Source organism: Bradyrhizobium sp. SZCCHNS1050, from assembly GCF_032484785.1.
Classification (GTDB): domain Bacteria; phylum Pseudomonadota; class Alphaproteobacteria; order Rhizobiales; family Xanthobacteraceae; genus Bradyrhizobium.
In genome coordinates, this window is sequence record NZ_JAUETR010000002.1 from 113,072 (window position 1) to 226,945 (window position 113,874).

General features: G+C 65.9%; 107 protein-coding genes and 1 pseudogene (2 of these 108 only partly in view). 79 read left to right on the forward strand and 29 right to left on the reverse strand.

What is annotated here, in order from left to right:
• The 10 genes from QX094_RS24900 to lpxB all read left to right on the forward strand — a co-directional run.
• A protein-coding gene (locus QX094_RS24900; protein ID WP_315827149.1) for an isoprenyl transferase crosses the window boundary here: on the forward strand, positions 1-619 show its 3' portion. Its footprint begins 140 nt before the window's first position; only the last 619 of its 759 coding nucleotides appear in the window; its start codon lies beyond the left edge, outside the window; the stop codon is at positions 617-619.
• A complete protein-coding gene (locus QX094_RS24905) occupies positions 616-1,503 on the forward strand; it encodes a phosphatidate cytidylyltransferase (protein WP_316175261.1) in 888 nt (295 codons plus the stop codon). Before QX094_RS24900 ends, QX094_RS24905 begins: the two co-directional genes overlap by 4 nt.
• Positions 1,504-1,544: 41 nt before the next feature.
• Positions 1,545-2,768: a 1-deoxy-D-xylulose-5-phosphate reductoisomerase gene (gene dxr, locus QX094_RS24910; protein WP_315711602.1), complete on the forward strand. Its 1,224-nt coding sequence runs from the start codon at positions 1,545-1,547 to the stop codon at positions 2,766-2,768.
• A gap of 39 nt (positions 2,769-2,807) precedes the next feature.
• Positions 2,808-3,959, forward strand: coding sequence for an RIP metalloprotease RseP (rseP, locus tag QX094_RS24915; protein ID WP_315750909.1), 1,152 nt, complete (start codon positions 2,808-2,810; stop codon positions 3,957-3,959).
• Positions 3,960-4,133: 174 nt separating this feature from the next.
• Entirely contained in the window at positions 4,134-6,674 is a 2,541-nt protein-coding gene (gene bamA / locus QX094_RS24920) for an outer membrane protein assembly factor BamA (protein WP_315711604.1), read from the forward strand.
• A 117-nt stretch (positions 6,675-6,791) separates the two neighbouring features.
• Complete coding sequence (lpxD, locus tag QX094_RS24925; protein ID WP_315711605.1) at positions 6,792-7,859, forward strand: UDP-3-O-(3-hydroxymyristoyl)glucosamine N-acyltransferase; 1,068 nt, start codon at positions 6,792-6,794, stop codon at positions 7,857-7,859.
• A complete protein-coding gene (gene fabZ, locus QX094_RS24930; protein ID WP_284418776.1) occupies positions 7,859-8,317 on the forward strand; it encodes a 3-hydroxyacyl-ACP dehydratase FabZ in 459 nt (152 codons plus the stop codon). Before lpxD ends, fabZ begins: the two co-directional genes overlap by 1 nt.
• 29 nt (positions 8,318-8,346) lie before the next feature.
• Positions 8,347-9,156, forward strand: coding sequence for an acyl-ACP--UDP-N-acetylglucosamine O-acyltransferase (gene lpxA / locus QX094_RS24935; RefSeq protein WP_315711606.1), 810 nt, complete (start codon positions 8,347-8,349; stop codon positions 9,154-9,156).
• 4 nt (positions 9,157-9,160) lie between these two features.
• On the forward strand, positions 9,161-10,018 hold the full coding sequence (locus tag QX094_RS24940) for an LpxI family protein (RefSeq protein ID WP_315750910.1): 858 nt from the start codon (positions 9,161-9,163) through the stop codon (positions 10,016-10,018).
• A gap of 26 nt (positions 10,019-10,044) precedes the next feature.
• On the forward strand, positions 10,045-11,202 hold the full coding sequence (gene lpxB, locus QX094_RS24945) for a lipid-A-disaccharide synthase (protein ID WP_315711608.1): 1,158 nt from the start codon (positions 10,045-10,047) through the stop codon (positions 11,200-11,202).
• On the opposite strand, the gene QX094_RS24950 is transcribed toward lpxB, so the two are convergent.
• Positions 11,203-12,486: a GAF domain-containing sensor histidine kinase gene (locus tag QX094_RS24950; RefSeq protein ID WP_316188244.1), complete on the reverse strand. Its 1,284-nt coding sequence runs from the start codon at positions 12,484-12,486 to the stop codon at positions 11,203-11,205. It abuts the gene before it with no gap.
• 91 nt (positions 12,487-12,577) lie between these two features.
• On the opposite strand from QX094_RS24950, the gene QX094_RS24955 reads away from it, so the two are divergent.
• Positions 12,578-12,943, forward strand: a complete 366-nt coding sequence (locus QX094_RS24955; RefSeq protein ID WP_316188245.1) for a response regulator — start codon at positions 12,578-12,580, stop codon at positions 12,941-12,943.
• A gap of 102 nt (positions 12,944-13,045) precedes the next feature.
• On the opposite strand, the gene gltA is transcribed toward QX094_RS24955, so the two are convergent.
• Entirely contained in the window at positions 13,046-14,350 is a 1,305-nt protein-coding gene (gene gltA / locus QX094_RS24960) for a citrate synthase (RefSeq protein WP_316188246.1), read from the reverse strand.
• Positions 14,351-14,653: 303 nt separating this feature from the next.
• Positions 14,654-16,078, reverse strand: coding sequence for a glutamate--tRNA ligase (gltX, locus tag QX094_RS24965; protein WP_316188247.1), 1,425 nt, complete (start codon positions 16,076-16,078; stop codon positions 14,654-14,656).
• A 136-nt stretch (positions 16,079-16,214) separates the two neighbouring features.
• On the opposite strand from gltX, the gene QX094_RS24970 reads away from it, so the two are divergent.
• Positions 16,215-17,903 (forward strand): glutamine--tRNA ligase/YqeY domain fusion protein, encoded by a 1,689-nt coding sequence (locus tag QX094_RS24970; protein WP_316188248.1) that lies wholly within the window; start codon positions 16,215-16,217, stop codon positions 17,901-17,903.
• Positions 17,904-17,933: 30 nt separating this feature from the next.
• Here QX094_RS24970 and QX094_RS24975 read toward each other — a convergent pair whose 3' ends face one another.
• Positions 17,934-18,146, reverse strand: a complete 213-nt coding sequence (locus QX094_RS24975; protein WP_315711615.1) for a hypothetical protein — start codon at positions 18,144-18,146, stop codon at positions 17,934-17,936.
• A gap of 142 nt (positions 18,147-18,288) precedes the next feature.
• On the opposite strand from QX094_RS24975, the gene QX094_RS24980 reads away from it, so the two are divergent.
• The gene (locus QX094_RS24980; protein WP_316170130.1) at positions 18,289-20,580 is read left to right on the forward strand and encodes a ComEC/Rec2 family competence protein; all 2,292 of its coding nucleotides are present in this window, start codon (positions 18,289-18,291) and stop codon (positions 20,578-20,580) included.
• 393 nt (positions 20,581-20,973) lie between these two features.
• Here the strand turns inward: QX094_RS24980 and QX094_RS24985 are convergent, their stop codons facing one another.
• The 4 genes from QX094_RS24985 to QX094_RS25000 all read right to left on the reverse strand — a co-directional run bounded on the left by QX094_RS24985 (position 20,974) and on the right by QX094_RS25000 (position 24,637).
• On the reverse strand, positions 20,974-21,414 hold the full coding sequence (locus tag QX094_RS24985; RefSeq protein ID WP_315711618.1) for a hypothetical protein: 441 nt from the start codon (positions 21,412-21,414) through the stop codon (positions 20,974-20,976).
• 274 nt (positions 21,415-21,688) lie between these two features.
• Positions 21,689-22,387, reverse strand: coding sequence for a transcriptional repressor LexA (gene lexA, locus QX094_RS24990; RefSeq protein WP_172109545.1), 699 nt, complete (start codon positions 22,385-22,387; stop codon positions 21,689-21,691).
• Between the two features lie 205 nt (positions 22,388-22,592).
• Positions 22,593-23,804, reverse strand: a complete 1,212-nt coding sequence (gene glp, locus QX094_RS24995; RefSeq protein WP_316175265.1) for a gephyrin-like molybdotransferase Glp — start codon at positions 23,802-23,804, stop codon at positions 22,593-22,595.
• A 131-nt stretch (positions 23,805-23,935) separates the two neighbouring features.
• On the reverse strand, positions 23,936-24,637 hold the full coding sequence (locus QX094_RS25000; RefSeq protein ID WP_316175267.1) for an alpha/beta hydrolase: 702 nt from the start codon (positions 24,635-24,637) through the stop codon (positions 23,936-23,938).
• Here QX094_RS25000 and QX094_RS25005 point away from each other — a divergent pair.
• Positions 24,636-24,899: a hypothetical protein gene (locus QX094_RS25005; RefSeq protein WP_315750918.1), complete on the forward strand. Its 264-nt coding sequence runs from the start codon at positions 24,636-24,638 to the stop codon at positions 24,897-24,899. The two genes, QX094_RS25000 and QX094_RS25005, sit on opposite strands and share 2 nt — an antisense overlap.
• A gap of 26 nt (positions 24,900-24,925) precedes the next feature.
• On the opposite strand, the gene QX094_RS25010 is transcribed toward QX094_RS25005, so the two are convergent.
• The 3 genes from QX094_RS25010 to QX094_RS25020 form a co-directional block, all read right to left on the reverse strand.
• A complete protein-coding gene (locus QX094_RS25010; protein WP_316188249.1) occupies positions 24,926-25,294 on the reverse strand; it encodes a hypothetical protein in 369 nt (122 codons plus the stop codon).
• A 458-nt stretch (positions 25,295-25,752) separates the two neighbouring features.
• A complete protein-coding gene (locus tag QX094_RS25015) occupies positions 25,753-26,382 on the reverse strand; it encodes an HAD family phosphatase (RefSeq protein WP_316175269.1) in 630 nt (209 codons plus the stop codon).
• A 45-nt stretch (positions 26,383-26,427) separates the two neighbouring features.
• A complete protein-coding gene (locus tag QX094_RS25020; RefSeq protein ID WP_316175271.1) occupies positions 26,428-27,564 on the reverse strand; it encodes an alpha-hydroxy acid oxidase in 1,137 nt (378 codons plus the stop codon).
• A 420-nt stretch (positions 27,565-27,984) separates the two neighbouring features.
• Here QX094_RS25020 and QX094_RS25025 point away from each other — a divergent pair, with 420 nt between their 5' ends.
• Positions 27,985-29,319 (forward strand): S41 family peptidase, encoded by a 1,335-nt coding sequence (locus QX094_RS25025; RefSeq protein WP_315827483.1) that lies wholly within the window; start codon positions 27,985-27,987, stop codon positions 29,317-29,319.
• Between the two features lie 234 nt (positions 29,320-29,553).
• Here the strand turns inward: QX094_RS25025 and QX094_RS25030 are convergent, their stop codons facing one another.
• The 5 genes from QX094_RS25030 to QX094_RS25050 form a co-directional block, all read right to left on the reverse strand.
• Positions 29,554-32,268 carry an EAL domain-containing protein gene (locus tag QX094_RS25030; RefSeq protein WP_316175272.1) on the reverse strand — a complete coding sequence of 905 codons (2,715 nt, stop codon included), beginning with the start codon at positions 32,266-32,268 and terminating at the stop codon, positions 29,554-29,556.
• Positions 32,269-32,419: 151 nt separating this feature from the next.
• Positions 32,420-32,914: a cyclic pyranopterin monophosphate synthase MoaC gene (gene moaC, locus QX094_RS25035; RefSeq protein WP_315750926.1), complete on the reverse strand. Its 495-nt coding sequence runs from the start codon at positions 32,912-32,914 to the stop codon at positions 32,420-32,422.
• A gap of 2 nt (positions 32,915-32,916) precedes the next feature.
• Positions 32,917-33,735, reverse strand: coding sequence for an indole-3-glycerol phosphate synthase TrpC (trpC, locus tag QX094_RS25040; RefSeq protein WP_316175274.1), 819 nt, complete (start codon positions 33,733-33,735; stop codon positions 32,917-32,919).
• A gap of 16 nt (positions 33,736-33,751) precedes the next feature.
• Positions 33,752-34,765 (reverse strand): anthranilate phosphoribosyltransferase, encoded by a 1,014-nt coding sequence (trpD, locus tag QX094_RS25045; protein WP_315711632.1) that lies wholly within the window; start codon positions 34,763-34,765, stop codon positions 33,752-33,754.
• Positions 34,766-34,787: 22 nt separating this feature from the next.
• Positions 34,788-36,695, reverse strand: a complete 1,908-nt coding sequence (locus QX094_RS25050) for a peptidylprolyl isomerase (RefSeq protein WP_316175289.1) — start codon at positions 36,693-36,695, stop codon at positions 34,788-34,790.
• A 222-nt stretch (positions 36,696-36,917) separates the two neighbouring features.
• Here QX094_RS25050 and tpiA point away from each other — a divergent pair, with 222 nt between their 5' ends.
• A complete protein-coding gene (gene tpiA, locus QX094_RS25055; protein ID WP_315711634.1) occupies positions 36,918-37,673 on the forward strand; it encodes a triose-phosphate isomerase in 756 nt (251 codons plus the stop codon).
• A gap of 27 nt (positions 37,674-37,700) precedes the next feature.
• Here tpiA and QX094_RS25060 read toward each other — a convergent pair whose 3' ends face one another.
• A complete protein-coding gene (locus QX094_RS25060) occupies positions 37,701-38,228 on the reverse strand; it encodes a GNAT family N-acetyltransferase (RefSeq protein WP_315711635.1) in 528 nt (175 codons plus the stop codon).
• A gap of 2 nt (positions 38,229-38,230) precedes the next feature.
• On the reverse strand, positions 38,231-38,797 hold the full coding sequence (locus QX094_RS25065) for an XRE family transcriptional regulator (RefSeq protein WP_315711636.1): 567 nt from the start codon (positions 38,795-38,797) through the stop codon (positions 38,231-38,233).
• Positions 38,798-39,007: 210 nt separating this feature from the next.
• Between QX094_RS25065 and secG the strand changes: the two genes are divergently transcribed.
• The 5 genes from secG to QX094_RS25090 all read left to right on the forward strand — a co-directional run bounded on the left by secG (position 39,008) and on the right by QX094_RS25090 (position 43,907).
• Complete coding sequence (gene secG, locus QX094_RS25070; protein ID WP_316185825.1) at positions 39,008-39,391, forward strand: preprotein translocase subunit SecG; 384 nt, start codon at positions 39,008-39,010, stop codon at positions 39,389-39,391.
• A gap of 167 nt (positions 39,392-39,558) precedes the next feature.
• On the forward strand, positions 39,559-41,190 hold the full coding sequence (locus QX094_RS25075; protein WP_316188250.1) for a CTP synthase: 1,632 nt from the start codon (positions 39,559-39,561) through the stop codon (positions 41,188-41,190).
• A 198-nt stretch (positions 41,191-41,388) separates the two neighbouring features.
• Positions 41,389-41,715 (forward strand): NIPSNAP family protein, encoded by a 327-nt coding sequence (locus QX094_RS25080; RefSeq protein ID WP_316188251.1) that lies wholly within the window; start codon positions 41,389-41,391, stop codon positions 41,713-41,715.
• 117 nt (positions 41,716-41,832) lie between these two features.
• On the forward strand, positions 41,833-42,696 hold the full coding sequence (kdsA, locus tag QX094_RS25085) for a 3-deoxy-8-phosphooctulonate synthase (protein WP_316188252.1): 864 nt from the start codon (positions 41,833-41,835) through the stop codon (positions 42,694-42,696).
• Positions 42,696-43,907 carry an MFS transporter gene (locus QX094_RS25090; RefSeq protein ID WP_316188253.1) on the forward strand — a complete coding sequence of 404 codons (1,212 nt, stop codon included), beginning with the start codon at positions 42,696-42,698 and terminating at the stop codon, positions 43,905-43,907. The genes kdsA and QX094_RS25090 overlap by 1 nt, the downstream gene beginning before the upstream one ends.
• Positions 43,908-45,948: 2,041 nt before the next feature.
• Here the strand turns inward: QX094_RS25090 and queF are convergent.
• Complete coding sequence (queF, locus tag QX094_RS25095) at positions 45,949-46,425, reverse strand: preQ(1) synthase (RefSeq protein WP_316188254.1); 477 nt, start codon at positions 46,423-46,425, stop codon at positions 45,949-45,951.
• Between the two features lie 174 nt (positions 46,426-46,599).
• On the opposite strand from queF, the gene eno reads away from it, so the two are divergent.
• The 33 genes from eno (at position 46,600) to QX094_RS25260 (ending at position 79,257) form a co-directional block, all read left to right on the forward strand.
• Complete coding sequence (gene eno / locus QX094_RS25100; RefSeq protein WP_316170145.1) at positions 46,600-47,883, forward strand: phosphopyruvate hydratase; 1,284 nt, start codon at positions 46,600-46,602, stop codon at positions 47,881-47,883.
• A gap of 38 nt (positions 47,884-47,921) precedes the next feature.
• A complete protein-coding gene (locus QX094_RS25105; RefSeq protein ID WP_316175293.1) occupies positions 47,922-49,064 on the forward strand; it encodes a zinc-binding dehydrogenase in 1,143 nt (380 codons plus the stop codon).
• A gap of 119 nt (positions 49,065-49,183) precedes the next feature.
• Complete coding sequence (locus QX094_RS25110) at positions 49,184-50,179, forward strand: MBL fold metallo-hydrolase (RefSeq protein ID WP_316188255.1); 996 nt, start codon at positions 49,184-49,186, stop codon at positions 50,177-50,179.
• 247 nt (positions 50,180-50,426) lie between these two features.
• Entirely contained in the window at positions 50,427-51,596 is a 1,170-nt protein-coding gene (locus QX094_RS25115; RefSeq protein WP_316188256.1) for a serine hydrolase, read from the forward strand.
• 147 nt (positions 51,597-51,743) lie between these two features.
• Positions 51,744-52,301 (forward strand): NADPH-dependent FMN reductase, encoded by a 558-nt coding sequence (locus tag QX094_RS25120; protein WP_316165286.1) that lies wholly within the window; start codon positions 51,744-51,746, stop codon positions 52,299-52,301.
• Positions 52,302-52,446: 145 nt separating this feature from the next.
• Entirely contained in the window at positions 52,447-53,238 is a 792-nt protein-coding gene (locus QX094_RS25125) for an aldolase (RefSeq protein ID WP_316188257.1), read from the forward strand.
• Positions 53,239-53,264: 26 nt separating this feature from the next.
• The gene (locus QX094_RS25130) at positions 53,265-53,972 is read left to right on the forward strand and encodes a GNAT family N-acetyltransferase (RefSeq protein ID WP_316188258.1); all 708 of its coding nucleotides are present in this window, start codon (positions 53,265-53,267) and stop codon (positions 53,970-53,972) included.
• 83 nt (positions 53,973-54,055) lie between these two features.
• Entirely contained in the window at positions 54,056-54,373 is a 318-nt protein-coding gene (locus tag QX094_RS25135) for a septum formation initiator family protein (protein WP_316175304.1), read from the forward strand.
• Between the two features lie 198 nt (positions 54,374-54,571).
• A complete protein-coding gene (gene pdhA, locus QX094_RS25140; RefSeq protein ID WP_315711659.1) occupies positions 54,572-55,594 on the forward strand; it encodes a pyruvate dehydrogenase (acetyl-transferring) E1 component subunit alpha in 1,023 nt (340 codons plus the stop codon).
• Between the two features lie 30 nt (positions 55,595-55,624).
• Positions 55,625-57,019 carry a pyruvate dehydrogenase complex E1 component subunit beta gene (locus tag QX094_RS25145; protein WP_315827496.1) on the forward strand — a complete coding sequence of 465 codons (1,395 nt, stop codon included), beginning with the start codon at positions 55,625-55,627 and terminating at the stop codon, positions 57,017-57,019.
• Between the two features lie 18 nt (positions 57,020-57,037).
• Complete coding sequence (locus tag QX094_RS25150) at positions 57,038-57,343, forward strand: DUF5076 domain-containing protein (RefSeq protein WP_015666657.1); 306 nt, start codon at positions 57,038-57,040, stop codon at positions 57,341-57,343.
• A 2-nt stretch (positions 57,344-57,345) separates the two neighbouring features.
• Positions 57,346-58,701, forward strand: coding sequence for a pyruvate dehydrogenase complex dihydrolipoamide acetyltransferase (locus tag QX094_RS25155; protein ID WP_315827497.1), 1,356 nt, complete (start codon positions 57,346-57,348; stop codon positions 58,699-58,701).
• Positions 58,702-58,740: 39 nt separating this feature from the next.
• On the forward strand, positions 58,741-58,977 hold the full coding sequence (locus QX094_RS25160; protein WP_315827498.1) for a hypothetical protein: 237 nt from the start codon (positions 58,741-58,743) through the stop codon (positions 58,975-58,977).
• A 32-nt stretch (positions 58,978-59,009) separates the two neighbouring features.
• Positions 59,010-60,431, forward strand: a complete 1,422-nt coding sequence (lpdA, locus tag QX094_RS25165; protein ID WP_316188259.1) for a dihydrolipoyl dehydrogenase — start codon at positions 59,010-59,012, stop codon at positions 60,429-60,431.
• A 125-nt stretch (positions 60,432-60,556) separates the two neighbouring features.
• Complete coding sequence (locus tag QX094_RS25170; RefSeq protein WP_315750955.1) at positions 60,557-61,798, forward strand: threonine synthase; 1,242 nt, start codon at positions 60,557-60,559, stop codon at positions 61,796-61,798.
• A 90-nt stretch (positions 61,799-61,888) separates the two neighbouring features.
• Entirely contained in the window at positions 61,889-62,860 is a 972-nt protein-coding gene (locus QX094_RS25175) for a tripartite tricarboxylate transporter substrate binding protein BugD (RefSeq protein ID WP_316188260.1), read from the forward strand.
• A 236-nt stretch (positions 62,861-63,096) separates the two neighbouring features.
• Positions 63,097-64,821, forward strand: coding sequence for a dihydroxy-acid dehydratase (ilvD, locus tag QX094_RS25180; protein WP_316188261.1), 1,725 nt, complete (start codon positions 63,097-63,099; stop codon positions 64,819-64,821).
• A 103-nt stretch (positions 64,822-64,924) separates the two neighbouring features.
• Positions 64,925-65,641, forward strand: a complete 717-nt coding sequence (locus tag QX094_RS25185; RefSeq protein WP_409977886.1) for a tetratricopeptide repeat protein — start codon at positions 64,925-64,927, stop codon at positions 65,639-65,641.
• A gap of 47 nt (positions 65,642-65,688) precedes the next feature.
• Positions 65,689-66,165 (forward strand): GNAT family N-acetyltransferase, encoded by a 477-nt coding sequence (locus QX094_RS25190; protein WP_316175310.1) that lies wholly within the window; start codon positions 65,689-65,691, stop codon positions 66,163-66,165.
• A gap of 199 nt (positions 66,166-66,364) precedes the next feature.
• A complete protein-coding gene (locus QX094_RS25195; protein WP_315711671.1) occupies positions 66,365-67,417 on the forward strand; it encodes a substrate-binding domain-containing protein in 1,053 nt (350 codons plus the stop codon).
• A 97-nt stretch (positions 67,418-67,514) separates the two neighbouring features.
• Positions 67,515-68,753: an ABC transporter substrate-binding protein gene (locus QX094_RS25200; protein WP_316188262.1), complete on the forward strand. Its 1,239-nt coding sequence runs from the start codon at positions 67,515-67,517 to the stop codon at positions 68,751-68,753.
• A gap of 65 nt (positions 68,754-68,818) precedes the next feature.
• A complete protein-coding gene (locus tag QX094_RS25205) occupies positions 68,819-69,685 on the forward strand; it encodes an ABC transporter permease subunit (RefSeq protein ID WP_315711674.1) in 867 nt (288 codons plus the stop codon).
• Positions 69,685-70,740, forward strand: a complete 1,056-nt coding sequence (locus QX094_RS25210) for a branched-chain amino acid ABC transporter permease (protein ID WP_316188263.1) — start codon at positions 69,685-69,687, stop codon at positions 70,738-70,740. The genes QX094_RS25205 and QX094_RS25210 overlap by 1 nt, the downstream gene beginning before the upstream one ends.
• Before the next feature lies 1 nt (position 70,741).
• A complete protein-coding gene (locus tag QX094_RS25215; protein ID WP_315711676.1) occupies positions 70,742-71,470 on the forward strand; it encodes an ATP-binding cassette domain-containing protein in 729 nt (242 codons plus the stop codon).
• The gene (locus QX094_RS25220; protein WP_315827507.1) at positions 71,467-72,168 is read left to right on the forward strand and encodes an ABC transporter ATP-binding protein; all 702 of its coding nucleotides are present in this window, start codon (positions 71,467-71,469) and stop codon (positions 72,166-72,168) included. The genes QX094_RS25215 and QX094_RS25220 overlap by 4 nt, the downstream gene beginning before the upstream one ends.
• 86 nt (positions 72,169-72,254) lie before the next feature.
• Complete coding sequence (locus QX094_RS25225) at positions 72,255-73,769, forward strand: amidase (RefSeq protein WP_316188264.1); 1,515 nt, start codon at positions 72,255-72,257, stop codon at positions 73,767-73,769.
• On the forward strand, positions 73,769-74,071 hold the full coding sequence (locus tag QX094_RS25230) for a putative quinol monooxygenase (RefSeq protein WP_316188265.1): 303 nt from the start codon (positions 73,769-73,771) through the stop codon (positions 74,069-74,071). Before QX094_RS25225 ends, QX094_RS25230 begins: the two co-directional genes overlap by 1 nt.
• A 164-nt stretch (positions 74,072-74,235) precedes the next feature.
• On the forward strand, positions 74,236-74,685 hold the full coding sequence (gene ureE / locus QX094_RS25235; RefSeq protein ID WP_316170159.1) for an urease accessory protein UreE: 450 nt from the start codon (positions 74,236-74,238) through the stop codon (positions 74,683-74,685).
• A complete protein-coding gene (locus QX094_RS25240; protein WP_316188266.1) occupies positions 74,678-75,355 on the forward strand; it encodes an urease accessory protein UreF in 678 nt (225 codons plus the stop codon). The genes ureE and QX094_RS25240 overlap by 8 nt, the downstream gene beginning before the upstream one ends.
• Positions 75,356-75,371: 16 nt before the next feature.
• On the forward strand, positions 75,372-76,070 hold the full coding sequence (gene ureB, locus QX094_RS25245; protein WP_316188267.1) for an urease subunit beta: 699 nt from the start codon (positions 75,372-75,374) through the stop codon (positions 76,068-76,070).
• A 3-nt stretch (positions 76,071-76,073) separates the two neighbouring features.
• Complete coding sequence (gene ureC / locus QX094_RS25250) at positions 76,074-77,780, forward strand: urease subunit alpha (protein WP_315750980.1); 1,707 nt, start codon at positions 76,074-76,076, stop codon at positions 77,778-77,780.
• Positions 77,777-78,421 carry an urease accessory protein UreG gene (gene ureG / locus QX094_RS25255; RefSeq protein WP_316188268.1) on the forward strand — a complete coding sequence of 215 codons (645 nt, stop codon included), beginning with the start codon at positions 77,777-77,779 and terminating at the stop codon, positions 78,419-78,421. Before ureC ends, ureG begins: the two co-directional genes overlap by 4 nt.
• Complete coding sequence (locus QX094_RS25260) at positions 78,418-79,257, forward strand: urease accessory protein UreD (protein ID WP_315711689.1); 840 nt, start codon at positions 78,418-78,420, stop codon at positions 79,255-79,257. Before ureG ends, QX094_RS25260 begins: the two co-directional genes overlap by 4 nt.
• On the opposite strand, the gene bla is transcribed toward QX094_RS25260, so the two are convergent.
• Positions 79,212-80,081: a class A beta-lactamase gene (bla, locus tag QX094_RS25265; protein ID WP_316188269.1), complete on the reverse strand. Its 870-nt coding sequence runs from the start codon at positions 80,079-80,081 to the stop codon at positions 79,212-79,214. The two genes, QX094_RS25260 and bla, sit on opposite strands and share 46 nt — an antisense overlap.
• Before the next feature lie 14 nt (positions 80,082-80,095).
• A complete protein-coding gene (gene xth, locus QX094_RS25270; protein WP_316188270.1) occupies positions 80,096-80,887 on the reverse strand; it encodes an exodeoxyribonuclease III in 792 nt (263 codons plus the stop codon).
• Positions 80,888-80,944: 57 nt separating this feature from the next.
• On the opposite strand from xth, the pseudogene QX094_RS25275 reads away from it, so the two are divergent.
• Positions 80,945-81,208: pseudogene (locus tag QX094_RS25275) on the forward strand (aldo/keto reductase); the annotation flags it as partial.
• 431 nt (positions 81,209-81,639) lie between these two features.
• Here the strand turns inward: QX094_RS25275 and QX094_RS25280 are convergent.
• A complete protein-coding gene (locus tag QX094_RS25280; protein ID WP_316188272.1) occupies positions 81,640-82,167 on the reverse strand; it encodes a flavin reductase family protein in 528 nt (175 codons plus the stop codon).
• A 23-nt stretch (positions 82,168-82,190) separates the two neighbouring features.
• Positions 82,191-83,438, reverse strand: coding sequence for a styrene monooxygenase subunit StyA (gene styA / locus QX094_RS25285; RefSeq protein WP_316188273.1), 1,248 nt, complete (start codon positions 83,436-83,438; stop codon positions 82,191-82,193).
• Positions 83,439-83,533: 95 nt separating this feature from the next.
• Here styA and QX094_RS25290 point away from each other — a divergent pair, with 95 nt between their 5' ends.
• The 5 genes from QX094_RS25290 (at position 83,534) to QX094_RS25310 (ending at position 89,786) form a co-directional block, all read left to right on the forward strand.
• A complete protein-coding gene (locus QX094_RS25290) occupies positions 83,534-84,439 on the forward strand; it encodes a LysR family transcriptional regulator (RefSeq protein ID WP_315711695.1) in 906 nt (301 codons plus the stop codon).
• Between the two features lie 185 nt (positions 84,440-84,624).
• Positions 84,625-84,912, forward strand: a complete 288-nt coding sequence (locus QX094_RS25295; protein ID WP_316188274.1) for a hypothetical protein — start codon at positions 84,625-84,627, stop codon at positions 84,910-84,912.
• Positions 84,913-85,060: 148 nt separating this feature from the next.
• Positions 85,061-85,696, forward strand: coding sequence for a hypothetical protein (locus tag QX094_RS25300; protein ID WP_316188275.1), 636 nt, complete (start codon positions 85,061-85,063; stop codon positions 85,694-85,696).
• 271 nt (positions 85,697-85,967) lie between these two features.
• Positions 85,968-86,708, forward strand: coding sequence for a metallophosphoesterase family protein (locus QX094_RS25305; protein WP_316188276.1), 741 nt, complete (start codon positions 85,968-85,970; stop codon positions 86,706-86,708).
• Positions 86,709-87,470: 762 nt separating this feature from the next.
• Complete coding sequence (locus QX094_RS25310; RefSeq protein ID WP_316188277.1) at positions 87,471-89,786, forward strand: ATP-binding protein; 2,316 nt, start codon at positions 87,471-87,473, stop codon at positions 89,784-89,786.
• 18 nt (positions 89,787-89,804) lie between these two features.
• Here QX094_RS25310 and erpA read toward each other — a convergent pair whose 3' ends face one another.
• A complete protein-coding gene (gene erpA / locus QX094_RS25315) occupies positions 89,805-90,146 on the reverse strand; it encodes an iron-sulfur cluster insertion protein ErpA (RefSeq protein WP_315711699.1) in 342 nt (113 codons plus the stop codon).
• 111 nt (positions 90,147-90,257) lie between these two features.
• Here erpA and QX094_RS25320 point away from each other — a divergent pair, with 111 nt between their 5' ends.
• The 12 genes from QX094_RS25320 (at position 90,258) to surE (ending at position 102,635) form a co-directional block, all read left to right on the forward strand.
• The gene (locus tag QX094_RS25320) at positions 90,258-91,424 is read left to right on the forward strand and encodes a deoxyguanosinetriphosphate triphosphohydrolase (RefSeq protein WP_316188278.1); all 1,167 of its coding nucleotides are present in this window, start codon (positions 90,258-90,260) and stop codon (positions 91,422-91,424) included.
• A gap of 8 nt (positions 91,425-91,432) precedes the next feature.
• Entirely contained in the window at positions 91,433-93,229 is a 1,797-nt protein-coding gene (argS, locus tag QX094_RS25325) for an arginine--tRNA ligase (protein ID WP_316188279.1), read from the forward strand.
• Between the two features lie 95 nt (positions 93,230-93,324).
• Positions 93,325-94,875 carry an SPOR domain-containing protein gene (locus QX094_RS25330; RefSeq protein WP_316188280.1) on the forward strand — a complete coding sequence of 517 codons (1,551 nt, stop codon included), beginning with the start codon at positions 93,325-93,327 and terminating at the stop codon, positions 94,873-94,875.
• Positions 94,876-94,917: 42 nt separating this feature from the next.
• Positions 94,918-95,946, forward strand: a complete 1,029-nt coding sequence (nagZ, locus tag QX094_RS25335; RefSeq protein ID WP_316188281.1) for a beta-N-acetylhexosaminidase — start codon at positions 94,918-94,920, stop codon at positions 95,944-95,946.
• Positions 95,943-96,782 (forward strand): ScpA family protein, encoded by an 840-nt coding sequence (locus QX094_RS25340; RefSeq protein ID WP_315711705.1) that lies wholly within the window; start codon positions 95,943-95,945, stop codon positions 96,780-96,782. Before nagZ ends, QX094_RS25340 begins: the two co-directional genes overlap by 4 nt.
• A gap of 19 nt (positions 96,783-96,801) precedes the next feature.
• On the forward strand, positions 96,802-97,899 hold the full coding sequence (scpB, locus tag QX094_RS25345) for an SMC-Scp complex subunit ScpB (protein ID WP_316175347.1): 1,098 nt from the start codon (positions 96,802-96,804) through the stop codon (positions 97,897-97,899).
• A 276-nt stretch (positions 97,900-98,175) separates the two neighbouring features.
• Positions 98,176-98,409, forward strand: a complete 234-nt coding sequence (locus tag QX094_RS25350) for a twin-arginine translocase TatA/TatE family subunit (RefSeq protein WP_006614346.1) — start codon at positions 98,176-98,178, stop codon at positions 98,407-98,409.
• 112 nt (positions 98,410-98,521) lie between these two features.
• Positions 98,522-99,049: a Sec-independent protein translocase protein TatB gene (gene tatB / locus QX094_RS25355; RefSeq protein ID WP_315711712.1), complete on the forward strand. Its 528-nt coding sequence runs from the start codon at positions 98,522-98,524 to the stop codon at positions 99,047-99,049.
• Entirely contained in the window at positions 99,046-99,861 is an 816-nt protein-coding gene (tatC, locus tag QX094_RS25360) for a twin-arginine translocase subunit TatC (RefSeq protein WP_315827526.1), read from the forward strand. Before tatB ends, tatC begins: the two co-directional genes overlap by 4 nt.
• Positions 99,862-99,987: 126 nt before the next feature.
• Entirely contained in the window at positions 99,988-101,319 is a 1,332-nt protein-coding gene (gene serS / locus QX094_RS25365) for a serine--tRNA ligase (RefSeq protein WP_316188282.1), read from the forward strand.
• A 102-nt stretch (positions 101,320-101,421) separates the two neighbouring features.
• Positions 101,422-101,772 (forward strand): hypothetical protein, encoded by a 351-nt coding sequence (locus QX094_RS25370; RefSeq protein ID WP_316188283.1) that lies wholly within the window; start codon positions 101,422-101,424, stop codon positions 101,770-101,772.
• Positions 101,773-101,867: 95 nt separating this feature from the next.
• Positions 101,868-102,635, forward strand: coding sequence for a 5'/3'-nucleotidase SurE (gene surE, locus QX094_RS25375; RefSeq protein WP_315711718.1), 768 nt, complete (start codon positions 101,868-101,870; stop codon positions 102,633-102,635).
• An 8-nt stretch (positions 102,636-102,643) separates the two neighbouring features.
• Here surE and QX094_RS25380 read toward each other — a convergent pair whose 3' ends face one another.
• Positions 102,644-103,027: a response regulator gene (locus QX094_RS25380; protein ID WP_315711720.1), complete on the reverse strand. Its 384-nt coding sequence runs from the start codon at positions 103,025-103,027 to the stop codon at positions 102,644-102,646.
• A gap of 267 nt (positions 103,028-103,294) precedes the next feature.
• Between QX094_RS25380 and QX094_RS25385 the strand changes: the two genes are divergently transcribed.
• A complete protein-coding gene (locus QX094_RS25385; protein ID WP_315712607.1) occupies positions 103,295-103,942 on the forward strand; it encodes a protein-L-isoaspartate(D-aspartate) O-methyltransferase in 648 nt (215 codons plus the stop codon).
• A 107-nt stretch (positions 103,943-104,049) separates the two neighbouring features.
• Complete coding sequence (locus QX094_RS25390; protein WP_316175349.1) at positions 104,050-105,504, forward strand: LysM peptidoglycan-binding domain-containing M23 family metallopeptidase; 1,455 nt, start codon at positions 104,050-104,052, stop codon at positions 105,502-105,504.
• 51 nt (positions 105,505-105,555) lie between these two features.
• Here the strand turns inward: QX094_RS25390 and QX094_RS25395 are convergent, their stop codons facing one another.
• The gene (locus QX094_RS25395; protein ID WP_316175351.1) at positions 105,556-106,572 is read right to left on the reverse strand and encodes an ATP-binding protein; all 1,017 of its coding nucleotides are present in this window, start codon (positions 106,570-106,572) and stop codon (positions 105,556-105,558) included.
• A 203-nt stretch (positions 106,573-106,775) separates the two neighbouring features.
• Between QX094_RS25395 and yajC the strand changes: the two genes are divergently transcribed.
• The 5 genes from yajC (at position 106,776) to QX094_RS25420 (ending at position 111,133) form a co-directional block, all read left to right on the forward strand.
• The gene (yajC, locus tag QX094_RS25400; RefSeq protein WP_006614336.1) at positions 106,776-107,144 is read left to right on the forward strand and encodes a preprotein translocase subunit YajC; all 369 of its coding nucleotides are present in this window, start codon (positions 106,776-106,778) and stop codon (positions 107,142-107,144) included.
• A gap of 88 nt (positions 107,145-107,232) precedes the next feature.
• Positions 107,233-108,834 carry a protein translocase subunit SecD gene (secD, locus tag QX094_RS25405; RefSeq protein WP_315711724.1) on the forward strand — a complete coding sequence of 534 codons (1,602 nt, stop codon included), beginning with the start codon at positions 107,233-107,235 and terminating at the stop codon, positions 108,832-108,834.
• An 8-nt stretch (positions 108,835-108,842) separates the two neighbouring features.
• Positions 108,843-109,856 (forward strand): protein translocase subunit SecF, encoded by a 1,014-nt coding sequence (gene secF, locus QX094_RS25410; protein WP_316170173.1) that lies wholly within the window; start codon positions 108,843-108,845, stop codon positions 109,854-109,856.
• A gap of 42 nt (positions 109,857-109,898) precedes the next feature.
• Positions 109,899-110,276, forward strand: a complete 378-nt coding sequence (locus tag QX094_RS25415) for an Mth938-like domain-containing protein (RefSeq protein WP_315711727.1) — start codon at positions 109,899-109,901, stop codon at positions 110,274-110,276.
• Positions 110,273-111,133, forward strand: coding sequence for a phytoene/squalene synthase family protein (locus QX094_RS25420; protein ID WP_316186125.1), 861 nt, complete (start codon positions 110,273-110,275; stop codon positions 111,131-111,133). The genes QX094_RS25415 and QX094_RS25420 overlap by 4 nt, the downstream gene beginning before the upstream one ends.
• A 12-nt stretch (positions 111,134-111,145) precedes the next feature.
• On the opposite strand, the gene QX094_RS25425 is transcribed toward QX094_RS25420, so the two are convergent.
• The 3 genes from QX094_RS25425 to QX094_RS25435 form a co-directional block, all read right to left on the reverse strand.
• The gene (locus QX094_RS25425; protein WP_315711730.1) at positions 111,146-111,838 is read right to left on the reverse strand and encodes a TauD/TfdA family dioxygenase; all 693 of its coding nucleotides are present in this window, start codon (positions 111,836-111,838) and stop codon (positions 111,146-111,148) included.
• 243 nt (positions 111,839-112,081) lie between these two features.
• On the reverse strand, positions 112,082-112,972 hold the full coding sequence (locus QX094_RS25430; protein WP_316186127.1) for a TauD/TfdA family dioxygenase: 891 nt from the start codon (positions 112,970-112,972) through the stop codon (positions 112,082-112,084).
• A 66-nt stretch (positions 112,973-113,038) separates the two neighbouring features.
• Positions 113,039-113,874, reverse strand: the 3' portion of a protein-coding gene (locus QX094_RS25435; RefSeq protein WP_316186128.1) for a serine/threonine protein kinase. It continues 265 nt past the right edge of the window; the window shows 836 of its 1,101 coding nt (coding positions 266-1,101); its start codon lies beyond the right edge, outside the window; the stop codon is at positions 113,039-113,041.

Consider the following 113,874-nt stretch of genomic DNA (forward strand, 5'->3'; position numbering starts at 1 on the left):
CGAGGCGTTGCGCCGCGTGGTGCGCGCCTCGCATGAGCTCGGCATTCGCTATCTCACCATCTTCTCGTTCTCGTCCGAGAACTGGTCGCGTCCGGCCAGCGAGATCGGCGACCTGTTTGGGCTGCTCCGCCGCTTCATCCGCAACGATCTCGCGACCCTGCATCGCGACGGCGTGCGTGTCAGGGTGATCGGCGAGCGCGACGGGCTCGAGCCCGACATCTGCGCGCTCCTCAGCGAGGCCGAGGAACTGACCCGGGGCAACACCAAGCTCACGCTCGTGGTCGCCTTCAACTACGGCTCGCGCCAGGAGATCGCGCGCGCGGCGCAGCGTCTGGCCCGCGAGGTCGCCGAGGGCCGGCGCGATCCGGCTTCGATCGATGCCGATGCGATCGGCGCTCATCTCGATGCACCCGATATTCCCGATCCCGATCTCATCATCCGCACCAGCGGCGAGCAGCGGTTGTCCAACTTCCTGATGTGGCAGGCGGCCTATAGCGAGCTGGTGTTCGTGCCGATCCATTGGCCCGACTTCGACAAGGCCGCGCTGGAGGGCGCGATCGCCGAGTTCGGCCGGCGTGAACGCCGCTTCGGCGGTCTCGTGGCGAAAACCGCCTCGTGACCAAACCGGATACCGCAGCCGTGAGAGACGCCGCCAACGCCGCGCAGCGCAATGATCCCGCGCCGCCGAAAAAGGCTGCAACCAGCAATCTGGTGATGCGGGTTGCCGCGGCGCTGGTGCTGGTGCCGCTGGCGCTCGGCGCCGCCTATGCCGGCGGCGTATTCTGGACCGCACTGGTCACGGTGGTCGCGGTCGGCCTGTATCTCGAATGGCTGATGGTGGTGGGCGAGGTTCGCACGGCCAGCGTCGGCACAGCCGGCGCACTGGCCATCGGCGTTGCCGGCCTTTGCTGCGCCTATGGCCTGATCGACTTCGCCGTCGTCGTGCTTGGGCTCGGCCTGGTCGCGGTCACGGCGCTCGCTGCGGGACGTCGCGCCTGGGTGGCCGCCGGCTTCGTCTATGCGTCGGCCGCCGAGCTCGGCTCGGTGCTGGTGCGCTTCGATGCGGCCGAGGGATGGCATGCGCTGGTGCTGGTGTTTCTGGTCGTATGGGCCAGCGACATCGGCGGCTACGTTGCGGGCCGCAGCATCGGCGGGCCGAAGCTCGCGCCGCGGATCAGCCCGAACAAGACCTGGGCCGGCGCCGTCGGCGGCTTCGCCGCCAGCCTCGTCGCCGCGGCCGCCTGGTCGATGGCCGGCGCCGGCGGCCTGATGGCGATGCTTGTGCTCGCCGCGGCGCTGTCGGTGGTCTCGCAGCTCGGCGACCTGCTCGAATCTGCGGTGAAGCGGCAGTTCGGGGTCAAGGACTCCAGTCACATCATTCCCGGCCATGGCGGCCTGTTGGATCGCCTGGACGGCTATGTCGCGGCGATCGTCGTCGCTGCGTTGCTCGGTTTGCTGCGCGGCGGCCTCGATGGCGTCGGCCGCGGTCTTCTGGTTTGGTGACCGGCAGCGCGGCTGGCCGGTCGAGATTGTTTGGTGAGAACATGAGCGCAGTGCCATTGCGGAACAACAAGGCCGGTCTCGCGGAGGTGCGCAGCGTCACCGTGCTCGGCGCCACCGGCTCGATCGGCGATTCGACCATGGACCTCGTGCGCGGCGCGCCGGAGCGCTACCGCGTCGAGGCGCTGACCGGCAACAGCAACGTCCAGGGCCTGGTGAAGCTGGCCCGGGAGTTCAACCCGCGCTTCGTGGCGGTGGCCGATCCGGCCGGCCTCGACGAGCTGCGCGACGCGCTGGCGGGCACCGGGATCGAATGCGGGGCAGGGGAGAGCGCCATCATCGAGGCGGCAGCCCGTCCCGCCGACTGGGTCATGGCCGCCGTCTCCGGCGCCGCCGGCCTCAAGCCGGCGCTCGCCGCGGTGGACCGCGGCGCGACCGTGGCGCTCGCCAACAAGGAATGCCTGGTCTGTGCCGGCGATTTCTTCATGGAGCGGGCCGCGCGGGCTGGCGCCTGCATCCTGCCGGCCGATTCGGAGCACAACGCGCTGTTCCAGGCGCTGTCCTCGGGCAATCGCGAGGAACTGGTGCGGGTGATCATCACCGCCTCGGGCGGCCCGTTCCGCACCTGGGCGCCGGCCGATATCGAGCAGGCGACCTTGGCCCAGGCGCTGAAACATCCGAACTGGAGCATGGGCCAGAAGATCACGATCGATTCGGCCTCGATGATGAACAAGGGCCTCGAGGTGATCGAGGCGTCCTACCTGTTCGCGCTGTCGCCCGACGAGATCGACGTCCTGGTCCATCCGCAGTCCATCGTCCACGGCATGGTCGAGTTCTCCGACCGTTCGGTGGTGGCGCAGCTCGGCGCGCCGGACATGAGGATTCCGATCGCCCACTGCCTCGGCTGGCCGGAGCGCATCAAGGGTCCGTCGGCCCGGCTCGATCTCGCCAAGATCGGCACGCTGACCTTCGAGGCCCCGGACTTCGAGCGGTTCCCCGGTCTGCGGCTGGCGTACGATTCGCTGCGCACCGGGCGCGGCGCGACGACGGTGTTCAACGCGGCCAACGAGGTTGCCGTCGCGGCCTTCATCGCTGGTCACATCCGGTTCGGTGCGATCGCCCGGCTGGTCGAGGCGACCCTCGAGGACTGGACGCGTTCGGGTAATCTGGCACCATTGACCTCGGCGGACGACGCCATCGCCATTGACCATGACGCGCGAAAAAGGGCCTCCGGCCTCTTGCCTCAAATCGCCGCAAAAGCATCTTAAAGGGTTGGACGGGCCACCGGCCCATCGGGAAGGTCATCGATGTCGGAATTTTTCCACCATATCTTCAATACGTTGAGCCACGGCCTTCTCGGCTACATCGTCCCGTTCCTGTTCGTGCTGACGATCGTGGTGTTTTTCCACGAACTCGGCCATTTCCTGATCGCGCGCTGGGCCGGCGTGAAGGTGTTGACGTTTTCGCTCGGATTTGGCCCAGAACTGATCGGTTTCAACGACCGCCACAACACCCGCTGGAAGATCTCGGCGATCCCGCTCGGCGGCTACGTGAAGTTCTTCGGCGACGAATCCGAGGCCTCGACGCCTTCGGCCGAGGCGCTCGCCAAGATGACGGCCGAGGAGCGGGCCGACAGCTTCCACCACAAGACCGTCGGTCAGCGCGCTGCGATCGTCGCGGCCGGCCCGATCGCCAATTTCATCCTCGCGGTCATCATCTTCGCCGGCATGGCGCTGTATTTCGGCAAGCCGAACACGACCCCGCGGGTCGATGCCGTCCAGCCGGACAGCGTCGCGGCCCAGGCCGGCTTCAAGGACGGTGACGTCGTCGCCGCCATCGACGGCCGGGCGATCGAGACCTTCGCCGACATGCAGCGCGTCGTCTCGGTCAGCGCCGGCACCGAATTGTCCTTCCTGATCAAGCGGGACGGCACGGAACTCACCCTGAAGGCGACGCCGGCGCTCAAGGAGGTCAAGGACCTGTTCGGCAACAGCCACCGGATCGGCGTGCTCGGCATCCAGTACAACGCCAAGCCGGACGAATCGCGGTCGATCCCCGTCGGGTTCCTCGAGTCGATCAAGATCGGTTTCGAGCAGGTCTGGTTCATCATCTCCACGACCTTCAAGTTCATCGCCTCGCTGTTCGCGGGCGCCGGAAGCGCTGGCGACGTCGGCGGTCCGATCCGAATCGCACAACTCTCGGGACAGGCAGCCAGCCTCGGCTTCCAGTTCGTTGTGCAACTGTGCGCGACGCTGTCGGTCTCGATCGGGCTCCTGAACCTGTTCCCGGTTCCGCTGCTCGATGGCGGACACCTGTTGTTCTATGGGGTCGAGGCCGTCCGCGGCCGGCCGCTGTCGGAGCGGGCGCAGGAGATGGGGTTCCGAATCGGCCTCGGGCTGGTTCTCATGCTGATGGTCTTTGCAACCTATAACGATATCCTTCACCTCGCCGGGTCCTGAGCGCGGCTTTTTTACGACGTGGCCGTTGGGCAACGTTTTGAAACGAATTTGAAAATTCAGAGAGATCCGGCGTTTGCCGCCGGGTCCAAATTGGCTACAAGCGAACGACAAATGGGAATCTGTCGGGTTCGTAGGGGTACGGAACCGGCAACGGAATATAAGGGCGCGTAGCGCATGAAGTTCGGATTGCGGGTGCGGGGGGGCTTGGCGGCCGCCTTTATCATGTTCGCCGGCCCGGTGGCTTTGCCGCTGGCGAGCGTGGTTCTTTCGTCGCCAGCTGCGGCTCAGACGGTCAACTCGATCGAAGTGGTCGGTAACCGCCGCGTCGAGCTGGAGACCATCCGATCGTACTTCAAGCCGGGCCCCGGCGGGACGCTCGACGCCGGCCGGGTCGATGACGGCCTCAAGGCGCTGATCGAGACCGGCCTGTTCTCCGACGTGAAGATCAACCGCCAGGGCGGGCGCCTGATCGTCACGGTCGTCGAGAACCCGGTGATCGGCCGCGTCGCGTTCGAGGGCAACAAGAAGGTCAAGGACGAGCAGCTCCAGGCGGAAGTGCAGTCGAAGCCGCGCGGCACGCTGTCGCGCCCGATGGTGCAGTCCGACGCCCAGCGCATCGCGGAGATCTATCGCCGCTCGGGCCGTTACGACGTGCGCGTCACGCCGGAAATGATCGAGCAGCCGAACAACCGCGTCGACCTGATCTTCACGATCGAGGAAGGCGCGAAGACCGGCGTGAAGTCGATCGAGTTCGTCGGCAACAACGCCTTCTCGTCCTATCGCCTCAAGGACGTCATCAAGACCCGCGAGACCAACCTCCTGAGCTTTCTCGGCTCGGGCGACGTCTACGATCCGGACCGTGTCGAGGCCGACCGCGACCTGATTCGCCGCTTCTACCTGAAGAACGGCTATGCCGACGTGCAGGTCGTGGCTGCGCTCAGCGAGTACGATCCGGAGCGCAAGGGCTTCCTCGTGACCTTCAAGATCGAGGAAGGCCAGCAGTATCGGGTCGGTTCGGTCGACTTCCAGTCGTCGATCGCGACGCTCGACGCCACCACGCTGCGCGGATATTCGCGCGTCAGCGTCGGCTCGCTCTACAACGTCGAGAACATCGAGAAGTCGGTCGAGGAGATGCAGATCGAGGCCTCGCGGCGCGGCTACGCGTTCGCGGTGGTCCGTCCGCGCGGCGATCGCAACTTCGAGGCTCATACGGTGTCGGTCGTGTTCGCCATCGACGAGGGCCCGCGCACCTATATCGAGCGCATCAACATCCGCGGCAACACCCGCACCCGTGACTACGTCATTCGCCGCGAGTTCGATATCTCCGAGGGCGACGCCTACAACCGCGCCCTGGTGGACCGTGCCGAGCGCCGCCTGAAGAACCTCGACTTCTTCAAGGACGTGAAGATCGTCACCGAGCCGGGCTCTTCGAGCGACCGCGTGGTCCTGAACGTCAACCTGGAAGAGAAGTCGACCGGTGACTTCTCGATCTCCGGCGGTTATTCGACCACGGACGGTGCACTCGCCGAGGTCTCGATCTCCGAGCGCAACTTCCTCGGCCGCGGCCTGTTCGCCAAGGCGTCGGTGACCTACGGCCAGTTCGCCCGCGGCTACTCGCTGTCGTTCGTCGAGCCCTATCTGCTCGACTACCGGGTCGCGCTGGGCCTCGACCTGTACCAGCGCCAGCAGCTCGCCAACAACTTCATCTCCTACGGCACCAAGACGCTCGGCTTCAGCCCGCGCCTCGGCTTCCAGTTGCGTGAAGACCTGTCGCTGCAACTGCGCTACTCGATCTACCGCCAGGAGATCTCGCTGCCGGCGACGCTGTCGGACTGTAACAACGTCGCGGCCGGCACCCTGATCGGCAACCGCTTCGTGCCGTTCAATCCGACGCCGGCGTTCATCAATGCCAATGGTCTCGCCGATCCGAACGGCGGTCTCGGCTGCTTTGCCAACGGCGAGGCGTCGCTGCCGGTGCGCCAGGAGCTGGCGAACGGCGCGACCCTGACCTCGGCGCTGGGCTATACGCTGAACTACAACACGCTCGACAACAACAAGAACCCGACCGACGGCCTGCTGGTCGACTTCAAGCAGGACTTCGCGGGTGTCGGCGGCGATGTGTCGTACCTGAAGACCGCGTTCGATGCGAAGTACTTCACCCCGCTGGTGTCGGACATCGTCAGCATCGTCCACCTCCAGGGCGGCATCCTGAACAAGATCGGCAATACGCAGCTGCGCATGCTCGATCACTTCCAGATGGGTCCGAACCTGGTTCGCGGCTTCGCTCCGAACGGCATTGGTCCGCGCGATATCAATCCGTTCGGCACGCAGGATGCGCTGGGCGGCACCAAGTACTGGGGCGCTTCGCTCGAACTGCAGATGCCGTTCTGGTTCCTGCCCAAGGAGACGGGCCTGAAGGGTGCCGTCTACGCCGACGCTGGCGGCCTGTGGGGCTATCAGGGTCCGACGTCCTGGGCTGCGACGGGCGAGGTTAATACCCCCGGCTGCATCAAGCCGACGCGCAACCCGAACAACGCCGGCACCTGCCTTGGTCTGCAGTTCGATGACCAGAACAAGGTCCGGACCTCGGTCGGCGTGGGTCTGGTGTGGGCGTCGCCGTTCGGTCCGCTGCGCTTCGACTACGCGATCCCGCTCACCAAGGGTCAGTTCGACCGGACGCAGGAATTCCGGTTCGGCGGCGGTACCTCGTTCTGAGCCTGGGCCGATCGAATCCGGGTTGGCATCGACCAACCTCGCCGGTGTAAGAAATGGGAGCTCGGTTCCGGGACACCGGAGCCGGGCTCTGACTTTTTGTCTTGAGAGTACGACGGAATGGCCCAGCCGACCTTCTTCCAATCGCCGCCGCCCACGACCCTGGCAGCGATCGCCGCCGCCGCCAAGGCCACCCTGGTCGACCCATCCCGCGGCGAGCAGGTCGTCAAGGGACTGGCGTCGCTCGACGAGGCCGGCCCGATGCATCTGGCGTTCTTCGACAACCTCAGATACGCAGGCCAGCTCGCCGGGACCAAAGCGGGCGCCTGCCTGGTCAGTCCGCGATTCGAGGCGCGCGTGCCGTCCCACGTCGCAGTGCTTCGCGCCAATCAGCCGTTCCGCGCCTTCGTGCAGCTCGCGCGCGAGTTCCATGCCGACGCACTGCGGCCGCAGCCCTGGTTCGGCGACGATGGAATCTCGCCTCAAGCCATCATCGATCCCACCGCGCGGCTGGAGGACGGCGTCATCGTCGAGCCGCTGGCGGTGATCGGCGCCCATGTCGAGATCGGCTCGGGGACGATCGTTGGTGCGGGTGCCGTGATCGGTCCCCACGTCAAGATCGGTCGCGACTGCAATGTCGGCGCCCGCACCGTCATCCAGTGCGCGCTGATCGGCAACGACGTCCTGATCCATCCTGGCTGCAGTATCGGCCAGGATGGCTACGGCTTCATCTTCTTCGGCGCGGATGGGCACACCAAGGTGCCGCAGACCGGGCGGGTGCTGATCCAGAACCATGTCGAGGTCGGCGCCGGCACGACGATCGACCGTGGCAGCCTGCGCGACACGGTGATCGGCGAGGGCACCAAGATCGACAACCAGGTGCAGATTGGCCACAATGTCACAATCGGACGGCATTGCCTGCTGGCGGCCCAGATCGGGCTGGCAGGAAGTCTCACGATCGGCGACAACGTCGCGCTCGGGGCGAAGGTTGGTATCAACAATCACCTGACGATCGGCGATGGTGCGCAGGTGACGGCGATGAGCGGCGTCAAGGACGACATTCCGCCGAACGGCCGGTGGGGCGGTTTCTTCGCCAAGCCGACCAAGCAGTGGTTCCGCGAGATCGTTGCGGTGGAACGGCTGGTGCGAGATTCGACCGCGACGAACAGGGACGAGGGACGGGAGTGATGGAGGAGTCACCCATCAGGTTTGCGGACGTCGACATCAACGAGATTCTCAAGACGCTGCCGCACCGTTATCCATTTCTCCTGATCGACCGCGTGAAGAACATCCGGGCCGACTACAGCGGCATCGGCGTCAAGAACGTCTCGATCGGCGAGCCCTGCTTCCAGGGGCACTTTCCGGAGCGGCCGGTCTATCCGGGCGTGCTGATGATCGAGGGCATGGCCCAGACCGCCGGCGTGATCGGCATCAAGTCGGTCGAGGGCACGGAAAAGCCGCGCGCGGTGTATTTCCTCACCATCGACAAGTGCAAGTTCCGCAAGCCGGTGCTGCCCGGCCAGACCATCGAGTATCACATGCGCTCGATCGGCCGGCGCAAGACGATGTGGTGGTTCCACGGCGATGCCAAGGTCGACGGCGTCGTCGTCGCCGAGGCCGATGTCGGCGCGATGCTGACCGACTGACGGGCTGGTAGAAAGTTGATTGCGTCGAAATGAGCAAGATTGATCCCACCGCACGCGTCGAGGATGGCGCCGTCATCGGTGAGGGGACCGTGATCGGTCCTTACTGCATCGTCGGCCCCAACGTCGTGATCGGGGCCAACTGCAAGCTGATCAGCCACGTCCAGATCATGGGCCACACCACGCTCGGCGATGACAACGTGATCTCGCCCTTCGTCGTGCTCGGCGGCGCGCCGCAGGATCTCAGCTATCGCGGCGAGCCGCATCGGCTCGAGATCGGCTCCGGCTGCACCTTCCGTGAAGGCGTGACGATGAACATCGGCACCACGAAAGGCGGCGGCCTGACCAAGGTCGGCAATGCCGGGTTCTTCATGAACAATGCCCATGTCGCCCACGATTGCGTTGTCGGCGACAACGTGATCTTCGCGACCTCGGCGACACTTGGCGGCCATGTTGAGGTCGGTGATTCCGTCTACATCGGCGGCCTGTCCGCGGTGCATCAGTTCACCCGCATCGGCCATGGCGTGATGGTCGGCGGTGTCTGCGGCGTACGCGGCGATATCATTCCGTATGGCCTCGCCAACGGCCAGTATGCCGCGCTCGAAGGTCTCAACGTCATTGGCATGAAGCGCCGCAAGTTCACACGCGAGCGCCTCGCCACGGTGCGTGCCTTTTACCAAAAGCTTTTCCATGGCCCCGGCGTGTTCGCCGATCGCCTCGCGGCGGTGCGGCCGCTGGCCGGCGAGGATCCCGCCATTGCCGAGATCCTCGCCTTCATCGATGGCGGCCGACATCGCGCCTTGTGCCTGCCCGAGATCGGCAGGCCGGCCATCGAGCCGTAGCGCCATGGCGACGCCGGCCGCCGTGACCTCTCCGCCGATCGGCATGATCGCCGCGGGCGGGGTGCTGCCTTTCGCGGTCGCCGATGCCATCGTCGCGCGCGGCCAGACGCCGGTGCTGTTCGCCTTGAAGGGCATCTGCGATCCAAAGCCGCTGGCGCGCTTCCGGCATCACTGGATCGGCCTCGGCCAACTCGGCAATGCCCTGAAGCTCCTGAAGGCCGAGGGCGTTCGCGATCTCATGTTCATCGGCAATCTCGTTCGTCCGGCCGTGTCGGAGATCCGCTTCGACTGGGGCACGCTGCGCGAGCTGCCCTACATCTGGTCGGCCTTTCGCGGCGGTGACGATCATCTGCTGTCCGGCGTCGGCCGCATCTTCGAGCGTCACGGCTTTCACATGATCGGCGTCAAGGACGTCGCCCCCAATCTGCTCGTGCCCGAAGGGCGGCTGACGCGGAGCGGGCCCAACGATCTGGTGACTGGCGACATCGCCAAAGGAATGTCCGTGCTCCGCGCCATGGCGCCGTTCGATGTCGGGCAGGCCGTGGTCGTGATCGACGGCCACGTCGTTGCGCTCGAGGACATCGAGGGCACCGACGGGCTGCTGGCCCGCGTGGCGCGGCTGCGCGCCGATCGCCGCATTCGTGCTGCTGCCGGGCGCGGCGTGCTGGTGAAGGCGCCCAAGGCCGGCCAGGACCTCCGCTACGACCTGCCGACCATCGGTCCGCGAACCATCGAGGGACTTTCGGCCGCGGGTCTCGCCGGAGTCGCCGTCGCTGCCGCCTATACTCTGCTCGCCGATCCCCAGGAGACAGTGGCTGCCGCCGATCGGGCAGGCGTGTTCATCACGGGTGTCACGGCGTGACGCCCCGGCCTCCGGCAGGCCCGGCCATGCGCAGGATCTGCCTGGTCGCGACCGAAGAGTCCGGTGATCGCCTCGGCGCCAGCCTGATGAAGGTGCTGCGCCAGCGGCTCGGCGACGGCGTCGAATTCTCCGGCGTCGGCGGCCGCGGCATGACACGCGAGGGGCTCGCCTCGCTGTTTCCGATCGAGGAGCTCTCGATCGTCGGCTTCGCGGCGGTGCTGAAGCAGCTGCCCAAGATCCTCCGCCTGATCCGCGGCACCGTCGATGCGATCGTTGCGGACCAGCCCGACGTGCTCGTCATCATCGACAGTCCCGATTTCACCCAGCGCGTGGCGAAGCGGGTTCACGCGCGCGATCCCGAGATTCCGATCGTGAACTACGTGGCACCGACCGTATGGGCGTGGCGCCCGGGCCGGGCACGCGCGATGCGCGGCTACGTCGATCACGTGCTGGGCTTGCTGCCGTTCGAGCCGGAGGCGTTCCGAAGGCTCAATGGTCCGCCCTGTACCTATGTCGGCCATCCCCTGATCGAACAGCTCGCCAACCTGCGCCCCAATGCGGCAGAGCAGGCGCGCCGAGATGCCGACCCTCCCGTTCTGCTGGTGCTTCCTGGCAGCCGGCGCAGCGAGGTCGCTCGCCACATCGCCGTGTTCGGCGAGACATTGGCGCGGCTGCGCGCCCAAAACCTGGCCTTCGAAGCCGTGCTGCCCACCACGCCGCATCTCGAAGCCGCGGTGCGGGCTGGAGTCGCAAACTGGCCGCTCGTTCCGGAGATCATCACGGGCGAGGCCGAGAAGCGGGCAGCCTTCAGGCGCGCGCGCGCCGCGCTCGCCAAGTCCGGCACGGTGACCCTGGAGCTCGCGCTGTCCGGCGTGCCGATGGTGACGGCGTATCGCGTCGGCGAGATCGAGGCGTTCATTCTCCGGCGAGTCGTCAACGTGCAATCGGTCATTCTCGCCAATCTCGTGATCGGCGAGAACGTCATTCCGGAATTCCTTCAGGAAGCCTGCACCGCCGACAATCTCGCGCCCGTTCTCGCCGATCTCCTGGGCGACGGTCCGATCCGTTCGCGCCAGGTCGAGGCATTCCATCGCCTCGACGCGATCATGTCCACGGGCGCGGCCTCGCCGAGCGTGCGCGCGGCCGACATCGTGCTGGCGACGATGCGCAGCGGGCGGCGCTGATCAGGCCTGAAGCGGCATCTTGAATTCGAAGGTCGCTCTGTCGCCGGTCGACGTGGCCTGGAGCGTGCCGCCATCCGCTCGCGCAATCTCGGAGGCGATGTAGAGTCCGAGCCCGAGACCATGCTGGCTCGGACGCTCGCCACGCATGTAGGGCTTGAACAGATTCTGCATCGCCTTGTCCGAGATCGGCGGTCCGTGATTGGTGACGGCGAGCACGAAACAGCCTTCGCTCGTTGTTGCGGAGACCTGGATCGGCTTGTCCTTGTCGCCGTAGGAGATGGCGTTGCCGAGCAGGTTCGAGAACAATTGTCCGATCTTGCTGCGGTCGCATTTGACCGGCTCCGCGATGTTGATCCGGGACTCGATCTCGTGATCGGGCCAGGCCAGACGGATCTCGGAGATGACCTGCTCGATCACCGGCGCCAGCGGTTGCCGCGCGTCGGGCTTGATCGTCAGGCCGCCGCCGAGGCGCCCCCGGGCGAAATCCATGATGTTGTCGACCAGTCCGGCCATGCGCATGACTGATTTCTGAATCATGGAAATGATCTCAGGCGCTCTGGCGCTGTCCTGACTGCGGAGCAGCACGCGCATTCCGGCGTCGATCGAGGCCAGCGGATTGCGGAGGTCATGGCCGAGAACGCCGATGAATTGCTCTCTCAGCTCGGCGGTCCGGCGCTCGTCGAGCAGGTCAGCCTGGGTGATCTTCAGCCGTTCCTCGGTCGAAAACCTGCGCTTCTCGCTGAGGCCGAGGCTGGCCTGGCTGCGCGCGAAGCGCTGATGAAGCTCCAGCTGGGCGGCGATCAGCTCCCCGAACAGCTGAAACGTGCTGACGATTTCGGGCCGGTCGAGCTCGCGCGGCGCTGGATCGATCGCGCACAGGGTGCCCCAGACGGTCCCGTCGGACAGGGTGATCGGAGCTGAGATGTAGCTGCGAAAGCCGTAGAGCTTTGGCGTCGGGTGATCGCGAAACAGGCGATCCGTCTCGACGTCCCCGATGACGACGGCTTCGCCTCGCTCCCGGACCTCGCTGCAGATCGTCGTCTTGACGCGCAGCTCGCCGCCCTTCTTCAGGCCGAAATTGATGTCGTCGCGAACCGCACAACAGACCCATCGATCCGAGGTCACGCGCGCGACCGCAACGAATCCCATCCCGGTGATCCTGCTCACCGAGTCCAGAATTTTGGGAACGGCGCCGAGCTGCTGGACAGCGTCGACGTCCGGGTTGGAATTGGGCGTCATCGTATGCTCGAGCTGGTCCCCGATCCAGGATGCAAGCCGGATCATCAACTTGCACCGTTCAACGCACGGAGCGTCGGAACGTTCGCCGGAACCAAATGATCGTGGTGCGATTGAATCGGATTGGACAGGAGACGCCGTGTCCCGCGTTCTGCGCACAAGAAAAACAGTTCTGGTCGTTGAGGACGAGGGTCTCATCCGTGCCAATGCCGTCGATATGATCAGAGACCTCGGTTTCGAGGTCATCGAGGCCGTTGACGCCGATCAGGCCATTTCCCTTCTCGAACGCTGTGAACGCATATCGGTCGTTTTCACGGATATCCAAATGCCCGGTTCGATGGACGGCCTGCGGCTGGTCGCCGTCATCCGGGACCGCTGGCCCCCGGTCGCGCTCCTGGTGACGTCAGGTCAGGTGACCCCTTCGGAATTGCCGTCCGGCGCGCGCTTCCTTGCCAAGCCATACGGGGCCGAGCAGCTCAGGTCTCATCTCGAGGCGCTGGCCTGATGCACTCCCGGCCGATGCCGCGAGTCAGAAAGGTGCGACCTCACAAACGAAACGGCGCCGTCGGGATCGACGGCGCCGTTCGAAAGCGGAATTGCGCTGCGCTCAGCCGCGCTTGTCCATCTCGACATAGTCGCGCGTCGCGACGCCGGTGTAGAGCTGGCGCGGACGGCCGATCTTCTGTTGCGGATCCTCGATCATCTCGCTCCACTGGCTGATCCAGCCGACGGTGCGGGCGACGGCGAACAGCACGGTGAACATCGACACCGGGAAGCCCATCGCCTTCAGGGTGATGCCCGAGTAGAAGTCGACGTTCGGATAGAGCTTGCGCTCGATGAAGTACTGATCGCTGAGCGCGATCTTCTCAAGCTCCATCGCGACCTTGAGCATCTGATCGTCGGCGTGGCCCGTCTCCTTGAGCACCGCGTGACACATCTTCTGCATGATCTTGGCGCGCGGGTCGTAGTTCTTGTAGACGCGATGGCCGAAGCCCATCAGGCGCACGTCGCTGTTCTTGTCCTTCACCTTGGCGATGAAGTCCGGAATCTTGTCGACGCTGCCGATCTCGGCCAGCATGTTCAGCGCCGCCTCGTTGGCGCCGCCGTGTGCCGGACCCCACAGGCAGGCGATGCCGGCGGCGATGCACGCGAACGGGTTGGCGCCCGACGAGCCGGCGATGCGCACCGTCGAGGTCGAGGCGTTCTGCTCGTGATCGGCGTGCAGGATGAAGATCTTGTCGAGCGCGTCGGCGAGAACCGGGTTCGGCTTGTACTCCTCGCACGGCACCGCGAAGCACATGTGCAGGAAGTTCTCGGCGAACGAGAGCGAGTTCTTCGGATAAACGAAAGGCTGGCCGATGGTGTATTTGTAGGCCATCGCCGCCAGGGTCGGGATCTTCGCGATCATCCGCATCGACGCGATCATGCGCTGCTTCGGATCGTTGATGTCGGTGGAGTCGTGGTAGAACGCGGCGAGTGCGCCGACCGAAGCGACCATGACCGCCATCGGATGCGCGTCGCGGCGGAAGCCGTGGAAGAAGCGCGACATCTGCTCGTGCACCATCGTGTGGTGGGTCACGCGATAGTCGAAATCCTGCTTCTGGGCCTTGGTGGGAAGCTCCCCGTACAGCAGCAGATAGCAGGTCTCCAGGAAGTCGCCCTTCTCGGCGAGCTGCTCGATCGGATATCCGCGGTATTCCAGGACGCCGGCGTCGCCGTCGATATAGGTGATCTTGGACTGGCAGCTGCCGGTCGAGGTGAAGCCGGGATCATAGGTGAACATCCCGGTCTGGGCGTAGAGCTTGCCGATGTCGATGACGTCGGGACCCACGGTGCCGCTCAGGATCGGAAGATCGAAATTCTTGTTGCCGACGGTGAGGGTCGCGGTCTTGCTTGCGGATTTTGCGTCCATCGTTTGTCCCCGATGAGATCGTTAGGCTTGGCCCTTGTTCTTTTTGAGAGATGGCAGGGCGGGTGGACTTTATCCAGTGCGGTGGCTTTGACATTCGCGTCACTGTCGCTGCCAACAGCTTAAGCGAAGGTCAAATCCGAAACCGTACTGGAATCTTATACTTACTAGTGTCCTTCGGCCCTAACATCCGTCAACGAGCCCGCCGCAACGTGTGAAGGATGTTCGAGCCGGGAAAACCAGTGGGTGCCGCGCAAATGCGTATCGTATTGCCCTGTGCGCTGCAAGATGGGGGGCCATGAGACCTTATGAGGCGGTCTGGTCCTCCAGACGGCCCAAGGATTCATCACGCCCCAGGATCGCCAGAACGTCGAAAATACCGGGTGAGGTGGTTCGGCCGGTGAGCGCCGCGCGCAGCGGCTGCGCCACCGCGCCCAGCTTGAGATTGTTGGCTTCAGCAAACGCACGCAGCGCGGCTTCTGTGGCCGGTCCGCTCCAGGACGCGACAGCGGCCAGCGCGTCACGCAGCCGGCCGATCAGGGCGCGGCTGTCCGGCGTCAGCAGGGCCGCGGCCTTGGCGTCGATCGGAAGCGGCCGGTCGGCAAAGATGAAGGCGGCGCCGTCGATCAGCTCCAAAAGCGTCTTGGCGCGCTCCTTCAGGCTCGGCATCGCCAGAGTGAGCTGCGCGCGCGTGGCGTCGTTGAGCTTGGCCTTGAGAGCCGCGCCGTTCGGCACGTAATTCAGCACGTCCTCGAACTGGCGCACCAGCGCCGCATCGTCGCTGTGGCGGATGTAGTGGCCGTTGAGATTTTCCAGCTTGGCAAAGTCGAACCGCGCCGCCGAGCGGCCGATCGCCGGCAGGTCGAACGCCTTGATCATCTCCTCGGTCGAGAAGATCTCCTGGTCGCCATGGCTCCAGCCGAGCCGCACCAGATAATTGCGCAGTGCCGACGGCAGATATCCCATCGCACGGTAGGCGTCGACGCCGAGCGCGCCGTGGCGCTTCGACAGCTTCGAGCCGTCGGGCCCGTGAATCAGCGGGATGTGCGACATCGACGGCACCGTCCAGCCGAGCGCATCGTAGATCTGCTTCTGGCGCGCGGCGTTGATCAGATGGTCGTCGCCGCGGATGACGTGGGTGACGCCCATGTCGTGGTCGTCGACGACGACCGCCAGCATGTAGGTCGGATTGCCATCGCCTCGCAGCAGCACGAGGTCGTCGAGGTTCTCGTTCTGCCAGACCACGCGGCCCTGGACCTGATCCTCGATCACGGTCTCGCCGGTCAGCGGCGCGCGCAGCCGGATCGTCGGCTTGACGCCTTCGGGCGCCTCCTTGGGATCGCGGTCGCGCCACATGCCGTCGTAGAGCCGGGTGCGGCCTTCCGCGCGCGCCTTCTCGCGCATCGCGGCCAGCTCCTCGGCGGTGGCATAGCAGCGATACGCCATGCCGCTGGCGAGCATTTGCTCGGCGACCTCGCGATGGCGCGCGGCGCGGCTATATTGGTAGATGACCTCGCCGTCCCAATCGAGCTCGAGCCATTTCAGGCCGTCGAGGATGGCATCGATCGCCGCACTGGTCGAGCGCTCGCGGTCGGTGTCCTCGATCCTGAGCAGCATCTTGCCGCCGCGGCCGCGCGCATACAGCCAGTTGAACAGGGCCGTCCGGGCGCCTCCGATGTGGAGAAAGCCGGTCGGGGAGGGGGCAAAGCGCGTGACGATCGGGGTGGTCATGGGCGGCAGCACGAAATCCAGGCAGGGGCTCAAGAGGGCGGGGGGTGTATAGCAGGCCTATCGCATAACTAAAGCCTTCCTTGGGGGAAGCGGATTTGGCAGATAGGCTGCCAAATTCCGGAGCAGGATATTCTTGATGACCACGACGACAGACACGGCGGCGACGGCAGAGGCAGGGCGCGACTTCATCCGCGACATCGTCCAGGCCGATCTCGACAGCGGCAGGCACAAGACGGTCGTCACCCGGTTCCCGCCGGAGCCGAACGGCTACCTGCATATCGGCCATGCCAAGTCGATCGGCCTCAACTTCGGCATTGCCCAGGAATTCGGCGGTCGCTGCAATCTGCGCTTCGACGACACCAATCCGACCAAGGAAGAGCAGGAATATATCGATTCCATCCAGGCCGACGTGCGCTGGCTCGGCTATGACTGGGGCGACAACCTGTTCTTCGCCTCGGATTACTTCGAACGCCTCTACGACTGGGCCGAGGGCCTGATCAAGGCCGGCTTGGCCTATGTCGACGACCAGTCTCAGGAAGACATTCGGCTGTCGCGCGGCACGCTCACCGAGCCCGGCAGGAACAGCCCGTTCCGCGACCGTTCGGTCGAGGAGAATCTCGACCTGTTCCGGCGCATGAAGGCCGGCGAATTCCCGAACGGCGCGCGCGTGCTGCGCGCCAAGATCGACATGGCCGCCGGCAACATCAACCTGCGCGACCCCGTGCTGTACCGGATCCTGCACGCCCACCACCCGCGCACCGGCGACGCCTGGAAGATCTATCCGAGCTATGACTACGCGCACGGGCAGTCCGACGCGATCGAGGGCGTGACGCACTCGATCTGCACGCTCGAGTTCGAGGATCACCGTCCCCTCTACGACTGGTTCCTGGACAAGCTGCCGGTGCCGTCGCATCCGCACCAGTACGAGTTCGCGCGCCTCAATCTCACCTATACTCTGCTATCCAAGCGCGTGCTGACGCGGCTGGTGCAGGACGGCCATGTCGCCGGCTGGAACGATCCACGCATGCCGACCATCGCCGGCCTGAAGCGGCGCGGCGTGCCGCCGGCGGCGGTGCGCCAGTTCATCAAGCGCATCGGCATCGCCAAGGCGAACAGCATCGTCGACGTCGGCATGCTCGAATTCTGCATCCGCGAGGAGCTGAATCGCACGGCGCTGCGCCGGATGGCGGTGCTGCGGCCGCTGAAGGTGGTGATCGAGAACTATCCGGAAGGCCAGGTCGAGGAGCTCGAGGCGATCAACCATCCCGACGATCCCGCAGCCGGCACGCGCAGGATCGCGTTCGGCCGCGAGCTGTATATCGAGCAGGACGACTTCATGGAGAACCCGCCGAAGAAGTTCTTCCGGCTGTCGCCGGGCAACGAGGTGCGGCTGCGCTACGCCTATTTCATCAAGTGCCGCGACGTCATCAAGAACGACGCCGGCGAGATCGTCGAGCTGCGCTGTACCTATGATCCGGCGACCAAGGGCGGCAACGCGCCGGATGGACGCAAGGTCAAGGCGACGATGCACTGGCTGCCCGCTGCACAGTCGCTGACAGCCGAGATCCGCCTCTACAACCAGCTGTTCGCCAATCCGAGCCCCAATGCGGCCGACTTCACTGCCGATCTCAATCCCAGCTCGCTCGAGGTCCTGACCGACGCGCGCATCGAGCCGGCGATCGCCGCGAGCAATTCCGACGCGCCGATGCAGTTCGAGCGCCAGGGCTACTTCGTGCGCGATCCGGATTCGACGCCCGACAAGCTCGTGTTCAACCGCACCATCGGCCTGCGCGACACCTTCGCCAAGGAAGTCGCGAAGGGGTGAGGCAAGCGGGGACCGCGGGACGCGTGTGGCTCAGCTGATCGCGTCCTGCCCGGCCTCGGTCAGCGTCGGCACGCCATCGGTGAGTTCGACGAGGCCGCGCTCGGTGAGCAGCGAAAGATCTTCGTCGGCGACAGGGGACAGCGTCAGCCGGTGGGCCTTGATGTCCCGGAGAGTCCAGCGCAGGTGGATCGCCTTCTCGAGCGCGAGGTCGGCGAAGGGGTCTTCAGGGTCGTGGGCGTCCATCCCCTGAAAAGCACGTGCGGCGCAAAAAGTTCCCCCGCAGCGGCCGTGCAGATTTCCAGGATTCCCGTTCCGTTCTGCTAGGCGCGCTCGCGCAGCTTCCGGTAGCCTTTCCGCCCGTCGGGTAACGGGTGGTGTGGGGGCAATGGCGGAGCCGGTCAGGCCGCCGGGAGGGCGTCGCGGGATCGCGGGCGTGATGGCCGATGTCTGGCCGCCGCGCGGCGCGCTGGCCGGCGGCTGGCCCGCGATCGGGGCCGGTGCGTCGTCGGTGTTCGCCGCCCGCCTGAAGAGCTGGGCGGCCGAGGAGGCCGGGGCGGGCCGGCTGCTACCCTGGGTGCCGGTGGCGTTCGGGGCCGGCATCGCGCTGTACTTCGCCGCCGATCACGAGCCCGTGCTCTGGATTGCCGCCACCACCGCGGCGCTGCTCGGCATCGTCGCCATCATGATGCGGCGGCATCGGCTGTTTCCGGTTGCCGTGATGATCGCGGCGGCGGCGTGCGGCTTCGCCGCGGCGACCGTCAAGACCGCGCGCGTCGCGCATCCGGTGCTGGCGCGGCCGTTGTATTCGGTGGCGCTGTCCGGCTTCGTCGAGGCGCGCGACATCCGCGAGCGCAGCGACCGCATCGTGCTGCGGGTGACGTCGATGGAGAGCCCGCGCAACGCCGTCACCATCGCGCGTGTCAGGCTCGCGGTGCGCAAGGGCGCGGCGCCCGAGGTCGGCAGCTTCGTGCAGCTCAAGGCGCGGCTGCTGCCGCCGATGGCCCCGGTGCGGCCGGGATCCTACGACTTCGCGCGCGACATGTTCTTCCAGGGCATCGGCGCCTCCGGCTTCGTGATGGGCGCGATCACGACGGCGACGCCGCCGCAGGCCGCCGGCTTCGGCCTGGGCTATGCGGCGGCCATGCAGGGTCTGCGCGATGCGATCGACGCACGCATCCGCGGCCGCCTGTCGGGCGACGAGCGCGCCATCGCCACCGCGCTGCTGACCGGCCGGCGCGACGCCATCACGCCCGATGTCAACGACGCGATGTTCGTCTCCGGTCTCGGCCATGTGCTGTCGATCTCCGGCTATCACATGGCGGTCGTCGCCGGCGTCGTATTCTTCGCCGTGCGCGCGCTGCTGGCGCTGATCCCCGGCCTCACCATCAGCCATCCGATCAAGAAATGGGCGGCGGCCGCGGCGCTGGTCGCGGCGGCGTTCTATCTGTTGCTCTCAGGCGCGGAGGTCGCGACCCAAAGGTCGTTCTTCATGACGGCGGTCGTGCTGATCGCGGTCATGGTCGACCGCCGCGCCGTCACCTTCCGCACGCTCGCGGTCGCAGCGATGATCGTACTGGTGGCGGCCCCGGAAGCGCTCGTGCATCCGAGCTTCCAGATGTCGTTCGCGGCAACGCTCGGCCTGGTCGCGCTGGTGCAGTTCGGCCTGCCCAGACTGTTCGCGACGCCGGACAGCTCGACCACCCAGCGCATTGCGCTGTGGGGCGGCCGCGAGCTTGCGATGCTGTTGCTGGCCTCGCTGATCGCGGGGCTCGCGACCACGCCCTATGCCGCCTTCCATTTCCATCGCGTCACGCCGTATGGCGTGCTCGCCAATCTCGCAGCGATGCCGGTCGTCTCGGCGCTGGTGATGCCGGCCGGCCTGATGGGCCTCGTGGCGGCGCCGTTCGGGCTCGACGGTCCCTGGTGGACGCTGATGGGCCTCGGCATCGACTGGATGATCGCGGTGACGCGCTGGGTGGCGGCGCTGCCCGGCGCGGTCGGGCGCATCCCGGCCTTCGGCATCGGTCCACTGATCCTGGCCAGCCTCGGTGTCATCCTGATCGGCCTGCTGCGCACACCGCTGCGCTGGTCGGGCGCCGTGGGGCTCGTGGTGGCCACCGCGTGGGCCGCCGCGACGCCGCTGCCCGACGCGCTGATCGCCGGCGATGGGCGCGCGGTGGCGGTGCGCGGCCGTGACGGGCGTCTGCATGCGATGCGCATCGGCAAGGACGTGTTCGCCACCAAGGAGTGGCTCGCGGCCGACGCCGATGCCCGGCTGCCGGCGGATTCATCGCTCACCGATGGCGTCTCCTGCGACGAGGCGGGCTGCGTGGTCGCAATGGCCGACGGCCGATTCGCCGCCCTGACCCTGCGCGCCGAGGCGCTCGCCGATGATTGCGCCCGTGCCGCGCTCATCGTCACCGCGCGCGCCGCGCCGTCATCCTGCGCGGCGGCCGTCATCGATCGCGAGCGGTTGCGGCAGCAGGGCGCCTTGATGCTGGTGCGGCAGGGCAGGAGCTTCGCCGTCACGCCGGCGCGCGCCGGCGGCACTGACCGCCCATGGTGGCCGGCGCCCGCCGAGGCCGGCGAGTTCGACACGACGCTGACGCCGCGCGCGCCGGCCGTGCGGCCTCAGGACGCGACGCCGCCGGAGACGGAGCAGGGCGAAGAAGACTGAGTGCCGGGCAGCTCGAACGTGCCGAGATGATACTCGGTGTCGCCAGGTCCATGTTGCCAAGTCCATCGAACAGCGAGGGGCTTTCGGCCAGCGTGAACGCAGCGCGCGGATAGCGTTGCCAGATGGCGATGTCGTCAGCCGTGACTGTCAGCCATCCGAACACAAGCATATTGCAGCCGGGCTCGGTGATCCCGGCGGCCTTGTTCCAATCGATCTTGTTGACCACGGCGGCAGGCTCCCCCGGCACATCATGCCGGCCGAGGGATGTCGTTCCTATCCGATGCGATGCCGGGGCGTGAGGTTCGCCCGAGAGGACTTTGCGCTTGCAGAACCCAAATCTCCCACGGTCGAAAGCTCGCTCACGACCGAGAGAAATGCCGATGCGGAGACCCCTCAGGTGATGCTGATGCGGCGAATCGGTGTGGCCTGCGAAGGCGGCACGTCCTCGGCGATGTCCGGGCGTCGCTCCGCCGGCTGCTTGCTGACCGGCAATTGCAGCACGGTGACGCGCTGGCCCTCGCAGAGCTGGGTCACCAGCACGTGGCGGCCATCGGCGAATTCGATCGCGTCGTGATGGCGATCGGGAATGTGAGTCTCGATGCTGTTGAACTTTGCGACGCGCTCGCGGATCGTCCGGGTCCAGAGCCAGCGGCTGTCGTAGCGGACGTCCTCGGCGAAGGCCAACTCGGTGCCGGGCAGCATGCAGACTGCGACGGTCGGCTCGCTCTCCAGCGCGAAGCCGCGGGTGGCGGTGCCACGGAAGGTCATCGAGATCAACGTCTCGCCGACCTTGGCGGGACGGGACGCAACCGCATGGAGGCTGTAGTCACACATCGGATCGCTCCTCGTTGAGAGATAGCCGACCCACGCTCCCCCCGGACAGGCGCAGGCCTCTATCAGAGTGGACATCGATGGTGATGTTAGCGCGCGCTTCGCGGCAATTCTGCGCTGATCTGCATCGCGTGTGCCCGCGGCCGATCACAAGCGTTTGAGCATGCCGCGCTGCACATCATGAGGTGCATTCGCGCGTGACGTATTTTGCTGGGCAGCCTCCGATCGGCGGCGAAAGCGCGTGCGCCCGCCGCCCATCGACCGATCCCATTCGCGATCAGTACTTGCGGTACAGCCCGACCAGCTTGCCTTGGATCTTCACCCGGTTCGGCGGCAGGATGCGTACCTCGTAGGCGGTGTTGGCCGGCTCCAGCGCGATCGATGCGCCGCGGCGGCGGAAGCGCTTCAGCGTCGCTTCCTCATCGTCGATCAGCGCCACCACGATGTCGCCGGTGTCGGCGGTCTCGTTGCGCTGGATCAGCGCCATGTCGCCGTCGAGGATGCCGGCATCGACCATGGAGTCGCCGCGTACCTCGAGCGCGTAGTGATCGCCGTTACCGAGCATGTCGGCAGGCACGCTGATGGTGTGGCTGCGGGTCTGCAGCGCCTCGATCGGGGTACCGGCGGCGATGCGGCCCATCACCGGCACTGCGACGGGGCGCTCGCCATCGTCCAGCGCGGGAGTGCTGGTGCGCACCTTGCCGAGATTGCCCTCGATCACCGATGGGGTGAAGCCGCGGCGGTTGTTGGCGGCCTGTGACAGCTCGGGCAGCTTGATCACCTCGATCGCGCGGGCGCGATTGGGCAGCCGGCGGATGAAGCCGCGCTCCTCGAGCGCCGTGATCAGGCGATGAATGCCGGACTTCGAGCGCAGATCGAGCGCATCCTTCATCTCGTCGAAGGACGGCGGCACGCCGGCTTCCTTGAGCCGCTCGTTGATGAACCGCAGAAGTTCGTACTGTTTGCGCGTCAGCATCTCGACCTGGTCCCCGGTTTGTTGTCGTCCGAGTCCAGGAGCTGCGCCTCGCGCACAAACCGGCTGAGAGCGCCCTGGAGTCGGACCGTCATCGCGTCGCCCGCAACATACTAAAAACAAATCATGAACGGACACTATATGTTCGATGTGTGTTCCGCAATCCTAAAAATATGATGAACAGACCGGGCTTTACCGGGGAAGCGGCTCAGTTCGGCAGGCGCAGGATCTCGCACGGGCTGCCGGCAGGCGCCTTCGGAGCAAACGCCGGCCGGATCACCACCGCCTGCGAGAGCGCGAGATTCCCAAGCAGCGACGAATCCTGCTGGCTCACCGGGGTCGCAACCAGCGTGCCGTCGGCGCGCTCTTCGAGCCGCGCCCGCAGATAGTCCTCGCGCGAATCGTTCGGCCCGAGCTCGCGGCCGAGCAGGGCGGTCTCGCGCGGCATCACGGCCTCGTCGCGGCCGAGCAGCCGCCGAATCAGCGGCACCAGGAACAGGAGGGCGCAGACATAGGACGACACCGGATTGCCGGGCAGTCCGATCACCCTGACGTCGCCGAGCCGTCCGTGCATCATCGGCTTGCCCGGCCGCATCGCGATCTTCCAGAACGCCATCTCGACGCCCTCGGCTTCGAGCGCCTGCTTGACCAGGTCGTGATCGCCGACCGAGGCGCCGCCGGTCGTGATCAAGATGTCGGCCTTGGCCTCTCGGGCCCGGCGGATGCCGGCGATCGTCGCCTCCATCGTATCCGCGGCGATGCCGAGATCGATCGGGGTCCCGCCCTCGTTGCGCACCAGCGCCCGCAAGGCGTAGCCGTTGGAATAGACGATCTGGCCCGGGCCGGGCGTCGAGCCCGGCATCACCAGCTCGTCGCCGGTGGCGAGCAGCGCCACCTTCGGCCGGCGCCGCACCGGCAGCGCCGGATGATTCATGCTGGCCGCCAGCGACAGGTCGCGGTCGCTGAGCCGGCGCCCGGACTTCAGCAGCACCATGCCCTGGTGAAAGTCGACGCCCGCCGGCCGGATATGCCGGCCCTTGATCGCGGCCTCGGTGATCACGACGTGGCCATCTTCGGCGATTGTGTCCTCCTGGATCACCACCGCGTCCGCGCCCTCCGGAACAACGCCACCGGTGAAGATCCGCGCCGCCTCGCCGGGTCCAACCACGCGATCGAACGGCCGCCCTGCCGCAACCTCGCCGATGATCTTCAGCCGCGCCTTGGCCTGGGCGGCGTCCGCCGCGCGCACGGCATAGCCGTCCATTGCCGACATCGCCTCGGGCGGCTGCGTCCGCAGCGCCGCGATGTCCCGCGCCAGGATGCGGTGAAACGCTTCGTCCAGCCCGACCTGCTCCTCGGCCAGCGGTTCGGCGCCGGCGAGCACGGCGGACAACGCATCAGACACCGGCATCAGGGCCATGAGAGTTCCTTCGGACGGAGACGGCAGATCGAATGAATCGCCTTCTAACCGAACGCGCACGGCGCGGCCAAGGGCCTAGGCCGCTCCCTGCGTTCTGACCGTCTGCTGTGGGCCGTTTCCGGGCCGCTGCCTCACGATCGCGCGAGAAAGTCCGCAATCAACCGCATGACCTCCTGCGGACGTTCCAGGCTCGGCAGGTGCGCCGTTCCGGCCAGCTCATGTCCTGACCCGTTCGGCATTGTTGCGGCGAGCAGCCTGCTTCGCTGCTGGATGTGAGGAAAGTCCAAGTCCCCCCGGATGACGAGCGATGGCGCGACGATCTCCGCGAGGCGTGGGAAGGCTGGTGCCACATCGAGAGTCGCGCCGGTTGGCGGCGCGCGGAGTGCGGCGGCGTTCTTCTTCAGGAACGTCTCGCGCGGCTCGCCGGAGATGCGTCCCTCGCGCTGCAAGGGACCGTCGACCCACAGATGCGCCTTGATAGCGCTGACCCGATCCCAATCCTGTGCGGCCTCGGCAGCGGCCAACGACGCCGTTAGCGCCTTGATCTCCGGTGGATAGACCGGCTCCGGCGCGCCGCTGATCGAAGGTGCGATCAGCACCAGCGATGCCATACGTGACGGATGGCGAAGCGCGAAGTCGAGCGCGATGCGGCCTCCTTGCGAGCAGGCAATCAGCGTCGCCGGCCGCGCCGGCGCGAGCGCGTCGACGACGGCGAGCAGGTCCTCGACCGGAGAATGAGCTTCCTCATAGGCGACCGTCTCACCAAATCCGCGCCGGTCATAGGCGATCGTCATATGCGTTGCCGCGACGCCCTCGATCTGCACGCGCCACATGGACGAGCATTGGACCGTGGACCAGCCGATCTACGATCCCAGCACGATCGACTGCCCGGTTCTCGTGCTCGCGACGGAATGGGATGTGGATGTCCGCTTCGGGATGGCGCACGACCTGTTCGTTCGCCTCGTGAGCGCGCCATACAAGCGCCTGGTCGAGATCGGGCAGGGCACGCACATGATCCTGATGGAGCGGAATCGACGGCAGGCGTTCGACGTGGTGATCGGATTTCTCAACGAGCGCGTCGTGCCGGCGCGTTGATCGTCGCGCGGACGACCTGCACCGCGTCAGAGCGGATGCCGAATCCAGACATTCGGCTCGACATAGGCGGCACGGTCGTGCTCGACCGACGCGAGCACGGGCACGAGAGCACCGGGGACCTCGATCTCGCCCGAGCTGTCGAAGGTCACGCCGGTCCATTGCGACCAATCGGCGAGCGTGCCGACGATGGTCATCGAGCACGGCGCGATCTTGACGATCTCGCCGCCGATGCCGATGCGCTTAGGCGCCGGCTCGTCTGCGGCCAGCGGATGTGGCGGGAGACGGGCCGGATGGCGCCGTTGCCGGCGGTCGCATTTAGGATTCGCTTTTTCGGAAAAAGCTGCTATGCTGATTTGGTCCCGTGCTCGACAGGAGGGGCGCTTCGCGATCGTCACGGACGTGGAGCGCGGGATGCGGTGGCCGCGACGTGTCGCAGCGTGCCCTGATGGCGCGCGGACGAACGGCATGGCGCGGACGTGAAGTCGCGTGGTCCTGGCATCCCGAAGCTGATGCCAAGCCGAAGGGTGCTGATGATCCCGTCGGCGACGGTGGCCAACAAGCCGGGCACCGGGGAGATCGCGTATAAGCGTGAAGACCATCGCGCAGGGAATGCCGGATGTCGGCTGGACCTGTGGTGACTGCCGCCTGCTTTTTTTCTGCAGGCGGGCCATGGGTTGCGGCCTGCAGCCCGGCATTCCCTGCGCCCTCCGATTGGAGGAGGGTGAAATGAGAGCAGCAAAGCTCGGGCACATCGTGTCGCGAGAACAATTTTGCACGAGTGGGCACCGTCATTGCGAGCGCAGCCTTTCAGAACGTCACGCCGCTGGCCATGACGCACCCTTGCGCGACGCGATCAGATCCCGAGCGCCTCCAGCGCCGCGGCGATGTCGGCCGTCGAGCGCACCAGCACCGCCTGCAGCCCGCTCGTTCGCGCGCCGTCGATGTTTTCAGCGAGATCGTCGAAGAAAACGATCCGCTCGGCCGGCGCGCCGATCGCCCGCACCACGTGATCATACGCCTCGGCATCCGGCTTTCGCAGGCCGATCGACGACGACAGGAAGATCTCGCGAAAGTGACCAAGCAGGTCGGCATAGCGCGGCGAGAAGTGATCGATGTGCGGCTGGTTGGTGTTGGAGAAGGCATAGAGCGGCAGTCTCGAAGCCGCGCGTGCGAGCAGCGGGGCGATGCCCGGCATCGGGCCGACGAAGATCGCGTTCCAGCCGTCGAGAAACTGCGCGTCGGTGATGTCGATGCCGAGTTGCCGGCGCAGGTTGGCGAAGAACGCGGCATCGGAGACGGTGCCGCGCTCGTGCCCGTGATAGATCTCGTCGCGCACGAAGCGCGCGGCGATGCGCTCCGGCGGACAGCCGGCATGCGCTGCCCAGCGCGAGACCACCTGGACGAAATCGATGTCGATGACGACGCGGCCGAGGTCGAACAGCAGCGCGTCGGCGACGCCGGGGCGGAGAGCGGAGGCGGGCATGGGGCGGGTCGACGATGCCTTGCGTGGGACGGAAGCGGCGCCTCCTCAATACCGGTAGGGCTCGATGTCGACCAGCGGAAACGCGCTGACCACGCTCGGCAGGTTGGTGGCGGCCGCCGGATGCAGATAGGACGCGTTCAGCTCCGCGAACGAGGTGACGCCGAGCAGGCCGAGCGTGCGGATCACCTCGTCCTCCAGCAGCTCGAGCATGCGCAGGATGCCGTCCTCGCCGGCCGCGGCGAGCGCCCAGCATTGCAGCCGGCCGATGCCGACGAGGTCGGCGCCGGAGGCGATCGCCTTGACGATGTCGGTGCCGCGGCAGAAGCCGCCGTCGACCATGATCTTTGCCCGGCTCTTCACGGCGGCGACGATCTCCGGCAGCACATGCATGGCTCCGCGGCCATGGTCGAGCTGGCGGCCGCCATGGTTGGAGACGTAGATCCAGTCGACGCCGTGATCGACCGCAATCTGCGCGTCCTCGGCGGTCGCGATGCCCTTGATGATCAGCGGCAGCTTGAACTTGTCCTTGATCAGCTTGACGGTGTGCCAGCTCAGCGCCTTCTGGTGGTCGCCGCCGGTCGCGCGCAGCCGGCTTTCGCGGACGTAGCGCTTGGCGATGTCGCGCTCACGCCGGCTGTAATGGGCGGTGTCGACGGTCAGGCAGAACGCGGTGTAGCTGTTGGCGACCGCCCGGCTCACATAGTCCTCGACGAAGGCGTCGTCGCCGCGGACATAGAGCTGGAAGATTCGCAGCGCGTCGGGCGCGGCCTCGGCGGTCTTCTCCAGCCCGGGTTCCGACACCGAGCTCAGCATGTGCACGGCTCCGAATCGGCCCGCCCCGCGGGCCACGCTGGCCGCCCCTGCCGGATCGAAGATTTCGAGCGCACCGACCGGGGCCATGACCACCGGCAGGCGCAGCTTGCGTCCGAAAGTTTCAACCGAGGCATCGACCCTGGACACGTCGCGCAGCACGCGCGGACGGAACGCGATCTCGTCGAGCGCCATCCGGTTCCGGCGCAGCGTGGTCTCGGTTTCGGCCCCGCCGATGATGTAGTCCCAGGCGTTCTGGTTGAGCTGGGCGCGCGCCTTGCGGATGAGCTCGTGCAGGTTCTGGAACTTCTCGTCGCTCGAGCCGAGTTCGACGTTCCGCCACCCGGCCTCGATCGGGGTCCGTTGGTTCATGTTTGCCTCCCAGCGACTGTCATGCTTGCGGTTTTGCTGCGGAGCATTGCCCATCGAGCGGGCCGGGAGCAAGCCATTCCGAACTCGAGCTTCCCGGGCGCGCGCGGGGAGCGGCGCCCCGCAGGCCCAGGCCATCAAATCGCGGCGTGGTACACGGCTCGTCGAATTGTGATCATGGGTGTCCGTGAAAGCCGGGGTATGTTCAGCCGGGCCCGGCGCCGGCGCAGCCTTGAGCTTGATTTCAGCCTGTGAACGTCCATTTCGGATGCGAGCGCCGGCGGTCGGGCCCCGGTACGGCGGCGCAATATCGGCCTTGAAGAAACCGGAAATGTGGTGTGTGTTCGCAACACAAATCGCGCCGGCGATGCGTGCGGACCATTTGATCGGCCGGCCATCCAACAAACGCTCGGGAAGCAAACAATGCGAAAAAACTGGCTGTTCTTGGCGGGCACGATGACCGGCGTCGGGCTGACCCTGATGGTCACGGGTCCCGACGGCGCGCAACTCGTTGCGAAGGCCAAGGCCGCGGCCGGCATGGCCGACACCTATTCGCAGCTCAATCTGTTCGGCGCGGTGTTCGAGCGTGTTCGCGCCGACTATGTCGAGAAGCCGAGCGATCCCGCGCTGATCGAAGGCGCCATCAACGGCATGGTGTCCTCGCTCGATCCGCATTCGCGCTACATGAACGACAAGTCCTGGCGCGACATGCAGGAGACCACGTCCGGCGAGTTCGGCGGACTCGGTCTCGAGGTCACCATGGAGGAGGGCTTGGTCAAGGTCGTCGCGCCGATCGATGACACGCCCGCGTCCAAGGCCGGCGTTCTCTCGGGCGATCTCATTGCCAAGATCGACGGCGAGGCGGTGCAGGGACTGACGCTCGAGCAGGCCGTCGCCAAGATGAAGGGCGGCGTCAACACCAAGACCAAGCTCACCATCATGCGCAAGGGCAAGGACGCACCGCTCGACGTTACGCTGACGCGCGAGATCATCAAGGTGCGCCCGGTGCGCTATCACACCGAAGGCGGCGACATCGGTTATATCCGCATCACATCCTTCAACGAGCAGACCACCGAGAGTCTGCGCAAGGCGGTCGCCAGCATCTCCAAGGAGATCCCGCAGGAGAAGCTCGCCGGCTACGTGGTCGACCTGCGCAACAATCCGGGCGGGCTGCTCGATCAGGCCGTGTCGGTCTCCAGCACGTTCCTGCCGCGGGGCGAGGTGGTCTCCACCCGCGGCCGCAATCCGGAGGAGACGCAGCGCTTCACCGCGCGCGGCGGCGACCTCACCAAGGGCAAGCCGCTCGTGGTGCTGATCAATGGCGGCTCGGCCTCGGCGTCGGAGATCGTGGCCGGCGCGCTGCACGATCACAAGCGTGCGACCCTGGTCGGCACGCGCTCGTTCGGCAAGGGCTCGGTGCAGACCATCATTCCGCTCGGCGCTGGCAACGGCGCGCTGGCGCTGACCACGGCGCGCTACTACACGCCGTCGGGCCGCTCGATCCAGGCGCAGGGCATCGCGCCGGACATCGAGGTGAAGCAGGACGTGCCGGACGAACTGAAGGATCGCGGCGACCTCAAGGGCGAGGCCGGCATGCGCGGCCATCTCTCCGCTGCCGACGGCACCGAGCAGACCGGCTCGCAGTCCTACGTTCCGCCGGACGAGAAGGACGACAAGGCGCTGCACGCCGCATTCAACGTGCTGCGGGGCGTCACGGTGAACGCTGACGTCCGCGCCAAGGCGGCGGTGCCGAACTGATCTGCGAAGCGGGCGGGTGCGCGGCTTGCGATGCTCACACCCGACGGGGCGGCCCTGAGGCCGTCCCGCCGTGGTTTTCGACCAGCGTGTACAGGCGAACACGGAGTATGTCCGTCTGTGTCCCGTAGATCATGGCGGCGCCGTGGACTTCAAGGCACGACCAGTCGGCAGGGTTTGAATCTGGCTTGCGGAAAAGCCTCAAATTGCAACGGTATTTATCGGTTCGGAACCGGCTCAGGCGGCGTCCGAGCGCGAACGGCGGCCGGATGAGGGATTGGCGCGCTGCGCAGCGAACAATTGCCGCACGTCGGCTGCGGGCTTCGGAGGGCTGAACAGATAGCCCTGCATCTCCGAGCAGCCGAGCCGCTTCAGCACCTGCCGCTGCGCCTCGGTCTCGACGCCCTCGGCGGTCGTCGACATCTTGCGGATGGCGGCGATGTTGACCACGGCCTGGACGATCGCCGCGGAACCCTCGCTCTCGGTGATGTCCTTGACGAAACAGCGGTCGATCTTGATCTTGTCGAACGGAATGCGCTGGAGATAGCTGAGGCTCGAATAGCCGGTGCCGAAATCGTCGAGCGCGATGCGGACGCCGAGCGCGCGCAACTGGTGCAGGGTGTCGAGCGCGTCGTCGTCGCGGATCAGCACCGCTTCGGTGATCTCGAGCTCCAGCCGATGCGGCGGCAGGCCGGAGGTCGCAAGTGCATTGGCGACCTTGAGCGCCAGGGTGCCGCTCTTGAACTGCACCGGCGAGACGTTGACGGCGAGCCGGATGTCGTCCGGCCAGCTCACCGCCTCGGTGCAGGCGACCTGGAGGACGCGTTCGCCGAGCAGGTTGATGAGGCCGGTGTCCTCGGCGATCGGAATGAACTCGGCCGGCGAGACGGCGCCGCGGGTCGGATGCCTCCAGCGCACCAGCGCCTCGCAACCGACGATGCGGTCGTCCTGCAGGCTCAGACAAGGCTGGTAGTAGACCTCGAGTCGATCGTCGGCCATGGCCTGGCGCAGGTCGACCTCGAGCTGGTGGCGCGCCTTGATCTGGGCGTCCATCTCGGGCTCGAAGAAGCGCCAGGTGCGGCGTCCCGCGGCCTTGGCGGCGTACATCGCCAGATCGGCGTTCTTCATGATCTGGTCGAGATCGGTGCCGTGCTCGGGGATCAACGCCACGCCGATCGAGGCGTCGGCGGTGAGCTGATGGCCGAGGCAGTCACGCGGAGCGCGGATCGCGCCGAGAATATCCTCGATCAGCTGTTCGACATCCTCCCGGTTGCGGATCGCCGTCTGGACCACGGCGAACTCGTCGCCGCCAAGGCGGGCGACGAACCCCGCGGTGCCGACACAGGCGCTCAGGCTCGCCGCGACGGATTTCAACAGCTCGTCGCCGATGAGGTGGCCGAGCGAATCGTTGACGCCTTTGAACTCGTCGATGTCGATGTAGTGCAGCGCGAGGCGCCGGCCTTGGGGGACGCCGATCAGCTCCTCCTTGAGGCGTTCGTGGAACAGGGTGCGGTTCGGCAGATCCGTCAGGGCGTCGTAGTGCGCCAGATGCGTGATCTGCTCCTCGGACCGTTTGCGCTCGGTAATGTCCTCGTGGGTGGCGAGCCAGCCGCCGCCCGCGATCGGCTCGTTGACGATCTGGATCCAGCGACCGTCCGTGGTCTCGATGATCTGCGAGGTCTTGCGGCCGATGTCGCGCAGCACCGCATCGGCATATTCGACGTCGTCGCCCGCCAGCGAGCCGGTGGCCTTGCGGTGCGCGATCAGCGCGCGAAACGTGCAGCCTGGTTTCACGACGTCGGCAGACAGGCCGTACATGTCGACGTAGCGCTGGTTGCTGATGACCAGGCGCTCCGATGCATCGAACAGCAAGAGGCCCTGGGTCATGTTGTTGACGGCCTTGTCGAGCCGTTCCTTCTCCAGCGTCAAGCGGCGGCTGGAGGCGTCGTGGTCGCTGATCAGCCGGCGCACCACGACGTAAAGCATGCCGGCGATCAGCAGCACCGACGTCACGCCGACGGCGATCAGGAAGCGCATCTGCTCGCGCCAGTCGGCGAGCGCCGCCGAGACCGTCGTCGTCGCAGTCACGATCAAGGGATAGCTCGTCAGCCGGTGCGATGCGCCGATGCGGTGCTCGCCGTCGACGGGGCTGCTGAAAATGCCCGTGGTGTTGCCATCGCCGGCCAGGATCTGGCGGAAGATCGGCGCGTTCTTGTAGTTCTGGTTCTGCATGCCCTCATGGCGTGGATGGCGGGCCAGAAGGGTTCCGTCGCGATGCATCATCGAGATCGCCGCGTCGGGACCGAGCGCGACCGAGGCGAAGAACCGCTCGACATTGATGGGTTCGAGACTGCGGCTGATGATGCCCAGGAACTCGCCGTTGGGACTGGTCAGTTTCAGGGCAATGACTGCGACATATGTGCCGGTGATCCGGCCCACCACCGGTTCGATCAGCAGTTGCGGCGCGGTCGGATCGGATTTCAGCCGCTTGAAGAAGGTGCGATCGGCAATGTTGACGGGCGGCACCGGCCAGGCCGCTCCGGAGTTGATCAGGTTGCCGTCGGAGTCGAAGATGTTCAAACCGCCGACATAGGTCACCGCGCTCAGCTTGTCCTTCAGCATGGCATTGACGGCGGCGCTTCCCATCTGCTCCTTGAAGCGGGCGCCGCTGTCGATGTGGTTCTGTCGGACGTAGTTGGCGAGATCGCGCTGGATCGCGCCGAGATCCTCCATCTGCTGATCGAAATGGCGCGCCAGCAGGAGGACGGTGTTCTCCAGCTCGCGCGTCGCGCTGTTCAGCGCGCGTTCCCGGAAACTGTCGGCCATGATGGTCGTACCGATCGCGATGGCTGCAATCAGCACGAGGCCTCCGCCGACCAGCCAGCGGATCGGTCCACCGCGGTCGGTCGAAGCTCTGAGGGCATTCCCTGGACTGGTGGTATCGGTCGTCATCGGTCCTGAATACGCTTGCGATCGGCGCTTCGGGATGGACCGCTACGATGTCCCTCCCACAACCATTGCTATCGGTCCGCGATGGAAGTGAGGTTAGGAAGTTGAGTTAGCGAACAATTAATTCGAAGTTGTATTTGGCTTGGTAATCTCTTCAGGCGCGATAGTGCCCGGACTTGCCGCCGATCTTTTCGGTCAAGCGGATACCTTCGATGCGTACGCCGCGCTCGGCCGCCTTGATCATGTCGTAAATGGTCAGGCAGGCGACGGACACGGCCGTCAGGGCTTCCATCTCCACGCCGGTCGGCCCGGTCACCTTGACGGTGGCGCTGACGAGGCAGCCGGGTAGCGCGGCATCGGGCGTGATGTCGACGGAGACCTTGGACAGCGCCAGCGGGTGGCACAGAGGAATCAGCTCGGAGGTCCGCTTGGCGGCCATGATGCCTGCGATGCGGGCAGTTCCGAGCACGTCACCTTTTTTGGCGTTGCCGGACAGGATGAGCTCGAGCGTCGCCGGGCTCATGACGACGCGGCCCTCGGCGGTCGCGGTTCGCTCGGTCGCGGCCTTGTCCGACACGTCGACCATGCGGGCTTCGCCGCGGGCGTCGATGTGGGTGAGGGCGGGAGCGTCGGGCGACTTGTCGGACATGGTCACTCAGCCGCGCTGGCGGAGGCGGCATTGCGCGCAAGCAGCTCGCGCGTCGCCGCCGTGACGTCCGCCTGCCGCATCAGGCTCTCGCCGACCAGGAAGGTCTGGATGCCGACGCGCGCCAGGCGCGCGAGATCGGCCGAAGTGAAGATGCCGCTCTCGCCGACCAGAAGACGCTCGACCGGGACCAGCGGCGCCAGCGCTTCGGAGGTCGCCAGCGTGGTCTCGAAGGTTCGCAGGTTGCGGTTGTTGATGCCGATCATCGGCGAGCGCAGCTTCAGCGCGCGATCGAGCTCGGCGCGATCATGGATTTCGATCAGGACATCCATGCCGTGGGCGAGCGCGGCAGCCTCGATGTCCGCAGCGGCGGCATCGTCCAGCGCGGCCATGATGATGAGGATACAGTCGGCGCCGTGAGCACGCGCCTCGATCACCTGGTAGGTGTCGAACATGAAGTCCTTGCGCAGCACGGGCAGGGCGGTTGCGGCCCGCGCGGCGACCATGAAGTCGAGATGGCCCTGGAACGACGGCGTGTCTGTCAGCACCGACAGGCAGGCCGCGCCGCCGGCCTCGTAGGCCTTGGCAAGCACCGGCGGATCGAAATCGGCGCGGATCAGTCCCTTGGACGGCGAGGCCTTCTTCACCTCGGCGATCAAGGCGTAGTCGCCGTTCGCATGCTTGGCTCGGATCGAGGCAACGAAGCCGCGCGGCGGCGAAGCGTCACGCGCGCGGGCCTCGAGCTCCGGCAACGGGCATGCCCGCTTGGCTGCCGCGATCTCCCCGCGCTTATACGCTTCGATCTTGGTCAGGATGTCCGACATGGCACGCTCCGGTGGATCAGCTGTTGGAGACCTCGATCAGCTGCTTCAGCCGCGCCGCTGCGGCGCCGCTGTCGAGCGAATCCCGGCCGATTGCGACGCCTTCCTTCAGCGTCTTGGCGCGGCCGGAAACGACCAGCGCCGCCGCGGCGTTCAGCAGCGCCACGTCGCGATAGGGGCTCGGCAGGCCGTCCAGGACGCTCTGCAGGGCCACCGCGTTGGCTTCGGCGTCGCCGCCCTTCAGACCGTCGCTGCCGCACAGGCCAAGCCCGGCCTCTTCGGGCGTGACCTCGAAGGTGCGGATATGACCGTTCTCCAGCGCGGCGACAAAGGTCGGGCCGGTCAAGGTGATCTCGTCGAGCCCGTCGGAGCCGTGCACGACCCAGGCGGCCTCCGAGCCGAGATTCTTCAACACGTGGGCCAACGGCTCGACCCATTGCCGCGAGAACACGCCGACCATCTGGCGCCTGACGCCGGCCGGATTGGACAGGGGACCGAGCAGATTGAAGATCGTGCGGGTGGCGAGCTCGACCCGGGTCGGCCCGACGTTCTTCATCGCCGGATGATGCGCGGGCGCGAACATGAAGCCGATGCCGGCCTCGCGCACGCAGCGCCCGACCTGGTCCGGCTTCAGGTCGATCTTGACGCCGAGCGCGGCGAGCACGTCGGCGGCGCCGGAGCGGGACGACAGTGCGCGGTTGCCGTGTTTGGCGACCGGCACGCCGGCGCCGGCCACGATGAAGGAGGCGCAGGTCGAGACGTTGACCGAGCCGGAGCCGTCACCGCCGGTGCCGACGATGTCGACCGCGCTCGCCGGCGCATCGACGCGCAGCATCTTCGCCCGCATCACGCTGACGGCGCCGGTGATCTCCTCGACCGTCTCGCCGCGCACGCGCAGCGCCATCAGCAGCGCGCCCATCTGCGACGGCGTCGCCTCGCCCGACATCATGCTGTCGAAGGCGGACGCCGCCTCCTCGCGGGACAGCGGCGCGCCGGTCGCCACCTTGCCAATGATCGACTTGAGATCGTCCATCACGCGTGCCCCTAGCAAACCGTCACTGATTGTTGCCGCCGACCACCTGGGCCACCGCAGCCTCGTTGATCGTCGTCCCGATGTCCTTCTCGAGCTTCATGACATAGGCCGTGCCTTGCTCGTCGGCGAGCGCGCGCTGCAACTGGTCCTTCAGCTTCTTGGTATCTTCGGACGCGAGGTCGACCTTAGGCTCGATGATGTCGGTGACACGGAACACAATCCACCGCCGGCCGCCATCAGCCTCGGTCTGGCCGACGCCGTCCTTTGCCGTGCGGAATGCGGCGGTGATCGCGCCGGTGGGGACGCCGGGCACCGAGGCGTCGCGCTTGAACGCACTGGCCGCCCCGACCTTCACGCCGAGCGATGCCGCCTCGTCGGCGAGCTTGCCGCCCTCGCTGAGCTTCTTGACCAGCTCGGTGGCCTTCGCGCGCAGCTTGGTGGCGACCTCGTCATCGCGCCAGCGCGCGGCGACCTGATCCTTGACCTCGTCGAGGGGGCGATCGCGCGGCGGGGTGATGCCGAGAACCTCGAACCAGACATAGCCGCCGCGGAACGAGATCGGCTCGTTGTCGACACCGACATCGCTGGTGAAGGCCTGCGCAACGACATCGAGGCCAAGCGGGATGTTCGAAACGGGCTGGCCGTTGGGTTGCTTGCCGGACCTGTCGACGGCTTCGAGCGTGATGGCATTGAGACCGAGCTTCTTGGCTGCCTCGGCGACGCTGGCGCCACCGCCGCGCTCGTCTTCCATCTTGTCACGAAGATTGGCGACTTGCGACTTGGCGCGGTCGGCTGCGATCTCCTTCTTGATGTCGGCAGCGACGCTCTCATATTCGGGCTGCTGGCCCGGCTGAATCGCGCTGACCTTGACCAGCGCCACGTTGAATGCGCCCTTGACCGGCTGGCTGACCTCGCCGGTCGGCAGCGAGAAGGCGGTATCGGCAACGACAGGGTCGAGAATCGCCGATTTCGTCACCAGACCGAGATCGAGATCGGCCGGGTTGAGGTTGCGCTCCTTGGCGAGCTCGTCGAACGTGACTTCACCCGCGGCGATCCGGGCGCGCGCCGCCTGTGCCTCCTCCATGGTGGGGAAGGTCATCTGCTGGACCTGGCGCTTCTCCGGCGTGCCCATCAGCGCCTTGCGCTGGTCGAACAGCTTCCTGGCGTCCTCGTCAGAAACGTCGGTCGACTTGCCGATCTCTTCGGGCGTCACCACGACGAAGGAGATCTTGCGATATTCCGGCGCCTTGAACTGGGCTTTGTGCTCTTCGAAATAGGACGCGAGAACCTCGGGCGAGGGCGCATCGATGGTGCCGGCCTGCGCCGCGTCGAGCTTGACGTAATCGATCGAGCGCTGCTCGTTCTGGAAGCGGCCGAGCGCCTCGAGCATCGTGTTGGACGGCTCCAGCCCGGCCGCGATCGTGCCGGTGATCTGCCGCCGCAGCGACTGTCGGCGCTGGTCAGCCAGGTAGCGCTGCTCGGTGAAGCCGAAATTGCGGATGATGGCCTGGAAGCGCTGCGGGTCGAACGCCCCGTTCGGGCCCTTGAAGTTGGGATCGCTGAGGATCACCCGCATGGTCTCCGCATCGGACTGGGCGAGACCGAGACGGCGAGCCTGCTCATCGAGGGCGGCTTCCGCAATCGTCTGCTGCAGCACGGAGCGGTCGAGCCCGAACATGCGGGCCTGCTCGGTGGTCAGCGGACGACCGAGCTGGCGGCCGATCTGCTGCAGCCGGTCGGTATAGATCTGCCGGAACTCGTTGACCGAGATCTCCGTGCGTCCCACGGTTGCAGCCGTCGACTGCCCGAAGCCGCGGAAGATGTCGGCGATGCCCCAGATGCCGAAACTGACGATCAAAACGCCCATGACCACCGCCATGATGGTCTTGCCGAGCCAGTTTGATGAGGCCTTGCGTAATCCTCGAAGCATGGGTCCAGTCTGTCTGCAGGAAAAAGGATGAAGAGGCCGCGCCTTAAAGCAGATTCCGCAAAAGGCCGTCACCGAGTTGAAACGGCTTATAAAGAGGCGGCCGCCCGGTCGCAACCTCGGCCCTGAGGCCGATTGAAGCGGTGGGAAGACGGCTCCCGCTCTGGTGCTCGTCGAAGGGCTCTGCTAGCCGATGTCCGTCACAACATTTGCTGGAATCCCGCCATGACCGACCGCATCCGGCCGCTGATCGCCGGCAATTGGAAAATGAACGGCCTGAAGGCCTCGACCGCCGAGTTCGACGCCATGCTGGCCGGAGCCGCCGAGGTCACCGGAAAGGCCGACCTGCTGGTCTGTCCTCCCGCCACCCTGGTGGCAGGCTTCGCCGAGAGGGCGCGCGGCTCCCGCGCGATCGCGGTCGGCGCTCAGGATTGCCACCCCAAGGCGTCGGGAGCCCATACAGGGGACGTTTCGGCGGAGATGCTGGCCGATGCTGGCGCCACCGCCATCATCGTCGGCCATTCCGAGCGGCGCGCCGATCATGGCGAAAGCGATGTTGTGGTGCACCAGAAGACCGAGGCGGTGTGGCGCGCCGGGCTGGTCGCGATCGTTTGCGTCGGCGAAACCCAGCAGCAGCGCGATGCAGGGCAGACGCTCGACATCCTGCGCGGCCAGCTCAACCTCAGCCTGCCGCAGGAATCACGGGCCGGCAACCTGGTCGTGGCCTATGAGCCGGTTTGGGCGATCGGCACCGGCCTGACCCCGACTGCCAAGGATGTCGAGCAGATTCATGCCTTTATCAGAGAGCTGCTGATCGATCGCTTCAAGCAGGAGGGAGCGCGGACGCGCATCCTCTATGGCGGCTCGGTGAAGCCCTCCAATGCGGCCGAGCTGATGGCGGTCGCGAATGTCAACGGCGCGTTGGTCGGCGGCGCCAGCCTGAAAGCCTCAGACTTTCTCGCCATTGCGAAGGGCTGTTGAGAAGCAACGTGAGCGAAAGCGCACGCCTTAGTCCGCCTGTTCGATTCGCTTCCAATAGATCTTCGTGCCGGTAAGGCCGCCATGCGGCTTCAAGGCATAGTCCGGAATGGTTCCGCTCAGCTGGAAGCCGACGCTTTCATAAAGCCGTGAGGCGCCCCCATCCTCGGCGGTATCGAGGACCAGCATCGTCCGACCGTGCGCGCGGGCGAGGTTTTCGGCCGCGCGCAGCAGCGCGGTCGCGATTCCGCGTTTGCGGTGGCTGATGCGCGTCATCATCTTTGCGATCTCGGCGCGGTGCGGCTGGTTCGGCGGCAGCTTCAGCTGCAACGTGACGGTCGCAATCACATCCTCGCCGTCGAAGGCGCCAAGAACGGCTCGTTCGCCGCGCGCCGCGGCCGAAAGCGATTCCCGCCAAAAGGCGTCGGCATCCTCCTCGCGAAGCGGGTGCATGAAACTGACCGAACCACCATCGGCGACCGTCTCGATCAGCATTGCGCGAAGCGCGCTTCGCACGACCGGTGTGTCCGATAGGGATGCAATTCGAATCGCGGACATTCTCAACTCCGGGCAAGCGCCACGACATAGACGCAGGGTGCGTCCGACTCGTTGGCAAAGGTGGTGTCGATCGGTGGGCCGAAGCCGAGGCAGTCGCCGGGGCCGAGGACGTGGCGTTCCGCGCCTTCCGTGATGGTCAATTGCCCGCTCTGCACCCAGAGAAGCTGGCGGATGTGGATGTATGAGGAGGCCGGCAAGGTCACGCTGCGGTGCGCCGGCATCTCGACGGTCACCAACTCGATCGGATGATCCGGCCTGAGAAAGACCTGGCGCCGGACATAGCCCGTGTCCGGATCGCGCCAGACCGGCTGCTCGGCCGCCTTGGACAGGCGCTCCGACTGGGCCTCGGCTCGGAGCATCAAGCCGGCCAGCGTGAGATCGAACGCGCTTGCCAGCTTGACCAGGATGACCGCCGTCGGGCTGACCTCGGCGCGCTCGATCTTACTGATGGTGGCCTTTGACACTCCCGAGCGCTCGGCAAGGTCGGCCAGCGACCAGCCGCGGCTGTCCCGTTCCAGCAGCAGGCGGCGCGCCAGCCGCTGGCTGAAGTCGTCTATTATTTGATCCATATGTCTCTAATAGTAGAAAATGGATGGTCGGGCAAGCCTCGACGACGGGCGGCGCGGCAGCGCTTGTGAGAAGCGCGGCTGCGATTATCTGCGGGGTGGCGTTGCCCGACATGATCGTGTAACACCGCGCAAATTTCCGAATAGCCCGCGAAGCTCTCGCGATCCCGGCCTCCGGCCGGGGCCTGCGAGGGCTTGTGACGGAAGGTCACCATGCAGACTGTCTTGATCGTCATCCACCTCATGATCGTCGCCGTCCTGATCGGCGCGGTGCTGTTGCAGAAGTCCGAAGGCGGCGGCCTCGGCATGGGCGGCGGCGCCGGCTTCATGTCGAGCCGCGGTACCGCAAACCTGCTGACGCGGACCACGGCGATTTTGGCGGTCGGCTTCTTCCTGACGAGCCTGCTGCTGACCTGGCTGGCTGGCTACGATCGCAAACCGACCTCGATTCTCGGCACCTTGCCTGGGCAGACTCAGTCAGGCGGCGCGAGCCCGGTGGCGCCGACCGGGGGCGGCGTGCTCGACCAGCTCAAGAAGGCCGACGAGCAGCAGGCTCCCGCGGCTCCGGCTGCGCCGCAGGCACCGCAATCGCAATAACGCGGATAAGCCATGCAGGAACGCAATTGGCGTCCTGCGTCATGAGGCGGTCTCAAGTTACTGAGACCATTCAGATTTTGAAGTAACCCACAGGCCCGCGACAGCGTTGCGGGCTGCAAGCGATTCGTTTTGGCGAATCGAGCGCGCGGCATTAAAGGTAGGGTCCCATGGCGCGGTACATCTTCATCACCGGCGGCGTGGTTTCCTCGCTCGGAAAGGGTCTGGCTTCAGCCGCGTTAGGCGCGCTGCTGCAGGCCCGCGGCTACAAGGTCCGGCTTCGCAAGCTCGACCCCTATCTCAACCTCGATCCAGGCACGATGTCGCCGTATCAGCACGGCGAAGTGTTCGTGACCGATGATGGCGCCGAGACCGATCTCGATCTCGGACATTACGAACGCTTCACCGGCCGACCGGCGACCAAGGCCGACAACATCACCACGGGCCGGATCTACCAGGACATCCTGACCAAGGAGCGGCGCGGCGACTATCTCGGTGCGACCATCCAGGTCGTCCCGCACGTGACGAACGCGATCAAGGATTTCGTCCTGTCCGGGAATGACGAGTACGATTTCGTGCTGGTCGAGATCGGCGGCACCGTCGGCGACATCGAGGGCCTGCCGTTCTTCGAGGCGATCCGGCAGCTCGGCAATGAGCTGCCGCGCCATCACGCGATCTACATCCACCTCACGCTGCTGCCCTACATCCCGAGCGCCGGCGAGTTGAAGACCAAGCCGACGCAGCATTCGGTCAAGGAGCTGCGCTCGATCGGCATCCAGCCTGACATCCTGTTGTGTCGCACCGACCGCCCGATCCCGAAGGAGGAACGGCGCAAGCTCGGCCTGTTCTGCAACGTGCGAGAAAGCGCCGTCATCGAGGCGCGTGACGTCGACAACATCTATGCCGTGCCGGAGGCCTATCATGCCGCCGGCCTCGACGACGAGGTGCTGGCCGCGTTCGGCATCGAGCCGCGGGTGCCGCCGGCGCTTTCGAGCTGGCACACGATCAACGAGCGCGTCCGCAACCCGGAAGGCGACGTCACGATCGCGATCGTCGGCAAGTACACCGGCATGAAAGACGCCTACAAATCGCTGATCGAGGCGCTGTCGCATGGCGGCATCGCCAACAAGGTGCGCGTCAAGCTCGACTGGATCGAGAGCGAGGTGTTCGAGAACGAAGACCCCGCGCCATTCCTCGAGCACGTCAATGGCATCCTGGTGCCCGGCGGCTTCGGCCAGCGCGGCGCCGAGGGCAAGATCCGTGCGGCGCAATTCGCGCGGGAGCGCGACGTGCCGTATTTCGGCATCTGCTTCGGCATGCAGATGGCGGTCATCGAGGCGGCGCGCAATCTCGTCGGCATCACAGAGGCCAATTCGACCGAGTTCGGTCCGACGCCGGAGCCGCTGGTCGGCCTGATGACGGAATGGCTGCGTGGCAATGAGCTGGAGAAGCGCTCCAAGAGCGGCGATCTCGGCGGCACGATGCGGCTCGGCGCCTATCCTGCGGCGCTCAAGCGCGGCAGCCGCGTCTCCGAGGTCTATGGCGGCGCCACCGAGATCTCCGAGCGGCATCGCCACCGCTACGAGGTCAACACCGCCTACAAGGACCGGCTCGAGCAGCACGGGTTGAAGTTCTCCGGCCTGTCGCCCGACGGCGTGCTGCCGGAGATCGTGGAATACGAGGACCACCCGTGGTTCATCGGCGTCCAGTTCCACCCCGAGCTGAAGTCGCGCCCGTTCGAGCCGCATCCGCTGTTCGCGTCGTTCATTCAGGCCGCAGTGGTGCAGTCGCGACTGGTGTAACGGGCTCGTGGTGCCAAGTCCCGTCATTGCGAGCGGAGCGAAGCAATCCAGAGTCGCGGGCGTGACTCTGGGTTGCTTCGTCGCTGACGCTCCTCGCAACGACGGCCGAGGCGCGCAACGCGACCTTTGACGGCCGCGACGATTGTTGCGACAACGCTCCCCGATCGCGCGAAGCCAGAAAAGATCAGGGAGGATCAGATGATCTACGAGAGCCGCATCTATCGCTGCATTCCGGGCCGGCTGCCGGCGCTGCTGAAGCGTTTCGAAAACACGACGCTGAAGCTGTGGGAGAAGCACGGCATCCGCCCCGTGGGCTTCTTCACGACCCTGATCGGCGAATCCAACCAGGAACTGACCTATTTCCTGGCCTGGGAATCGCTCGCCGAGCGCGAGACCAAGTGGACCAAGTTCATGTCCGATCCCGACTGGATCTCGGCGCGTGCCAAGAGCGAGGAGGACGGCCAGATCGTTGCCAACATCACCAGCCAGTTCCTGGTGCCGACGGCGTTCTCGGCGTTGAAATAGAGCCCGCGGAGGGGCTGGGATGACCGATCCCCGCAACCCTGCTATTCGCAGGCAAACGCCGGTTGATCCGGCAGCCGGCGCTGGGCCATGGTCGCGCGCTCTCATGAGGATGATGTCGTGAACGCTTCGATCTCTGCCGCGCCGGTCGTCAGCCTCGGCTCCGTCAAGTTTGGCAACCACCTGCCGCTCGCCGTGATCGCGGGCCCATGCCAGCTCGAGAGCCGCGCGCATGCGCTCGAGGTCGCCTCGGCGCTGAAGGAGATCGCGACGCGGCTCGGCATCGGGCTCGTCTACAAGACCTCGTTCGACAAGGCCAACCGCACCTCGGCCTCCGCCGCACGCGGCCTCGGCCTGGCGCAGTCGCTGCCGATCTTCGCCGAGATCCGGTCCTCGCTCGGCCTGCCGGTGCTGACCGACGTGCACGACGCCGGCCAATGTGCCGAGGTGGCGCAGGCCGTCGACGTGCTGCAGATCCCGGCATTCCTGTGCCGGCAGACCGACCTGCTGCTGGCGGCCGCGGCGACGGGCAAGGTCGTCAACGTCAAGAAGGGCCAGTTCCTGGCGCCCTGGGACATGGCCAACGTGGTCGCCAAGATCACGGGCTCCGGCAATCGCAACGTGCTGGTCACCGAGCGCGGCGTCTCGTTCGGCTACAACACGCTGGTCTCCGACATGCGGTCGCTGCCGATCATGGCGCGCACGACCGGCGCACCGGTCATCTTCGATGCGACCCACTCCGTGCAGCAGCCGGGCGGCAAGGGCACGTCCTCGGGCGGCGAGCGCGAATTCGTGCCGGTGCTGGCGCGGGCGGCGGTGGCCGTGGGCGTCGCCGGCGTCTTCATCGAGACCCATCCCGATCCCGATCACGCGCCCTCCGACGGGCCGAACATGGTCCCGCTCGCGCAGTTCGAGGGGCTGCTGCGAACGCTGATGGCGTTCGACGCACTCGCCAAGGCGCCGGCGGCGGACGCCGGGCGCTGATGCACCAGACCGCCGCCAAGCCCGCGGGGCAGAAGTTTCCGCCGGCGGTGAACATCATCGCCCTCGCAGGCTTCTCGGCGGCGCTGTCGACGCGGGCGCTCGATCCGGTGCTGCCGCATGTCGCCGAGGATTTCGCGATCAGCATCACCACGGCGGCGAGCATCGCCGCGGGCTATGCGCTGATCTACGCGCTGATCCAGCCGGCGATCGGCGCCGCCGCCGATCTGTTCGGCAAGGCGCGGCTGATGACGCTGTGCCTGGCGCTGCTCGGTGTCGCCAGCATCCTCGGTGCGCTCGCCACCTCGTTTCCGCTGTTGTTCGCGACGCGCATCCTCGCGGGCATCGCCTCGGGCGGCGTGTTTCCGGTGGCGCTTGGGCTGACCAGCGATCTCGTCGCGCCCGACAAGCGGCAGGTCGCGATCGGCCGCACGCTCGCGGGCTCGATGGCGGGCAACCTGCTCGGCGCGACGGCATCCGGCATCATCGGCGATTTCATCGGCTGGCGTGGCGTGCTCGCGATCCTCGGCGCGCTCGGGCTGATCGCCTCCTTCGCGGTGGCGGCAGGCTTTCGCGGCGCCAAGGTCACGCATGCGCCGACCACCGATCTCGCCGCGCTGAGGAAGGGCTACCGCACCATCTTCACCAATCCCAATTCGCGCTTCTGCTTCTCGGCGGTGTTCGTCGAAGGCTGCTGCGTGTTCGGGCTGTTTCCGTTCATCGCCTCGTTCCTGTTCGATCTCGGCGAGACCTCGCTGTCGATCGCGGGCATCGTCATCGCGGGCTTCGCGGTCGGCGGCCTGTTCTACACGTTCACGGTCTCGAACTTCCTGCCGCGGCTCGGCGTCAAGGGCATGATGATCACGGGCGCTGCCCTGGTCGGGCTGCAGCTTGCCGCGCTCGCCTTCGGTCCGGGCTGGAAGCTGCAGTTCGGCTGTATGCTGCTGATGGGCTGGGGCTTCTACATGATCCATGGCTGCCTGCAGGTGTTCGCCAGCGAGCTGTCGATCGGGGCGCGCGCGACCGCGATGTCGCTGCACTCGTTCTTCTTCTTCATGGGCCAGACGGTCGGCCCGATCGCCTATGGCTTCGGCTTGGTCCATGGCGGCAAGCAGCCGACGTTGCTGATCGCCGCCATCATGATGGTCGCGCTCGGCTTCGCCTGCGCCGCGCTGCTGCGGCAGCGGCCGCCGGCGGATGCGGCGGTCAGCTGACGGCCATGTCGGACACGGGCGCGGGCCCATTGCATCTGAAGACATGGTCCCGTCGCGGCAGCAACGCCTGCTAATTTGTTGCTCCGTCATGGCCGGGCTTGTCCCGGTCATCCACGTCGTTCGGCGCGCTGAGAAGGACGTGGATGCCCGGGCCTTCGCCGCGCCGAAGCGGCTTCGGCCGCGCAGGCGGGACAAGCCCGGGCATGACGACGTGGAGACGGGCGAGGGCAAAATGCCCATCGTTAGCTGCGATGGTCCTGGGAAAGTGCGCCGAGGGCGTTTCTCGCTCTCGATGCTGAAGATGCGCGGCTGAGACATATCGGCGCTTTCGTTGGCCGCGGGACGCACCGCCGCCATCTCGCGGCGCGTCGGCGTCCGAGCTTTGCCTTGGGACATGCCCTCCTTCTGAGAAGAGGGCGCGGGGAATGCCGGGAGCTGGCCGCCCCCATGGCCCGCCAGCAGAAAAAATGCTGGCGGCAGGAACCACAGGTTCAGCCGAGACATCCCGGCATTCCCCGCGCGATGGTTGGGCGGCTTATACGTACTCTCCCCGGGGACCGGGCTGTCTTGCCCCCGTAACCGGCGGATCATCACCACCGGCGTGACCTCAGCGTCGGGAGGCCAGGACCATACGATTTCGCCGGCGCATCAGGCTCGTTCGTCCGCATGACTGATCACGCTGCGAACCCGACACGCCCACCGCATCCCGCCTCAACGTCCGTGACGACCGCGAAGCGCCCCTCTGATCGAGACGGGACGACGATAGTCAATCACAAATTCCGATAAAGCGAAAGTGGAATATTTTTAGCGGGAGATCAGGACAAGGGGACCGCCTTGAAAGCGCGGCAAAAATCGGCTTTCAGGAGCAGCGGTTTGCTGGTCGCGAAGGATGGGAAAGCCGAGCGGGAGCGCACCCGTCGGGCGACTCAGGGGCGATGGATTGGCGGCCAGAGATTTATTCCGGGTGCGGTACAGGGCTGAGACCAAGCAGGGCCTGCTCAACTGAAAAGTACCAGGCCAGGTACATGAGTATCAGTGAAGCCGCACAAGCACAGGCTATCTGAACGTTCCCGGAAAAACGGGGCGAGTTCTTTCTGATTCCCACAAGGTAACCACATAGACCGCTGATGACTGCAAATCCCCATGTCGCGAAAGGTCCGTAGATGTGTGTCAAGTATTCGAGGTAAGTGACATAGACAGTGTCCCTGCTATGCGCGACGTGTATCAGGTGTGTGAACCCGAACTCTGGTTCAGGAACTGCCGGCCGATGGGACGCGGTCAGCTCGCATGCCAGGACGAAGCAGAATAGCCATCCACCAATGCCAATTCCGTAACAAAAAAGAACCAGTCTCTGGTACCAACGCCAGCTCACGACGCCACTCTTTATTGTTGCGTTCTGATTTGACATCGGTCCCTCGATCAACACTTACCTATCACACCCCAGAGACCGCCGGGATACGACAACGTCCTCCAGGCTTCATGATACGCTCCGCGCTCGTCCTCTGGGGTCATCATCATTTCTTTCAACCCTCGTTTCGGCCTTTTATTGGATCCTTGCTTGCGGCTGGAAGGATCACCGCAGTGAGCAGATCGTCGGCAACAGCACGGCATCGAGGACGGACGCGATGTTGAGTACGTTCCAGGTCCTGTGTCCAGCTGCCTACAAGGCGAAGTTCGACGGCTATTTCGTTTATAGAGACGCGGGTAGATGCCGCGAAATGTTGGATGCTCCGCCTTTGCGGAGCATGACCGCGTTGCGGGCTTTGGGGATGGCGAAAGCTCAACCCATCACCGCTCGCCGTTTCCAAGGAAGCGGTCGTCTCGTCGACGTGCCTCACAAGGTGTCGATCAGTCGCGGACCGTCATTCCAGGGCAATCGTCGATGCGCAGGCGCGAAGCGGCTACGCGTTGACGATTGAACCCGGAATCTCGAGATTGCGAGGAACGGACGCAAGACAAATATCGAGCTTCCGGGTTCAATGCCTGCGGCCTTGCCCCGGAATGATGGTGGTTGTGACCGGTGGCCGAGCGATGGATCCGCTCAGCCCCGCCCGCGATATGGCGCGACGCCCTGTTCGGGCACCCACAGCCCCTTCGGCAGCTTCCCCGTCTGCCAGAACACGTCGATCGGGATGCCGCCGCGGGGATACCAGTAGCCGCCGATGCGCAGCCATTTCGGCCTGATCTCGGCGGCGAGGCGCTTGCCGATCGCGACGGTGCAGTCCTCGTGGAACGCGCCATGGTTGCGGAAGCTCGCCAAATAGAGTTTGAGCGACTTGGATTCGACCAGCCACGGGCCGGGGGCATAGTCGATCACGAGATGCGCGAAATCCGGCTGGCCCGTCACCGGGCATAGCGAGGTGAACTCCGGCACCGTGAAGCGGGCCAGATAATCGGTGTCCTTCTGCGGGTTGGGAACGCGGTCGAGCGTCGCTGCATCCGGGCTGTCCGGCGCCGCCACCTCTCGGCCCAGCTGAAGGCCGGCCGATGTCGGGGATGTGTTGGGTCTTTTCGCCATGTGTCGTGTCACCTGCCGCAGTGGCGCCCGTTTAGCCAATCGGGGCGCCCCCGTCACCCGCTTCGTGATTTGGTCGTGACTTGATTTCAACGCCACTTGGCCTTTTCGCGCTCGCGGGCTTGCGGTAGAAGCAGCGCAACAACGCCCACCTAGAAACGCTCGCGAGAGGACCTCATGACCGCCATCGTCGACATCATCGGCCGCGAAATCCTGGACAGCCGCGGCAATCCCACGGTCGAGGTCGACGTCGTGCTGGAGGACGGCTCGGTCGGCCGCGCTGCCGTGCCGTCCGGCGCTTCCACCGGCGCCCACGAGGCGGTCGAGCTGCGCGACGGCGACAAGCACCGCTATCTCGGCAAGGGCGTGCTGAAGGCCGTCGAAGCCATCAACGACGAGGTCTATGAGGCGCTCAGCGACATGTCGGTGCAGGACCAGGTCCAGATCGACCAGATCCTGATCGAGCTCGACGGCACCGAGAACAAGAGCCGGATCGGCGCCAACGCCATTCTCGGCGTCTCGCTCGCCTGCGCCAAGGCGGCGGCGATCTCCTACGACATGCCGCTGTATCGCTATGTCGGCGGCACCTCGGCCCGCACCCTGCCGGTGCCGATGATGAACATCGTCAATGGCGGCGTCCACGCCGACAATCCGATCGATTTCCAGGAGTTCATGATCATGCCGGTGGGCGCGCCGAGCTTCGCGGAGGCGCTGCGCTGCGGCTCGGAGATCTTCCACACGCTCAAGGCCGAGCTGAAGAAGGCCGGTCACAACACCAATGTCGGCGACGAGGGTGGCTTCGCGCCGAACCTGCCGTCGGCGGACGCAGCCCTCGACTTCGTCATGAGCGCGATCGGCAAGGCCGGCTACACCGCCGGCGAGGACGTGATGCTGGCGCTGGACTGCGCCGCGACCGAGTTCTTCAAGGACGGCAAGTACGTCTACGAGGGCGAGAACAAGTCGCGCTCGCGCTCCGAGCAGGCCAAGTATCTTGCGGATCTGGTCGCCCGCTACCCGATCGCCTCGATCGAGGACGGCATGTCGGAGGACGACATGGACGGCTGGAAGGAGCTGACCGACCTGATCGGCCACAAGTGCCAGCTCGTTGGCGACGACCTGTTCGTCACCAATGTGAACCGTCTCGAGGACGGCATCCGCAACGGCCGCGCCAATTCGATCCTGATCAAGGTCAACCAGATCGGCACGCTCACCGAGACGCTGGCCGCGGTCGAGATGGCCTACAAGGCCGGCTACACCGCTGTCATGTCGCACCGCTCCGGCGAGACCGAGGATTCCACGATCGCCGATCTCGCCGTCGCCACCAATTGCGGGCAGATCAAGACCGGCTCGCTGGCGCGCGCCGACCGCACCGCCAAGTACAACCAGCTGCTGCGCATCGAGCAGGAGCTGGATGCCCAGGCCAAATATGCGGGCAGGGCGGCGCTGAAGGCGCTGGCCTGAGTCTGGACAAGCTAACCAAAGAAAAAAGGGAGGCACGCATGGGTGTCGAGACACAGGGCCTGCAACTGCGGACGTTGATCAGGCGCAGCGGCGAGCTCGAGCTCTCGCTGGTCGACGTGCCGACCCCCGAGCCGGGGCTGGACGAGGTGGTGGTGCGGATCGAGGCGGCGCCGATCAATCCGTCCGATCTCGGGCTCCTCGTCGGCGCGGCCGATCTGTCGACCCTGCAGGCGTCCGGCACCAAGGAGCGGCCCGTGATCACCGCCAAGGTGCCGGAGGCGGGGATGCGGGCGATGGCCGGCCGGCTCGACGAGTCCTTGGCCGTCGGCAACGAGGGCGCGGGCGTGGTGGTCAAGACCGGCTCCTCGGATGCCGCCAAGGCGCTGATGGGCCGTACCGTCGCGGCCATCGGTGGCGCGATGTACAGCCAGTATCGCTGCCTGAAGCTCTCCGAATGCCTGCCGCTGCCGGCCGGCACCACACCGGAGGAGGGCGCCTCCTGCTTCGTCAATCCGCTGACGTCGCTCGGCATGACCGAGACGATGCGGCGCGAGGGCCATACCGCGCTCGTGCATACCGCGGCCGCGTCCAACCTCGGGCAGATGCTCAACAAGATCTGCCTCAAGGACGGCATCCCGCTCGTCAACATCGTGCGCAGCGCTGATCAGGCCGAGCTGTTGCGCGGCATCGGCGCGAAATACATCGTGGATTCGACGGCGCCGACTTTCATGGACGACCTGATCGCGGCGCTGGTCGAGACCGGCGCGACCATCGCCTTCGATGCGATCGGCGGCGGCAAGCTCGCCGGCCAGATCCTCAACGCGATGGAAGCCGCGATCAACAAGTCCGGCAAGCATCCCTACAGCCGCTACGGCTCGAACGTGCACAAGCAGGTCTACATCTACGGCAGCCTGGACGTCAGGCCGACCGAGATCACGCGCGGCTTCGGCATGACCTGGAGCGTCGGCGGCTGGCTGCTGTTTCCGTTCCTGATGAAGATCGGCAAGGCGGATACCGAGCGGCTGCGCCAGCGCGTCGTCGACGAGCTGAAGACGACCTTTGCGAGCCACTACACCAAGGTCGTTTCCTTGTCCGAGGCGCTCGATCCGGCCAACCTCGCCGCGTACGCCAAACGGGCCACCGGCGAAAAATTCCTCATCGACCCCAACAAAGATAAGTGACCTAACGTCGCTCCTCGGACGTTGCTGACGGGCTTGCGTTTGGCCCGCATGCGGAGACAATCCGCCCCGTTTGTCTGGGGGCGGTGTCAGCCGCATGGAGCACTGAGGAGAGATTTGTCATGACCCGATTGGATCGCCGTCGATTTCTGGCCGGTGCGGCCCTCGCCGGGGCTGCAACCGCTTTGCCGCCGCTGGCCGGACAGGCACGCGCAGCGGTTGCACCCGCCGGCGCGCAGGCGCCCGGCTTCTATCGCTACAAGGTCGGCGACTATGAATGCACCTCCGTCAATGACGGCGCGCGCACCTTCCCGATGCCCGACACGTTCGTCGTCAACACGGCGAAGGACGACGCGCTCGCGGCTGCCGAAAGCGCCTACATGCCGAAGGGCATGATCACGATCCCCTTCAATCCGCAGCTGATCAACACCGGCTCCAAGCTGGTCCTGATCGACACCGGCAACGGCGCTGGCGCCTTCGAGGCCAGCAAGGGCGCGGTTGGCCGCACGCTGCAGAACCTCGCTGCCGCCGGCGTCGATCCGAAGAGCATCGACGTCGTCGTGCTCTCCCACATGCATGGGGACCACATCAACGGCCTCAAGCTCGCGGACGGCTCGCTGGCGTTCCCGAACGCCGAGCTGAAGGTGCCGGCCAAGGAGTGGGCGTTCTGGAATAGCGACGAGAACGCCGCCAAGGCGCAGACCGACTTGATGAAGGGCAACTTTGCCAACTTCAAGAAGGTGTTCGGCGGGCTTGAGAGCAAGGTCACGCAGTACGAGTGGGACAAGGAGGTCGCGCCCGGCATCACCGCGCTCGGCACGCCCGGTCACACGCCGGGACACACCTCGTTCGCGGTCGCGTCCGGCAACGCCAGGGTCCTGATCCAGGCCGACGTCACCAACGTCCCCGAGCTGTTCCTGCGCAACCCCGACTGGCATGTGATGTTCGACACCGATGCCGAGATGGCGCAGGCCACGCGGCACAGGTTCTACGACATGGCCGCCGCCGAGAAGGCCAAGGTGATCGGCTTCCACTTCTCGTTCCCTTCGGTGGGCTATGTCGAGAAGGACGGCGCCAAGTACCGGCTGATTCCGGCGCCGTGGAATCCGGTGATCTGATTATCGGTTAGCGTCATTGCGAGGAGCCCCCGGGTCTCGCCTCCGGCGAGCCCGAGGACAGGCTCCGCGACGAAGCAATCCAGAGTCCCAACCGAGCCCTGGATTGCTTCGCTTCGCTCGCAATGACGGAGGAGAGAGGGGGCCGCCTTCGGGCGGCCTGAGCGTTTTTGCATATGCGAAATGCCGGGCTTTCCGCGCCTGTTGCGAACCCCTATGTCGAGCACCTCGGAAATCCCGCAGGATTCGTATGTCGACCGATCCCTCTCCCTCCAACGCCGATCTCTCCAACTGGCGCACTGCGCCGTTCAGCCGCTGGGCCTTTCACAACATCCGCGCGATCCTGCCGGTCGCCGACATCGAGAGCGCGCCGGGCAGCGCCTGGACGCTGCCGTCGAGCCTCGTGTCGTTCGACGATTTCAGCGTGCGGCTGCCCAAGGGCGGCACGCTCGATCTCGACGGTTTCCTGAAGGCGACGGCGACCGACGGGCTCCTGATCCTGCAGGACGGCCGCATCGTCTTCGAAATGTATGACGGCGGCACCGACCGCGACACGCCGCACATCCTGATGTCGGCGACCAAGTCGATCGCCGGCCTCATGGCCGGCATCCTGGCCGGCCGCGGCGAGATCGATGTCGACGCCGAGGTCACGCGCTATGTGCCGGAAGTGGCCGCCACGGCCTATCGCGGCGCCACGATCCGGCAGCTGCTCGACATGCGTGCGGGCGTCGTGTTCGATGGTGCCGGCCTGCAGGCCTATGCCGACGCCGCGGGCTGGGAGCCGGTCGCGCCGGGCACGACGCCAAACCTGCACGATTTCTTTGCGACGATGCGCGCTCAGGCGGCGCCGCATGGCGGCGCCTTCAGCTACGTCTCGTCCAACACCGATCTGCTGGGATGGGCGATCGAGCGCGCCACCGGCCGCAGCTTCGCGAGCCTCGCCGGCAGCCTGCTGTGGAAGCCGATGGGGGCGAGCGGCGAGGCCTTCATCACCCTCGACCGCAACGGCGCGCCGCGCTGCACCGGCGGCTTCTGCGCCACCTTGCGCGACGTCGCCCGGCTCGGCCAGCTCGTGCTGTCAGGCGGGCGGCGGGGCTCTCACACGATCATTCCCGAAGGTTGGATCGACGACATCAGGCACAATGGCGATGTGCAGGCCTGGCGCGACGGCCAATGGCGCGACAGTTTTGCCCCGATCAGCCGCAACATGCACTATCGCAGCGGCTGGTACGTCACAAACGACGCGCCGCAGCTGATGTTCGCGATGGGCATTCACGGCCAGAACCTGTTCGTCGATGCCGCCAACGGCATCGTGATCGCCAAGGTCTCGTCATGGGCGCAGCCGGTCGACGGGCAGGCGATCTGGCTCACACATCAGGCGGTGGCGGAATTCACGCGCTGTCTCAAGGGGACCGGCTGAGCTCCACGACGCGGGCAAGGGTCGGGAACACTCGGGCGTTGCTTGCGATGAAACGCAGTGTTTCGCGTGAGGATGGTCCATGCACTTGCATGTTCCTGCTCGCGCGCCTTAAGTGCGCTCCACACCCCGCTCCTCAAAGGATTCCCCATGCCCGCACCTTATTCGATCGTCGCCCTCGTCGGCAGTCTCCGCAAGGAGAGCTTCACCCTGAAGATCGCCAATGCGCTCGCCAAGCTGGCGCCGGCCAGCCTGAAGATCGACGTGACCACGCTCAACGGCCTGTCGTTCTTCAACCAGGATCTCGAAGCCAATCCGCCGGCCGACTGGCTCGCCCTGCGGGAGAAGCTGAAGGCCTCGAACGGCGTGCTGATCCTGACGCCGGAATACAACCGCTCGATTCCCGGCGTGCTCAAGAATGCGATCGACGTCGCCTCGCGTCCCTATGGGCAGAGTTCGTTCCTGGGCAAGCCGGTCGGCCTCATCTCCAATTCGCCGGGCCCGCTCGGTGGCGTGGCGGCGGCCAAGCATCTGCAGAACATCATGCCTGGCATCTCGGGCCCGGTCATGGGGCAGCCGGAAATCTACCTGAATGGCGTCGGCGACGCCTTCGACGCCCAGGGCGAGCTGGTCAAGGATTCGCTCAAGACGGTGTTGCAGCAATATCTGGATGCATTCGCCGCATTCGTGGCCAAGCAGAACGGCTGATCGCGTTCGCCGCCGCCGCGTCCACCTGCGGCGGTCGGCAACTGCATGACGGGTATGATGCGGGCAGGGCGTTGACGCGCCTTGCCCGATCCGTTTCAAGGCGATGCCGGACCTGCGCAAGGATGCGCATTGCCAAGGAAGCACGATGGCCCATTCGTTCACACCCGCGTCGTCGTCGAGGCCCGGCCCGAACCAGCCGGATCTCGACTCGGAGGCCGTCTGGCGGGCGCGGATCGACCTTGCGGCCTGTTTCCGGATGGCGGCGCGGCACGGGTTCGAAGAGGGCATCTGCAACCACTTCTCGGCGCTGGTCCCCGGCTATGACGACCTCTTCATCGTCAATCCCTACGGCTATGCGTTCCGCGAACTGACGGCCTCGAAGCTCCTGGTGTGCGACTTCGACGGCAACGTCATTGCCGGCGACGGCCGCCCGGAGGCGACCGCCTTCTACATCCACGCCCGTATCCACAAGGCGCTGCCGCGCGCCAAGGTCGCGTTCCACACCCACATGCCCTACGCCACCGCGCTGTCGATGACCGAAGGCGACCCGCTGATCTTCGCCGGGCAGACGGCGCTGAAATTCTATGGGCGAACCGCGGTCGACGCGAACTACAACGGGCTGGCGCTCGACGCGCGGGAGGGGGATCGCATCGCCGGGGCTGTCGGTGATGCCGACATCGTCTTCATGAAGCATCATGGCGTCATGGTTCTGGCGCCGACCATCGCCGAGGCCTGGGACGATCTCTATTACCTCGAGCGCGCCTGCCAGGTGCAGTGCCTGGCGCTGTCGACCGGCCGCAAGGTGGTGCCGGTCGCGCCCGAGATCGCCGAGGCCGCCTATCGCCAGATGCGGGAGGGGGATGCGGAATCGGCCCGGCTGCATCTCGAGGCGATCAAGCGGACGCTCGACGCCGAGGAGCCGGTCTACCGGAGCTGAGGACCGATCGTCAGGAGGCTCGTTCGATGTCCAGATTGGACCTTTCTGCCGAGCAGCGCGCCGCGCTGGATCGCCCCGTCTGGTCGGCCCTGACCACCGGGCACCGGGCGCTTGCGCAGGGCGCCGCGCATGCTCGTCGCTATCCGGCGGCGATTGCGCCATTTGCCGCCATGTCGGACGACGGCGATGCCGCGTGGTCTGAGCTCGCCGACCTTGCCAAAGAGGATGTGGTTGCGATCGTGACCCCGGCACCCCCGGGCGATGTGCGCGGCCTTGGCGTCCGGCTCAGAGCCAGCGTCCGCCAGATGGTTGCCGTCGGGGTGGTCGACCCCGTGGGGGATGCGGCGGTCGAGGTGCTGGACCAGCGCGACATCCCGGCGATGCTGGAGCTGACTGCACGGACCAAGCCCGGTCCGTTCCTGGCCAGGACTCACGAGCTGGGCTGCTACATCGGCATTCGCGACGGGGAGCGACTGGCCGCCATGGCCGGGGAGCGCATGCGCCTCGACGGGTTCACGGAAATCAGCGCGGTCTGTGTCCATCCGGACTATCGCGGCCGTGGCTATGCCCAGAGGCTCGTAACAGCCCTGATGACGGCCGTCCGGGGCAGGGGCGAGACGCCGTTTCTCCACGTCATAGAGGACAATCATGCCGCGATCGCGCTGTATGAGCGTCTCGGCTTCGTGTCGCGAGCCACCTTGTGTTTCACGGTGCTTCGGCAATCCGTCAGCTAGTGACGGGTGATGGGACCTTCGGAAAGAAGCCGCCGCGGCGCAGATTAGCAGATCCTTAACCAAGCCCCCCCATCTTCCGGCCCATGGTCTCCCGCGCGCGGCTCAAATCGTTCCTGACCGGGCTCGCCCTCTACACGATGGCGGCCGCCATCATCGGCTATTTCGGCATCAACGCCTATACCGGCCGCTACGGCCTGACCGCGCGTCAGGAGCTCGACCAGGAGATCATTGCGCTCACCTCCGAGCTCGCCCGGCTGAAGCAGGAGCGGGCGGAGGGTGAGAAGCGCGTGTCGCTGCTGCGCTCCGACCGGGTCGATCCCGACATGCTCGATGAGCGCGCCCGCTTCCAGCTCGGCTACGCCAACCCGCGTGATCTGATCCGGATCAATCGGCCGCAGTGACGCGTGTCCCTTCGCCCCGGTGCCTAAACTTTAGCAGGCCGTGGCGTCGGGAATTTCAAAAAACCGCTCATCAGCATTCGATTATTTCGCGCTCGTTTGCAGTGCGGCAAAGCAAAATGAACCGCAATTCACGCAGTCCTTTTACGTGCCTTGGAGTTGAGCTAGAGAGAGCTACTTTTTCTCTCATCCGGAATTGCCATGGCCGCACCCAAGAAAACCGCCGCAAAGGAACAAGGGCAGGACAGAGACAACGGCCCGCCGCCGGAATTCACCAGAGAACAGGAATTGGCTGCGCTCCGCGACATGCTGCTGATCCGCCGCTTTGAGGAAAAGGCCGGTCAGCTTTATGGCATGGGTGCGATCGGCGGCTTCTGCCATCTTTACATCGGCCAGGAAGCCGTCGTGGTCGGCATGCAGATGGCGCTGAAGCCGGGCGATCAGGTCATCACCGGCTATCGCGATCACGGCCACATGCTGGCCACCGGCATGGACGCCAAGGGCGTGATGGCCGAGCTCACCGGGCGCCGCGGTGGATACTCCAAGGGCAAGGGCGGCTCCATGCACATGTTCAGCATGGAGAAGAACTTCTTCGGCGGCCACGGCATCGTCGGCGCCCAGGTCTCGCTCGGCACCGGCCTTGCGCTCGCCAACCGCTACCGCGGCAACGACTCGGTCAGCGTCGCCTATTTCGGCGACGGCGCGGCCAACCAGGGGCAGGTCTATGAGAGCTTCAACATGGCGGAGCTCTGGAAGCTGCCGGTGATCTACGTCATCGAGAACAACCGCTATGCGATGGGTACGGCGGTGTCGCGCGCCTCGGCGCAGACCGACTTCTCCAAGCGCGGTATCTCCTTCAACATCCCGGGCGAGCAGGTCGATGGCATGGACGTCCGCGCCGTGAAGGCTGCGGGCGAGAAGGCCGTTGCCTGGTGCCGCGAGGGCAAGGGCCCTTACATTTTGGAAATGCAGACCTACCGCTATCGCGGCCACTCGATGTCGGACCCGGCCAAGTACCGCACCCGCGAGGAGGTCGAGAAGGTCCGTCACGACCAGGATCCGATCGAGCAGGTGCGCAACCGCCTGCTGGCGGCCAAGGTCAGCGAGCAGGATCTCAAGACGATCGATGCCGACGTGCGCAAGATCGTCAACGAGGCCGCCGATTTCGCGCAGGCCGATCCCGAGCCCGATGTCGCCGAGCTCTACACCGACGTTTACCGCTGAGCGCGCGCAAGCTGTTTCTCTGGAGCTGATATGCCTATTCAAGTTTTGATGCCTGCGCTGTCGCCCACGATGGAAAAGGGCAATCTCGCCAAATGGCTGAAGAAGGAAGGTGAGGCGATCAAGTCGGGTGACGTGATCGCCGAGATCGAGACCGACAAGGCCACGATGGAGGTCGAGGCGACCGACGAGGGCACGCTCGGCAAGATCCTGATCCCCGAAGGCACCGCCGACGTCGCGGTCAATACGCCGATTGCGACCATCCTCGCGGATGGCGAGAGCGTGGCCGATCTCGGCAAGGCGGCACCCGCTGCCGAGATGAAGGCCGCGCAGTCGGCGCCGCCGGCCGAGCCGGCTGCTTCGGTGTCGGCATCACCTGCGCCGACCGGCGTGGCTGCGCCGCAGAGCGTGGCCGAGCCCGATCCCGAGGTGCCCGCGGGCACCGAGATGGTGACGCAGACCATCCGCGAGGCGCTGCGCGACGCCATGGCCGAGGAGATGCGCCGCGACGGCGACGTCTTCATCATGGGCGAGGAGGTCGCCGAATATCAGGGCGCCTACAAGGTCACCCAGGGCCTGCTGCAGGAGTTCGGCGCCCGCCGCGTGATGGACACGCCGATCACCGAGCACGGTTTCGCCGGCATCGGCGTCGGTGCCGCGATGGCCGGCCTGAAGCCGATCGTCGAGTTCATGACCTTCAACTTCGCCATGCAGGCGATGGACCAGATCATCAACTCCGCGGCGAAGACGCTCTATATGTCCGGTGGCCAGATGGGCTGCTCGATCGTATTCCGCGGCCCGAACGGTGCTGCCGCCCGCGTTGCCGCGCAGCACAGCCAGGACTACGCGTCCTGGTACTCGCACGTGCCGGGCTTGAAGGTGATCGCGCCGTATTCCGCGGCGGACGCCAAGGGCCTGCTGAAGGCCGCGATCCGCGATCCGAACCCGGTGATCTTCCTCGAGAACGAGGTGCTCTACGGACACTCCGGCGAGGTGCCGAAGCTCGACGACTACGTGATCCCGATCGGCAAGGCGCGCATCGCCCGCAGCGGCAAGGACGTCACCATCATCTCGTGGTCGAACGGCATGACCTACGCGCTGAAGGCCGCCGATGAGCTTGCCAAGGAGGGTATCGAGGCCGAGGTGATCGACCTGCGCACGCTGCGTCCGATGGACACCGAGACCATCGTCGCCTCGGTCAAGAAGACCGGCCGCGCGGTGACGGTGGAGGAGGGCTGGCAGCAGAGCGGCGTCGGCGCCGAGATCGCCGCGCGCATCATGGAGCACGCCTTCGACTATCTCGATGCCCCAGTCGCGCGCGTGTCCGGCAAGGACGTGCCGATGCCGTATGCGGCGAATCTCGAGAAGCTCGCGCTGCCCTCGGCCGCGGAGGTCGTTCAGGCCGCCAAATCCGTCTGCTACCGGTAAGCCGTCGAGGACGCCCAGATGGCCGGACCCAAGGAGCAGCCGCTGCCGCCCGATGTGATCGGCCGCGAGGACGCCACCGAAGTGTTGCGCGCCTTCGTGCTCGATGGCGGGCTCTCGATCGCCTTCCAGCGCGCGTTCGAGGAGCCCGACGTGTGGGGGCTGCTCCTGGTCGACGTCGCCCGTCATGCTGCGCGCGCCTATGCGCGCGAGAGCGATTATTCCGAAGACGAGGCGCTGCAGCGCATCGTCGAGATGTTCGAAGCCGAGCTGGCTCGGCCGACCGATACGGGCACCACCAGCCCCAGGTCGAAACAAGGTCACTGATCATGCCGATCAACATTCTCATGCCCGCGCTGTCGCCGACGATGGAGAAGGGCAACCTCGCCCGTTGGCTCAAGAAGGAAGGCGACCAGGTCAAGTCCGGCGAGGTCATCGCCGAGATCGAGACCGACAAGGCCACGATGGAAGTCGAGGCGGTCGACGAAGGTACCCTCGCCAAGATCCTGGTGCCGGAAGGCACGCAGGACGTGCCCGTGAACGACGTGATCGCGGTGCTCGCCGGCGAGGGCGAGGACGTCAAGGCCGCCGGCAGCGCACCGGCTGCGGCAGCTCCCAAGCCCGAGGCCAAGCCCATCGCCTCGGCGGCTCCCGCTGCGACGGCTGCACCGGCCGCGGCGCCCGCGCCGAAGCCGGCTACGGCTCCTGCGCCAGCCGCGCCTGCGGCGGCCCCTCAGGTCAACGGTCATGCGCGCATCTTCTCGTCGCCATTGGCGCGCCGTCTCGCCAAGGATGCCGGCATCGATCTCGGCCGCATCACCGGCACCGGCCCGCACGGCCGCGTCGTTGCGCGCGACGTCGAGGAGGCCAAGTCCGGCAAGGGCCTGAAGGCCGCGCCGTCGGCGGCACCTGCCGCGGCAGGCGCGCCCGCGCTGGCGCCGTCGATGTCGGACAAGCAGATCCTGGCGCTGTTCGAGCCCGGCTCCTACGAGGTCATCCCGCATGACGGCATGCGCCGCACCATCGCGCAGCGCCTCACGGCGTCGGTGCAGAACGTCCCGCACTTCTATCTCACGATCGACTGCGACATCGGCAAGCTCCTGGCTGCGCGCGAGGAGATCAATGCGGCTGCTCCAAAGGACAAGGAGAAGAAGCCGCTCTACAAGCTCTCGGTGAACGATTTCGTCATCAAGGCGATGGCGGTGGCGCTGCAGAAGATCCCGAACTGCAACGTCAGCTGGACCGAAGGCGGCATGGTCAAGCACAAGCATTCCGATGTCGGTGTCGCCGTCGCAATGCCCGGCGGACTGATCACGCCGATCATCCGCAAGGCCGAGACCAAGACGCTGTCGGCGATCTCCAGCGAGATGAAGGACTTTGCCGCGCGCGCCCGCTCGCGCAAGCTGAAGCCGGAGGAATATCAGGGCGGCACCACGGCCGTCTCCAACCTCGGCATGTACGGCATCAACCACTTCACCGCCGTGATCAATCCGCCGCACGCCACGATCCTCGCGGTTGGCACCTCGGAAGAACGCCCCGTCGTGCGCAACGGCAAGATCGAGATCGCGAGCATGATGAGCGTGACGTTGTCGTGCGATCACCGCGCGATCGACGGCGCGCTCGGCGCCGAGCTGATCGGCGCCTTCAAGCAACTGATCGAGAATCCCGTGATGATGATGGTGTGATCTTGCTTTCCGGAGCGGGATGGCAAACGGGGCCGACGCATGCGCATCAGAACGCGGTGGCCCTGGATCACGGCGCTGGTGAGCGCCGCGCTGTTCGCCAATCCGCTCGGGATCGACGTCATCTATTCTGCCTTCTTCTCCGGCGAGGCGCTGTCGCGCGGCATCTGGGCGCCGATCGCGCTCGCCGGATTCGCTATCTGCACCCTGCTGATGCTCCTGGAAGCCGTCATGCGAGCCATGATCTGGCGACGCTCCGTCCGCAGCCCCACCGTCTGATTTCCGACTGCTTAAGTTGAATGGGAGCCGTCATGGCCGACACATCCTTCGACATCATCATCATCGGGTCCGGCCCGGGCGGCTACGTCGCCGCGATCCGCGCCGCCCAGCTCGGCTTCAAGACCGCGATCATCGAGAAGTCCTACCTCGGCGGCATCTGCCTGAACTGGGGCTGCATCCCGACCAAGGCGCTGCTGCGCTCGGCCGAGATCTATCACTACATGCAGCATGCCAAGGACTATGGCCTGTCGGCGGAGAACATCTCCTACGATCCGAAGGCGGTTGTGCAGCGCTCGCGCGGCGTCTCGAAGCGCCTCAATGACGGCGTCGGCTTCCTGATGAAGAAGAACAAGGTCCAGGTGATCTGGGGCAAGGCTGCGATCGACGCGCCCGGCAAGATCACGGTGACCAAATCCGACGTCGAGGCGCCCAAGGGCGCGCTGGGCGAGGGGACCTATCAGGCGAAGCACATCATCGTTGCCACCGGCGCGCGGCCGCGTGTGCTGCCGGGACTCGAGCCGGACAAGAAGCTGGTCTGGACCTATTTCGAGGCGATGGTTCCTGACAAGATGCCGAAGTCGCTGTTGGTGGTCGGCTCTGGCGCGATCGGCATCGAGTTCGCGTCGTTCTTCCGCACCATGGGCTCCGAGGTGACGGTGGTCGAGGTGCTGCCGCAGATCCTCCCCGTGGAAGACGCCGAGATCGCCGGCCTCGCGCGCAAGCAACTGGAGAAGCAGGGCCTCAAGATCATGACCGGCGCCAAGGTCACCAAGCTCGACAAGAAGAGCGACAGCGTGGTGGCGACGATCGACGACGGCAAGGGCAAGACCGAGACGGTCGAGTTCGATCGCGTGATCTCGGCGGTCGGCGTCGTCGGCAACATCGAGAATCTCGGGCTCGAGAAGCTCGGCGTGAAGACCGATCGCGGCTGCATCGTCATCGACGGCTACGGCAAGACCAACGTCCCCGGCCTCTACGCGATCGGCGACGTCGCGGGTCCCCCGATGCTGGCGCACAAGGCCGAGCATGAGGGCGTGGTCTGCATCGAGGCCATCAAGGGCCTGCATCCGCACCCGATGGACAAGAACCTCATTCCGGGCTGCACCTATTGCCATCCGCAAGTCGCCTCGGTCGGCCTCACCGAGGCCAAGGCCAAGGAGCAGGGCCGCGACGTCAGAGTCGGCCGCTTCCCCTTCGTCGGCAACGGCAAGGCAATTGCGCTCGGCGAGGACCAGGGCCTGGTCAAGGTGATCTTCGACAAGAAGACCGGACAACTGATCGGCGCCCACATGGTCGGCGCCGAGGTCACCGAGCTGATCCAGGGCTATGTCGTGGCGATGAACCTCGAGACGACAGAGGAAGAGCTGATGCACACGGTCTTCCCGCATCCGACCCTGTCGGAGATGATGAAGGAAGCCGTGCTCGACGCCTACGGCCGCGTGCTGAACATGTAGCTCCGTCCCCGCTCGTCATGCGCGGGCTTGACCCGCGCATCCATCGCGCTTCGGGAAACTCTGCGAAGCGGATGGATTGCCGGGTCAAGCCCGGCAATGACGACAGCAGCCAGAAAGTCACTGCCGTGAAATCCAGCGACAATCTCACCATCGAACGTCCGACCTTCGTCACCCATCTCGAATGCGCGATGGAAGGCGATCACTATCCGGCGGATCAGGTCCACAACCTCTCCAAGGCCGGCAAGCCGCTGCTGGTGCGCTACGATCTCGCAGGCGTGAAGCGGGCGCTCACGAAGGACGCGCTGGCGCAGCGTCCGGCCGACATGTGGCGCTATCGCGAACTGCTGCCGGTGCGCAAATGCCAGGACATCGTCAGCCTCGGCGAAGTCATGACACCGCTGATCAGCCTGCCGAAGCTGTCCAAGAAGCTCGGCGGCGGCGAGATCATCGTCAAGGATGAGGGCCGGCTGCCGACCGGCTCGTTCAAGGCGCGCGGCCTCGTGATGGCGGTGTCGATGGGCAAGGCGCTCGGCATCAAGCACATGGCGATGCCGACCAACGGCAATGCCGGTGCTGCGCTCGCGGCCTATGCGACCTCCTGCGGCATCAAGACCACGATCTTCTGTCCGGCCGATACGCCGGAGGTGAACGTCAGCGAGATCGAGCTGCAGGGCGCGACCGTCTACCGCGTCAACGGACTGATCGACGATTGCGGCAAGATCGTCGGCGAGGGCAAGGCCAAGGTTGGCTGGTTCGATACCTCGACGCTGAAGGAGCCGTATCGCATCGAGGGCAAGAAGACGATGGGCCTCGAGCTCGCCGAGCAGCTCGGCTGGGACGTGCCCGACGTGATCTTCTATCCGACCGGCGGCGGCACCGGCCTGATCGGCATGTGGAAGGCGTTCGACGAACTGGAGAAGATCGGCTTCATCGGTTCCAAGCGTCCGCGCATGGTCGCGGTGCAGGCGTCGGGCTGCGCGCCGATGGTGCGGGCCTTCGAGCAGGGCGTCGAGCATGCGACCCGGTGGGAAGACGCCCACACCATCGCGTCCGGCATCCGCGTGCCTCAGGCGGTGGGTGATTTTCTCATCCTGCGCGCGGTGCGCGAGAGCAAAGGTTTCGCCATCGCGGTCGATGACGAGAAGATTTCATCTGCGCTCAGCGAAGTCGCGCGCGAGGAGGGGCTGCTGTTGTGCCCGGAAGGCGCGGCGACCTATGCCGCCTACAAGCAGAGCCTGGCCGACGGGCGCGTAACGAAAAACGATCGCGTCATGCTGTTCAATTGCGCGACAGGACTTAAATATCCGCTGCCGCCGGTCACCCGCACGCTCGATCGTCACCAGCCGATCGACTTCGGGCAGTTCTAACTAACAACCAGCACCGCGGCCTCGGGCACATGCTCCGGCGCAGACGCATTCGCGTCTGCCGCCGGTGCGTGCGACACAAGGGAGGACGTGATGCGACGAGCTCTTTGCGCCGTGCTGTTGGTGTGTCTTGCGCTGATGCAGCCGGCGCGCGCCGACAATTATCCCTCGCGCGCGATCACCGTGATCGTGCCATTCGCTGCCGGCGGCCCATCGGATGCGATGATGCGCATCCTCGCCGAGCACATGAGACAGACGCTCGGCCAGCCCGTTCTGATCGAGAACGTGACAGGGGCGGGCGGCTCGATCGGCGTGGGCCGTGCCGTCCGCTCGAAGCCCGACGGCTACACCGTGAGCTTCGGCCATCTCGGCACCCATGTCGCCAACGGCGCCGTCTACCGGCTCGGCTATGACCTCGAAGCCGATCTCGAGCCGGTGGTGCTGCTGCCGAGCAATCCGATGATCATCGTCAGCAGGAACAACATCCCGGCGAAGTCGCTGCCGGAGTTTCTCGCCTGGGTGAAATCGCAGCCGAACCCCGTATCGGCCGGCACAGCGGGCAATGGCTCCGGCAGCCACATCGCGGGGCTCTATTTCGAGCAGGTCACCGGCCTCAAACTGCAATATGTGCCGTATCGCGGCACGGGGCCGGCGATGAACGATCTGGTCGCTGGCCAGATCGATCTGATCGTGGACCAGACCTCCAACGCCATCAACCAGGTTCGCGCCGGCACGATCCGCGCCTACGCCGTCACCGACGCCAAGCGCCTCGATTCCGCGCCGGAGATTCCGACCACCGACGAGGCCGGCCTGCCGGGCTTCCACATGACCCTGTGGTCGGGCCTCTGGCTGCCGAAGGGCGCCAGCAAGGAGATCGTCGACACCCTCAATGCGGCGGCGGTGGCCGCGCTGGACGAGCCGGATGTGAAAAATCAGTTGAAAAACCTGGGGTTGCAGATGCCGACGGCCGACCAGCGCAGCGCCGCCGCGCTTGGAACCCTGCAGCGCGCCGAGATCCGCAAATGGTGGCCGATGATCCGCGCCGCCGGGGTGGTGCCGGAGTAGGCTCACCCTGCCACGCCCAATCGCGCATGGTTGCGCATCGGCCACGGATGTTGCGACGTCGCCACAGTTTACGAAGTTTTGGTAACAATCTCCGGCGCTCCGCAAACGCGCCGCTTTTTAGCCACACCTGGTCGTGAAATACTTTGATCAGAACATAACCAGTGCGTGTGAGGCTGCCGAAAATCCACTTGCCGGATTTTGAGCGTTCTCCACAGCACCGGGAGGCCAAAACAGCGATGGACGCGAAGACCGACATCAAGCGCAGGCTGCCCAGCCGTCATGTGACGGAAGGGCCCGAGCGTGCGCCGCATCGGTCCTATCTCTACGCCATGGGCCTCACCACGGCGCAGATCCATCAGCCCTTCGTCGGCGTCGCTTCGTGCTGGAACGAGGCTGCGCCCTGCAACATCGCGCTGATGCGGCAGGCCCAGGCGGTGAAGAAGGGCGTGGCGCACGCCGGCGGCACGCCGCGCGAATTCTGCACCATCACCGTGACCGACGGCATCGCGATGGGCCATGACGGCATGCGCTCGTCGCTGCCGTCGCGCGAGGCGATTGCCGATTCGGTGGAGCTGACGATTCGCGGCCATTCCTACGATGCGCTCGTCGGCCTCGCCGGCTGCGACAAATCGCTGCCGGGCATGATGATGGCGATGGTCCGGCTCAACGTGCCCTCGATCTTCATCTATGGCGGCTCGATCCTGCCCGGCAATTTCCGCGGCCAGCAGGTCACCGTGCAGGACATGTTCGAGGCTGTCGGCAAGCATTCGGTGGGCGCGATGTCGGACGACGACCTCGACGAGCTCGAGCGCGTCGCCTGTCCGTCGGCTGGCGCCTGCGGCGCCCAGTTCACGGCCAACACGATGGCGACGGTGTCCGAGGCGATCGGGCTGGCGCTGCCTTATTCGGCCGGCGCCCCGGCGCCTTACGAAATCCGCGATTCCTTCTGCATGACCGCCGGCGAACAGGTCATGGAGCTGATCGCCGCCAATATCCGCCCGCGCGACATCGTCACGCGAAAATCCCTGGAGAATGCCGCTGCGGTTGTGGCGGCGTCCGGCGGGTCGACCAATGCTGCGCTGCATCTACCTGCGATTGCGCACGAGGCCGGCATCAAGTTCGACTTATTCGACGTCGCCGAAATCTTCAAAAAGACACCTTATATCGCGGATTTGAAGCCGGGTGGCCGCTATGTCGCCAAAGACATGTTCGAGGCTGGTGGCATTCCGCTCTTGATGAAGACGTTGCTCGACCATGGCTATTTGAACGGCGACTGCCTCACAGTCACCGGCCGGACGATCGCCGAAAACCTCAAAGGCGTGAAGTGGAATCCGCACCAGGACGTGGTGGTGCCGGCTGACAAGCCGATCACTGCAACCGGGGGTGTCGTCGGTCTGAAAGGCAATCTCGCGCCAGAGGGCGCGATCGTGAAAGTCGCGGGCATGTCGAACTTGAAATTCTCTGGGCCGGCCCGCTGCTTCGATCGGGAAGAGGACGCCTTTGACGCCGTCCAGAAGCGCACCTATCGCGAAGGCGACGTGATCGTCATCCGCTACGAGGGGCCGCGCGGCGGTCCGGGCATGCGGGAAATGCTGCAGACCACGGCGGCGCTGACCGGGCAGGGCATGGGCGGCAAGATCGCGCTGATCACCGACGGCCGGTTCTCGGGCGCGACCCGGGGCTTCTGCATCGGCCATATCGGACCGGAGGCGGCGGTCGGCGGACCGATCGCGCTGGTCGAGGATGGCGACATCATCGAGATCGACGCCGAGGCGGGCATCCTTAACGTGAAGTTGAGCGATGCCGAGCTGGCGACACGCAAGACCAAGTGGACGCCGCGTGAGACGCATCACACGTCAGGTGCACTTTGGAAATATGCCCAGCAGGTGGGGCCGGCCGTGGCGGGCGCCGTGACCCATCCAGGTGGTGCGCAAGAGAAGTATTGCTATGCGGACATCTGATCGGATCCTTTTCGCATTGATGCTGGGGGTTGCCCCGCTCGCGTTGCCGACGCCATCGTTCGCGTTCGATGGCGCTCCGGTCAACCAGGAGCCGGCGATCCCCGTGGCTGGACAGCAGGCTGGCGCCGGCGCGCTGCGCAAGGCGCTGCCCGCGACGACGTCCTCGACCTCACCCACGCAGTCCCTGACGGCGCTGCAATACGCGGCGGAGGAAGGTCACCCGATTGCGCAGTTCAAGCTCGGCCGCATGTATGCGGCGGGCGATGGCGTTGCGCGCGACGACATGCGCGCCTTCGACTATTTCAGCCGCATCGCCAATGCGCATGCGGAGGACAGCCCGTCGGCGCCGCAGGCGCAGATCGTCGCCAATGCCTTCGTCGCGCTCGGCCGCTATTACCTGAGCGGCATCCCCAACACGAAGGTCAAGGCCGATCCGGATCGCGCGCGGGAGATGTTCTCCTATGCGGCGTCCTACTTCGGCAATGCGGACGCCCAGTACGACTTGGCGCGGATGTACCTGAAGACCGCGGATGCCTCGCGCGACGACTTCCGTTATGGTGCGCGCTGGCTCGGCCTCGCCGCGCAGAAGGGCCAGCACCAGGCCCAGGCGCTGCTTGGTCAGATGCTGTTCAACGGCGACCGGTTGCCGCGCCAGCCGGCGCGCGGACTGATGTGGCTCACGCTGGCGCGCGACAGCGCCGGTCCGGACGAAGCCTGGATCAAGGAGAGCTACAACCGCGCCTTCGCCAAGGCCTCGGACGATGACCGCGCCTCGGCGCTGCAGATGCTCGAGAGCTGGGTGCAGGGCAAGCGCGAGTAGCAGGAGCGGAATGCATCGCGTTCCCTCCGTTCCAGAGAGGGGCTGCGATGATCATCCGCGATGCGACGGCTGACGATGCCGAGGCGGCCTGCGCCGTGTTGCGGGCCTCGATTTCCGAATTGTGCAGGGACGACCACCGCGGCGACCCGCAGATCCTGGCGCGCTGGCTGGCCAACAAGACACCCCAGAACGTGGCGCAGTGGGCGGACGGGCAGGGGCGCTCACTGCTGGTCGCGGTCGAGGATGGTGCGATTCTCGCGGTCGGCGGGCTCGCCCATCCCGGCGAGATCACGGTCAACTACGTGTCGCCGCAAGCCCGGTTTCGCGGCATCAGCTCGGCGCTGGTGGCCGAGCTGGAGCGGCGGGCGCTCGCGCTTGGTGCAAGGGAGATCGCCTTGTTGAGCACCGAGACCGCGCATCGATTCTATCTCGCCCGCGGCTACGCCGATGTCGGCGTGCCCGCCGGCAAGTTCGGCACCGCGGCCTCCTATCCGATGCGCAAAACCCTCGGTCCCGCGCGGTGAGTCGCGGGTCGCGACGACACATCGAGGCCATGGCAGCGGATGCCTAACGAATAGGCGTCGGCGCGCCGATGTTCTGACCAGCGTCAGGTTCCAGAACCAAAATCGGCGAACTTTGGTACACGAACGACCGCGATGACGCCAAAACGCGCTTGGCACGATTCGTGAGTGCAAATCCTCTGCAACAGCAGAGGCGGCACGTTTGCACAGCGTTCGGATCGGCCTGATCATTCCTCAGCGCGGCTCGGCGGGGTTGTGGGCCCCCTCCGCGGAAGCCTGTGGGCGGCTGGCCGTGACCGAGCTGAACCAGGCCGCCGGCATCCGCCGCCGACAGGTCGAGCTGATCGTCATCGACGCCGGCGCAACCGCCGCCAGCGCGGGTCGGGCCGCGGTCGAAGCGGTCGACGAGTTCGCCGTCGACGGCCTCGTCGGCATGCTGCCGAGCTACGCGCGCGATCCCGTCGCCCAAGCCGCGCGCGGCCGCGTGCCGTTCGTCTACACGCCCCAGTTCGAGGGCCTGCCGGCGAACAGCGATGTGATGACCACGGGCGAGACCGCCGGCGAATTGCTGGCACCCGCGATCCAATGGCTCTCGGAGTGCAAGCGCGCCCGGCGCTTCTTCCTGTGCGGCAACGACTACATCTGGCCGCGTTCCTCGCTCGACATCGCCAAGCGCCTGATCGCGCGATACGGCGGCGTCGTCACCGGAGAGCACTACGTGCCGGTCGGCGTGCATGATTTCGACGAGATGCTCGATCGTATCAAGACCACGCGCAGCGACGTCGTTCTCCCGGTCTTTCTCGGCTTCGACTGCATCGTGTTCAGCCGCGCCTTCTGCGCCGCCGGGCTCAGCCGCCACGTTCTGCGCTTCTCCTCGGCCTTCGACGAGACCATCGTCTATGGACTCGACAGCAGCGAGACCGAGAACGTGTTCGTCGCCTCCAGCTACTTTGCATCGCTGCGCTCGCGCAACAACGGCGCCTTCCTGGAGCGTTACTACACGGCATTCGGCGACAACCCGCCGCCCGCGAACGGCTATGGCGAGTCCTGCTACGAGGGCATTCACGCGCTCGCCGCGCTGATCGAGCGCGCCGAGAGCTTCGATGCGCGCGTTCTCAGGCGCTTCTTCGGGCGCACGCTGCAGCGGCGCACCGCGCGCGGCACGGAGGCACAGCCGGTGGTTGGCGGCCGGCACCCGATCCACCTCGCCGAGCTGGACGGCTACGATTTCTCGGTTGTCGCATCGTCACACTGAGCGCTGCCGCGCCAAAAAGAACTTGCATTTTCAAATATTGTAATTTTAAACTTTGCGCGACTTGTGCAACAGCATCACCAACCGATGGGGACCCCTGATGACTTTTTCCCGCCGTCGTTTTCTGCAACGCTCGGCCATCGCGACGTCGACCTTGATCGCGATACCTGCGGTGTTCCGCTCAGGCGCGCTTGCGGCCGAGAACCCGATCACGGTCGGCAGCCTGCACGACCAGTCGGGCCCGATCGGCACCTCCGGCACGCCGATGGTCTACGCGCTGCAGCTCGCCGTCGATGAGATCAATGCCGCCGGCGGCCTGCTCGGACGTCCCTTGAAGGTCATCCACTACGACACCCAGTCCAACATCCAGCTGTACTCGCAATATGCCCAGCAGCTGGCGGTGAAGGACAAGGTCGACGTCGTGCACGGCGGCATCACCTCGGCCTCGCGCGAGGCGATCCGGCCGACCTTCGACCGCTTCAAGGTGCTGTACTTCTACAACACGCTGTACGAAGGCGGCGTCTGCGACCGCAACACGTTCTGCACCGGCACCACGCCGGCGCAGACGGTCGAGAAGCTTGTGCCGAGCGCGATGAAGAAGTCGGGCAAGAAGGCCTACATCATCGCGGCCGACTACAATTACGGTCAGATCACCGCGAAGTGGATGACCAAGTACTGCAAGGACAATGGCGGCGAGATTCTCTCGACCGACTTCTTCCCGCTCGACGTCACCAATTTCGGCTCGACCATCTCGAAGATCCAGGCGGCCAAGCCCGACCTCATCCTGTCGGCGCTGGTCGGCGGCAACCACACCGCATTCTACCGGCAGTGGACTGCCGCCGGCATGAAATCGAAGATCCCGATCGCCTCGACCACCTTTGGGCTCGTCAACGAGCCCTCGACGCTGGACGCGGCGGAAAGCGATGGGGTCATTGGCGCCTACGGCTATTTCGAGGAGCTGACCACGCCGGCCTCCAAGAGCTTCGTCGAGAAGATCAAGAAGGCGCATCCGGATTCGCCTTACATCAGCGAGCTCGCCTCGTGCACCTATGAAGGCGTGATGCTGTGGGCCGAGGGCGTCAAGAAGGCCGGCAGCATCGACCGCATGAAGGTGATCGAGGCGCTCGAAAGCGGCCTCGTCTTCGACGGCCCCAGCGGCAAGGTCTCGCTGGACAAGCCGACCCATCACACGGTTCGCAACGCGTTCCTTGCCGAGGTGAAGGACCGCAAATGGTCGGTGCTGGAGACCTACACCGACGCCAAGCCGGCGGACACCGCGAGTGTCTGCGACCTCGTCAAGAACCCCACCGACACCAAGCAGTACATCATCAATCTCTGACGCCTGCCGGGTCCCGCCATCCGGCGGGGCCCGGTGTCCCTGGACTGCCCTGAAAGACCTGACGCATGGCGATCTACGTCATCCTCGCGCTCGACGTCCTCAATGGAATCTCGTCGCTGTTCCTGCTCTGCCTGGGACTGGCGATCATCTTCGGCATGATGAAGATCATCAATCTCGCCCATGGCGAATTCATCATGCTCGGCGCCTATGCGACCGTCATTTCCGCCAATGCCGGTGTGAACATCTGGATCGCGATGCTGATCATCGCGCCGCTGTTCGTCGGCATCGTGGGGCTCGTGATCGAGCGCTGCCTGATTCGCTTTCTCTATGGCCGCCTGGTCGATTCGATGCTCGCGACCTGGGGCCTCAGCCTCCTGATCATCGGGATCATCACGACGATCTATGGCAACACCCAGCAGGGCGTGCCGACGCCGCTCGGCGGCTTTTCGATTGGCTCGTATCAGTCGAGCTACTACACGCTGTTCCTTGCCTTGATGGCGGCCGTCATGATGGCGATCATCTACGGCGTGATGCGCTACACCCGTTTCGGCCTGGTCGCCCGCGCCACGATGCAGAATCCGGCGATGGCGGCGACGCTCGGCGTCAACCCGGCCCGGGTCTACATGAGCACCTTCGCGCTCGGTGCGGCCGTGACCGGCCTCGCCGGCGGCCTGCTGGCGCCGGTGTCCGGCATCACCCCCGTGATGGGCGGCGCCTATGTCGCGAAGGCGTTCATGACCGTGGTCGGCGGCGGCGCCGCGATCCTCTCCGGCACGCTCTCGGCCGCGAGCCTGTTCGGCTCGGTCAACCAGATCGGCGCCTATTTCACCACGCCCGTCTATGGCGAGGTGATCGTCTTCACCACCGCGATCGTGCTGATCCGCTTGCTGCCGCAGGGCATCTCCGGGCGCTTCTTCAAGGGAAACCTGTGATGGACAAGCACCTCCGTCTTTCCGGCCAGGTGGGCGCGATCGCCCTTGCCATCGTAGCGATTGCGATCGTGCCGAGCGTGATCGAGCTGTTCGCGCTGATGCAGCTGACGCTGTTCGCTGCAATGGCGGTGCTGGCGCTCAGCCTCGCCTTCATCTGGGGCTTCGGCGGCATCCTGTCGTTCGGACAGACCGCGTTCTTCGGGCTCGGCGGCTATGCCTATGCGATCGCGGCCATCAATTTCCAGGACTCGACGCCTGCGATCCTGGTGGCCATCGCGGTCCCGGCGACGTTCGCGGCGATCCTCGGCTATTTCATCTTCTTCGGCCGCATCTCCGACGTCTATCTCGGCGTCATCACGCTCACGGTGACCCTGATCCTGTTCAACTCGGTCAACTCGACCTCGGGCGATGCGTACAAGATCGGCAAGGCGCTGCTCGGCGGCTTCAACGGCATGCCGGCGGTGCCGACCTTCAACATGCCGTTCGATCCCTCGACCGTGCTGTCGCCCGAGCAGTCGTGGTGGACCACAGCAGGCGTGCTGCTGGCCGCGTTCCTGATGCTGCGCCTGTTGCTGGCGTTGCCGGCCGGGCGCATCATCGTCGCGGTGCGCGAGAACGAGGTGCGGGCCTCGCTGCTCGGCTACGACCCGCGGCTGGTGAAGTGCCTGACCTTCATTCTCGGCGGTGCGATCGCCGGGCTTGCCGGCGCGCTCTACGTCAACTGGGGCGCCTTCGTCAGCCCGACCATCTTCAGCCTTTCGCTGTCGGCGGAGATCATCATCTGGATCACGGTCGGCGGGCTCGGCACCTTGTTGGGGCCGATCATCGGCTGCGTCGTCATCGAATACATCGTCGCCTATATCGGCTCGCAGCAGCTGTTGAACTCCAACCTCGTGCTCGGCGGCGTGCTGGTGATCTTCGTGCTGCTGCTGCCGAAGGGCATGGTGCCGACCGCCCGCGATCTCGTGATGCGGCTGATGCCGGCCTCCAAGCCGAAAGCCAATGGTCCACCGGTGCAATCCGCTGCGGCGCCGCATCCTGCAGGAGCCGAATGACATGGCAGACCTCGTTCCTCTGCTCAAGGCCGAGCACCTGACGATGCGCTTCGGCGGCGTCGTCGCCAATGACGACATCACCTTCACCCTGCAGGAGATGGAGTTGCGCTGCCTGATCGGCCCGAACGGCGCCGGCAAGAGCACGTTCTTCAAGACGCTGACGGGACAACTGGTGCCAACGTCGGGCAGCATCGCGTTCCGCGGCATGCCGATCGCGGGCAAGCTGTCGCACGAGATCGCGCGCATGGGCATCGGCATCAAGACCCAGGTCCCGAACGTATTCAACGGCCTCTCGGTGCGCGAGAACATCTGGATGGCGGTGCGCCGCAAGGCGACCCCGCGCCAGCAGGGCCCGGCGGTCAATGCCGTGCTCGAGATGATCCGGCTGACCGACTACGCCGACAGCATCGTCGCGACGCTGTCGCACGGCCAGCGCCAATGGGTCGAGATCGGCATGGTGCTGGCCGCCGAGCCCGAGCTGATCCTGCTCGACGAGCCCGCCGCGGGGATGACCGACGAGGAGACCTTCCACACCGCTGCGATCATCCGCGAGATCAACCAGACCCGTGCGATCGTGGTCGTCGAGCACGACATGGAGTTCATCAAGCAGATCGCCAAGCGCGTGACCGTGTTCCACCAGGGCCGCGTGCTGGTCGAGGACACCGTGGACAAGGTGCTCGCCGACCAGCGCGTCCGCGACGTCTATCTCGGCAAGAAGGTGGCGGCATGAGTGCGCTTCTCGAAGTCAACGGGCTCAAGTCCGGCTATGGCCGGATCCCGATCCTGTTCGGCGTGGACCTGACGGTCGCCGACGGCGAATATCTCGGCATCCTCGGCCATAACGGCATGGGCAAGACCACGGCGTTGCGCACGCTGATGGGGCATCTGCCAACCACCGACGGCTCGGTGGTGTTCGCAGGCCGAGCCATCACGCATCTCAAGCCGCACGAGCGCTCGCGGCTCGGCATCGGTCTGGTGCCGCAGGGCCGGGAGATCTTTCCGGACCTTTCGGTCATGGAAAATCTGCGCATGGGGCTCGCCGCGGCTCCCAAGGAGGACCGTAGCGTCATCGATGCCGTGCTGCAGGATTTTCCGCGGCTGGTCCGCCTGCTCGACCGCCGCGGCGGCGCGCTGTCCGGCGGCGAGCAGCAATTGCTGGCGCTGGCACGCTGCCTGTGCACCAAGCCGAAGCTGATCCTGTTGGACGAACCGACCGAAGGCATCCAGCCGTCGATCATCGAGGAGATCATCGAGACGCTGCTGGCGTTGAAGTCGCGCTGGAAGATGTCTTTGATCGTGGTCGAGCAGAACCTCGAATTCATCACGTCGTTATCGGACCGCATCCTGCACATCCAGAAGGGGCGTATCACCGAGGAACTCGACCGTGAGACTCTCCTGGCCCGGGAAGGTCAGATGGTCCCGAGCTAGAGCCCGTACCGGCGCAGCTGCGCCGGCCCATTGAACTGACAATCTGCTGTCTCTGCCCAGCTTGTCCTCACAAGAAAGGATGACTCATGTCCATCAAACGCCCGAATGCCGAGGAAGTCGCCGATCTCGCCGCCAGCCTGCACATGAACATGACGGTCGAGGAGGCCGCCGAATATTTGTCGCTGATGGGCGGCATGTTCGACCAGTACGATATCATCGATGAGCTGCCGAACCCGCTGCCGCCTGTCAAATATCCGCGCACGCCGGGCGCCAAGCCGATGCCGAAGGAGAACAAGTACAACGCCTGGGCGATCAAGACCGAGGTGAAGGGCGCGTCCAGCGGTAAGCTCGCCGGCCGTAGCGTCGTGCTGAAGGACAACGTCGCGCTCGCCGGCGTTCCCATGATGAACGGCTCGACCACGCTCGAAGGTTTCATTCCCGCCGCCGACGCCACCATCGTCTCCCGCATTCTCGATGCCGGCGGCACCATCGTCGGCAAGGCCGTCTGCGAGCACTTCTGCCTGTCCGGCGGCAGTCACACCTCCGATCCCGCGCCGGTGCACAATCCCTGGAAGATGGGCTATTCGGCCGGCGGCTCGTCGTCGGGCAGCGCCGCGCTGGTGGCGGCCGGCGAGGTCGACATGGCGATCGGCGGCGACCAGGGCGGCTCGATCCGCATTCCAGCGTCCTATTGCGGCATCTACGGCATGAAGGCGACCCACGGCCTCGTGCCTTACACCGGCGTGATGCCGATCGAATCGACGATCGACCACACCGGACCGATGACCAAGTCGGTCGCTGACAATGCGCTGCTGCTCGAAGTGCTGGCCGGCGCCGACGGTCTCGATCCCCGGCAATATGCGCCGAAGGTCTCGGCCTACACCGAGGCGCTCGGCAAGGGCGTCAAGGGTCTCAAGATCGGCGTCCTCAAGGAAGGCTTCAGCGCGCCCAACATGGAAGAGGGCGTGGTCGCCAAGGTCAAGGCTGGCGCGGAGCGCTTCGCCAAGATGGGCGCGAGCATGTCGGAAGTCTCGATCCCCGAGCACATGCATGCGCTGGCGGCGTGGAATCCGATCACGCTCGAAGGCTTCCTCGTGCAGATGATGCTCGGCAACGGCATGGGGTTCAACTGGAAGGGCCTTTACGATGTCGGTCTGCTCGATGCGCATTCCGGCTGGCGCACGCGCGCCGACGATCTGTCGGTGACGTTGAAGCTGACCATGCTGGTCGGGCAGTGGGGCCTCGAGCACTATCGTGGCCGCTACTACGCCAAGTCGCGCAACATCGCGATTCAGGCCAAGGCGGCCTATGATGCCATGTTCGGCTCCTACGATCTGCTGCTGATGCCGACCCTGCCGTGCGTCGCCACGCCGATCCCGGCCAAGGATGCGCCGCTCGCCGAGGTGGTGCAGCGCGCCTTCGAGATGACCGCGACGACCAGCCCGTTCGACGTGACAGGCCATCCGGCGATGACCCTGCCGTGCGGCCTCTCGGACGGCCTGCCGGTCGGCCTGATGCTGATCGGCAAGGACTACGCCGAATCCACCATCTACCAGGCGGCGGCGGCGTTCGAGGCCGACGGCGACTGGAAGACCTTCTGATGATCACCATCACCGCGGTCATCAGGGCCAAGGCGGGATACGAGGCCACGATGCGCGACGCTCTCGTCGCCGTCGCGGCCCATGTCGCGGCCAACGAGCCGGAGACGATCGGGTTCTTCATCTCGCAGAGTGAGACCGAGCCCGGTCTGTTCACGACCTACGAGCGCTTCGCCGACAAGGCCGCGATGGACCGCCACAACGGCTCCGCCGCGGTGGCGACCTTCTTCGGCATCGCCAAGCTGATCCTCGACGGCGAGGTCATTCTCGTGACGTCGCAGGAGGTGTCGGCGACGCTGCGGTAGTGCGCTGGGAGGTACCAACCGTCTCCACAGTCATTCCGGGGCGATGCGATAGCATCGAACTATGGTGCGCAATTGCGCACCTGAGGATCTCGAGATCCCGGGTTCAGCCCTGGCGGGCTGCCCCGGAATGACGGTGATGACGTCAGCGAGAGAAAATCACGCCGATGCTCCGTTTGCACGGCATCATAGGACGCGCCGACGACAGGGCCTATGCCGGCCGGCTCCATGCGCTGGAGCATCGCGGCGGCATCGAGCTGTTGTTCGTGCCGCCGGAGGACGCCGGCCGCAGGCGCTTCCGGCTGACCACCGATCGCGGCACCGACTGCGCCGTCAGCCTCGATCGCGACGAACAGCTCGTCGACGGCGCGCTGCTGCATCTCGATTCCGATCGCGCGATCATCGCCCGCTTCGGTGAGGAGCAGGTCTGGCACCTGCGCGCGCGCGATCCGGCCTGTGCGCTGAAGCTCGGCTGGCACGCCGGCAACCTGCACTGGCGCGTCCGCTTCGAAGACGATCATCTGATCGTGCTGCTCGATGCCCCGCTCGACACCTATCGCGCCCGCATCCAGCCGCTGCTCGATGCCGGCGAGGTCGTGGAGCGCGATCATGTTTGACCGCGGCGAGGCGCTCGCGCTGCTGCAGCTCGGCGACAGTGCCTTTCCCGCCGGCGGCTTTGCGTTCTCCTGGGGCATCGAAGGCCTCGCGGCCGACGGCCTGCTGTCCGGTCGCGCCGACCTCGACGGCGTTATTGCCGATCACCTCGCGCAGCGCTGGGCCAGCATGGATCGCATCCTGCTCCGCCGCGCCTGGCACGCCGACGACATTGCCGCGATCGCCGCCGTGGATCGCCTCGCCGAGGCGACAACGCCGTCGGCCGAGATGCGCGAGGGCTCGCGGCGCGCGGGCAGGGCGCTGCTCGGCGTCTGGGTCAAGCTCGCCGGTCCGTTGTCTCAGGCGTACCGTGCCCGCGTTTCAACCGATGCGCGGCTCGGACATCTGCCGGTGGTACAAGCCATCACCGGCCGCGATGCCGGCCTTAGCCTCGACGCGGCCGAACTGGTCTCCGGCTGGACCCTCGTCGCCGGCCTCGTCAGCGCCGCCGTGCGGCTCGGCCTGATCGGCCACATCGAGTCGCAGCGCAGCCTCGCGCTTGCCCGCGCACGGCTCGCTGATCTGCTCGACGAGACACCCGACGACGACGCGATGCCGTCGAGCTTCACGCCCTTCATCGACATCGCCGTGTCGCGCGGTCCGCTGCGGCACGTGCGCATGTTCACGACCTGACCAGAGGTGCCGCGCCATGATGAACCTGTCGCCGACCGAGATGGATCGTCTCGTGATCTTCAACGCCGCGCAGATGGCGCGGCGCAACCGCTTGCTCGGCATCAGGCTCAGCCATCCGGAGGCGGTGGCCTACATCACCGACGAGGTGATGACCGCGGCGCGCCGCAATCTGCCCTATGCCGAGATCCGCGACATGGCGGGACGGCTGCTCACGACCGACGACGTCGAGCCCGGCGTCGCCCAGATGATCCCGATTCTCTATGTCGAGCTGATGTTTGCCGAGGGCACCAAGGTGATGGCGCTGTTCGAGCCGATCCAGCCGGCTGAGGGCGCCGTCGCCGACGTCATCGTGCCCGGCGAGATCATCGAAGGCCCTGGCGACATCGAGATGTTCACCGCGTTGCCGGCCGTCACCATCGACGTCGTCAACACCGGCGACCGGGACATCCAGGTGCGCAGCCACACCCATTTCTTCGAGGTCAACCGCGCACTGTTGTTCGATCGTGCCGCCGCCTGGGGCATGAAGATTGATCGTCCGGCGGGACTCGGCGTCCGTTTCGAGCCGGGCGTCACCAAATCGGTACGCCTCGTGCCGATCACCGGCGACCGCATCGTGCGCGGCCAGGCCGGACTCGTCAACGGCCCGCTCGACGCGGCCGGCGCGCGCGAGACCGGGCTGAAACTCGCGCAGTCGCGCGGCTATCTGGGAGCTTAGATCATGGCCACGCTGACCCGCCGCGCCTATGCTGAGCTGTATGGCCCCACCAAGGGCGATCTCATCCGGCTCGCCGACACCAGCCTGCTCGCCGAGATCGAGCACGACTACACGACCTACGGCCATGAGCTGCTGGTCGGCGCCGGCAAGAACCTGCGCGACGGCGAGGCCATCGCCGGCCACCGCACGTCGTCCCACAAGATCCTCGACGTCGTCGTCAAGAACGCGACCATCGTCGACGCCGTCGCCGGCATCGTGAAGGCCGACATCGGCATCCGCGACGGGCGTATCGTCGGCATCGGCAAGGCCGGCAATCCCGACGTGATGCCGGACGTGCATCCGGACATGGTGGTCGGCCACACCACCGCGCCGATCGCCGGCGGCCCGTTCATCGTCACCGCCGGCGCGATCGAAAGCCACGCGCATCTGATCTCGCCGGAACAGTCGGACCATGCGCTGGCCGGCGGCACCACGACGATGATCGGCAACGGCTCCGGGCCGGTGTTCGATGTCGGCTCCGGCTCGGGGCCGAATTTCGGGCACTTCCTGAAATCGATCGAGTTCTCGCCGCTGAACTACGCGCTGTTCGGCCGCGGCGGCTCCAACCCCGAAGCGGTCGAGGAGGCGGTCGCGGCCGGCGGCATGTCGGTCAAGATCCACGAGGACTTTGGCGCCGCGCCCGACGTCATCGACAAGAGCCTGATCGCCGCCGACCGCAACGACTTCGCCGTGCATCTGCACACCGACTCGATCAACGAATACGGCTTCTGCGAGGACACGATGGCGGCGGTCGACGGCCGCACCATCCACATGTACCACGTCGAGGGTGCCGGCGGCGGCCATGCACCCGATCTGCTCAAGGTGGTGTCCTGGCCCAACGTGATCCCGTCCTCCACCAATCCGACCAATCCCTACACCTCCTACGGCATGGAGGAGGGCGTGCCGATGACGATGATCTGTCATCAGCTCAACTACAACGCGCCCGAAGACGTCATGTTCGGCGAGGCGCGGGTGCGGGCGCAGTCGATGGCGGCCGAGGATTTCCTGCACGACATGGGCGCGATCTCGATCTTCGGCACGGACACCCAGGGCATGGGCCGGCTCGCCGAGAACGTCGCCAAATGCTGGCAGCTCGCCAGCGTGATGAAGGACCGCATCGGCCGGCTGCCGGAGGAGACGACCGCGCGCGCCGACAATGAGCGCATCAAGCGCTACGTCGCCAAGCTCACCATCAATCCCGCTGTTGCCGTCGGCATCGATCATGTCGTCGGCTCGATCGAGGTCGGCAAGATGGCCGATCTCGTGCTGTGGCCGCGCGCCTCGTTCGGCCTCAAGCCCTACATGGTGATCAAGAACGGCTTCCCTGTCTGGGCCGCGATGGGCGACGGCAATGGCAGTCTGGGTCTCTCCGAGCCGATGATCCAGAAGCGGATGTGGGGTGCGCTCGGCGCAGCGCCACAGCGGCTCGGCGTCAACTTCATGTCGAAGCTCGCGGTCGACGCCGGCATCCGCGCCAAGCTTGGGCTCGGCCGTGAGACCGTGCAGATCAAGAACGTGCGCCGGCTGCGCAAGACCGACATGGTCCGCAACGCGGCGATGCCGCATGTCGAGGTCGATCCGCAGACCTTCGAGGTCCGCGCCGACGGCAAGCTGCTGATGTGCCCGCCGGCGACGACCGTGCCGCTCGCGAGGAGGTTCATGCTGCGATGAACCGTCTCGCTCTCACCGGCACCGATGCGCCGATGACCGCCGCGCGCGTCGGCATCGGCGGCCCGGTGGGCTCCGGCAAGACCGCTCTGGTCGAGCGCCTGATCCCGGCGCTGCAGGCGCGCGGCATCGACATCGCGGTCATCACCAACGATCTCGTCACCGCCGAGGATGCCGAGCGCGTCCGCCGCTCGGGATTGATCGACCCGGCGCGCGTGTCGGCGGTCGAAGCCGGCGCCTGTCCGCACACCGTGATCCGCGAGGACCCGACGCTCAACATCGAGGCCGCCGACGAATTGGAGCGGCGCTTTCCGGGCGTCGAGCTGATCCTGCTGGAGAGCGGTGGTGACAATCTCGCCTCGACCTTCTCGCGCGACCTCACCGATTTCTGGATGTTCGTGATCGACGTCGCCGGCGGCGACGACATCCCGCGCAAGCGCGGCCCCGGCGTGATCCGCGCCGATCTGCTCGTCATCAACAAGGTCGATCTCGCCTCGCATGTCGGCGTCGATCTCGATCGCATGCGGCGCGAAGCGGCCGAGGTGCGCGGCGGCCGTCCGGTGCTCTTGACCAACTGCCGACGCGGCGAGGGTATTGATGCGATCGTCGATCTGCTCGAGCGCGAGGTGCTGTTCCGCACGTGAGCGCTTCAGCCCCAGAGCCGCCGCGGCTCGATCTCTCCTTCGTTCGCCGCGGCGGCCGCACGGTGATCGACCGCCGGCTGTTCGCGTGGCCGTTCGTGCTGACACGCAGCTTTCACACCGATGCCGAGCGGCCGGACCTGCTCAGCGTGATCCTGCAGACCGGCAGTGGCGCGGTGCATGGCGAGGACCGGTTGACGCAGCGCTTCACGCTACATGCGGGTGCAGCCGTTTGCGTGACCACGCAGGGCGCCACCTCAGTCCATCGCGCCGAGCCGGGCGCACGTGCCATGGAGCAGGTGCTGCTCCGGGTCGAGACCGGCGCCAGGCTCGATTATCGGCCGGAGCCGCGTATTCTGTTTCCCGGGGCTGCCTTGTGCCAGGTGCTCGAACTGCACTGCGCCGCCGATGCTTTGGCCCTCGTGACCGACGCCTTCACGATGCATGACCCGGTCGGGCAGGGGCGCTTGTTCCGCGAGCTCGACTCCGCGCTCGTCGTGCGCCGGACGGGCGAGGCGCCGCTCCTCATCGACCGCATGCAGCTGCGCGATCCTGATGTCGCCGTCTTCAACGGTCATCGCGCGTTCGGCTCGGCCGTGCTGATGCTGCCGCTGACGAACGATCTCACCGCGCTTCGCCAGCGTCTCGTCGATGCGCTGTCCTGCATCGACGGCCTCTACGCCGCGGCAAGCCTGCTGCCGGAGAGCGCCGGTCTCGGCGTGCGCCTCGCGGGCCGCCAGATGCGCCAGCTGCGCACCGGATTCGACGCGATCGCCGCGATCTATCGCGAGGCTCAGGCCCCGAGCGCGCCTGCGACGGCTCGGCCGACCGCTGCGTGAACCGCGTTGCGCTTGTCGTCGCTGGCCTTGGTCTCGGTGAGATAGCTGCTCACGACGACCGGCACGCGCCCTGTCGGCCAGATCACGGCGACATCGTTGCTGCTGCCGCGCTCGCCCGCGCCGGTCTTGTCGCCGATGCGCCATTCGCCGGGCAGGCCGGCGCGCAGCTTGGCGCCACCGGTCTTGCAGGCGATCAGCCAGCCATTCAGGATGTCGCGCGATGCCGCCGACAGCGCCGTGCCGGTCGTCAGCTTCGCCAAGGTCTGCGCCATCGCCGCGGGCGTCGTGGTGTCCCTGGGATCGCCGGGCACGCTTTCATTGAGCGCAGGCTCGATGCGGTCGAGCCGGGTGATGGCGTCGCCGAAGCCGCGGATGGCGCGGGTCAGGCCGGCGGGGCCGCCGAGGCTCGCCAGCAGCAGATTCGCCGCCGTGTTGTCGCTGAGCGTCACGGTCGCCTCGCACAATTCGCCGACCGACAGGCCCGACGTCCCCACATAGGCCTTGGTGACCGGCGCGTAGGACAGGATGTCTCCTTGCGCGATCGGAATGCGCCGCGCCAGCTGCTCGGTGCCGACATCGACCTTGGCGAGAATGGCCGCCGCCAGCAGCGCCTTGAAGGTGCTGCACATCGGGAAGCGCTCGTCGAGCCGATGGCCGCTCAGCGCCCCGCTCGCGGTGTCCAGCAGCGCCACGCCGAGTCGTCCGCCGCTGCCGGCCTCGATGCCGGCGATGGTGGCCTGCAGGTCGGCGGCAAGCACCGGCTTCGCCGCCAGCAGCGGCACGATTGCGAGCGGAAACAATTGCCGCCGTGTGTAGATCGTCATGGACCGTTCTCGAGTTACGCCGTCTCGAGATCGAAATCGGCCCACACCGGCACGTGATCCGACGGCTTCTCCCAGGCCCTGACATAGCTGTCGATGCCGACCTCGACCAGCCGGTCGCTGGCCTGTGGCGACAACAACAGGTGATCGATCCGGATCCCTGCGTTCTTCTGCCAGGCGCCGGCCTGATAGTCCCAGAACGTGTACTGCCCCGGCGCGTCGGTGACGGCGCGCAGCGCGTCGGTGAGGCCCAAGCCGAGCAGCGACTGGAAGCTCTCGCGTGTCTCCGGGCGGAACAGCGCGTCGTCGACCCAGGCCTCGGGGTTGGAGACGTCGGTGGCGGCGGGGATCACGTTGAAGTCACCTGCGAGGATCAGCGGCTCCTCGGTCTTCAGCCGCTCACGCGCGTAGTCACGAAGCCGCGACATCCATTTGAGCTTGTAGGGATATTTTTCCGTGTTCGGCGGGTTGCCGTTGGGCAGGTAGAGGCAGGCGATGCGCACCACCCCGCTCTTGAGGCTGACCACGCCCTCGAGGAACCGCGCATGCACGTCCTCGGCATCGCCGTCGAGCCCGGACTTGGTTTCGTCGAACGGCAGCTTCGACAACAGCGCGACGCCGTTGAAGGTCTTCTGGCCGTGCGTCACCACGTTGTAGCCGAGCGCCTCGATCTCCAGCCTTGGGAATGCGTCGTCCGTGCATTTGATCTCCTGCAGGCAGACGATGTCCGGGGAGCATTCCTTGAGCCAGGTCAGGAGGTGATCGATCCGCTGCCGGACCGAATTGACGTTCCAAGTTGCGATACGCATTGGCTTGAGGTTCCCGGGGGGAAGGAGAAACGGCCCCGGTTAGATCAAGCCGCGACCACTCCGGTCAAGGCGGATGGCGTGGGAATCACAGGCGGGTGCAACATTCCACGGGTGGCGCTGAACTGGCTGCTGCAGCGCCCGACGGTCGCGACCATCATCGTCGGCGCCCGCGACGAGAGCCAGCTGATCGAGAATATCGGCGCGGTCGGCTGGAGCCTGACGGCGGAGCAGGTGGCCACGCTCGACGCCGCGAGCGACACGCCGGCGGCCTATCCGGTCCGGCATCAGCGCGGCTTCCCGATGCTGAACGAGCGTCGCTAGTCCAGCACGAGCGGAACTGCTGTGGATCATCAGCCTCAGGCCTCGTACCTGCAGTGCCGATCCATTTGACGACGACGCCGGACGGGACGTAAAATTAGGTTCGATCGTCACGTGGCCGCGCTTCGGTCATTCTGGAGCCGCCACAACGGGGGGCATCGACCCCGGACCGATCGGCGGTTGAGCCTCACGACTGTGCCGGACCCGCAGTCTTCAATGTGACGATGTTTGGCTCACTAAGTCGTCCCGGCGGACCGCATCAGATTTTCGTTGAAGAGAGAACCTCTCGCTCCTCACCCTGAGGAGCCCGCCGCGGGCGGGCGTCTCGAAGGGCGAGGCCAACGCTGCGGCCTCATGGTTCGAGACGGCGCTGCGCGCCTCCTCACCATGAGGGTAAGCAGCGGCGGCTTGAAGGACACTGGCCGCCCGCGCGATCAGATCGTCCACCCCTCCGCCGGATACGCCAGCCCATCGCTTGGCAATATCTCCGCGCCCAGCCCATTGCGAAACCGGCTGGCGTAGAATGCCAGCGGCAGGCCGTCCTGGTGGCGGCACCAGCGGACCTCGCCGATGAACAGCGTGTGGTCGGCGATTTCGACCGTGCTCACGACCTCGCAGCCGAATTGCGCGATGGCCGCCGGCAGCAGGAAGAAGCCGTCACGCGCCTCCAAGGCAGGCGCGCCCTGTGCGAGGGTCGCGCCGGCGAAATGCCGGCCGATCGCGACATCATCGGCCGCGAGCACATTCACCGCATAGCGGCCGGACGCGCTCACCGCCTGCCAGGTGCGGCCGCGCTTGAGCGAGACCAGCACCGTCGGCGGCTGCGTCGAGACCGTGGTGAAACTGTTGGCGGTCATGCCGACCGGCGCGCCGTCGCCATCGTTGCTGGTGACGACGGTCACGCCGGTGGAGAACCGCGACGCGGCTGCGCGAAAACCCGCGGCATCGGGATGATGGCTCATCGGCCGCTCTCCGTCATCACGCGTCACGCCGCGAGCCGCGTCCGCTCGTCGATCCAGGCATGAATGCGCCGCTCGCTCGCCAGCCGGTCCCACTGCCGCTCCGGATAGTTGAAATTGTCGGTGAACTCGTCGCAGAGCCCGCGATCCTGCGCCATGGTGAAGATCAGCCGGCCCATCGCCTCCGACGGCGGCTGCAGCATCAGGTTGGTCCAGCGCGCCGCGGCGAGCACGCGGTTCTCGCGCGCGCGATCGACCGTCTCGACGAAGCGGTCGTCGAACGCCACCGCCTCGGTGATCGCCTTGCCGAGTTCAAACGCGGCATAGGAGGCCATGTTGGCACCCTGGCCCATCATCGGATCGACCACGGAGTGCACGTCGCCGAGCGCAATCGCGATCTTGCCGTCGTCGAAGCTGACCGAGGAGCGCCGCACGGTCGGCACCACGGCGCCCTGCAAGAGGTCCAGCGGCTGCAGATCGAAGCGGTGCGTGTCGATCCGGTTGTAGGTGTGCGGATGGTGCTTCTCCAGCTTGTCGAGCAGCGTCTGCCGGAAGGCCGAGGGATCGGCGTCGTAGTTGAGCGACACCAGCTCGGCCATGTCACCGCCGGGAATGTTCTCCATCAGCAGCGCCGTCTTCATGCCGCCGAAGGTGAGCGTCGGAATCACGATCATCTCGCCATGGCCCGGAGAGACCGACAGCGTCACGCCGCGCGGATCGTCGCCCTCGGGGCTGCCGTGGTCGACGCCGTCATAGAGGCCGACGCAGAGCAGGCGCTGCGGCTGGTTGTAGGGCGACAGCTCCGGCCGGTGGCTGAACATCCGCCCCAGCGCGCCCTTGCCGGTCGATACCACCAGCAGGTCGAAGCGCGCCACCAGCGCCGGAATGTCGTCGTCCTGAATGCTGGCATATTCGATCGCGCCGCCGCGGTCCTCGAAATCCTTCATCAGCGCCGGCAGGTAGATCCGGTAGTCGACCGCGCGGCTCGGCTGCTTGAAGGCCCCGCGAAAGAGCAGGGGGCTGCCGGGGAAATTGAAGAAGTGATCGTGGTGGTGATAGACGAATTCGGGACTGTCCCAGTGGTTCACGCCGAGCTCGTTCTCGCGCGCCACGGTGATGCCGTGATGGGCCACCGTGTTCATCAACCGCGTTGCAGCATACTGTTCCGGCTCGCGGTCGGTCAGAACCGTGGCCTGGATGCCTTGCTTCTGCAGATACAGCGCCAGGTGCAGCCCGCCGATGCCGGCCCCGACGATGCCAATCGACTTCTCCATGGTCTCCCTCCGTTTGATTTTTTGAGAGGCTAGACCGGCCTGCCTCCTGACGTATACGGAATGACGAGAATAAAACTCATTCCGGGGAGGAATGGATGGATCGGATCGACGCGCTGCAGACCTTCATCCGCGTCATGGAGGCCGGCAGCTTCACCCAGGCCGCGGCCGATCTGGGCCTGGGACAGCCGGCGATCACCAAGCGTATCGCGCTCTTGGAGGAGCAGTTCGGCTGTCGCCTGTTCGTCCGCACCACGCGCAAGCTCCGGCCGACCGCCGAGGCCGATCGCGTCCTCAAGCTCGCCAAGGACATCGTCACCTTGTTCGAGAGCGCGGGCATGCCGTCGCCGAAGCGCGTCGGCGCGCCCTCGGGCACCTTGCGGATGACGGTGCCGACCTCGTTCGGCCGTCATTTCTTCAGCGACGTCTTCGCCGAATATGGCCGCCGTTATCCCGAGGTGCGGCTCGACATCCGCTTCACCGAGCAGTTCGTCGACCTCGTGGAGACCGGGACGGAGCTCGCCATCCGCATCGGCGTGCTCAGCTCCAGCTCGCTGGTCGCGCGCCGCGTCGGCACGGTCAAGCGGCTGCTGGTTGCGGCGCCATCGCTGCTCGCAAGACACCGCCCGCCGCGGTTGCCCAATGATCTGCGCCAGCTCCCCTGCGTGACCTATTCGCGGCTGTCGCCGAAGAACGAATGGAGCCTCGAATCCGAAACCGGCCGCCACGTCGTCGGCATCACACCCTCGCTCACTTGCGACGACGCCGACATCATGACCCTGGCGGCGCTGGAAGGCCTCGGCGCCGCCGTGCTGCCGGACTGGTGCGCGGTTCAACACATTGCGTCAGGCAGGCTCATCCATTTGCTCCCCGACTACGACGTTCCGTCGCTGCCGCTTCACGTCGTCTATCCCGACCCGCAATGGATGTCGCACCGCGCCCGCCTGTTCCGCGACCTGATCATCGAGCGCGCGGATGTGTTCGCGATCGGGGCGCTGCAGTGAGAGAATCGTAGGGTGGGCAAAGGCGCGCAGCGACGCGCCAGCGTCGCGAGCACCGTGCCCACCGGCGTTCTTGCGCGGTCACCGATGGTGGGCACGCGATCGCCTGCGGCGCTCGCTTCGCCCACCGTACGGACTGCAATGTGACCTGGGGCATGCTATACTTGTTGATAGTCCTGAGGAAAGACATGACAGAAAACGAAAAGAAGATCCTGTCCGCACTGGCGTCGATGGTCATCCAATATCTGGAAGGTCGCGAGGTGGTGGACAGCCATTCGATGTCGGCTGGCGAAGAGGCGATCGAGGTCCTCGCGGCCTTTGGTCTGATGGAGGTCGTCGGCACCCGGTTTGGACGATGGACAGAGGAGGGGAAGACGTTTCTCAGGGAGATGGGATATACAAGGCTCGATCGGCTGGAGCAGGTCGATCATCTCGGCGCGATACGATTGGTCGTCATGCCCAAGCCCGACAAATAGCCTGGGATCGACAGCAACTCGTCACTCCGGGCAAACTTTCATTAACGTTGCCACGAACATCGTCTGCCGTCTCGTTGACGGGCTGGCTCATCTCCCCACAATCTCCGCGCGATTGCGAAGACAGCCATATTGCAGGGGCAGGGGATCGATGGAGACGGTTGCGAAGGTGGGCATTCCGCTGTGGTTCAAGCTCACCTACAGCGCGTTCTGCGCGGTGCTGGTGCCGACCTATCTCATGGCCTACGGCCCGACCAACTTCCTCTATTTCTGCGACGTCGCGCTGCTAACGACGCTGGCCGCCGTCTGGCTGGAAAGCCCGCTGCTCGCGTCGGCGCCGGCCGTGGGCATTCTGCTGCCGCAGGCGCTGTGGGTGGTCGACTTTCTCGGCACCGCCGCCGGCGTGCCGCTGACCGGCATGACCGCCTACATGTTCGACGCCAAGCTGCCGCTGTTCACGCGCAGCCTGTCGTTCTTCCATTTCTGGCTGCCGTTCGTGCTGGCCTGGCTGGTGTGGCGGCTCGGCTATGACCGCCGCGCCTTCGCAGTCTGGACCGTTGGCGCCTGGGCGCTGCTGTCGGTGTGCTACTTCCTGATGCCGCCGCCGCCTGCCGCGGGCAATCTTCCCGTCAACATCAACTACGTCTACGGGCTGAGCGATGCGTCGGCGCAGAGCTACATGCCGGGCGCGGCGTGGTTTGTGCTGCTGTTGATCGGCTTGCCGCTCGTGATCTTCTATCCGACGCACCGGCTGCTGCTGCGCTATACTCCGGCGACCATTGTGTGACGCCGCCCTTGCGGGCGAGGGGCAATACGTAGAGTGGGCAAAGCCGCGCAAGCGGCGTGCCCACCGTTCAAGGCGTTGCCGGGCGAAAGACGGTGGGCACGCGCCGCCTTAGGCGACGCTTTGCACCCTACGTTTGCGCCGTCATTGCGAGCGAGCGAAGCCGTCGAGAATCCTCGCGTCGCCCTGGATTGCTTCGCTTCGCTCGCAATGACGATCATGCTATCGCTCTGTCTCAAGTGATCACTACGAATTGCGACGCGAGGAAACGACAATGCGACTGGCCGTGATTTCCGATGTGCATGGCAATCTTCCGGCACTGGAGGCCGTGCTCGCCGACATCGCGACCCGCAGCGTCGATGCCACCGTCAATCTCGGCGACTGCGTCACGAGCCCGCTATGGCCGCAGGAAACCTTCGAGCTGCTGCAGTCGCTGGCGCTGCCGACGGTGCGCGGCAATCATGACCGCTGGATCGAGGAATGGCCGGAGGAGAAGTTGTCGCCGGCCGGCCGCTTCGCGCGTGCGGCGGTCACGCCTGAGCAGCGACGCCAGTTGCATGCCTTGCCGGCGCGGATCGCGTTGGAGCAGGGCATTCTTGCCGTGCACGGCACGCCGGACGACGACAGCACCTGCCTCCTCGAAGAGATGCTCGACGACGGCCGTTACGTGCCAGCGCGTCGCGACGTGCTGGCCGCGCGTCTCGTCAATCTCGGCGGCGCCACGCTGGTGCTGTGCGGCCACAGTCATCGGCAGGCGGTGGTGCAGGTGCCCCGTGGGCCGCTGGTGATCAACCCCGGCAGCGTCGGCTGCCCGGTGTTCGGCGACATCCCGATCGCAGCCCAGCTCGAACATCGCTCGCCGCACGCGCGCTACGCGGTTCTGACCGAGCGACGCGGACATTGGCAGGCCGAGCTGCTGGCGCTGACCTATGACTGGGATCACGCGGCGGCGCGTGCCGCCGAAAACGGTTTTCCGCATTGGGCCAGTGCCTACGCCTCCGGCGCGGTGCTGTGAGGGATCAGCGAACAACGACGTGGTGATTGTGATCCGGCGTGCACGTCGGGCAAATCGATCCACCGCATGACCCATGTTGGCGATGCCAATGGGCGCAGCCGGCGTCGAATAGGCGTGCGCCGAGAGATTAATTTCATGAGCGCCTTCAAGCTGATTTGCCCTGTCCAGTCCCGGTGCGAAAAATATCGTTGTTTCGCTTTTACAGAATTCATGCTCCTATGTCGCCGTCCCATCCCGGCACGAGGGGCGTATCGCGATCGTCACGACACGCGGGGTGGGATGCGATGGGCGTCGTGGGCCGCAGCATGGCGTGATGCCGTGCGGACGAACGGCACATGGCGCACGCCGAAATCGCATGGTCCTGGTCTCCCGACGCTGAGGCCACGCCGGTGGTGACGATGATCCGCCGGTCACGGGGGCAAGACAGCCCGGTCCCCGGGGAGAATGCGTATAAGGCGTAGAGCCGTCGTGCAGGGAATGCCGGTTGACCGGCTGGACCTGTGGTGACTGCCGCCTGCTTTCTTTCTGCGGGCGGGCCATGGGTTGCGGCCAGCACCCGGCATTCCCTGCGCCCTCGACCTGAACGAGGGGAAAACGGACGATCATGACTCGGGCACATCGTGCCGCGGGAACGATGAGTTGCATCCGGCGCTGCCAGCGCGCGCATTCGGAGGTTCCGTAATTCTACGGGCGGAACAATTAACGCGGCTGAAGCAGCCGATCAGGCATGGCAAGGGATCACAACGAAGGTTCTGCGCGCTCATGAATTGGCCTGGGGATCCCACGCGCTCGAAGCGAACGGCCGGCGGCAGCCCGCTGGGGGCCTTCTTCATTTGGATCGGCGGCTTCGGCGCCATCGAAGGTCTCGACGACGAAGCGCTGACCGAGCGCGATCGCCGGCGCATCCGGGCGCGGCAGGTCGATGCCGTCGCGCGCCTCGTCCCCGTGACCATCGGCATCAACTTCGCCAACGCGGCGATCATTCTCGGCGTGTTCTGGAACACCGTCTCCAATCTCTTTCTCTTCGCGTGGGGCGCCGCGATCGCGGTGGCCGGCGGCATGGCGCTGCGCGGCTGGTGGCGCGCGCGCAAGTCGCGGCCGCAGGAGGCGTCCGAGCGCGCCATCTCCCGGATGACGTTGCAGGCGTTCTTCTTGGCGACCATCTGGGGATCGCTGCCGCTGATCGTGATGCCGCAGGTCGATCCGCATCTGCAGATCATCGTGGGTTCGCTGATGACCGGGATGATCTCGGGTGGCGCCTTCGCGATGTCGAGCGTGCCGCGGGCTGGTCTCGCCTACACCTGGACCCTGATGCTCGCCTCGGTGGGCTCGCTGTTTCTGTGCGGCGGCACGACCTATCTCGTGCTCGTCGTGTTCCTGCTGCTCTACACGTCGTTCATGGTGCGGCACCTGGTGTCGCACGGCAACGTGTTCCTGGAGAACCTGAAGGCGCAGATCCGGCACGAGCGCCAGAACGAGACGATCTCGCTGCTCCTGAAGGAATTCCAGGAGAACGCCGCGAGCTGGCTGTGGCAGACCGATGCCGAGGGCCGGCTGATCGACGCGCCGCAGCGTTTCGCCGACGTGGCCCAGCTTCCGCTCGATCAGCTCAAGGGCGAACGGCTGATCGATACGCTGAAATATCTCTGCCCGACCGATACGGCGACGCTCAAGACGTTGGCCGATCGCATGGCGCAGCGGCTGTCGATCCCGGAGATTCTGATCCATGTCGTGGTGGCTGGCGGCGAGCGCCGCCGTTGGGCGCTGACGGCGCGGCCGGCGCGGGACCATGAGGGCAAGTTCGCAGGCTATCGCGGCTTCGGCCGCGACGTCACCGAGCGCTGGCGGGCCGAACAGGCGGAAGCCGAAAGCCGTGCCAAATCCGACTTCCTGGCGATGATGAGCCACGAGATCCGCACCCCGATGAACGGCGTGCTGGGGCTCGCCTCGACCTTGCTGGAGACGAAGCTCGACGACGAGCAGCGTCACGCGGTCATGACGATCCGCGAGTCCGGCGACAACCTGCAGCGCATCCTCAACGACATCCTCGATTTGTCCAAGCTCAACGCCGGCAAGCTCGAATTCGAGACGGTGGATTTCTCGCCGGCGGCGCTGGTCGAGGCGGTCACCGCCATCATGGGCGTCAACGCGAAATCGAAGAGCCTGCTGGTCAATGCGGACATCGATCCGAAGCTGCCGCCGGCGCTCAAGGGCGACGTGGCGCGCATTCGTCAGGTGCTGATCAATCTGGCCTCCAACGCGGTGAAGTTCACCGAGCAGGGGGGCATCACCATCGCCGTGGCCTGCCGCACGCGCGACGACCACAGGGCGACGATCGAGTGGCGCGTCTCCGACACCGGCATCGGCATTCCCGCCGATCGGGTCGGCAAGCTGTTCACGGATTTCGCCCAGGCCGATGCCTCGATCAACCGCCGCTTCGGCGGCACCGGGCTCGGGCTGGCGATCTCCCGGCGGATCATCGAGCAGATGGGCGGGGTCATCGCGGTGTCGTCGGTGCAGGGCGAAGGCTCGACCTTCCGCTTCAGCCTGACCTTGCCGTGGAGCGACAAGCAGGTGTCCGATCAGCGCGGCGACCGGGTCGGCGCCGGTGACCTCAAGGCGCGGATCGAGGCGCTCGGCCGTCCCTTGCGCGTGCTGATCGCCGAGGACGACGCCACCAACCGCATGGTTGTGTCGAAGATGCTGCAGGAGTTCCCGGTCGACAAATGCATCGTTCCGGATGGCCTGCAGGCGGTGAAGGCGGCCGACGAACAGGAGTTCGACCTCGTGCTGATGGACGTTCGCATGCCGGAGATGGACGGCATCGCCGCGACCCGGGCCATCCGGGCCAAGGGTGGACGGCTCGCCGAGCTGCCGATCATCGCGCTGACCGCGAACGCCTTCCCGGACGACATCAAGCAATGCCGCGAGGCCGGCATGACCGACTTTCTGGCCAAGCCGTTGCGCAAGCCGGCCATGGTGGCGGCAATGCTGAAGGCGATCGGAACGCCCGCGCCAAACGTCGAGGCGCCGGCCGTTGCGCCGTCCGATGTCCCGGCTGCGACGGCGGAGGCCTGAGCCGACAACGAGGGGACGCTAGACCGAGAAGCTGGTGCCGCAGCCGCAGGAGGCGGTGGCGTTGGGATTATTGACCCGGAACGAGGCGCCCATCAGGTCGTCGACGAAATCGACCTCCGAGCCGGCGAGGAACGGCACCGAGGCCGGATCGACCAGCACGACCGCACGATCGCGCTCGATGACGAGATCGTCGTCGGCCTTGGCGCGGTCGATGTCGAACTTGTACTGGAAGCCGGAGCAGCCGCCGCCTTCGACCGAGATGCGCAGCATCGCGCCGGCGCTCTCCTTGCCGAGGATCTCTCCGATGCGGCGGGCGGCGCGTTCGCTGATGGTGACGGGGCCGGTCGAGGCATCAGTCATGGCAGGAGGTCTCCGAGGTAGCGCGTCATGCCCTATTCATTTGGTGCCGGGCGCTCCCCATAGTTAAGTGGGCTCCGCCGAGGAATCAAACCGCAAAAGGAACAATCGCCCGTGTCGGTCGGAATGGCTGCCCCCCGCGCTCCCTATTCCTGCGATCCCGATCGCAGCCGGGGCCGCCTGTTCGCCGAGCCGCCGTCCCGGACCCGCAGCCACTTTCGCCGGGATTGCGACCGTGTCATCCATTCGACCGCCTTCCGCCGGCTGAAGCACAAGACCCAGGTGTTCGTCTTCCACGAAGGCGACCACTACCGCACCCGCCTGACCCATTCTTTGGAAGTGGCCCAGATCGCCCGCGCGCTGGCCCGGCAGTTCGGCCTCGACGAGGACCTGACGGAGACGCTGGCCTTGGCGCATGATCTCGGCCATCCGCCGTTCGGCCATGCCGGCGAGCGCGCGCTGAACCGCTGCATGGCGGACCATGGCGGCTTCGACCACAATGCCCAGACATTGCGCATCGTCACGTCGTTCGAGCAGCGCTACCCGGATTTCGACGGACTCAACCTGACCTGGGAATCGCTCGAGGGCATCGTCAAGCACAACGGGCCGTTGCAGGAGCCGATCCCGCCGGGAATCGCCGAGTTCAATACCCGGTTCGACCTGGAGCTGTGGAGCTACGCCTCGCTCGAGGCCCAGGTCGCGGCGCTCGCGGACGACATCGCCTATGACGCCCACGACATCGACGACGGGCTGCGGGCCGGCCTGTTCACGGTCGACGACCTCAAGGAAATTCCGCTGCTGGCCGCGATGATCGCCGAGATCGACCGCCAATATCCGGCGCTCGATCCGATCCGGCGCGGCGCCGAGCTGGTGCGCGAGCTGATCTCCTACCTGATCGCAGCCGTAGCGGCCGAGGCCGAGCGCCGGATCGCGCGGGCGCAGCCGATGTCGCCTCACGACATCAGGCGGCACAGCGGGCCGCTGGTGGCATTTCCGGCCGATGTGGCCGAGCATGAGGCGACCATCAAGGGGTTTCTCTGGCAGCGGATGTACCGCCATGAGCGGGTGATGCGGGTGATGCGCGACGCCGAGCGCATCGTCGCCGACCTGTACGGCCGCTACCATGAGGACGGTTCGACGCTGCCCGCAGGCTGGCTGGACGGTTGCGACGGCGAGGGCGATCGGACTCGCCGCATCGGCCATTTTATCGCCGGAATGACGGACCGTTTCGCCTTAACCGAGCACCACCGGCTTTTTGACTCGACTCCGGATTTGCGTTAGGCGGCGGCATGGTCGAACAAGCTTCCACGCCTTACCTTTTTGCCGACATGCTCGCGCGTGTCCACGCCGTCTGCGCCATCATCGCCAAGCAGGGCGGCTGGCCCGAAGGCATCGATCTTTCGCGCGTGGTGGTCGAGCCGCCGCGCGATCCGAGCCATGGCGACATGGCCACCAATGCCGCGATGGTGCTCGCCAAGGAGGCGAAGGCCAAGCCGCGCGAACTCGCCGATGTGATCGCCGAGCGGCTGCGGGCCGATGCTCTCGTGGCGAAGGTCGATGTTGCCGGGCCCGGCTTCATCAACCTGACCCTGCGGCCGGCAGTCTGGGCGCAAGCGCTCGGCACGATCCTGCGCGAAGGCGCTGCCTACGGCCGCGTCGCGCCGGTGCCCGGCGCGCCGAAGGTGAACGTCGAGTACGTGTCGGCCAATCCGACCGGGCCGATGCATGTCGGGCATTGCCGCGGCGCGGTGTTCGGCGATGCGCTATGCAGCCTGCTGCAGTTCGCCGGCCGCGATGTCACGCGCGAGTACTACATCAACGACGCCGGCGCGCAGGTCGACGTACTCGCGCGCTCCGCCTTCCTCAGATATCGCGAGGCGCTCGGCGAGGACATCGGCGCCATTCCGGAAGGGCTCTATCCCGGCGACTATCTCAAGCCGGTCGGGCAGGCGCTCGCGGCCGAGCACGGCGACAAGCTCAAGGCGCTCGCTGAGACCGAGTGGCTGCCGATCGTGCGCGACAAGGCGATCGCGATGATGATGGCCGAGATCAAGGATGATCTCGCCGCGCTCAACATCCGTCATGATGTGTTCTTTTCGGAACGCTCGCTGATTGCAGGCAGCACCAACAAGGTTGCCGACACGATCGAGTTCCTGCGCGAGCGGGGCGACGTGTATGAAGGCCGTCTGCCGCCGCCCAAGGGCGCGCCGGTGGAGGATTGGGAGGATCGCGAGCAGCTTCTGTTCCGCGCCACTGCCTATGGCGACGACGTCGATCGGCCGCTGATCAAGTCGGACGGCAGCTACACCTATTTCGCCTCCGACATTGCCAACCACCGGCACAAGTTCGAGCGCGGCTTCGCCGACCTGATCGACGTATTCGGCGCCGATCACGGCGGCTACATCAAGCGCATGCAGGCGGCGGTGAAGGCGGTGACGGCCGGACAGGCCGTGCTCGACGTCAAGGTCGTGCAGCTCGTCAAGCTGTTGCGCAATGGCGAGCCGGTGAAGATGTCGAAGCGCTCCGGCGACTTCGTCACCTTGCGGGAAGTTGTTGATGAAGTGGGGCGCGATGCGGTCCGTTTCATGATGCTCTACCGCAAGAACGACGCCGTGCTCGATTTCGACCTCGCCAAGGTCATCGAGCAGTCGCGCGACAATCCCGTGTTCTATGTCCAGTATGGCCACGCGCGGGGGCATTCGATCTTCCGCAATGCGCGGGAGAGCTTCCGGGACCTGCCGGAGGACGAGGGGGCGCGGCTAGCGTTCCTCCGCGAGGCCAACCTCGAAAAACTCTCCGACTCGGCCGAACACGACCTCTTGAAACGCCTGGCACTGTACCCACGTACGGTGGAGAGCGCAGCGCTGGCGCATGAGCCGCACCGGATCGCCTTCTACCTGTATGAACTTGCAAGCGAATTTCACGCCCTCTGGACGCGGGGGCGGGATTTGCCCTATTTACGCTTCATTATCGATGATGATGCAGAATTGACCAAGGCACGTTTGGCCATGGTTCAGGGCGTCGTCTCGGTTCTGGCGTCGGGACTTGCGATCTTGGGCGTTAATGCTCCTGATGCAATGCGCTGATTGGGGGAAACACACGACTTCAGTTGGGGGCCTCAATCTGGCAGGGTCCGCCTTAGGACGCATATGCGGCTCACCCGCAGGGACGCTTCATCACGATGGCTGATCGTTACCAGGACAGACCCTTTCCCGCTGATGGTTTTGGCCGTGGTGGAAACCAGCAGGCCGATGCCGATCCGCTCGCCGAACTCGCTCGCCTGATCGGGCAGAACGATCCTTTTGCCGCCTCGGGCCGGGCAACTCCGCAATCTCAACCGCGTCCGATGGCGCGCCCCGCGGCGCCCGCGCCGGAACAGCCGGTTCCCGGCATGCCTCCGGCCGGCGCTCCGGCCTGGATGCAACGTGCCCAGCCTGCCGCCGCCAACCCCTTCGCCGACATCGGCCGCGAGCCGCCGCAGCCCGCGCCTGCACCGCCGGCCTTTCCGGCGGGCTATCAGGATCCGCGCGGCCAGCCGGGTTTCCCGGACCAGGATTTCGCGCCCGCGCCCGCTCCCCGGCAGCAGCAGGGTTATCCGAACGCGGAGTTCGCCGATCAGTTGTCCAAGCTCGACTACAGCGTCGGGGAATCGCGCCACGGGTTCGCCGAGAATGACCGCGACTACAACCGCGACAACGGCTTCGACGACAACGAGCCGGACTCCTCGCGCTATGACGATGCGCTGTTCGGGCAGATGGGCTCGGGACAGCAGGGGTTTCAGGGCGACAACGATTTCCAGGACGGCCAATACGGCTATCAGGACGGTTACGACGAGGGCGAGGAAGAGGAGCGGCCGCGGCGGCGCAGCGGCATGAGCACCGTGCTCGCGGTGCTGACCCTTGCGGTGGTCGGCACCGGCGGCGCCTACGGCTACAAGACCTACATCTCGTCCGGCCGTACCGGCGAGCCGCCGATCATTCGCGCCGACAACAGTCCGACCAAGATCATGGCCCAGCAGGATCCGACGCCGAAGGTGCCGGATCGTCTGCTCGGCAATGACGGCGGCGAGAAGCTCGTGTCCCGCGAGGAGACGCCGATGGATCTGAACGCCCGCGGCGGCAATCCGCGCGTGGTGTTCCCGCAGATGAACCAGAATGCGGGTCCGCCGCCGGTCAGCGCCGGGGCGGCCCCGATGTCGCAGATGGCCAACGCCAACGGCATTTTGCCCAACAGCGATCCGCGTCCGATCAAGACGCTGTCCGTGACGGGGGGCAATCAGGCCGCTGCGGCTGATCCGCCGATGCCGGCGACGCCTGCAACCAAGCCGGCGGCGACGCCGAAGGGCCGAAAGTCGCCGGCCAACGCCAACGCGTCGGCCGCCAACGACAGCCCGATGCCGCTGACACCGCAGCCGGCCGCACCGGCGCGCATCGCCGCGGCCGTGCCGGTCACCGAGCAGACCCAGACCGATCGTACCGGCGGCTACCTGGTCTCGATCTCGTCGCAGGCCAGCGAGGCGGAGGCGATGTCGTCCTACAAGGCGGTGCAGGACAAGTACGGCGCCGTGCTGGGCAAATATGAGCCGATCATCAAGCGGATGGATCTGGGTGAGAAGGGCGGCGTCAGGTACCGCGCAGCCGTCGGGCCCTTCGCGACGAAGGAAGAGGCCAACAAGATGTGCGGATCGTTGAAAACTGCCGGCGGACAGTGTTTCCCGTTTAGCAACAATTAAGGCCTGCTTGACCGCCCCCGAGGCGGGGTCTATGCGGCCCGCATGACCATGCGGGCTTTCATTACCGGCATCTCCGGGCCTGATCTCACCGACGCCGAGCGCGCGTTCATCGGCGAGTCCAGGCCCTGGGGCTTCATCCTGTTCAAGCGCAACGTCCAGTCGCCCGCCCAAGTGACTGCACTGGTTGAGGAATTAAGGGCCTGCGTCGGCCGCGCCGACGCTCCGGTCCTGATCGACCAAGAGGGTGGCCGGGTGCAGCGGCTGGGGCCGCCGCATTGGCCGGTCTATCCCGCCGGCGTGGTGTTCGACCGTCTCTACGACCTTGATTCGGCCGCAGGTCTCCGTGCCGCCTGGCTCAGCGCTCGCCTGATCGCCGACGACCTGCTCGCGCTCGGCATCACTGTGGATTGCCTGCCGCTCGCAGACGTCCCTGTCGCCGGCGCCGATGCCGTGATCGGGGATCGAGCCTATGGCACGACGCCAGAAAAGGTGGCGGCGATCGCCCGGGCGGTGACGGAGGGGCTGGAGCAGGGCGGCGTGCTGCCGGTGCTGAAGCACATTCCGGGGCATGGCCGGGCCACCGCCGACACCCATGTCCGGCTGCCGACCGTGGACGCGCCAGAAGCGGAGCTCGACGCAACCGATTTCGCCGCGTTCAGGCCGCTGGCCGACCTCCCGATGGCGATGACTGCACATGTTGTGTTTAGCGCGATCGACGCCGCCCATCCGGCCACGACTTCTGCGACAATGATCGAACGGGTGATTCGCAAACGGATCGGGTTCCAGGGTTTGTTGATGAGTGATGACGTTTCCATGAACGCGTTGGCCGGATCGATCGCCGAGCGCACGCGCGCGATCGTGGCGGCTGGCTGCGACATGGTTCTGCATTGCAACGGCAAGCTCGACGAGATGCAGGCCGTGGCCGCCGAGACGCCTGAGCTTGAAGGGCAGGCTCTGATCCGCGCCGATCGCGCGCTTGCGGCGCGCAAGGCACCCACAGGCTTCGATCGTGACGCCGCGCGCCGCGAGCTCGACGCCTTGATCAACCGGCTGGGATCCGCTAGCGCATGACCGCTGAAATTCTGTCGTTTGAAACCGGCCGTCCCACGACGGAGCTGGCCGAGGCCGAACCGGCGTTGGTCGTCGACGTCGAGGGCTACGAGGGCCCGCTCGACCTGCTGCTCGCGCTGGCGCGGCAGCAGAAGGTCGACCTTGCCAAGATCTCCATCCTGGCGCTCGCCGACCAATATCTCCAGTTCATCGAGGCTGCCCGCAAGATCCGGCTGGAGCTCGCCGCCGACTATCTCGTGATGGCGGCCTGGCTCGCTTTTCTGAAGTCGCGTCTCCTGTTGCCCGAGCCGCCAGCGCAGGAAGGTCCGAGCGCTGAGGAGATGGCGACGGCACTTGCCAACCGGCTGCGCCGGCTGGAGGCGATCCGCGAAGCCGCCAATCGCCTGATGAACCGGCCCCAGTTCCAGCGTGACGTGTTCCCGCGCGGCAACCCGGAGGCCATAGCGGAGGTCCGTCGTCCCAAGTTCACCGCGACCCTGTTCGACCTGCTGTCGGCCTATGCCATCCAGCGGCAGTCGCGGGTCGTCACGTCCGTTCATATGGCCAAGCGCACGGTCTGGTCGCTTGCTGAGGCCCGCGCCACGCTCGAGCGTCTGGTCGGTATGACCGAGGTCTCGGACGATTGGGGATGTCTCGACGACTACCTGCTGGACTACGTCGTCGAGCCTGCACAGAAGGCCACCGTCTTCGCATCGAGCTTTGCGGCCGTCCTCGAGCTGGTTCGCGAAGGCAAGCTCGAGCTGAACCAGAAGCAGGCGTTCGCGCCGCTGTACTTTCGTAAGCGTCCACCGATCCAGCCCGGCGCCATGGCTGCGCCGGACTTGACGGTTGAGTAACGAACAAGGAGACCCTGCCATGGCAAGCTTGGCGGAACTGCGCATGGAAGAGCCCGACGAGATCGCGATCGAGCCTGTAGCGCGCCCCGAAGAGTTGCGCATCCTCGAGGCTCTCCTGTTTGCCTCGGCCGAGCCGCTCGAGCAGGCTGCGCTCGCCAAGCGTATGCCTGAAGGTGTCGACATCAAGGCCGCACTGGCGCAGCTGCAGGCGGAGTACGCCAATCGCGGCGTCAATCTCGTGCGCGTCGCCAACAAGTGGACCTTCCGTACCGCCGGCGACCTCGCCTGGCTGATGACGCGCGAGAGCACCGAGACGCGCAAGCTGTCGCGCGCGGCGATCGAAGTTCTGGCCATCGTTGCCTATCACCAGCCGGTGACGCGTGCCGAGATCGAAGAGATCCGCGGCGTCGTCACCTCCAAGGGAACGCTGGACGTTCTGCTGGAGACCGGCTGGATCAAGCCGCGGGGGCGCCGCAAGACGCCGGGCCGTCCGTTGACCTTCGGAACCACCGATGCGTTCCTGGCTCAGTTCAGCCTGGAGACCCTGGGCGATCTGCCTGGCCTGGAAGAGCTGAAGGGGACCGGCCTGCTGGATTCCCGGCTGCCGACCGGCTTCACCGTCCCGACGCCATCGGACGATCCGACGCTGCGGGAGGACGAGGAGCCGCTGGATCCCGGCGATCTCGACCTGGCGCTTGCGCCGGCGGTGGAGGCCGAGCCTGGCGAGGCCGAAGCCGCGGAAGACGAAACGGCCGAGATGGAAACGATCGCAGCCGACACGGCTGCGGCCGAGGTCGCCGAAGGCCAGATGGCGACCGCTGAGGCCGCCGTTCGGGACGACACCTCGTCGCAGGTCGCCGTTGGCGATCTGGAACTGCCGGGCGCCGATGCGGAAACCGAGATCACCGAGGTGGACTTGGCCGTCGAGCAGATCGAGGTCGAGCCGGACGACGAGGCCGTTATCGAGCTCGTCGAGCTGTCTGCCGACGCCGACGCTCAGGCAGACGACGAGGCAGAGGCCGAGGCCGAGGTCGACATGGCGGATGAGGAGATCGACGCGGCCGATGACGCGCACGACCGCGATACCGACGACGACGGCTCGCCGCACCAAAGCTAGCGGCCGGGGCTGTTAACACTCGCGTTATTACGTAGGTCCGGCCGCGAATTGTCGGACCTTAAGTGCTTGTTTTTGGGGGCGTTGGCGCCTACCTTCCGGCCAGATTGGGCTGTCCGCGGGCCGTTTTCGGCTGATGCGCCGCGTTCGTGTTGATGTTTCGCAATCGAATGCTAGAAGCGAAGTGTCGCGGTCAAGTCCATGGATATGACGCGGTTTCGGCGGTAGCGTCGACGGGCAGTCGGGTGAAGGCTGCGCCGGTGTTTGGAGGGTTGCAGGATGGGTTCGCTTAGCATTTGGCACTGGATCGTCGTGATCGCGGTCGTCCTGCTGTTGTTCGGGCGCGGCAAGATTTCCGATCTGATGGGCGACGTCGCGCAGGGCATCAAGGCGTTCAAGAAGGGCATGCAGGACGACGACAAGGCGCCGGAGAAGACCGAGCCCGTCAAGTCGATCGATCACGGCGCCACGCCTTCGGCCACCCGCACGGATGTCGGCAGCAAAGCCGTTTGATCTGCGCGTGAAAGGCGCCGGCGGCGCGCTCCCGCAGGGACGGCACCGGGACCTGTTCAGACAGGCCCGGATAGGCGGGATCAGAGGCGTCGTCGCGTAGGCGGATTGTTTCATGTTCGATATCGGCTGGAGTGAGCTGCTCGTCATTGGGGTCGTCGCGTTGATCGCGATCGGTCCCAAGGAGCTTCCGGGCGTCCTGCGCATGGTCGGGCAATGGATCGGCAAGGCGCGCCGGATGGCCTCGGAGTTCCAGGGCCAGTTCCAGGAGGCGATGCGCGAAGCGGAGATGGCCGACCTCAAGAAGAGCTTCGATGAGGTCCGCGAGGCGGCCAGCGGTTTCACCCCGACCGGCGTGATCTCCTCGTTGCAGCGCGACGTCGACAAGGCTCTCGATATCGAGGGGATCGACAAGCCCGCCGAGCCGGCGCCCGCATCGGATGTGGCTGCTGCTTCGCCCGAGCCTCCTGTGATGACCCCGACCACCCCCGAACCTCCAGTGGCCGAGACCTTCGCAGAGGCTGAAGTCCATCAATCCGTGGGCGAGCCGCTGGCGATCGTCCGTGAAATCAAACCCGAGCCACAGCCTGAAATGTCTGCGTCAGCAGAAGCTGACCGCCCGAAGGACGCCAAAGCGTCATGACCGTCGAAGATATCGAGGCCAGCAAGGCCCCGTTGATGGACCACTTGATCGAGCTGCGGTCGCGGCTGATCAAGGCGCTGATCGGCTTCGGCGTGGCCTTCATCTTCTGCTTCTTTTTCGCCAAGCAGATCTACAACATCCTGGTGCTGCCGTTCGTCTGGGTCGCAGGTGCCGAGAACAGCAAGTTCATCTACACCCAGCTGCTCGAATATTTCATCACGCAGTTGAAGCTCGCGATGTTCGGCGCTGGTTTCATCTCGTTCCCGATCATCGCGACGCAGATCTACAAGTTCGTGGCGCCGGGGCTGTATCGCCACGAACGCAATGCTTTCCTACCCTACTTGATAGCGACCCCCGTCTTCTTCGTGCTTGGCGCCATGCTGGTCTATTTTGCGGTGTGGCCGATGATCGTGCGCTTCTCACTGGGCATGCAGCAGCTCGGCGGCCCCGAGACGGCGCAAATCGCGCTGATGCCCAAGGTCGGTGAATATCTGTCGCTGATGATGTCGCTGATCTTCGCCTTCGGCATCGCGTTCCAGCTCCCGGTCATCCTGACCCTGCTCGGCCGCATCGGCATCGTCACCTCGCAGATGCTGAAGGAGAAGCGGCGCTATTTCATTGTGATCGCCTTCATCATCGCCGCCGTGCTGACCCCGCCAGACGTGCTCAGCCAGGCCTCGCTGGCGCTGCCGCTGCTGGCGCTCTACGAGGGCGCGATCATCGCGGTCGGCATCGTCGAGAAGCAGGCGGCTGCGGCCAAGTCCGGCTCGTCGTCCGGCTCGGGGAATCTCCCGGCCGACCCTTCCGAATAGAACGGTTGCGCTCGGGGACATCCGAGGGCGTTGCCTGTTCCCATCCGGCGCCATTCGCGGTAGTGCAGGCCGGCCCGCGAGCCCAGGCGACTCGCCGATACTCTTCGTTCCCAGGACCGAACGACCATGCACGACATCAGATCGATCCGTGACAATCCGCAAGGTTTCGATGTGGCGCTGACGCGCCGGGGTCTGGCACCGCTGTCGTCGCATCTGCTCGCCATCGACGAGCGGCGGCGCGCGGCGATCCTGGCCTCCGAGCAGGCCCAGGCCCGGCGCAACGCCGCCTCCAAGGAAATCGGCGAGGCCAAGAAGGCCAAGGATGACGCGCGCGCATCGGCGCTGATGGAGGAGGTCGCCAAGCTCAAGACCACCATGCCGGAGCTGGAGGCAGCCGCGAAGCAGGCGGATGAGGAGCTGGCGCGCGAGCTCTCGGCGATTCCCAATTTGCCGCTCGACGAGGTGCCGGACGGCAAGGACGAGCACGACAATGTCGAGCGCCACATGTTCGGCGCCCGGCGCAACTACGCCTTCGCGCCGAAGCCGCATGATGATCTCGGTGCGGCTCTTGGCACCATGGACTTCGAATCGGCTGCGAAGCTGTCGGGCGCGCGCTTCGTCGTGCTGAAGAGGGGCCTGGCGCGGCTCGAGCGCGCGCTCGGGCAGTTCATGCTCGATCTTCATACCAATGAGCACGGCTACACCGAGATCAATCCGCCGCTGCTGGTACGCAACGACGTCATGTTCGGTACCGGCCAATTGCCGAAATTCGAGGACGACCAGTTCTGGGCCGTGAAGGGCGAGCTGATTGCAGAGCCGGATGATCGCCTCAAGACCGAGCGGCTGGGTCTCATTCCAACTGCCGAGGTGGCCCTGACCAACCTGGTGCGCGAGTCCATCGTCGATGAGAAGGAGTTGCCGATGCGGCTCACGGCGCTGACGCCGTGCTTTCGCGCCGAGGCGGGCGCCGCCGGCCGCGACACCCGCGGCATGATCCGTCAGCATCAGTTCACCAAGGTCGAGCTGGTCTCGATCACGACGCCGGAGACCAGCACGGACGAGCACGAGCGCATGCTGGCCTGCGCCGAGGAAGTGCTGCGCCGGCTCGATCTGCACTATCGAGTCATCACGCTGTGCACCGGCGACATGGGCTTCTCCTCGCAGAAAACCTACGACATCGAGGTCTGGATGCCCGGGCAGGGCGATGGCGGCGCCTTCCGCGAGATCTCCAGCTGTTCGGTGTGCGGCGAGTTCCAGGCGCGCCGCATGGATGCACGCTATCGCGGAAGCGATGGCAAGCCGCGCTTCGTGCACACGTTGAACGGTTCGGGCACGGCTGTCGGCCGTGCGCTGATCGCGGTCATGGAGACCTATCAGCAGGCCGACGGTTCGATCGCCGTCCCCGATGTGCTGCAGCCCTATATGGGCGGCCTCAAGGTGGTGACCGCGGAGCCATAGCGCCGCGGCAAATTGCATCCGCCCAGGTCGCCGCCATTGCGTGCGCGCCGGCGGGTCGTATCCTCGGTTCTGTTCAGCAATTGCTTTTCAGATACCGGCATCATGGCTCTGCATCGGGATATTTTCTGGATCGGACGGCAATGGGCCGTCACCGGCTCCGGCATCCAGGCGGTCGATCAGCGCCTGAAGGGAGCATTCGATATCGAATCCTCAAGGGTCTGGGACGAGGGCCTGCACGACTCGCTGTGCGATCAGGCTTGGTTCAACCCCGTCGACTTCGAGAAGGCGTTGAGTGTCGCGCGGGCCCGGTTTGCGGCGGTGCCGCGGACGGAGCCTTCAGCGGTGCCGGCGCCTCCTGTCCAGCAAGCGCCCGGCGCATCCAGCCTACCGTTGAGGCTGGGCACGCGAGGGCAGCTCGCCAGGTTCCTGCCGCAGTGGCGGATCCGGCATTGACCGGGTGGTGCCGCAGCGCGCTCAGGTTTGCCTCGATGCTGCACAGCAGATAAGACACCCCCGAACGATGCTTTCGGAGGGACGGAAGGTTGGCCATGCGGATTCTCTGCACCAATGACGACGGAATCCATGCGCCGGGTCTCAAGGTGATCGAGGAGATCGGACGCGCCCTGTCCGACGACGTCTGGATCGTGGCTCCCGAACTGGACCAGAGCGGCGTGTCCCATTCGCTCTCGCTCAATGACCCCCTGCGGCTGCGTGAGGTCGGCCCGCGGCATTTCGCAGTGCGCGGCACGCCGACCGACTGCGTCATCATGGGATCCCGTCATATCCTGGGGGCGAAGCTGCCCGACGTGGTGCTGTCCGGCGTCAACAAGGGCCGCAACGTTGCCGAGGACGTGGTCTATTCGGGCACCATCGCCGGCGCGCTCGAAGGCACCATTCTCGGTCTGCCGTCGTTTGCCCTGTCGCAGGAATTCAGCGTCGCAACGCGTGACAAGCCGTCTTGGGACACCGCGCTCAAATTCGGCCCGCAGATCGTGCGCAAGGTGCTCGAAGCCGGCGTGCCGAGGAATACAGTGATCAACGTCAACTTCCCCGCCTGTGCACCGGAAGAGGTCAGGGGCGTCGTGGTCACCCGCCAGGGCAAGCGCAATCTGGGCTTCTTGAAAGTCGATGAGCGGCGCGACGGCCGCGGCAACCCCTATTTCTGGATCGGCTTCGACCGGGCTGCCTCGCTCGATGTGCCCGACGAGGGGACGGACCTCGCAGCTCTCGCGGCGCGCTACGTATCAGTGACCCCGCTTCGCCTGGATCGCACGGACGAGGCGTTCTCCGGCAAGCTCAGCGACATTCTCGGCTGAAGCGCCTTCTACCCCTGTGGCCCAGCGCCACGCAGGGCATGGTCGATCGCCTTTCCGAGCGTCTCGAGCTGGAATGGCTTCTGCAGGGCCGGCCGGTCGCGATATTCTTCCGGCAACCCCGACGAGCCGTAGCCGGTTGCGAAGATGAAGGGACGGTTGCGCGCCTTGATGAGATCGGCCACCGGCGAGATGACCTTGCCGTTGACGTTGACGTCGAGAATGGCGACGTCGAAATAGGTGCTCTCGGCCAGCCGCATCGCTTCGCCGATTTCGCCGGCTTCGGCCGCGACGGTGTAGCCGAGCTCTTCCAGCATGTCGGCGACCATCATTCGGATCATGACTTCGTCTTCAACCAAAAACACAGAGCCGCGCGGCGGCCGCGGTGCAGTCATGATGTCAGTCCTTGCCCATACCCGATTTGACGCTCGCAAATAACGGCTTATGGCGCAACGTCAACAATGTCGTCTTTCACGGTCGTGCGGCGTGGGCACGATCGCCCATAAGGTGAACGAACCGGACCCGACTTGGTTCCTTGTGCGGAACGCGGTCCGTCGTCGGGACCATGACGGTGCATCCGGTTGCGACGGGTGTGCGGAAAATCGGTGCGCAACCCTCGCCCGGCAGGTAAATTGCGCACGAGCCCACCAACCGACATCCCGATGCCCCCAGCTGCTCCTCCCGAGAAAATGATGTTTCAGCTGACCCTGCGTCGGCGGGGGATCAGCGATCAGGCGGTGTTGCGCGCGATGGAAGAGGTGCCGCGGGAGGAGTTCGTTCTGCCGGCCGACCGCCCGGAGGCCTATCGCGACAGCGCGATGGCGATCGCCTGTGGGCAGACCATCAGCCAGCCCTTCGTCGTCGCCTACATGACCGAGCAGCTCAAGCTGCAGAAGTCCCATCGTGTACTCGAAATCGGGACGGGGTCAGGATACCAGGCCGCGATTCTGTCCAGGCTGGCCACCAACGTCCTGACGGTGGAGCGCTTCCGGACATTGGCCGACAAGGCCAGGGAACGGTTGGAGAAGCTCGGCTGCTTCAATGTCGAGGTCATGCTCGGCGATGGCTACGCGCTGCCGCCGGGGGGCGGCCAATTCGACCGCATCATCGTAACGGCGGCGATGGACGAGATTCCCCAGAGCCTGCTCGACCGGCTGGAGCCGGACGGTATCCTGATCGCGCCGGTCGGGCCGCAACACGGGGTGCAGACGCTCGTCAGGAGCACGCGGACGGGTGATCGTTTCGACCGAAAGGAGCTCGTCGACGTGCGATTTGTGCCGGCAATTCCGGGGATTGCGCGCGAACTTTAAACGTGCGGATCAGCAGGCCGCACAACGCTTTATTCGCGGCTTAAGCGCTTATTTACCGCGGCTGTGTTTACTCGAATTCGTTGTTTGTTGCGTACGAGTGAGTAACCATGCCCGCCACTGTCGAGTTGCTTCGCTCGCGCCGCCTGCCGCAAGTTGCGGCGTTGGCGCTGATGTCGTTCGGCGTCGCCGGCTGCAGCGCCGACATGTCGACGCGGCTGTCGCAGACGCAAAATCCGTTTTCAAACCCCTTTGCATCCGATTCCACCGGGTCGGTGCAGGCGCAGCCGCCCCGGCAGCACCAGCAATACAGCCAGTCCTACACGCCGGCTCCCGCGCCGGCGCCTGCCTATTCGTCCTCGGCGCTGCCGCCCCCGGCGGTCGGGGCTCCGCAATCCTATCCGACCGGTGGCGGCGCCGGAGGCATGTCGTCGGGCGGGCGCGGCGTCGCGTCCTATGCGCCACCCGCTGCGGTCCCGGTCGCGGCGTCCGCCGTCGCCGCACCCCCGGCCTATGCACAGCCCGCGCATTCCTATGCTCCGCCGGCCCAGCCGCGCCTCGAGACCACCGGCACCGTGCCGCCGCGTTCGGTCGCGGCCGCGCGTCCTGCCAGTGGCACCAAGATCATCGTCGGCACCAGCGATACGCTCGACATCCTTGCCAAGCGCTACCGCGTGACGCCGGCTGAGATCCTGGCTGCCAACGGCTACAAGGGCCCGCGCGCGTTGTCGCCAGGCCAGCAGCTGATCATTCCGCATTCTGGCGCGGTGGCGGCTGCGCCCGCGGCCCAGCCCGCTGCCGCCGCGCCAATGGTCGCGCCGAAGCCGGTGGCGGCCGTCGCACCGTCCACCGTCCATTTCGTCAACCGCGGCGAGACACTCGCCAGCATCGCCCGCCAGAATCATCTGACGGCGGCTGAGCTCGCCCGCGCCAACAATCTCGATCAGGCTTCGCCGCTCAAGCTCGGGACCAGGCTGACCGTCCCTGGCAGGGCCGTGGCGGCAGCTGCGCCGGTGGCTCCGGTCGCAACCGTTCCCCAGGCGGTTGCGACCGTGCCGGCGCCAGCGCCGACAACGCGGGTCGCGACGGCCGCCGGTCCGGTCCAGACCGCCCGCCTGGCCCAGGCCAATCCGGCGCCCGAGAAGGAGGAGGAGCCGGCACGGCCGGCCGAGACCACCAGCTCGCTGCCGACCTTCCGCTGGCCGGCGCGCGGCAAGGTGATCACCAGCTACGGCGCCAAGACCAACGGCAAGTCCAACGATGGCATCAACATCGCCGTGCCCGAGGGCACCCCGGTGAAGGCGGCCGAAGATGGCGTCGTCGCTTACGCCGGCAATGAATTGAAGGGTTATGGCAATCTGGTCCTGGTGCGGCATTCCAACGGCTATGTCACCGCATATGCCCATGCGAGTGAGCTGATGGTGAAGCGCGGTGATCCGATCAAGCGCGGCCAGGTCATTGCCAAGTCGGGTCAATCGGGAGAAGTCGGATCGCCGCAGCTCCACTTCGAGATCCGCAAGGGATCGTCTCCGGTTGACCCGCTGCAATTCCTCAACGGGGCGTGAGGTCCGGTCGTTTGACCCCACGCAATCGTGGACGACACAGGGCCGCGCAGATTACTGCGCGGCTTTTTGCGTTGTCAGCCGCACGCCGAGGCGGCCCGCCAGATCTTGCGTGAACTGCCACGCGACGCGGCCCGAGCGCGAGCCGCGCGTCGTGGCCCATTCCAGCGCCTCGCGCTCCAACTGATCCTCGGCGACTGCAATGTCGAAATGGCTGCAATAGCCTTTGACCATCGCGAGATATTCGTCCTGGCTGCAGCGGTGGAAGCCGAGCCATAGGCCGAAACGGTCGGACAGCGAGACCTTTTCCTCGACCGCTTCGCCCGGATTGATCGCGGTGGAGCGCTCGTTCTCGATCATGTCGCGGGCCAACAGATGGCGCCGGTTCGAGGTGGCGTAGAGAATGACGTTCTCCGGGCGTCCCTCGATGCCGCCTTCGAGCACGGCTTTCAGCGATTTGTAGGACGCATCATTGCCGTCGAACGACAGGTCGTCGCAGAACACGATGAAATGGAACGGCGCGGCACGCAGGATGTCCATCAGCGCCGGCAGGCTCTCGATGTCCTCGCGGTGGATCTCGATCAGTTTCAGCCGGTCGGCCGGCTTGCGCGTGACGTTGATGCTGGCATGGGCGGCCTTCACCAGCGATGATTTGCCCATGCCGCGCGCGCCCCACAACAAGGCATTGTTGGCCGGCAGGCCGTTGGCGAAGCGCTCGGTGTTCTCGATCAGGATGTCGCGCATCCGGTCGATGCCCTTGAGCAGGTCGATCTCGACACGGCTGACGCGCGGCACCGTCGAGAGCCGGCCGTTCGGATGCCAGACGAAGGCGTCGGCCGCGGTCAGGTCCAGCGCGGGCGTGGCACCCGCATGGGTTGTCGCCAGATGCGCGGCAATTGCTTCCAGCGCACGGGCAATCCGGTCAGCCGTATCATCGGAGGCGGGGCCGGCGGGACGTTTTGCCGCGATCTTTGGTGGCTTTTGCGCTGCAGGCCGGGGGCCTTTGGCGAGCGGTCTGAGGGCGTTTTTGGCGGGGGCGCGGGACGAGGCTCTGGCTGGTTTTTTCGACATGCTGCAAGTTCCTGATGGGGCAGCCATATCGGGCCTCGCCGGCTGCCGCAAGCGGGGCGAAATGAAGGGGCGGGGCGCCTTGCTATTGGGACTGCTGCCGCTATATTCCGCGCGAAATTCGCAAGAGGCCGGCCCGCGCCGAGACAAGCGTGGTTCGCCGGCTATTCCCGTCTCACCGGGCGCTGCCCACGAGGATCGACCACATGCTGATCACCCCTGCCTATGCCCAGGCCGCCGGCGCTGGCGACACCAACAGCATGCTGATGTCGCTGCTGCCGTTCGCGCTGATCTTCGTGATCATGTATTTCCTGATCCTGCGGCCGCAGCAGAAGAAGGTCAAAGAGCACGCCGATCTCGTCAAGAACGTCCGCCGCGGCGACACCATCGTGACCCAGGGCGGCCTGGTCGGCAAGGTGACCAAGGTCGTCGACGACGACCAGGTCGAGTTCGAGATCGCCGACGGCGTGCGCGTGCGCCAGATGCGCCAGATGATCACGGGCGTCCGCACCAAGGGCGAGCCCGCGAAGGCAGACGCAAAGGACGACAAGAAGGACGAGAAGGCAGCGAGCTGATCGCCGGCCTGGCCGGTTGAACGCCGGCCTTCGCTCTTTGTGATGTTCTGATTTTCCGGGCCGGCTGCGGCCCTTACGGACAACCTCCATGTTGTATTTCACGCGGTGGAAGGCGCTGGGCATCATTCTCACGGCGCTCGTCGTGTGCCTGTGCGCGGTGCCCAACTTCTTCTCCGAAGCGACGGTCAAGACCTGGCCGGCCTGGGCGCAGCGCCGGCTGGTGCTCGGCCTCGACCTGCAGGGCGGCTCCTATCTGCTGCTCGAGGTCGACTCCAACTACATCAAGAAGGAGCGGCTCGATGCCGTGCGCGACGACGTTCGCCGCACGCTGCGCGATGCCAAGATCGGCTACACCGGATTGGTGAGCCGGGGTGATGGGGTCGAGGTCCGGATCACCAAGGAAAGCGACACGGGAACCGCGATCTCCAAGCTGCGCGATCTCTCGCAGCCGCTCGGCGGGCTGCTCGGCTCCAGCGGCCAGCGCAGCCTCGAAGTCAGCGATGCCGGCGGCGGACTGGTCCGGCTGACGATCCCGCCGGCGGCCATCACCGAACGCATCCGCCAGACCATCGAGCAGTCGATGCAGATCGTCGAGCGCCGCGTCAACGAGCTCGGCACCGTCGAGCCCGTGATCCAGCGCCAGGGCAACGATCGCATTCTGGTGCAGGTGCCGGGCTTGCAGGATCCGACGCAGCTCAAGAACCTGCTCGGGCGCACGGCCAAGATGGAATTCCGGATGGTCGATACCTCGGTGCCGGCGGATCAGGCGGTGCAGGGGCGGGTGCCGCCGGATTCCGAGGTGCTCCAGAGCGCATCGCCACCCAACCAGCCCTATGTCGTGAAGAAGCAGGTGCTTGTCTCCGGCGGTGATCTCTCCGATGCGCAGACCGGCTTCGACCAGCGCACCAACGAGCCGATCGTCACCTTCCGCTTCAACTCGGCCGGCTCGCGCAAGTTTGCGCAAGCCACCACCGAGAATGTCGGGCAGCCGTTCGCCATCGTCCTCGACAACAAGGTGATCTCGGCGCCGGTCATCCGCGAGCCGATCACTGGCGGCTCGGGCCAGATCTCCGGCAATTTCACCGTGCAGTCCGCCAACGAGCTCGCGATCCTGCTGCGCGCCGGCGCGCTGCCCGCGCCGCTGACGGTCATCGAGGAGCGCACCGTCGGTCCGGGCCTCGGCGCGGACTCGATCGCCAAGGGCGAGCTCGCCTCCTATGTCGGCTCGATCCTCGTCATCGTGTTCATGCTGCTGACCTACCGGCTGTTCGGCGTGTTCGCCAACATCGCCGTGGTGGTGAACGTCGCGATGATCTTCGGCGTGCTGTCGCTGCTCAATGCCACGCTGACCTTGCCGGGCATCGCCGGCATCGTGCTGACGGTCGGCATCGCCGTGGACTCCAACGTGCTGATCTATGAGCGCATCCGCGAGGAGCTGCGCGGCGGTCGCAATGCGATCTCGGCGATCGACGCCGGCTTCAAGCGCGCATTGGCGACCATTCTCGACTCCAACATCACCACCTTCATCGCCGCCGCCGTGCTGTTCTATATCGGCACCGGCCCCGTGCGCGGCTTCGCCGTGACCTTGGGCATCGGCATCCTCACCACGGTCTTCACCGCCTTCACGCTCACCCGTCTGATCGTCGCGGGGTGGGTGCGGTGGAAGCGGCCGCAAAGCGTGCCAATCTAGGAGCTACTGTGACACACTGGGTTCTCATCGGGCTTGGCATCCTGATCGCGGTGCTGACGGTGGTCAGCGCGCTCGGCCTGCTGCCGTCGCTGCGCATCGTTCCCGACGACACGCATTTCGATTTCACGCAGTTCCGCCGCATCAGCTTTCCGATTTCTGCGGCGCTGTCGATCCTCGCCATCGTGCTGTTCTTCACCCATGGCTTGAACCTCGGCATCGATTTCCGCGGCGGCACCTTGCTCGAGGTGCGGGCCAAGTCCGGCACCGCCGACATTGCGGGGATGCGCGCGACGCTGGCGACCCTCGGTCTGGGCGAGGTGCAGCTGCAGCAGTTCGGCACTGCGGCCGATGCATCGGTTCTGATCCGAATTGCCGAACAGCCGGGCGGCGACGCCGCGCAGCAGGAGGCCGCGAACAAGGTGAAGGCGGCGATCGGCGATTCCGTAGAGTATCGCCGGGTCGAGGTGGTGGGGCCGCGCGTTTCCGGCGAGTTCCTGGCCGTCGGCATGCTCGGCCTGATGCTCGCGATCATCTCGATCCTGATCTATCTCTGGTTCCGGTTCGAATGGCAGTTTGCGCTCGGTGCCATGATCGCCAACGTCCACGACATCGTGCTGACGATCGGCTTCATGTCGATCAGCCAGGTCGATTTCGACCTCACCAGCATCGCGGCGCTGCTGACCATTCTCGGCTATTCGCTCAACGACACCGTCGTCATCTACGACCGTATCCGCGAGATGCTGCGGCGCTACAAGAAGATGCCGATGCCGCAGCTGCTCAACGAATCGATCAACTCGACCTTGTCGCGCTCGATCATCACGCACGTCACGGTGACCCTGGCGCTGCTGGCATTGCTCTTGTTCGGCGGCCCGGCGATCCACAGCTTCACCGCGGTGATGATGTTCGGCGTGGTGCTGGTCGGCACCTACACCTCGATCTTCATCGCCGCGCCGATCCTGATCTATCTCGGCGTCGGAACCGTTCGGGGTGATCAGATCGACGAGCCGAAAAAGAAGCCCTGATCAGCCGTTGGACCCGGATCGGGGTTGAGATGTTGGTCTCGCATGGCAACTGACGCCCCGCATTTCCCGCGGTCCGCGCCGATCGACGGTTATGGCAAAGGCGGCTTCGCCTTTGCCGGCATGTCGCATCGCGGCTCGCTGCTGTGCCTGCCCGACTCGATCTGGGCCTGGGACGTCATCCAGCCCGATCAGATCGACCGCTATTCGTTGCAGCGCGTTTTTGATGCGGCGAACAGGATCGACACGCTCATCATCGGCACCGGAAACGAAGTCTGGATCGCGCCGGCACCGCTGCGCGCGGCCCTGCGTGGCGTGAACGTCGTGCTCGATGCGATGCAGACCGGCCCCGCGATTCGCACCTACAACGTCATGATCGGCGAGCGGCGCCGGGTTGCGGCAGCGCTCATCGCCGTCCCATGAGCGAGACGAACGCCAACAGCGACGCCGCGTTCTGTGCAGGCCTTGTCCGCGAGCACGATTTCGACCGTTACGCCTCGACGCTGTTCATGTCGCCCGGGCCCCGGCGTGCGCTGTTGTCGCTGTACGCATTCAACGTCGAAGTCAGCCGCATTCGAGATCTCGTGTCGCAGCCGCTGCCGGGCGAAGTCCGCCTGCAGTGGTGGCACGACACGCTGACGGGTCACGAACATGGCGGCGCGGAGGGAAATCCCGTTGCGGCCGAATTGCTGCTCACCGTGCAGCGCTTCGCGCTTCCGGTCGAGCGGCTGACGCGCCTGGTCGATGAGCATCAATTCGATCTCTACAACGATCCGATGCCGACGATGGCGGCGCTGGACGGCTATCTCGGCGACACGCGTGGCGCGCTGTTCGCGCTGGCCGCGCAGATCATTGCGCCGCCGTTTGCGGACGCCGATCATCTCGCGCACCATGCCGGCATCGCGCAAGGGTTGCTCCAGGTGATCGCGGCGCTGCCGCGCGATGCGGCCCACCGGCAGCTCTATGTCCCGCTCGATCTTCTCGCGCGGCATGGCGTCGGCCAGGAGGAGATGTTCTCCGGCAAGGCGTCGCCGGCGATCCAGGAGGTGATCATGGACCTGCGCGGGCAGGCCCGGCAGCATCTCGATCACACCCTCGAGCTGGCGCGTCAGGCGCCACCGGCCGTGCGGCCGGTTCTGCTGCCGCTCGCGCTGGTCCGGCGCGACCTCGCGCGGGCCGGACCCCGCGACGATCCGTTTCAGCCGCGCTCCCGCTCGCGCCTCGCGACGCTGTGGACGCTGTGGCGGGCTGCGGGGACGACGAGTTTTCGCGCGCGCTGACCCGTCGCGGGCTCAGGCCGAGGGCATCGTGCTCCAGAGCGGCGGGCTGTGCAGGAGTCTCGGCATGTCCGGCGGCTCGTGCCGGTGGATCGTGCAGCGGGTGTCCCAGACGACGAGATCACCCGGCCGGCAGGTGTGGGTCCAACTGAACTCGGGCCGTTCGGCAAGCTGCCAGAGATCGTCGAGCAGCGCGTCGGATTCGTCCTGCTCGAGGCCGACGACGTAGGAATGGCGACGCTGCCCCAGCGCGAGCATCGAGCGGCCGGTATCGATATGATTGCCGACCAGCGGATGCACCGGGCCTGCGATGACGGTGCGACGGCCATCATCGGCGGTGTCGGTCGCGAGATGACGAACCTTCAGATGAGCGACGCGGCTGCGCAGCGCCGGTGAGAGCGCGTCATAAGCGGCGTAGAGGCTGCAGAATGACAGTCTGTCGCCCAGCAAGCCCCCGGGGGAGGTGTAAAATAGATCCGCGTGACCGAAGCGACGGCTGAAGGCCGCGATGTCACGTTCACCAAGCCGCTGGCCGCGCACCAGCAGGACCTGATGCTTGAGCAGCGCGCGCATGAACGAGGCGAACGCCCAATCGTCGAAGGATCCGAGATCGACATTGCAGACCTCGGCACCGAGCGTCTTTCCCGTCGGGATGACCTGGATGAGGCTGCTTTCGGCGCTTCGAGCAACGTTGCTTCTGAGACTCACTTGCGTCATCTCCCAAGTTTCACCAGTGCCTGCAAATCAACCATCGTAATTTGTCGGGGGTGTTTCGGCTCGGAGGCAATTCGCGGAAGGATCGCGGCACGATCTGCCGATTGTCGGCACACTCTGCCGCTCTGAGTCGGAAGTTGGACGCTTCAAGGCGATGCGCGAGGAAATATCCAGCAACCTGCAACTCATTCGCAGGCAATCTGGCGCTTGATCGTGCTGATCCCGCGCGCAAGCGAATCAGTGTGGACGATCTGTTCCCTTGATCTGGGTCCGATGCATGATTCGCCGCGCATGATCATCGAACGGATCGCGCCGATGCATGGTGCAGCGATTGTCCCAGATGACGAGATCTCCGACCTTCCAGACATGCTCCCAGGAGAATTCCGGACGGGCAACATAGGCCCACAACGCGTCGAGCAATGCTTCCGACTCGGCGAGCTCGAGGCCGACCAGATAGGCATTGCGCCGGCGGCCGAGATAAAGCATCCGCAGGCCGGAATCGGGATGCGTGCAGACCAGCGGATGGATCGCGCCCGGCGATGTGCGCGGATCATCGGTCGGCGTTACGCCCTGTCGGACGAAGCCGCCGCTGTTGTAGGTGCCGTCGTGCTTGATCTTCAGATCTGCGACGCGGCGCTTCAGTTCAGGAGGAAGCGCGTCGTACACGGCGTACATGCTGCAGAACGACGTGTTGCCGCCGACGGGGGGAATTTCCAGCGCGTAGAGCGCGCTCGCGATCGGCGGCGTGTCGAGATACGACATGTCCGTATGCCACACCGCTTCGCCCGCGCCGAGGCTGCCGATCGCCTCGCCATTCACCTTCACGTTCGAGACGATATAGATTTCGGGTAGACCGTCGACGAAGCGGCGCCCGTTCTCCTGCACCGGCGCCCAGTCGAGATCGCCGAAGCGGCGGCTGAAGGCGATCAAGTCCTGGTCCGTCAGACCCTGGCCGCGCACCAGCAAAACGGAGTGCGTGTGAAAGGCACGGAGCAGGGAGCCGAAGCCCGCATCGTCCAGATGCTTGAGATCGACATGTCGAATCTCGGCACCGAGTTGCCGGCCGGTCGGGATGATCTCGATGTTCGACGACCGAGACGTTGTGGCCGCGCGGGTTTCGACGTTCATTGCCAATCCTCCCAAACGACATTGCAACCAAAGGATACAATGGTCGGTCCGCGAAGTCTCGTCCGCTCAGGCCGAAGGCAGGTTCAGGTCCGCCTCGAAATTGAACCGGTCGCGCAGGTTTTTGCGCGAGTCCAGGATGTCCTTGAGGAAAGCGCGATCGCTGTCGCTCGTGAGCATCGGTTCGATCAGGTCGATCTGGTTCATCGCGACCAGCTGCAACAGTTCAGTGCGTGGCCTGCCGCTGGCGTCGCGCGGCAGGGCATGCACGACCTGGATATGCTCCGGCGGCTTCGGGCCCTTGGCTGAAGCAAGCTCGTTTTGCAGCTGAGTTTCAAGCGTCGGTTGCTCTCCCTCGACGAACGCATAGAGCCCGACGCCGGTCCGGCGGTCTGCGAAGGCAACGATCGCCGCGTCGCGCACGGCCGGATTCTTCCGGATCATGTCCATCAGCACCGGCGCATCGTTGACCAGGCGTCGTCCGCCACCCTCGCGGTCGGTGAAATTGAAGATGCCGCGCGTGATGGCGCGATACACCTTCTTGCCGGTCATCAGCCAGACGCGCGCGAACAGCGATTTGCGTGCCAGGATCTTGCGCTCCTTCGGCGTCAGCGCCTCGGGCGCGTAACTCCGCTTATGCTTGAGCAGATGACGCAGGTCCTCATAGGCCGCGATCCGGAACAGCCGGCTGCGGCTCTCGAAGCAGGCGGCCAACTGGAAATCGGTCACGTAGCAATGGCCGTCGTGACCGACGAGCCAATTCTGCTCCTTGGCGAGATCGTTGTGCGTGATCCCGGCGCGATGCAGCCGGCGCATCATCTGTTTGGCCGAGCGGAAATAGGCGACGTTGCCGTGCGGCTTGGCCAGGTGCAGCGCCACGCCATTGATGAAGCCGCGGACCAGCG

Bases quoted from the DNA above. Each gene is read 5' to 3' on its own strand.
- dxr (WP_315711602.1), top strand. From the start codon at position 1,545: ATGAGCGCAGTGCCATTGCGGAACAACAAGGCCGGTCTCGCGGAGGTG.
- rseP (WP_315750909.1), top strand. From the start codon at position 2,808: ATGTCGGAATTTTTCCACCATATCTTCAATACGTTGAGCCACGGCCTT.
- bamA (WP_315711604.1), top strand. From the start codon at position 4,134: ATGAAGTTCGGATTGCGGGTGCGGGGGGGCTTGGCGGCCGCCTTTATC.
- lpxD (WP_315711605.1), top strand. From the start codon at position 6,792: ATGGCCCAGCCGACCTTCTTCCAATCGCCGCCGCCCACGACCCTGGCA.
- fabZ (WP_284418776.1), top strand. From the start codon at position 7,859: ATGGAGGAGTCACCCATCAGGTTTGCGGACGTCGACATCAACGAGATT.
- lpxA (WP_315711606.1), top strand. From the start codon at position 8,347: ATGAGCAAGATTGATCCCACCGCACGCGTCGAGGATGGCGCCGTCATC.
- QX094_RS24940 (WP_315750910.1), top strand. From the start codon at position 9,161: ATGGCGACGCCGGCCGCCGTGACCTCTCCGCCGATCGGCATGATCGCC.
- lpxB (WP_315711608.1), top strand. From the start codon at position 10,045: ATGCGCAGGATCTGCCTGGTCGCGACCGAAGAGTCCGGTGATCGCCTC.
- QX094_RS24950 (WP_316188244.1), bottom strand. From the start codon at position 12,486: ATGATCCGGCTTGCATCCTGGATCGGGGACCAGCTCGAGCATACGATG.
- gltA (WP_316188246.1), bottom strand. From the start codon at position 14,350: ATGGACGCAAAATCCGCAAGCAAGACCGCGACCCTCACCGTCGGCAAC.
- gltX (WP_316188247.1), bottom strand. From the start codon at position 16,078: ATGACCACCCCGATCGTCACGCGCTTTGCCCCCTCCCCGACCGGCTTT.
- QX094_RS24970 (WP_316188248.1), top strand. From the start codon at position 16,215: ATGACCACGACGACAGACACGGCGGCGACGGCAGAGGCAGGGCGCGAC.
- QX094_RS24975 (WP_315711615.1), bottom strand. From the start codon at position 18,146: ATGGACGCCCACGACCCTGAAGACCCCTTCGCCGACCTCGCGCTCGAG.
- QX094_RS24980 (WP_316170130.1), top strand. From the start codon at position 18,289: ATGGCGGAGCCGGTCAGGCCGCCGGGAGGGCGTCGCGGGATCGCGGGC.
- QX094_RS24985 (WP_315711618.1), bottom strand. From the start codon at position 21,414: ATGTGTGACTACAGCCTCCATGCGGTTGCGTCCCGTCCCGCCAAGGTC.
- lexA (WP_172109545.1), bottom strand. From the start codon at position 22,387: ATGCTGACGCGCAAACAGTACGAACTTCTGCGGTTCATCAACGAGCGG.
- glp (WP_316175265.1), bottom strand. From the start codon at position 23,804: ATGGCCCTGATGCCGGTGTCTGATGCGTTGTCCGCCGTGCTCGCCGGC.
- QX094_RS25005 (WP_315750918.1), top strand. From the start codon at position 24,636: ATGGACGAGCATTGGACCGTGGACCAGCCGATCTACGATCCCAGCACG.
- QX094_RS25000 (WP_316175267.1), bottom strand. From the start codon at position 24,637: ATGTGGCGCGTGCAGATCGAGGGCGTCGCGGCAACGCATATGACGATC.
- QX094_RS25015 (WP_316175269.1), bottom strand. From the start codon at position 26,382: ATGCCCGCCTCCGCTCTCCGCCCCGGCGTCGCCGACGCGCTGCTGTTC.
- QX094_RS25020 (WP_316175271.1), bottom strand. From the start codon at position 27,564: ATGAACCAACGGACCCCGATCGAGGCCGGGTGGCGGAACGTCGAACTC.
- QX094_RS25025 (WP_315827483.1), top strand. From the start codon at position 27,985: ATGCGAAAAAACTGGCTGTTCTTGGCGGGCACGATGACCGGCGTCGGG.
- QX094_RS25030 (WP_316175272.1), bottom strand. From the start codon at position 32,268: ATGACGACCGATACCACCAGTCCAGGGAATGCCCTCAGAGCTTCGACC.
- moaC (WP_315750926.1), bottom strand. From the start codon at position 32,914: ATGTCCGACAAGTCGCCCGACGCTCCCGCCCTCACCCACATCGACGCC.
- trpC (WP_316175274.1), bottom strand. From the start codon at position 33,735: ATGTCGGACATCCTGACCAAGATCGAAGCGTATAAGCGCGGGGAGATC.
- trpD (WP_315711632.1), bottom strand. From the start codon at position 34,765: ATGGACGATCTCAAGTCGATCATTGGCAAGGTGGCGACCGGCGCGCCG.
- QX094_RS25050 (WP_316175289.1), bottom strand. From the start codon at position 36,695: ATGCTTCGAGGATTACGCAAGGCCTCATCAAACTGGCTCGGCAAGACC.
- tpiA (WP_315711634.1), top strand. From the start codon at position 36,918: ATGACCGACCGCATCCGGCCGCTGATCGCCGGCAATTGGAAAATGAAC.
- QX094_RS25060 (WP_315711635.1), bottom strand. From the start codon at position 38,228: ATGTCCGCGATTCGAATTGCATCCCTATCGGACACACCGGTCGTGCGA.
- QX094_RS25065 (WP_315711636.1), bottom strand. From the start codon at position 38,797: ATGGATCAAATAATAGACGACTTCAGCCAGCGGCTGGCGCGCCGCCTG.
- secG (WP_316185825.1), top strand. From the start codon at position 39,008: ATGCAGACTGTCTTGATCGTCATCCACCTCATGATCGTCGCCGTCCTG.
- QX094_RS25075 (WP_316188250.1), top strand. From the start codon at position 39,559: ATGGCGCGGTACATCTTCATCACCGGCGGCGTGGTTTCCTCGCTCGGA.
- QX094_RS25080 (WP_316188251.1), top strand. From the start codon at position 41,389: ATGATCTACGAGAGCCGCATCTATCGCTGCATTCCGGGCCGGCTGCCG.
- QX094_RS25090 (WP_316188253.1), top strand. From the start codon at position 42,696: ATGCACCAGACCGCCGCCAAGCCCGCGGGGCAGAAGTTTCCGCCGGCG.
- queF (WP_316188254.1), bottom strand. From the start codon at position 46,425: ATGGCGAAAAGACCCAACACATCCCCGACATCGGCCGGCCTTCAGCTG.
- eno (WP_316170145.1), top strand. From the start codon at position 46,600: ATGACCGCCATCGTCGACATCATCGGCCGCGAAATCCTGGACAGCCGC.
- QX094_RS25105 (WP_316175293.1), top strand. From the start codon at position 47,922: ATGGGTGTCGAGACACAGGGCCTGCAACTGCGGACGTTGATCAGGCGC.
- QX094_RS25110 (WP_316188255.1), top strand. From the start codon at position 49,184: ATGACCCGATTGGATCGCCGTCGATTTCTGGCCGGTGCGGCCCTCGCC.
- QX094_RS25115 (WP_316188256.1), top strand. From the start codon at position 50,427: ATGTCGACCGATCCCTCTCCCTCCAACGCCGATCTCTCCAACTGGCGC.
- QX094_RS25120 (WP_316165286.1), top strand. From the start codon at position 51,744: ATGCCCGCACCTTATTCGATCGTCGCCCTCGTCGGCAGTCTCCGCAAG.
- QX094_RS25125 (WP_316188257.1), top strand. From the start codon at position 52,447: ATGGCCCATTCGTTCACACCCGCGTCGTCGTCGAGGCCCGGCCCGAAC.
- QX094_RS25130 (WP_316188258.1), top strand. From the start codon at position 53,265: ATGTCCAGATTGGACCTTTCTGCCGAGCAGCGCGCCGCGCTGGATCGC.
- QX094_RS25135 (WP_316175304.1), top strand. From the start codon at position 54,056: ATGGTCTCCCGCGCGCGGCTCAAATCGTTCCTGACCGGGCTCGCCCTC.
- pdhA (WP_315711659.1), top strand. From the start codon at position 54,572: ATGGCCGCACCCAAGAAAACCGCCGCAAAGGAACAAGGGCAGGACAGA.
- QX094_RS25145 (WP_315827496.1), top strand. From the start codon at position 55,625: ATGCCTATTCAAGTTTTGATGCCTGCGCTGTCGCCCACGATGGAAAAG.
- QX094_RS25150 (WP_015666657.1), top strand. From the start codon at position 57,038: ATGGCCGGACCCAAGGAGCAGCCGCTGCCGCCCGATGTGATCGGCCGC.
- QX094_RS25155 (WP_315827497.1), top strand. From the start codon at position 57,346: ATGCCGATCAACATTCTCATGCCCGCGCTGTCGCCGACGATGGAGAAG.
- QX094_RS25160 (WP_315827498.1), top strand. From the start codon at position 58,741: ATGCGCATCAGAACGCGGTGGCCCTGGATCACGGCGCTGGTGAGCGCC.
- lpdA (WP_316188259.1), top strand. From the start codon at position 59,010: ATGGCCGACACATCCTTCGACATCATCATCATCGGGTCCGGCCCGGGC.
- QX094_RS25175 (WP_316188260.1), top strand. From the start codon at position 61,889: ATGCGACGAGCTCTTTGCGCCGTGCTGTTGGTGTGTCTTGCGCTGATG.
- ilvD (WP_316188261.1), top strand. From the start codon at position 63,097: ATGGACGCGAAGACCGACATCAAGCGCAGGCTGCCCAGCCGTCATGTG.
- QX094_RS25190 (WP_316175310.1), top strand. From the start codon at position 65,689: ATGATCATCCGCGATGCGACGGCTGACGATGCCGAGGCGGCCTGCGCC.
- QX094_RS25200 (WP_316188262.1), top strand. From the start codon at position 67,515: ATGACTTTTTCCCGCCGTCGTTTTCTGCAACGCTCGGCCATCGCGACG.
- QX094_RS25205 (WP_315711674.1), top strand. From the start codon at position 68,819: ATGGCGATCTACGTCATCCTCGCGCTCGACGTCCTCAATGGAATCTCG.
- QX094_RS25210 (WP_316188263.1), top strand. From the start codon at position 69,685: ATGGACAAGCACCTCCGTCTTTCCGGCCAGGTGGGCGCGATCGCCCTT.
- QX094_RS25215 (WP_315711676.1), top strand. From the start codon at position 70,742: ATGGCAGACCTCGTTCCTCTGCTCAAGGCCGAGCACCTGACGATGCGC.
- QX094_RS25220 (WP_315827507.1), top strand. From the start codon at position 71,467: ATGAGTGCGCTTCTCGAAGTCAACGGGCTCAAGTCCGGCTATGGCCGG.
- QX094_RS25225 (WP_316188264.1), top strand. From the start codon at position 72,255: ATGTCCATCAAACGCCCGAATGCCGAGGAAGTCGCCGATCTCGCCGCC.
- QX094_RS25230 (WP_316188265.1), top strand. From the start codon at position 73,769: ATGATCACCATCACCGCGGTCATCAGGGCCAAGGCGGGATACGAGGCC.
- ureE (WP_316170159.1), top strand. From the start codon at position 74,236: ATGCTCCGTTTGCACGGCATCATAGGACGCGCCGACGACAGGGCCTAT.
- QX094_RS25240 (WP_316188266.1), top strand. From the start codon at position 74,678: ATGTTTGACCGCGGCGAGGCGCTCGCGCTGCTGCAGCTCGGCGACAGT.
- ureB (WP_316188267.1), top strand. From the start codon at position 75,372: ATGATGAACCTGTCGCCGACCGAGATGGATCGTCTCGTGATCTTCAAC.
- ureC (WP_315750980.1), top strand. From the start codon at position 76,074: ATGGCCACGCTGACCCGCCGCGCCTATGCTGAGCTGTATGGCCCCACC.
- ureG (WP_316188268.1), top strand. From the start codon at position 77,777: ATGAACCGTCTCGCTCTCACCGGCACCGATGCGCCGATGACCGCCGCG.
- bla (WP_316188269.1), bottom strand. From the start codon at position 80,081: ATGACGATCTACACACGGCGGCAATTGTTTCCGCTCGCAATCGTGCCG.
- xth (WP_316188270.1), bottom strand. From the start codon at position 80,887: ATGCGTATCGCAACTTGGAACGTCAATTCGGTCCGGCAGCGGATCGAT.
- QX094_RS25280 (WP_316188272.1), bottom strand. From the start codon at position 82,167: ATGAGCCATCATCCCGATGCCGCGGGTTTTCGCGCAGCCGCGTCGCGG.
- styA (WP_316188273.1), bottom strand. From the start codon at position 83,438: ATGGAGAAGTCGATTGGCATCGTCGGGGCCGGCATCGGCGGGCTGCAC.
- QX094_RS25290 (WP_315711695.1), top strand. From the start codon at position 83,534: ATGGATCGGATCGACGCGCTGCAGACCTTCATCCGCGTCATGGAGGCC.
- QX094_RS25295 (WP_316188274.1), top strand. From the start codon at position 84,625: ATGACAGAAAACGAAAAGAAGATCCTGTCCGCACTGGCGTCGATGGTC.
- QX094_RS25300 (WP_316188275.1), top strand. From the start codon at position 85,061: ATGGAGACGGTTGCGAAGGTGGGCATTCCGCTGTGGTTCAAGCTCACC.
- QX094_RS25305 (WP_316188276.1), top strand. From the start codon at position 85,968: ATGCGACTGGCCGTGATTTCCGATGTGCATGGCAATCTTCCGGCACTG.
- QX094_RS25310 (WP_316188277.1), top strand. From the start codon at position 87,471: ATGAATTGGCCTGGGGATCCCACGCGCTCGAAGCGAACGGCCGGCGGC.
- erpA (WP_315711699.1), bottom strand. From the start codon at position 90,146: ATGACTGATGCCTCGACCGGCCCCGTCACCATCAGCGAACGCGCCGCC.
- argS (WP_316188279.1), top strand. From the start codon at position 91,433: ATGGTCGAACAAGCTTCCACGCCTTACCTTTTTGCCGACATGCTCGCG.
- QX094_RS25330 (WP_316188280.1), top strand. From the start codon at position 93,325: ATGGCTGATCGTTACCAGGACAGACCCTTTCCCGCTGATGGTTTTGGC.
- nagZ (WP_316188281.1), top strand. From the start codon at position 94,918: ATGACCATGCGGGCTTTCATTACCGGCATCTCCGGGCCTGATCTCACC.
- QX094_RS25340 (WP_315711705.1), top strand. From the start codon at position 95,943: ATGACCGCTGAAATTCTGTCGTTTGAAACCGGCCGTCCCACGACGGAG.
- scpB (WP_316175347.1), top strand. From the start codon at position 96,802: ATGGCAAGCTTGGCGGAACTGCGCATGGAAGAGCCCGACGAGATCGCG.
- QX094_RS25350 (WP_006614346.1), top strand. From the start codon at position 98,176: ATGGGTTCGCTTAGCATTTGGCACTGGATCGTCGTGATCGCGGTCGTC.
- tatB (WP_315711712.1), top strand. From the start codon at position 98,522: ATGTTCGATATCGGCTGGAGTGAGCTGCTCGTCATTGGGGTCGTCGCG.
- tatC (WP_315827526.1), top strand. From the start codon at position 99,046: ATGACCGTCGAAGATATCGAGGCCAGCAAGGCCCCGTTGATGGACCAC.
- serS (WP_316188282.1), top strand. From the start codon at position 99,988: ATGCACGACATCAGATCGATCCGTGACAATCCGCAAGGTTTCGATGTG.
- QX094_RS25370 (WP_316188283.1), top strand. From the start codon at position 101,422: ATGGCTCTGCATCGGGATATTTTCTGGATCGGACGGCAATGGGCCGTC.
- surE (WP_315711718.1), top strand. From the start codon at position 101,868: ATGCGGATTCTCTGCACCAATGACGACGGAATCCATGCGCCGGGTCTC.
- QX094_RS25380 (WP_315711720.1), bottom strand. From the start codon at position 103,027: ATGACTGCACCGCGGCCGCCGCGCGGCTCTGTGTTTTTGGTTGAAGAC.
- QX094_RS25385 (WP_315712607.1), top strand. From the start codon at position 103,295: ATGCCCCCAGCTGCTCCTCCCGAGAAAATGATGTTTCAGCTGACCCTG.
- QX094_RS25390 (WP_316175349.1), top strand. From the start codon at position 104,050: ATGCCCGCCACTGTCGAGTTGCTTCGCTCGCGCCGCCTGCCGCAAGTT.
- QX094_RS25395 (WP_316175351.1), bottom strand. From the start codon at position 106,572: ATGTCGAAAAAACCAGCCAGAGCCTCGTCCCGCGCCCCCGCCAAAAAC.
- yajC (WP_006614336.1), top strand. From the start codon at position 106,776: ATGCTGATCACCCCTGCCTATGCCCAGGCCGCCGGCGCTGGCGACACC.
- secD (WP_315711724.1), top strand. From the start codon at position 107,233: ATGTTGTATTTCACGCGGTGGAAGGCGCTGGGCATCATTCTCACGGCG.
- QX094_RS25415 (WP_315711727.1), top strand. From the start codon at position 109,899: ATGGCAACTGACGCCCCGCATTTCCCGCGGTCCGCGCCGATCGACGGT.
- QX094_RS25420 (WP_316186125.1), top strand. From the start codon at position 110,273: ATGAGCGAGACGAACGCCAACAGCGACGCCGCGTTCTGTGCAGGCCTT.
- QX094_RS25430 (WP_316186127.1), bottom strand. From the start codon at position 112,972: ATGAACGTCGAAACCCGCGCGGCCACAACGTCTCGGTCGTCGAACATC.